Source organism: Mycolicibacterium lacusdiani (assembly GCF_021916785.1).
GTDB classification, from domain to species: Bacteria; Actinomycetota; Actinomycetes; order Mycobacteriales; family Mycobacteriaceae; genus Mycobacterium; species Mycobacterium lacusdiani.
Window position 1 is genome coordinate 56,983 of record NZ_JAKCFC010000009.1, and the last position, 112,181, is coordinate 169,163.

General features: G+C 68.7%; 114 protein-coding genes and 2 pseudogenes (2 of these 116 only partly in view). 65 read left to right on the plus strand and 51 right to left on the minus strand.

What is annotated here, in order from left to right; genetic code table 11:
- From LOK44_RS23040 to msrB, 5 genes are all read left to right on the plus strand, one after another.
- Positions 1-453 carry the 3' portion of a pyrimidine reductase family protein gene (locus LOK44_RS23040; RefSeq protein WP_237572418.1) on the plus strand. It extends 333 nt beyond the left edge of the window, so the window shows 453 of its 786 coding nt (coding positions 334-786); the start codon falls outside the window, past its left edge; its stop codon occupies positions 451-453.
- A gap of 55 nt (positions 454-508) precedes the next feature.
- A complete protein-coding gene (locus tag LOK44_RS23045; protein ID WP_237572419.1) occupies positions 509-2,077 on the plus strand; it encodes an alpha/beta hydrolase in 1,569 nt (522 codons plus the stop codon).
- 43 nt (positions 2,078-2,120) lie between these two features.
- The gene (aftC, locus tag LOK44_RS23050; RefSeq protein WP_372481302.1) at positions 2,121-3,395 is read left to right on the plus strand and encodes an arabinofuranan 3-O-arabinosyltransferase; all 1,275 of its coding nucleotides are present in this window, start codon (positions 2,121-2,123) and stop codon (positions 3,393-3,395) included.
- Between the two features lie 91 nt (positions 3,396-3,486).
- The gene (locus LOK44_RS23055) at positions 3,487-4,512 is read left to right on the plus strand and encodes an alcohol dehydrogenase catalytic domain-containing protein (RefSeq protein ID WP_237572421.1); all 1,026 of its coding nucleotides are present in this window, start codon (positions 3,487-3,489) and stop codon (positions 4,510-4,512) included.
- Positions 4,509-4,919: a peptide-methionine (R)-S-oxide reductase MsrB gene (gene msrB / locus LOK44_RS23060; RefSeq protein WP_237572422.1), complete on the plus strand. Its 411-nt coding sequence runs from the start codon at positions 4,509-4,511 to the stop codon at positions 4,917-4,919. Before LOK44_RS23055 ends, msrB begins: the two co-directional genes overlap by 4 nt.
- Before the next feature lie 78 nt (positions 4,920-4,997).
- On the opposite strand, the gene hemQ is transcribed toward msrB, so the two are convergent.
- From hemQ to hemE, 3 genes are read right to left on the minus strand one after another with little or no spacing between them, the layout of a single operon-like run.
- Positions 4,998-5,690, minus strand: a complete 693-nt coding sequence (hemQ, locus tag LOK44_RS23065; RefSeq protein WP_237572423.1) for a hydrogen peroxide-dependent heme synthase — start codon at positions 5,688-5,690, stop codon at positions 4,998-5,000.
- 5 nt (positions 5,691-5,695) lie between these two features.
- On the minus strand, positions 5,696-7,060 hold the full coding sequence (locus LOK44_RS23070; protein WP_237572424.1) for a protoporphyrinogen oxidase: 1,365 nt from the start codon (positions 7,058-7,060) through the stop codon (positions 5,696-5,698).
- Positions 7,057-8,142 (minus strand): uroporphyrinogen decarboxylase, encoded by a 1,086-nt coding sequence (hemE, locus tag LOK44_RS23075; RefSeq protein ID WP_237572584.1) that lies wholly within the window; start codon positions 8,140-8,142, stop codon positions 7,057-7,059. Before hemE ends, LOK44_RS23070 begins: the two co-directional genes overlap by 4 nt.
- 78 nt (positions 8,143-8,220) lie before the next feature.
- Here hemE and LOK44_RS23080 point away from each other — a divergent pair, with 78 nt between their 5' ends.
- The gene (locus tag LOK44_RS23080; protein ID WP_308192779.1) at positions 8,221-8,805 is read left to right on the plus strand and encodes a DUF3000 domain-containing protein; all 585 of its coding nucleotides are present in this window, start codon (positions 8,221-8,223) and stop codon (positions 8,803-8,805) included.
- A gap of 1 nt (position 8,806) precedes the next feature.
- Positions 8,807-10,132 carry an HRDC domain-containing protein gene (locus tag LOK44_RS23085; RefSeq protein WP_237572425.1) on the plus strand — a complete coding sequence of 442 codons (1,326 nt, stop codon included), beginning with the start codon at positions 8,807-8,809 and terminating at the stop codon, positions 10,130-10,132.
- A gap of 3 nt (positions 10,133-10,135) precedes the next feature.
- Here the strand turns inward: LOK44_RS23085 and LOK44_RS23090 are convergent, their stop codons facing one another.
- Positions 10,136-11,050: an alpha/beta fold hydrolase gene (locus tag LOK44_RS23090; RefSeq protein ID WP_237572426.1), complete on the minus strand. Its 915-nt coding sequence runs from the start codon at positions 11,048-11,050 to the stop codon at positions 10,136-10,138.
- Positions 11,051-11,072: 22 nt separating this feature from the next.
- On the minus strand, positions 11,073-12,986 hold the full coding sequence (gene dxs, locus LOK44_RS23095; RefSeq protein ID WP_237572427.1) for a 1-deoxy-D-xylulose-5-phosphate synthase: 1,914 nt from the start codon (positions 12,984-12,986) through the stop codon (positions 11,073-11,075).
- A 242-nt stretch (positions 12,987-13,228) separates the two neighbouring features.
- Here dxs and nhaA point away from each other — a divergent pair, with 242 nt between their 5' ends.
- Positions 13,229-14,563 (plus strand): Na+/H+ antiporter NhaA, encoded by a 1,335-nt coding sequence (nhaA, locus tag LOK44_RS23100; RefSeq protein WP_237572428.1) that lies wholly within the window; start codon positions 13,229-13,231, stop codon positions 14,561-14,563.
- Positions 14,564-14,575: 12 nt separating this feature from the next.
- Here the strand turns inward: nhaA and LOK44_RS23105 are convergent, their stop codons facing one another.
- The 3 genes from LOK44_RS23105 to LOK44_RS23115 are packed head-to-tail and all read right to left on the minus strand — an operon-like array spanning position 14,576 to position 16,919.
- Complete coding sequence (locus tag LOK44_RS23105; RefSeq protein ID WP_372481303.1) at positions 14,576-15,325, minus strand: Rv2686c family ABC transporter permease subunit; 750 nt, start codon at positions 15,323-15,325, stop codon at positions 14,576-14,578.
- Positions 15,325-16,032, minus strand: coding sequence for a fluoroquinolone export ABC transporter permease subunit (locus LOK44_RS23110; RefSeq protein ID WP_237572430.1), 708 nt, complete (start codon positions 16,030-16,032; stop codon positions 15,325-15,327). The genes LOK44_RS23105 and LOK44_RS23110 overlap by 1 nt, the downstream gene beginning before the upstream one ends.
- Positions 16,029-16,919: an ABC transporter ATP-binding protein gene (locus tag LOK44_RS23115; RefSeq protein ID WP_237572431.1), complete on the minus strand. Its 891-nt coding sequence runs from the start codon at positions 16,917-16,919 to the stop codon at positions 16,029-16,031. The genes LOK44_RS23110 and LOK44_RS23115 overlap by 4 nt, the downstream gene beginning before the upstream one ends.
- 137 nt (positions 16,920-17,056) lie before the next feature.
- On the opposite strand from LOK44_RS23115, the gene LOK44_RS23120 reads away from it, so the two are divergent.
- Positions 17,057-17,536: a GbsR/MarR family transcriptional regulator gene (locus tag LOK44_RS23120; RefSeq protein WP_237572432.1), complete on the plus strand. Its 480-nt coding sequence runs from the start codon at positions 17,057-17,059 to the stop codon at positions 17,534-17,536.
- Here the strand turns inward: LOK44_RS23120 and LOK44_RS23125 are convergent.
- Together LOK44_RS23125 and LOK44_RS23130 are read right to left on the minus strand one after the other, a co-directional pair.
- The gene (locus tag LOK44_RS23125; RefSeq protein ID WP_237572433.1) at positions 17,503-18,717 is read right to left on the minus strand and encodes a class I SAM-dependent RNA methyltransferase; all 1,215 of its coding nucleotides are present in this window, start codon (positions 18,715-18,717) and stop codon (positions 17,503-17,505) included. The two genes, LOK44_RS23120 and LOK44_RS23125, sit on opposite strands and share 34 nt — an antisense overlap.
- A complete protein-coding gene (locus LOK44_RS23130; protein WP_372481297.1) occupies positions 18,714-20,711 on the minus strand; it encodes an APC family permease in 1,998 nt (665 codons plus the stop codon). Before LOK44_RS23130 ends, LOK44_RS23125 begins: the two co-directional genes overlap by 4 nt.
- A 111-nt stretch (positions 20,712-20,822) precedes the next feature.
- Here LOK44_RS23130 and LOK44_RS23135 point away from each other — a divergent pair, with 111 nt between their 5' ends.
- Both LOK44_RS23135 and LOK44_RS23140 read left to right on the plus strand, forming a co-directional pair.
- Positions 20,823-21,497: a potassium channel family protein gene (locus tag LOK44_RS23135; RefSeq protein ID WP_237572435.1), complete on the plus strand. Its 675-nt coding sequence runs from the start codon at positions 20,823-20,825 to the stop codon at positions 21,495-21,497.
- Positions 21,498-21,516: 19 nt separating this feature from the next.
- Positions 21,517-22,176 carry a potassium channel family protein gene (locus LOK44_RS23140; RefSeq protein WP_237572436.1) on the plus strand — a complete coding sequence of 220 codons (660 nt, stop codon included), beginning with the start codon at positions 21,517-21,519 and terminating at the stop codon, positions 22,174-22,176.
- Here the strand turns inward: LOK44_RS23140 and LOK44_RS23145 are convergent.
- From LOK44_RS23145 to LOK44_RS23155, 3 genes are all read right to left on the minus strand, one after another.
- Positions 22,173-23,642 (minus strand): MFS transporter, encoded by a 1,470-nt coding sequence (locus tag LOK44_RS23145; protein ID WP_237572437.1) that lies wholly within the window; start codon positions 23,640-23,642, stop codon positions 22,173-22,175. The two genes, LOK44_RS23140 and LOK44_RS23145, sit on opposite strands and share 4 nt — an antisense overlap.
- Positions 23,643-23,652: 10 nt before the next feature.
- Positions 23,653-24,294 (minus strand): DUF3159 domain-containing protein, encoded by a 642-nt coding sequence (locus LOK44_RS23150; RefSeq protein ID WP_237572585.1) that lies wholly within the window; start codon positions 24,292-24,294, stop codon positions 23,653-23,655.
- A 92-nt stretch (positions 24,295-24,386) separates the two neighbouring features.
- Positions 24,387-24,758, minus strand: a complete 372-nt coding sequence (locus LOK44_RS23155; protein WP_237572438.1) for an OB-fold nucleic acid binding domain-containing protein — start codon at positions 24,756-24,758, stop codon at positions 24,387-24,389.
- Between the two features lie 140 nt (positions 24,759-24,898).
- On the opposite strand from LOK44_RS23155, the gene LOK44_RS23160 reads away from it, so the two are divergent.
- Positions 24,899-25,600, plus strand: coding sequence for an alpha/beta fold hydrolase (locus LOK44_RS23160; RefSeq protein WP_237572439.1), 702 nt, complete (start codon positions 24,899-24,901; stop codon positions 25,598-25,600).
- On the opposite strand, the gene LOK44_RS23165 is transcribed toward LOK44_RS23160, so the two are convergent.
- Both LOK44_RS23165 and dut read right to left on the minus strand, forming a co-directional pair.
- Positions 25,597-26,376 carry a DUF3710 domain-containing protein gene (locus LOK44_RS23165; protein WP_237572440.1) on the minus strand — a complete coding sequence of 260 codons (780 nt, stop codon included), beginning with the start codon at positions 26,374-26,376 and terminating at the stop codon, positions 25,597-25,599. The two genes, LOK44_RS23160 and LOK44_RS23165, sit on opposite strands and share 4 nt — an antisense overlap.
- Positions 26,376-26,840, minus strand: a complete 465-nt coding sequence (gene dut, locus LOK44_RS23170) for a dUTP diphosphatase (protein ID WP_237572441.1) — start codon at positions 26,838-26,840, stop codon at positions 26,376-26,378. Before dut ends, LOK44_RS23165 begins: the two co-directional genes overlap by 1 nt.
- Positions 26,841-26,865: 25 nt before the next feature.
- Between dut and LOK44_RS23175 the strand changes: the two genes are divergently transcribed.
- A complete protein-coding gene (locus tag LOK44_RS23175; protein WP_237572442.1) occupies positions 26,866-27,348 on the plus strand; it encodes a DUF3093 domain-containing protein in 483 nt (160 codons plus the stop codon).
- Positions 27,349-27,359: 11 nt separating this feature from the next.
- On the opposite strand, the gene LOK44_RS23180 is transcribed toward LOK44_RS23175, so the two are convergent.
- Positions 27,360-27,662 carry a DUF4193 domain-containing protein gene (locus tag LOK44_RS23180; protein WP_163917974.1) on the minus strand — a complete coding sequence of 101 codons (303 nt, stop codon included), beginning with the start codon at positions 27,660-27,662 and terminating at the stop codon, positions 27,360-27,362.
- Between the two features lie 165 nt (positions 27,663-27,827).
- On the opposite strand from LOK44_RS23180, the gene cei reads away from it, so the two are divergent.
- On the plus strand, positions 27,828-28,481 hold the full coding sequence (gene cei, locus LOK44_RS23185; protein ID WP_237572443.1) for an envelope integrity protein Cei: 654 nt from the start codon (positions 27,828-27,830) through the stop codon (positions 28,479-28,481).
- A gap of 18 nt (positions 28,482-28,499) precedes the next feature.
- Here cei and LOK44_RS23190 read toward each other — a convergent pair whose 3' ends face one another.
- Positions 28,500-29,342 (minus strand): inositol monophosphatase family protein, encoded by an 843-nt coding sequence (locus tag LOK44_RS23190; RefSeq protein WP_237572444.1) that lies wholly within the window; start codon positions 29,340-29,342, stop codon positions 28,500-28,502.
- Between the two features lie 115 nt (positions 29,343-29,457).
- On the opposite strand from LOK44_RS23190, the gene ppgK reads away from it, so the two are divergent.
- A complete protein-coding gene (ppgK, locus tag LOK44_RS23195) occupies positions 29,458-30,282 on the plus strand; it encodes a polyphosphate--glucose phosphotransferase (protein WP_237572445.1) in 825 nt (274 codons plus the stop codon).
- A 1-nt stretch (position 30,283) separates the two neighbouring features.
- On the opposite strand, the gene LOK44_RS23200 is transcribed toward ppgK, so the two are convergent.
- Positions 30,284-33,046 (minus strand): AAA family ATPase, encoded by a 2,763-nt coding sequence (locus LOK44_RS23200; RefSeq protein ID WP_237572446.1) that lies wholly within the window; start codon positions 33,044-33,046, stop codon positions 30,284-30,286.
- A 317-nt stretch (positions 33,047-33,363) separates the two neighbouring features.
- Between LOK44_RS23200 and LOK44_RS23205 the strand changes: the two genes are divergently transcribed.
- A complete protein-coding gene (locus LOK44_RS23205; RefSeq protein ID WP_308192780.1) occupies positions 33,364-34,830 on the plus strand; it encodes an RNA polymerase sigma factor in 1,467 nt (488 codons plus the stop codon).
- A gap of 31 nt (positions 34,831-34,861) precedes the next feature.
- On the opposite strand, the pseudogene LOK44_RS23210 reads toward LOK44_RS23205, so the two are convergent.
- Positions 34,862-35,149 (minus strand): annotated as a pseudogene (locus LOK44_RS23210) (transposase); the annotation flags it as partial.
- A gap of 46 nt (positions 35,150-35,195) precedes the next feature.
- Between LOK44_RS23210 and LOK44_RS23215 the strand changes: the two are divergent.
- From LOK44_RS23215 to bla, 5 genes and pseudogenes are all read left to right on the plus strand, one after another.
- A pseudogene (locus LOK44_RS23215) lies at positions 35,196-35,742 on the plus strand (DDE-type integrase/transposase/recombinase); the annotation flags it as partial.
- 93 nt (positions 35,743-35,835) lie between these two features.
- On the plus strand, positions 35,836-35,970 hold the full coding sequence (locus LOK44_RS29835; RefSeq protein ID WP_283817901.1) for a hypothetical protein: 135 nt from the start codon (positions 35,836-35,838) through the stop codon (positions 35,968-35,970).
- An 8-nt stretch (positions 35,971-35,978) separates the two neighbouring features.
- Complete coding sequence (locus tag LOK44_RS23220; RefSeq protein WP_237572448.1) at positions 35,979-36,851, plus strand: LysR family transcriptional regulator; 873 nt, start codon at positions 35,979-35,981, stop codon at positions 36,849-36,851.
- Positions 36,848-37,753: a serine hydrolase gene (locus LOK44_RS23225; protein ID WP_237572449.1), complete on the plus strand. Its 906-nt coding sequence runs from the start codon at positions 36,848-36,850 to the stop codon at positions 37,751-37,753. Before LOK44_RS23220 ends, LOK44_RS23225 begins: the two co-directional genes overlap by 4 nt.
- A 120-nt stretch (positions 37,754-37,873) precedes the next feature.
- Positions 37,874-38,773, plus strand: a complete 900-nt coding sequence (gene bla / locus LOK44_RS23230; RefSeq protein WP_237572450.1) for a class A beta-lactamase — start codon at positions 37,874-37,876, stop codon at positions 38,771-38,773.
- A gap of 542 nt (positions 38,774-39,315) precedes the next feature.
- On the opposite strand, the gene LOK44_RS23235 is transcribed toward bla, so the two are convergent.
- The gene (locus LOK44_RS23235) at positions 39,316-39,918 is read right to left on the minus strand and encodes a TetR/AcrR family transcriptional regulator (RefSeq protein WP_237572451.1); all 603 of its coding nucleotides are present in this window, start codon (positions 39,916-39,918) and stop codon (positions 39,316-39,318) included.
- A 202-nt stretch (positions 39,919-40,120) separates the two neighbouring features.
- Between LOK44_RS23235 and LOK44_RS23240 the strand changes: the two genes are divergently transcribed.
- Complete coding sequence (locus tag LOK44_RS23240) at positions 40,121-41,071, plus strand: CPBP family intramembrane glutamic endopeptidase (protein ID WP_237572586.1); 951 nt, start codon at positions 40,121-40,123, stop codon at positions 41,069-41,071.
- Positions 41,072-41,444: 373 nt separating this feature from the next.
- A complete protein-coding gene (locus tag LOK44_RS23245) occupies positions 41,445-41,720 on the plus strand; it encodes a hypothetical protein (protein WP_237572452.1) in 276 nt (91 codons plus the stop codon).
- A gap of 223 nt (positions 41,721-41,943) precedes the next feature.
- Here LOK44_RS23245 and LOK44_RS23250 read toward each other — a convergent pair whose 3' ends face one another.
- Complete coding sequence (locus tag LOK44_RS23250; RefSeq protein WP_237572453.1) at positions 41,944-42,336, minus strand: nuclear transport factor 2 family protein; 393 nt, start codon at positions 42,334-42,336, stop codon at positions 41,944-41,946.
- A 222-nt stretch (positions 42,337-42,558) separates the two neighbouring features.
- A complete protein-coding gene (locus LOK44_RS23255) occupies positions 42,559-43,356 on the minus strand; it encodes a hypothetical protein (protein ID WP_237572454.1) in 798 nt (265 codons plus the stop codon).
- A 95-nt stretch (positions 43,357-43,451) separates the two neighbouring features.
- Here LOK44_RS23255 and LOK44_RS23260 point away from each other — a divergent pair, with 95 nt between their 5' ends.
- Both LOK44_RS23260 and LOK44_RS23265 read left to right on the plus strand, forming a co-directional pair.
- Positions 43,452-44,549, plus strand: coding sequence for a methyltransferase (locus tag LOK44_RS23260; RefSeq protein ID WP_237572455.1), 1,098 nt, complete (start codon positions 43,452-43,454; stop codon positions 44,547-44,549).
- Positions 44,546-44,962 (plus strand): RidA family protein, encoded by a 417-nt coding sequence (locus LOK44_RS23265; protein ID WP_237572456.1) that lies wholly within the window; start codon positions 44,546-44,548, stop codon positions 44,960-44,962. Before LOK44_RS23260 ends, LOK44_RS23265 begins: the two co-directional genes overlap by 4 nt.
- On the opposite strand, the gene LOK44_RS23270 is transcribed toward LOK44_RS23265, so the two are convergent.
- Entirely contained in the window at positions 44,908-45,276 is a 369-nt protein-coding gene (locus tag LOK44_RS23270; protein ID WP_237572457.1) for a DUF952 domain-containing protein, read from the minus strand. The genes LOK44_RS23265 and LOK44_RS23270 overlap by 55 nt on opposite strands.
- Before the next feature lie 129 nt (positions 45,277-45,405).
- On the opposite strand from LOK44_RS23270, the gene LOK44_RS23275 reads away from it, so the two are divergent.
- Positions 45,406-45,597, plus strand: a complete 192-nt coding sequence (locus LOK44_RS23275; protein WP_163917984.1) for a DUF7455 domain-containing protein — start codon at positions 45,406-45,408, stop codon at positions 45,595-45,597.
- A 57-nt stretch (positions 45,598-45,654) separates the two neighbouring features.
- Positions 45,655-46,668, plus strand: a complete 1,014-nt coding sequence (locus LOK44_RS23280; RefSeq protein WP_237572458.1) for a YihY/virulence factor BrkB family protein — start codon at positions 45,655-45,657, stop codon at positions 46,666-46,668.
- On the opposite strand, the gene LOK44_RS23285 is transcribed toward LOK44_RS23280, so the two are convergent.
- A complete protein-coding gene (locus LOK44_RS23285) occupies positions 46,658-46,894 on the minus strand; it encodes a DUF3039 domain-containing protein (protein WP_237572459.1) in 237 nt (78 codons plus the stop codon). The two genes, LOK44_RS23280 and LOK44_RS23285, sit on opposite strands and share 11 nt — an antisense overlap.
- 76 nt (positions 46,895-46,970) lie before the next feature.
- Between LOK44_RS23285 and LOK44_RS23290 the strand changes: the two genes are divergently transcribed.
- From LOK44_RS23290 to LOK44_RS23300, 3 genes are all read left to right on the plus strand, one after another.
- Positions 46,971-47,372, plus strand: coding sequence for a DUF3099 domain-containing protein (locus LOK44_RS23290; protein WP_237572460.1), 402 nt, complete (start codon positions 46,971-46,973; stop codon positions 47,370-47,372).
- Between the two features lie 148 nt (positions 47,373-47,520).
- Positions 47,521-48,477 (plus strand): sigma-70 family RNA polymerase sigma factor, encoded by a 957-nt coding sequence (locus LOK44_RS23295; protein WP_163917988.1) that lies wholly within the window; start codon positions 47,521-47,523, stop codon positions 48,475-48,477.
- 143 nt (positions 48,478-48,620) lie between these two features.
- Positions 48,621-49,310 carry an iron-dependent transcriptional repressor DtxR gene (locus LOK44_RS23300; protein WP_163917989.1) on the plus strand — a complete coding sequence of 230 codons (690 nt, stop codon included), beginning with the start codon at positions 48,621-48,623 and terminating at the stop codon, positions 49,308-49,310.
- Here the strand turns inward: LOK44_RS23300 and LOK44_RS23305 are convergent.
- From LOK44_RS23305 to LOK44_RS23315, 3 genes are all read right to left on the minus strand, one after another.
- Positions 49,307-50,374: a DUF4192 domain-containing protein gene (locus LOK44_RS23305; RefSeq protein ID WP_237572461.1), complete on the minus strand. Its 1,068-nt coding sequence runs from the start codon at positions 50,372-50,374 to the stop codon at positions 49,307-49,309. The genes LOK44_RS23300 and LOK44_RS23305 overlap by 4 nt on opposite strands.
- Positions 50,375-50,481: 107 nt before the next feature.
- Positions 50,482-53,016, minus strand: a complete 2,535-nt coding sequence (locus LOK44_RS23310) for a hypothetical protein (RefSeq protein WP_237572462.1) — start codon at positions 53,014-53,016, stop codon at positions 50,482-50,484.
- A gap of 40 nt (positions 53,017-53,056) precedes the next feature.
- Entirely contained in the window at positions 53,057-53,851 is a 795-nt protein-coding gene (locus LOK44_RS23315; RefSeq protein WP_237572463.1) for a peptidoglycan-binding protein, read from the minus strand.
- 306 nt (positions 53,852-54,157) lie between these two features.
- Here LOK44_RS23315 and sthA point away from each other — a divergent pair, with 306 nt between their 5' ends.
- Positions 54,158-55,573 (plus strand): Si-specific NAD(P)(+) transhydrogenase, encoded by a 1,416-nt coding sequence (sthA, locus tag LOK44_RS23320; protein ID WP_237572464.1) that lies wholly within the window; start codon positions 54,158-54,160, stop codon positions 55,571-55,573.
- Here the strand turns inward: sthA and LOK44_RS23325 are convergent.
- The gene (locus LOK44_RS23325; RefSeq protein ID WP_237572465.1) at positions 55,570-56,346 is read right to left on the minus strand and encodes a trypsin-like serine peptidase; all 777 of its coding nucleotides are present in this window, start codon (positions 56,344-56,346) and stop codon (positions 55,570-55,572) included. The genes sthA and LOK44_RS23325 overlap by 4 nt on opposite strands.
- 179 nt (positions 56,347-56,525) lie before the next feature.
- On the opposite strand from LOK44_RS23325, the gene LOK44_RS23330 reads away from it, so the two are divergent.
- Genes LOK44_RS23330 through LOK44_RS23340 form a run of 3 tightly spaced genes read left to right on the plus strand, consistent with a single transcriptional unit; the run spans position 56,526 to position 59,274 of the window.
- Positions 56,526-57,512: a proteasome assembly chaperone family protein gene (locus LOK44_RS23330; protein ID WP_237572466.1), complete on the plus strand. Its 987-nt coding sequence runs from the start codon at positions 56,526-56,528 to the stop codon at positions 57,510-57,512.
- An 11-nt stretch (positions 57,513-57,523) separates the two neighbouring features.
- Positions 57,524-58,546 carry an alpha/beta fold hydrolase gene (locus tag LOK44_RS23335; RefSeq protein ID WP_237572467.1) on the plus strand — a complete coding sequence of 341 codons (1,023 nt, stop codon included), beginning with the start codon at positions 57,524-57,526 and terminating at the stop codon, positions 58,544-58,546.
- A 29-nt stretch (positions 58,547-58,575) separates the two neighbouring features.
- Positions 58,576-59,274, plus strand: coding sequence for a PhzF family protein (locus tag LOK44_RS23340; protein WP_237572468.1), 699 nt, complete (start codon positions 58,576-58,578; stop codon positions 59,272-59,274).
- A gap of 16 nt (positions 59,275-59,290) precedes the next feature.
- On the opposite strand, the gene nrdR is transcribed toward LOK44_RS23340, so the two are convergent.
- Together nrdR and LOK44_RS23350 are read right to left on the minus strand one after the other, a co-directional pair.
- On the minus strand, positions 59,291-59,755 hold the full coding sequence (gene nrdR / locus LOK44_RS23345) for a transcriptional regulator NrdR (protein ID WP_163917996.1): 465 nt from the start codon (positions 59,753-59,755) through the stop codon (positions 59,291-59,293).
- Between the two features lie 95 nt (positions 59,756-59,850).
- Entirely contained in the window at positions 59,851-60,291 is a 441-nt protein-coding gene (locus tag LOK44_RS23350; protein ID WP_237572469.1) for a LysM peptidoglycan-binding domain-containing protein, read from the minus strand.
- 245 nt (positions 60,292-60,536) lie between these two features.
- Between LOK44_RS23350 and lexA the strand changes: the two genes are divergently transcribed.
- Positions 60,537-61,238, plus strand: coding sequence for a transcriptional repressor LexA (gene lexA / locus LOK44_RS23355; RefSeq protein ID WP_237572470.1), 702 nt, complete (start codon positions 60,537-60,539; stop codon positions 61,236-61,238).
- Between the two features lie 12 nt (positions 61,239-61,250).
- On the opposite strand, the gene LOK44_RS23360 is transcribed toward lexA, so the two are convergent.
- Together LOK44_RS23360 and LOK44_RS23365 are read right to left on the minus strand one after the other, a co-directional pair.
- Positions 61,251-63,380, minus strand: coding sequence for an LGFP repeat-containing protein (locus tag LOK44_RS23360; protein ID WP_237572471.1), 2,130 nt, complete (start codon positions 63,378-63,380; stop codon positions 61,251-61,253).
- A 160-nt stretch (positions 63,381-63,540) separates the two neighbouring features.
- Positions 63,541-64,704: an acyl-CoA dehydrogenase family protein gene (locus LOK44_RS23365; RefSeq protein WP_237572472.1), complete on the minus strand. Its 1,164-nt coding sequence runs from the start codon at positions 64,702-64,704 to the stop codon at positions 63,541-63,543.
- Between the two features lie 103 nt (positions 64,705-64,807).
- Between LOK44_RS23365 and LOK44_RS23370 the strand changes: the two genes are divergently transcribed.
- Positions 64,808-67,093: a molybdopterin guanine dinucleotide-containing S/N-oxide reductase gene (locus LOK44_RS23370; RefSeq protein WP_237572473.1), complete on the plus strand. Its 2,286-nt coding sequence runs from the start codon at positions 64,808-64,810 to the stop codon at positions 67,091-67,093.
- A gap of 6 nt (positions 67,094-67,099) precedes the next feature.
- Here the strand turns inward: LOK44_RS23370 and hflX are convergent, their stop codons facing one another.
- Genes hflX through LOK44_RS23395 form a run of 5 tightly spaced genes read right to left on the minus strand, consistent with a single transcriptional unit; the run spans position 67,100 to position 72,062 of the window.
- On the minus strand, positions 67,100-68,512 hold the full coding sequence (gene hflX / locus LOK44_RS23375; protein WP_237572474.1) for a GTPase HflX: 1,413 nt from the start codon (positions 68,510-68,512) through the stop codon (positions 67,100-67,102).
- 45 nt (positions 68,513-68,557) lie between these two features.
- Positions 68,558-69,430: a diaminopimelate epimerase gene (gene dapF / locus LOK44_RS23380; protein WP_237572475.1), complete on the minus strand. Its 873-nt coding sequence runs from the start codon at positions 69,428-69,430 to the stop codon at positions 68,558-68,560.
- Positions 69,427-70,380, minus strand: coding sequence for a tRNA (adenosine(37)-N6)-dimethylallyltransferase MiaA (gene miaA, locus LOK44_RS23385; RefSeq protein ID WP_237572476.1), 954 nt, complete (start codon positions 70,378-70,380; stop codon positions 69,427-69,429). Before miaA ends, dapF begins: the two co-directional genes overlap by 4 nt.
- Complete coding sequence (locus LOK44_RS23390) at positions 70,377-71,126, minus strand: class III extradiol ring-cleavage dioxygenase family protein (protein ID WP_237572477.1); 750 nt, start codon at positions 71,124-71,126, stop codon at positions 70,377-70,379. Before LOK44_RS23390 ends, miaA begins: the two co-directional genes overlap by 4 nt.
- Positions 71,127-71,135: 9 nt before the next feature.
- Positions 71,136-72,062: a DMT family transporter gene (locus LOK44_RS23395; RefSeq protein ID WP_237572478.1), complete on the minus strand. Its 927-nt coding sequence runs from the start codon at positions 72,060-72,062 to the stop codon at positions 71,136-71,138.
- A 193-nt stretch (positions 72,063-72,255) separates the two neighbouring features.
- Here LOK44_RS23395 and LOK44_RS23400 point away from each other — a divergent pair, with 193 nt between their 5' ends.
- The gene (locus LOK44_RS23400) at positions 72,256-73,584 is read left to right on the plus strand and encodes a DUF349 domain-containing protein (protein ID WP_237572479.1); all 1,329 of its coding nucleotides are present in this window, start codon (positions 72,256-72,258) and stop codon (positions 73,582-73,584) included.
- Here LOK44_RS23400 and LOK44_RS23405 read toward each other — a convergent pair.
- Together LOK44_RS23405 and miaB are read right to left on the minus strand one after the other, a co-directional pair.
- Positions 73,581-74,165 (minus strand): Rv2732c family membrane protein, encoded by a 585-nt coding sequence (locus tag LOK44_RS23405; protein WP_237572480.1) that lies wholly within the window; start codon positions 74,163-74,165, stop codon positions 73,581-73,583. The genes LOK44_RS23400 and LOK44_RS23405 overlap by 4 nt on opposite strands.
- A complete protein-coding gene (miaB, locus tag LOK44_RS23410; RefSeq protein WP_237572588.1) occupies positions 74,153-75,718 on the minus strand; it encodes a tRNA (N6-isopentenyl adenosine(37)-C2)-methylthiotransferase MiaB in 1,566 nt (521 codons plus the stop codon). Before miaB ends, LOK44_RS23405 begins: the two co-directional genes overlap by 13 nt.
- A gap of 171 nt (positions 75,719-75,889) precedes the next feature.
- Between miaB and LOK44_RS23415 the strand changes: the two genes are divergently transcribed.
- From LOK44_RS23415 to LOK44_RS23440, 6 genes are read left to right on the plus strand one after another with little or no spacing between them, the layout of a single operon-like run.
- A complete protein-coding gene (locus tag LOK44_RS23415; RefSeq protein WP_237572481.1) occupies positions 75,890-76,618 on the plus strand; it encodes an amino acid ABC transporter ATP-binding protein in 729 nt (242 codons plus the stop codon).
- Between the two features lie 38 nt (positions 76,619-76,656).
- Positions 76,657-77,487 (plus strand): glutamate ABC transporter substrate-binding protein, encoded by an 831-nt coding sequence (locus tag LOK44_RS23420; RefSeq protein ID WP_163924663.1) that lies wholly within the window; start codon positions 76,657-76,659, stop codon positions 77,485-77,487.
- A gap of 38 nt (positions 77,488-77,525) precedes the next feature.
- On the plus strand, positions 77,526-78,206 hold the full coding sequence (locus LOK44_RS23425; RefSeq protein WP_237572482.1) for an amino acid ABC transporter permease: 681 nt from the start codon (positions 77,526-77,528) through the stop codon (positions 78,204-78,206).
- A gap of 44 nt (positions 78,207-78,250) precedes the next feature.
- Positions 78,251-79,084 (plus strand): amino acid ABC transporter permease, encoded by an 834-nt coding sequence (locus LOK44_RS23430; protein WP_237572589.1) that lies wholly within the window; start codon positions 78,251-78,253, stop codon positions 79,082-79,084.
- A complete protein-coding gene (locus tag LOK44_RS23435; protein WP_237572483.1) occupies positions 79,084-79,488 on the plus strand; it encodes a DUF1622 domain-containing protein in 405 nt (134 codons plus the stop codon). The genes LOK44_RS23430 and LOK44_RS23435 overlap by 1 nt, the downstream gene beginning before the upstream one ends.
- On the plus strand, positions 79,485-79,772 hold the full coding sequence (locus LOK44_RS23440; RefSeq protein ID WP_237572484.1) for a hypothetical protein: 288 nt from the start codon (positions 79,485-79,487) through the stop codon (positions 79,770-79,772). Before LOK44_RS23435 ends, LOK44_RS23440 begins: the two co-directional genes overlap by 4 nt.
- Here the strand turns inward: LOK44_RS23440 and recX are convergent.
- On the minus strand, positions 79,729-80,274 hold the full coding sequence (gene recX / locus LOK44_RS23445) for a recombination regulator RecX (RefSeq protein ID WP_237572485.1): 546 nt from the start codon (positions 80,272-80,274) through the stop codon (positions 79,729-79,731). The genes LOK44_RS23440 and recX overlap by 44 nt on opposite strands.
- Positions 80,240-81,292, minus strand: a complete 1,053-nt coding sequence (recA, locus tag LOK44_RS23450) for a recombinase RecA (RefSeq protein WP_237572486.1) — start codon at positions 81,290-81,292, stop codon at positions 80,240-80,242. The genes recX and recA overlap by 35 nt, the downstream gene beginning before the upstream one ends.
- A 257-nt stretch (positions 81,293-81,549) precedes the next feature.
- Between recA and LOK44_RS23455 the strand changes: the two genes are divergently transcribed.
- The 16 genes from LOK44_RS23455 (at position 81,550) to LOK44_RS23525 (ending at position 95,829) form a co-directional block, all read left to right on the plus strand.
- Positions 81,550-81,879 carry a hydrogenase maturation nickel metallochaperone HypA/HybF gene (locus LOK44_RS23455; RefSeq protein ID WP_237572590.1) on the plus strand — a complete coding sequence of 110 codons (330 nt, stop codon included), beginning with the start codon at positions 81,550-81,552 and terminating at the stop codon, positions 81,877-81,879.
- Position 81,880: 1 nt separating this feature from the next.
- Positions 81,881-82,654, plus strand: a complete 774-nt coding sequence (hypB, locus tag LOK44_RS23460; RefSeq protein WP_237572487.1) for a hydrogenase nickel incorporation protein HypB — start codon at positions 81,881-81,883, stop codon at positions 82,652-82,654.
- Positions 82,655-82,792: 138 nt separating this feature from the next.
- Entirely contained in the window at positions 82,793-83,848 is a 1,056-nt protein-coding gene (locus tag LOK44_RS23465) for an NADH-quinone oxidoreductase subunit B family protein (protein ID WP_237572488.1), read from the plus strand.
- 31 nt (positions 83,849-83,879) lie between these two features.
- Positions 83,880-85,679 carry a nickel-dependent hydrogenase large subunit gene (locus tag LOK44_RS23470; RefSeq protein ID WP_237572489.1) on the plus strand — a complete coding sequence of 600 codons (1,800 nt, stop codon included), beginning with the start codon at positions 83,880-83,882 and terminating at the stop codon, positions 85,677-85,679.
- Positions 85,680-85,682: 3 nt separating this feature from the next.
- Positions 85,683-86,642, plus strand: a complete 960-nt coding sequence (locus tag LOK44_RS23475) for a NifU family protein (protein WP_237572490.1) — start codon at positions 85,683-85,685, stop codon at positions 86,640-86,642.
- Positions 86,639-87,322, plus strand: a complete 684-nt coding sequence (locus tag LOK44_RS23480) for a DUF5947 family protein (protein WP_237572491.1) — start codon at positions 86,639-86,641, stop codon at positions 87,320-87,322. Before LOK44_RS23475 ends, LOK44_RS23480 begins: the two co-directional genes overlap by 4 nt.
- On the plus strand, positions 87,319-87,978 hold the full coding sequence (locus LOK44_RS23485) for a DUF6084 family protein (RefSeq protein ID WP_237572492.1): 660 nt from the start codon (positions 87,319-87,321) through the stop codon (positions 87,976-87,978). Before LOK44_RS23480 ends, LOK44_RS23485 begins: the two co-directional genes overlap by 4 nt.
- Positions 87,975-89,354 (plus strand): hypothetical protein, encoded by a 1,380-nt coding sequence (locus LOK44_RS23490; protein WP_237572493.1) that lies wholly within the window; start codon positions 87,975-87,977, stop codon positions 89,352-89,354. Before LOK44_RS23485 ends, LOK44_RS23490 begins: the two co-directional genes overlap by 4 nt.
- Before the next feature lie 9 nt (positions 89,355-89,363).
- Positions 89,364-89,483: a DUF6893 family small protein gene (locus tag LOK44_RS30155; RefSeq protein WP_372481298.1), complete on the plus strand. Its 120-nt coding sequence runs from the start codon at positions 89,364-89,366 to the stop codon at positions 89,481-89,483.
- A 16-nt stretch (positions 89,484-89,499) separates the two neighbouring features.
- Positions 89,500-90,003 carry a hydrogenase maturation protease gene (locus LOK44_RS23495; protein WP_237572494.1) on the plus strand — a complete coding sequence of 168 codons (504 nt, stop codon included), beginning with the start codon at positions 89,500-89,502 and terminating at the stop codon, positions 90,001-90,003.
- Between the two features lie 3 nt (positions 90,004-90,006).
- The gene (locus tag LOK44_RS23500) at positions 90,007-90,261 is read left to right on the plus strand and encodes a HypC/HybG/HupF family hydrogenase formation chaperone (protein ID WP_237572495.1); all 255 of its coding nucleotides are present in this window, start codon (positions 90,007-90,009) and stop codon (positions 90,259-90,261) included.
- On the plus strand, positions 90,258-92,558 hold the full coding sequence (hypF, locus tag LOK44_RS23505) for a carbamoyltransferase HypF (protein ID WP_237572496.1): 2,301 nt from the start codon (positions 90,258-90,260) through the stop codon (positions 92,556-92,558). Before LOK44_RS23500 ends, hypF begins: the two co-directional genes overlap by 4 nt.
- A 15-nt stretch (positions 92,559-92,573) precedes the next feature.
- Positions 92,574-92,879: a HypC/HybG/HupF family hydrogenase formation chaperone gene (locus tag LOK44_RS23510; protein WP_237572497.1), complete on the plus strand. Its 306-nt coding sequence runs from the start codon at positions 92,574-92,576 to the stop codon at positions 92,877-92,879.
- Positions 92,876-93,976, plus strand: a complete 1,101-nt coding sequence (hypD, locus tag LOK44_RS23515) for a hydrogenase formation protein HypD (RefSeq protein WP_237572498.1) — start codon at positions 92,876-92,878, stop codon at positions 93,974-93,976. Before LOK44_RS23510 ends, hypD begins: the two co-directional genes overlap by 4 nt.
- 34 nt (positions 93,977-94,010) lie before the next feature.
- Positions 94,011-95,078, plus strand: coding sequence for a hydrogenase expression/formation protein HypE (hypE, locus tag LOK44_RS23520; protein WP_237572499.1), 1,068 nt, complete (start codon positions 94,011-94,013; stop codon positions 95,076-95,078).
- A 1-nt stretch (position 95,079) separates the two neighbouring features.
- Positions 95,080-95,829: a DUF6390 family protein gene (locus LOK44_RS23525; protein WP_237572500.1), complete on the plus strand. Its 750-nt coding sequence runs from the start codon at positions 95,080-95,082 to the stop codon at positions 95,827-95,829.
- A gap of 9 nt (positions 95,830-95,838) precedes the next feature.
- Here the strand turns inward: LOK44_RS23525 and LOK44_RS23530 are convergent, their stop codons facing one another.
- Together LOK44_RS23530 and LOK44_RS23535 are read right to left on the minus strand one after the other, a co-directional pair.
- Entirely contained in the window at positions 95,839-96,033 is a 195-nt protein-coding gene (locus tag LOK44_RS23530) for a DUF3046 domain-containing protein (protein WP_163918012.1), read from the minus strand.
- Between the two features lie 9 nt (positions 96,034-96,042).
- The gene (locus tag LOK44_RS23535; RefSeq protein ID WP_237572501.1) at positions 96,043-97,215 is read right to left on the minus strand and encodes a glycosyltransferase; all 1,173 of its coding nucleotides are present in this window, start codon (positions 97,213-97,215) and stop codon (positions 96,043-96,045) included.
- Positions 97,216-97,286: 71 nt separating this feature from the next.
- Between LOK44_RS23535 and LOK44_RS23540 the strand changes: the two genes are divergently transcribed.
- Positions 97,287-97,724, plus strand: coding sequence for a limonene-1,2-epoxide hydrolase family protein (locus LOK44_RS23540; protein WP_237572502.1), 438 nt, complete (start codon positions 97,287-97,289; stop codon positions 97,722-97,724).
- 21 nt (positions 97,725-97,745) lie between these two features.
- Here LOK44_RS23540 and pspM read toward each other — a convergent pair whose 3' ends face one another.
- The 4 genes from pspM to pgsA form a co-directional block, all read right to left on the minus strand.
- Complete coding sequence (pspM, locus tag LOK44_RS23545; RefSeq protein ID WP_237572503.1) at positions 97,746-98,567, minus strand: phage shock envelope stress response protein PspM; 822 nt, start codon at positions 98,565-98,567, stop codon at positions 97,746-97,748.
- Positions 98,568-98,588: 21 nt separating this feature from the next.
- Positions 98,589-99,401 carry a phage shock protein PspA gene (gene pspA / locus LOK44_RS23550; RefSeq protein ID WP_237572504.1) on the minus strand — a complete coding sequence of 271 codons (813 nt, stop codon included), beginning with the start codon at positions 99,399-99,401 and terminating at the stop codon, positions 98,589-98,591.
- Positions 99,402-99,563: 162 nt separating this feature from the next.
- Positions 99,564-99,893 (minus strand): transcriptional regulator ClgR, encoded by a 330-nt coding sequence (gene clgR / locus LOK44_RS23555; RefSeq protein ID WP_163918017.1) that lies wholly within the window; start codon positions 99,891-99,893, stop codon positions 99,564-99,566.
- Between the two features lie 105 nt (positions 99,894-99,998).
- Positions 99,999-100,607 (minus strand): CDP-diacylglycerol--glycerol-3-phosphate 3-phosphatidyltransferase, encoded by a 609-nt coding sequence (gene pgsA, locus LOK44_RS23560; RefSeq protein WP_249784043.1) that lies wholly within the window; start codon positions 100,605-100,607, stop codon positions 99,999-100,001.
- Positions 100,608-100,625: 18 nt separating this feature from the next.
- On the opposite strand from pgsA, the gene LOK44_RS23565 reads away from it, so the two are divergent.
- Positions 100,626-101,141: an amino-acid N-acetyltransferase gene (locus LOK44_RS23565; RefSeq protein WP_237572506.1), complete on the plus strand. Its 516-nt coding sequence runs from the start codon at positions 100,626-100,628 to the stop codon at positions 101,139-101,141.
- A 25-nt stretch (positions 101,142-101,166) separates the two neighbouring features.
- On the opposite strand, the gene LOK44_RS23570 is transcribed toward LOK44_RS23565, so the two are convergent.
- A complete protein-coding gene (locus tag LOK44_RS23570) occupies positions 101,167-103,719 on the minus strand; it encodes an FtsK/SpoIIIE family DNA translocase (RefSeq protein ID WP_237572507.1) in 2,553 nt (850 codons plus the stop codon).
- 222 nt (positions 103,720-103,941) lie between these two features.
- Here LOK44_RS23570 and LOK44_RS23575 point away from each other — a divergent pair, with 222 nt between their 5' ends.
- The 4 genes from LOK44_RS23575 (at position 103,942) to LOK44_RS23590 (ending at position 108,242) form a co-directional block, all read left to right on the plus strand.
- Positions 103,942-106,101 (plus strand): SulP family inorganic anion transporter, encoded by a 2,160-nt coding sequence (locus tag LOK44_RS23575; RefSeq protein WP_283817907.1) that lies wholly within the window; start codon positions 103,942-103,944, stop codon positions 106,099-106,101.
- Positions 106,102-106,192: 91 nt separating this feature from the next.
- The gene (locus LOK44_RS23580; RefSeq protein WP_237572509.1) at positions 106,193-106,507 is read left to right on the plus strand and encodes a putative quinol monooxygenase; all 315 of its coding nucleotides are present in this window, start codon (positions 106,193-106,195) and stop codon (positions 106,505-106,507) included.
- Position 106,508: 1 nt separating this feature from the next.
- Positions 106,509-107,339, plus strand: a complete 831-nt coding sequence (locus LOK44_RS23585; RefSeq protein ID WP_237572510.1) for a mycofactocin-coupled SDR family oxidoreductase — start codon at positions 106,509-106,511, stop codon at positions 107,337-107,339.
- Between the two features lie 30 nt (positions 107,340-107,369).
- Positions 107,370-108,242 (plus strand): SAM-dependent methyltransferase, encoded by an 873-nt coding sequence (locus LOK44_RS23590; RefSeq protein ID WP_237572511.1) that lies wholly within the window; start codon positions 107,370-107,372, stop codon positions 108,240-108,242.
- Positions 108,243-108,261: 19 nt separating this feature from the next.
- Here LOK44_RS23590 and LOK44_RS23595 read toward each other — a convergent pair whose 3' ends face one another.
- The 3 genes from LOK44_RS23595 to LOK44_RS23605 all read right to left on the minus strand — a co-directional run.
- Positions 108,262-110,385 (minus strand): thiamine pyrophosphate-dependent enzyme, encoded by a 2,124-nt coding sequence (locus LOK44_RS23595; protein ID WP_372481304.1) that lies wholly within the window; start codon positions 110,383-110,385, stop codon positions 108,262-108,264.
- A gap of 88 nt (positions 110,386-110,473) precedes the next feature.
- On the minus strand, positions 110,474-111,682 hold the full coding sequence (locus tag LOK44_RS23600) for an acyl-CoA dehydrogenase family protein (protein WP_237572513.1): 1,209 nt from the start codon (positions 111,680-111,682) through the stop codon (positions 110,474-110,476).
- A gap of 37 nt (positions 111,683-111,719) precedes the next feature.
- On the minus strand, positions 111,720-112,181 hold the 3' portion of the coding sequence (locus LOK44_RS23605; RefSeq protein WP_237572514.1) for an amidohydrolase family protein. It continues 774 nt past the right edge of the window; only the last 462 of its 1,236 coding nucleotides appear in the window; its start codon lies off the right edge, out of view; it ends in the stop codon at positions 111,720-111,722.

Genomic DNA, 112,181 nt, shown 5'->3' on the forward strand with positions numbered 1-112,181 from the left:
GGACAGAGCGAGGTGCCGCCGATCGCCGTGGTCACCCACCACGCCGACCTCGAACACGACGCCAAGCTGTTCACCCGCTCCGAGGTGCCGCCGCTGATCCTGACCTGCACAGAGACCGTCGCCGAGGCAGCACACCGGTTCGGCGACGCCGCAGACGTGGTCGACGCGTCCGGCGGTCATGGCGACCGCGTCGACCCCGCCCGCGCGCTGGAGATCCTCGCAAGCCGCGGGCTGCGCAGGGTGCTCACCGAGGGCGGGCCGTCGCTGCTGAGCCTGTTCATCGAACTCGACCTGCTCGACGAGCTCTGCGTGACGATCGCGCCGATCCTGGTCGGCGGCAACGCCCGCCGCATCGCCACCGGCTCCGGCGAGGCCCACACGCGCATGCGTCGCAGCCACCTGCTCACCGACGCCGAGGGCTACCTGTACTCCCGCTACGTCAAGGCCGTCTGACCGACGCGTGATCGGGCGGGCGGGAGTGACACCGGCGATCGCTACTGTGGTCAGCATGCGTCGGCGTCGTCAGCTGTTCCGGGCCATGTGCCTCGCGACCGTCACGTCGGCCGTGCTGGCCGGTTGCGCGCCCATCCTCGCCGCCAATCCCCGCTACGCGACCGACTCGGGCGCCCGCCCCCAGGGCGAGCCGCAGTCGACGCAGGCGCCGACCGGCCCGCCGCCCGTCGAGGCGCCCAAGAACGAGCTGTCGTGGCGGGACTGCACCAGCAGACTGTTCGGTGCGGCCGCGGTTCCGGCGCCGGCAGGCGTCAGCCTGGAGTGCGCCGAGTACGACGCCGACCTCGACTCGATCAACGGCGCCACGGGCACGGTGAGCATCGGCGTCGTGCAGGCCAAGTCCGTCGCCACCCCGTCGGACGCAGGTCCGCTGGTGATGACCACCGGTACCGACGTGGCCTCCTCGGTGGGGCTGCCGATCTGGCTGTCGCGCAACGGGACCGACGTGCTCAAGACCAACCCGATCGTCGCGGTCGACCGGCGCGGCCTCGGCACGTCGGGCGAACTCGACTGCCGTGACCTCTACGACCGCCAGGAGATGATCGACCAGGCGCAGTTCGAGGGCGGCAACGATCCCGTCGCCAACCTCGGTGCCATCGTGCAGACCGCCACGACGAGCTGCACGGACACGATCGCGCCCGGCGACTCGGCGTATGACAACTCCCACGCCGCCGAGGACATCGAGCGTCTGCGCAGCACCTGGGACGTGCCGTCGCTGGCGCTGCTCGGCATCGGCAACGGCGCCCAGATCGCGCTGGCCTACGCAGGCTCCCATCCCAACAAGGTGTCGCGGCTCATCCTCGATTCGCCGCTGCCGCTGGGCATCGGCGCCGAGGCCGCGGCCGAACAGAAGATCCAGGGCCAGCAGGCAGCGCTCGACGCCTTCGCCGCCCAGTGCACCGCCGCTGCGTGCCCGCTCGGTCCCGACCCCAAGGCCGCCATCGACTCGATGCTGGCCGACGCCCGCGAGGGCAGCGGGCCCGCAGGCGCCTCGGCGTCCGCGCTCACCGATGCGATCACCACGGCGCTGGCGTTCCCCACCGGCGACCGGGTGGGCACGACCAATGCGCTCGCGGGCACACTCGCGGCCGCGCGATCGGGCGATACGGCGGGGCTCACCGCGCTGCTCTCCGACGCGGAATCGTTGCGCAACACCGACGGCCAGTTCGTCAACTCCTGCAGCGACGCGTTGAACCGGCCGACCCCCGACCGGGTGCGTGAACTCGTCGTGGCATGGGCGCGGCTCTACCCGCAGTTCGGCCGGGTCGGCGCGCTGAACCTCGTCGACTGCCTCAACTGGCCAAGCGGCACGCCGCCGGAGGAACCGAAGGGGCTGGGCGTCCCGGTCCTGCTCCTCGGCGTGCAGAACGACCCGATCGTGGGCAACGAGGGCGTGGCCGCGGTCGCGGCCACGGTGATCAACGCCGGTGCCCCCAACCGGCGCGTGATCTGGCAGGGCATCGGCCACGGGGCGTCGATGAACTCGCCCTGTGCGCTCGCGCCGGTGCTGTCGTACCTGTCCAGCGGCAAGCTGCCGGGGACCGACACGTACTGCCCCGCCTGACCGAGGCCTCCGTAGAGCGGCCGGAATCCCGTTGTAGGGTGCGCTGGTGGCGGTAGCTGACTCCTTGTTGCGTGCGTTCCGGCCCCGTGAATCCGCTCCGACTGTCGCGACGGTGTTGCGGTCGGTCCTCTGGCCGCTGGCCATCCTCTCGGTCATTCACCGCACCTACGTCCTGGCGACCAACGGCTACATCACCGACGACTTCGGGCCCGTCTACCGGGCCGTCGTCAACTTCAAGATGGGCTGGGACATCTACAACGAGCGCTTCGAGTACGTAGACCCGCACTACCTGTACCCACCCGGCGGCACGCTGCTGCTGGCGCCGTTCGGCTACCTGCCGGTCGACGCGTCGCGCTACTGGTTCATCACCTTCAACACCCTCGCCATCCTCCTGGCCGCCTACTTCCTGCTGCGGCTGTTCAAGTTCACGATGGCGTCGGTGGCCGCGCCCGCCCTGGTGCTCGCCATGTTCTGCACCGAATCGGTCACCAACACGCTGGTGTTCACCAACATCAACGGCTGCATGCTGCTGGCAGAGGTGCTGTTCTTCCGGTGGCTGCTCGACGGCAAGCGAAACCACGAATGGCTGGCCGGTGTCGCGATCGGTTTGACGCTCGTGGTCAAGCCGTCGCTGGCACCGCTGCTGCTGCTCCCGGTGCTCAACCGGCAGTGGCGCCCCCTGGTGACGGCGTTCGGCGTGCCGCTGGTGTTCAACGCGGCGGCCTGGCCGCTGGTGTCCGACCCGATGAACTTCATCACCCGCACGGTCCCCTACATCTTCTCGACCCGCGACTACTTCAACAGCTCGATTCAGGGCCACGGCGTGTACTACGGTCTGCCCGACCTGATGATCCTGGTGTTGCGCATCGCGTTCGGGCTGCTCGCCGTGGCTACCCTGTGGCTGCTGTACCGCTACTACCGCGAGCGCGACCCGCTGTTCTGGATGCTCACCTCCTCCGGCGTACTGCTGATCACCTCGTTCCTGGTGCTCTCGCTCGGCCAGGGCTACTACTCGATGATGCTGTTCCCGTTCCTGATGACGGTGGTGCTGCCGAACTCGGCGATCCGCAGCTGGCCTGCGTGGCTGGCGATCTACGGGTTCATGACCATGGACCGGTGGTTGCTCGGGCACTGGCCGTCGACGGGCCGGTTCCTGGAGTACTCGAAGATCACCTACGGCTGGTCGCTGATGCTCATCGTGGTGTTCTGCTCGCTGTACTTCCGGTACCTCGACGCCAAGGCCGACGGGCGCCTGGCCGACGGCATCGACAGGCCGTGGATGAAGCGCATCGACTCCGACCGCGTCGTCCGGGTCTAGGAGGTACGCGGCGCCCCGGGAATGACGTCCGCGCTGCTCGCGTTGCGAATCACGACCGCTGAGTATTTCGGACCATACCCAGGAGCAATCGATGTCGACATACCGCGCCTTTCAGGTAACCGGCCAACGCCAGTTCGAACTCGTCGAGCGTGAAGTCGTAACGCCCGAACCGGGGCACGTGCGCGTCCGCGTACTCGCCTGCGGGGTGTGCCACAGCGATTTCCTTGGCGTGGAGGGACAGCGCGCCGACCCCCGCCGCCCGGTCGTGCCCGGCCACGAAATCGTCGGTGTGGTCGACGAAGTCGGTCAGGACGTCTCCGCCTGGAAGGCGGGTGACCGCGTCGGACTCGGCTTCCTCGGCGGCCACTGCGGCCAGTGCGTGCAGTGCCGGCGCGGCGACTTCGTCAACTGCCTCGACCAGCCGCAGCCGGGGACCGACTCCGACGGCGGATACGCCGAGATGGTGCACGCCAGGGCCAGCGGCCTGGTCCGCGTGCCCGAATCACTGAGCCCGATCGAGGCGGCCCCGCTGCTGTGTGCAGGCGTCACCACGTTCAACGCGCTGCGCCACGCCGACGCGCCCCCGGGCGCGCTGGTCGCCATCCAAGGCATCGGCGGGCTCGGCCACATCGGTATCCAGCAGGCCAAGCAACTCGGATACCGCACCGTCGCGATCGCTCGAGGCGACGATAAGGCCGCCTTGGCCGCGTCGCTGGGCGCCGATGACTACGTCGACAGCGCGTCGATCGATGCGGGTGTCGCACTTCGGGATTTGGGTGGCGCCGCGGTGATCATCGCCACCGCGGCCAGCGGAGCGTCGATGTCCCCACTGGTGGCCGGACTGGCCCCGCGTGGCCGGCTCGTGGTCGTGGGCGCAGCGCCCGACCCGATCACCGTGCAAACCCCCGACCTGATCTTCGGTGGCCGCTCCATCGTCGGCAGCTTGACCGGGACGCCCGTGGAGAACGAGGACAACCTCGCCTTCAGCGTCGCTCGTGGCATCCGCCCCATGACCGAGGTCATGCCACTGACGGAGGCACCGCGTGCCTACGAACGAATGATGTCGGGCGCAGCACGGTTTCGGGTCGTGCTCGATGTCGCTAGCGTGGAAGCATGACGACTCCTCGAGTGCAGCTCACCGACGACGAGTGGCGCACGAAACTGAACCCTGCCGAGTTCGCGGTGCTGCGCGAGGCGGCCACCGAGCGCCCGTTCACCGGCGAGTACACCGACACCAAGACCGACGGCGTGTACCAGTGCCGTGCATGCGGCGCCGAACTGTTCCGCAGCACCGAGAAATTCGAATCCCATTGCGGCTGGCCGTCGTTCTTCGACCCGGCGGACTCCGATGCCGTGATCCTCAAGACCGACGACACCCTGGGCATGCGCCGCGTCGAGGTGATCTGCGCGAACTGCCACAGCCACCTGGGGCACGTCTTCGAGGGCGAGGGCTACCCGACGCCCACCGATCAGCGGTACTGCATCAACTCGATTTCGCTGAAACTGGTCCCGGCCGAGGGCTGAGCTTGCGCCGAACTGGAGCGTCACGTCGCTGCGCGCGTGCTCGCAACGACGTGACTCTCCAGTTCGGCGGAGAAGGGGTTAGGGCAGGCGGGCGATGAGGTCTTCGGCGGACACGCGCGGCCCGGTGAAGAACGGCGTCTCCTCGCGGACGTGGCGACGGGCGTCGGTGTAGCGCAGCTTCCACATCAGCTCGACGATGCGACCGAGGTCGGGGCCCTCGAACGCGAGGATCCACTCGTAATCGCCCAGCGCGAACGCCGGCACCGTGTTGGCGCGCACGTCGGGGTACTCGCGGCCGGCCATGCCGTGCTCGACGAGCATCTTGCGGCGCTCGTCGTCGGGCAGCAGGTACCACTCCAGCGAGCGGACGAACGGGTACACGCAGATGTAGTCGCCAGGGTCCTCACCCGCGATGAACGCGGGCACGTGGCTCTTGTTGAACTCGGCGGGCCGGTGCAGCGCCACCACGCTCCACACCGGGTCACTGGCCAGCCCCAGCGTCGTGCGGCGGAACGCACGGTAGGTCGCCTGCAGATCCTCGACGCGCTCGGCGTGCGTCCACATCATGAAGTCGGCGTCGGCGCGGAAACCCGCGACGTCGTACAGGCCTCGGACGACGACGCCGCCCTCTTCCTGCTGCTTGAGGAACGTCGCGGTCTCGTCGACGAGCGACGACCGCTCCTCCCCCAGCGCTTCGGGCTGCACCGCGAAGACCGAAAGCATCATGTACCGGGTCATCGAGTTGAGCGCGTCGTAATCGAGCTTGGCCATACGACCTATCGTGCCACGCGCGACGTCGTCAAACGCGCGGCCGCCCTGGTGCCGGACGCCACACACGCCGGTACGCCGATGCCGTCGAGATAGCCGCCCGCGACCGCCAGCGTCGGCGGCAGACCCGCCCGCAATTCGGCGATCAGGTCGGCGTGGCCCGGCCCGTACTGCGGCATCGCGTCGATCCAGCGCTGCACGAAGCAGTCGACGGGATCCTGCCGGATGCCGAACAGGTCGGCGAGGTCGTCGGCCGCCCAGGACAGCAGCTCCTCGTCACCGGCATTGCGGGCCAGGTCGTCGCCAAAACGCCCGTACGACAGCCGCAGCAGTTCGGCGTTGCCACGCCTACCCCACTTGCGCGACGTCAGCGTCACGGCCTTGGCGTGCAACCGCTCCCCGCTGGCCACCAGCACGCCGGACTGGTCAGGCAACGGGGTGCCTCCCGGCAGTGCGAGGACGACCAGCGCATTGGACGCGACGCGGATGCGCTTGGCCGCCGCCGCCGTCGCGGGCGCCACCTGCTCGACGAGACGCGGCAGCCTGGGCGCGGGCACCGCGAGCACGACGGCGTCGGCGTGGCAGTGCGCTCCGTCGTCGTCGAGCACGCTCCACGCGTCGCCGGACCGTTCGATTCGTTGCACGCCGACGTGCGCCCAGCGGAACCCGGCCCGCCGCGCCAACTCGTCGACCAGCACCTGGTAGCCGCCGTCGATCGCGCCGAACACCGAGCCGCCGGTCGGCGTGGGCAGTGACCGGCGGACCGCCTCGGACAGGCTCGGCGCGCCGCGGTCCAGAGCCGCGGCCAGCGGCGGCACCGCCGAGCGCAGACCGATCGTGGCCGCGGACCCGGAGTACACCCCGCCGAGCAGCGGATCGACCGACCGCGCGACGACCTGCTGACCGAACCGGTCACCGACGAGTGCGCCGACCGACGGGTCCGCGCCGGGCCGCCACGGCAGCGGCCGCCTCGGTTCGTCGGCGATCCAGGCGAGGGTGGCGTCGTCGACCAGCCCGGCCATCGACGCGGCGTCGGCCGGAATGCCCTGCAGCGTGCCCTGCGGCATCGGGTTCAGCCTGCCGCCGGCGTAGATCAACGGCCGGACGCCGGTCGTGCCCACCTGTCGCGACGCGAGACCCAACTCGGCCAGTAGCGCCGGCACCTCCGGCCTGCGGGCGATGAACGCCTCGGCGCCGACGTCCACGGCCTGGCCGCCGATGCGCTCGGTGCGCAGCACACCGCCGAGGCGATCGGCCGGGTCGAACAGCGTGATCGACGCGTCCGGGCCCGCCGTCACGCGCAGCCGGTACGCCGCCACCAGCCCGGAGATCCCGCCTCCGACCACGCAGTACGACGGCACGGCCGGAGTCACAACGAATGCACCAGCGCCACCGTGTCGGTGACGATGCCCGGATCGGTCGGCGGCAGCACGCCGTGGCCGAGGTTGAACACGTGCCCGGTGGCGCCTGCGTCGATGGCTCGTCTGCCGTCCTCGACCACGCCGCGCACCGCCCGTTCCACCGCGGGCCAGCCCGCGAGCAGCACCACCGGGTCGAGGTTGCCCTGCAGCGCCTTGCCGGGGCCGACGCGCGTCGCGGCGTCGGTGAGCGTGGTGCGCCAGTCGACGCCCACCACGGTCGCGCCCGCCTCGCCCATCGCGCCGAGCAACTCGGCGGTGCCGACGCCGAAGTGCGTCATCGGCACGGCAGGCTTGATCCCCGAGTCGCTGCGCTCCTGCCCCAGGTGCGCGGCCAGTTCAGCGAACACCCGCGTGCTGTGCGGCAGCACGAAGTGGCGGTAGTCGGCCAGCGACAGCGTGCCCGCCCACGAATCGAACAGCTGAATGGCGTCGACGCCGGCGTCGAGCTGTGTGCGCAGGAAGGCAATCGTGACGTCGGTGAGCTTGCTCATCAGCGCGTGCCATGTCTGCGGCTCGCCAAGCATCATCGCCTTGGTGCGCTCGTGGTTGCGGCTCGGCCCGCCCTCGACGAGATAGGACGCCAGCGTGAACGGGGCGCCCGCGAACCCGATCAGCGGCACGTCGCCCAGCGCGCCGACGAGCATGCCGATGGCCTCGGCGACCGGAGCGACCTCCGCGGCGTCGAGCGGACGCACCGCGGCGACGTCCGCGTCGGTGCGGATCGGGTGGTCGATCACCGGTCCGACGTCGGGCACGATGTCGAGGCCGATGCCCGCGGCGCGCAGCGGAACGACGATGTCGGAGAACAGGATTGCCGCGTCGACGCCGTGCCTGCGCACCGGCTGCAACGTGATCTCGCAGATCAGTTCGGCGTCGAAGCAGGCCTGCATCATGGTGTTCTTGGCGCGCAGTTGGCGGTACTCGGGTAGCGAACGCCCGGCCTGCCGCATGAACCACACCGGGACCCGGTGGGGCTTGCGGCCGCCGGCCGCAGCCAGATACGGGGAGTCGGGCAGGTCACGGCGGGTATTCATCAGCGTCCATGCTGCCATGTCGGGCCACTACGGCGCGCCTGCGCCGTCACCTGCCCAAATGGTCTAGCGTCAAACGCCGTGACCTCCGCCGCCGAACCGGCTCCATTCCGCGAAGCGGTCGCGGCGATGAATGCCGCTACCGTGCGGGCGGAGATCGAACTCGGCCCGATCCGTCCCCCGCAGCGCCTCGCGCCGTTCAGTTACGCGCTCGGCGCCGAGGTCCGGCACCCCGAGACGGCGATCGTGCCCGAACGCTCCGAGGGCGACGCCTTCGGCAGGCTCATCCTGCTGCACGACCCCGAAGGCGCAGAGGCCTGGGACGGCACCATGCGCCTGGTCGCCTACATCCAGGCCGACCTCGACTCGATGGAGGCCGTCGACCCACTGCTGCCCGAGGTCGCGTGGAGTTGGCTGGTGGACGCGCTGGAGGTCAGCGGCGACGCCGTCACCGCCCTCGGCGGCACGGTCACGGCCACGACCTCGGTGCGCTACGGCGACATCTCCGGCCCCCCGCGGGCGCACCAACTCGAACTGCGGGCTTCGTGGACGGCGACCAATCTCGAACTGGGCCCCCACGTCCAAGCGTTCTGCGAGGTGCTCGAGCACGCCGCGGGCCTACCACCGGCGGGTGTCACGGACCTGAACTCCCGCACCCGCGCCTGACATGACGGACACCCCGGAAGAGCCCGGTCCCGGCACGCCCGAAGAGGCCGAGCCCGACACCACGCCCCTGCTGGCGCCCGCCGACGGCGTTCCCCCGTTGGCGATGTATCCGAGCGACATCGCCGACGCCGCCGAGCTCCTGGCGTCCGGCAGCGGCCCGTTCGCGATCGACGCCGAACGGGCGTCGGGCTTCCGCTACTCGAACCGGGCCTACCTGGTGCAGATCCGTCGCCGCGGCGCGGGCACCGTGCTGATCGACCCGGTCAACCACGGGGCCGACCCCGTCGCGACGATGGCGCCGGTGGCTCGCGTGCTGGCCACCGACGAGTGGGTGCTGCACGCCGCCGACCAGGATCTGCCGTGCCTCGCCGAGATCGGCATGATCCCGCCGAGCCTGTACGACACCGAACTCGGGGGCAGGCTCGCCGGATTCGACCGGGTGAACCTCGCCGCCATGGTGCAACGCCTGCTCGGCCTGCAATTGATGAAGGGCCACGGCGCCGCCGACTGGTCCAAGCGCCCGCTGCCCCCCGAATGGCTGAACTACGCCGCGCTGGACGTCGAGGTCCTGCTCGAGCTGCGCGACGCCGTCGCCGCCGTACTCGAGGAGCAGGGCAAGAGCGACTGGGCCGCCCAGGAATTCGAGCACCTCCGGACGTACGTGGCCCCGCCCACCCGACGCGACCGCTGGCGCCGCACCTCGGGCATCCACAAGATCCGCAACCCGCGCGCGCTGGCCGCCGTACGCGAACTGTGGACCACCCGCGACGGCATCGCCCAGCGCCGTGACATCGCCCCCGGCCGCATCCTGCCCGACTCGGCGATCGTCAACGCGGCGACCAGCGACCCGGACACGACCGAAAAGCTCACGGCGCTACCGATATTCGGTGGCAACCGGCAGCGCCGCAGCGCCCAGGTGTGGCTGGACGCGCTGGCTCGCGCCCGCCGTTCCGAGGACATGCCGACGTCGTCGGATCCGCAGTCCGGACCGCCGCCCGCCTCCCGATGGGCCCGCCGCAAGCCGGAGGCCGCAGCGCGCCTCGAGGCCGCCAAGGCAGCGCTGGCGGACCTGTCGCAGCGACTCACGGTGCCTGCCGAGAACCTGCTGACCCCCGACACCGTGCGCAGGCTGTGCTGGGACTGGCAGCCACCGGCCGACCCGGACGACGTGCCCGCGGCCGTCGAGGCGTTCCTCGCCGACGCCGGCGCGCGACGCTGGCAGCGCGAGTTGACCGTGCCGATCGTCAGCGAGGCACTTCAGGCGGCCGCCGCCGTCGGCAAGGCAGACGCCCAGGCCGGCGACGACTCCGCAGCACCCGAAGGCTGAGAGTCAGCCTGCCGCAACGCGATCGACGTGGGCCAGGAAGTGCGTCAGCACCGCCTTGGGCGCCTCGAGCTGCGGCCAGTGCGCGATGTCGTCGGCCAGCATCACCACGTCGGCGTCCGGGATCACCTCGGCGTACCGACGCGCCATGTGCGCGCCGGAGTTCGGGTCGGCGGGCCCGTCGATCAACCGCATCGGCACGGCCGTGCGACGCATGGCGCGAACCCATCGGTTGCGGTGCTGATAGCGGTCGGTGACGAAGCGGCCCACCTTGTGCATCACCGCGGCACCGTCGTTGTACTCGAGGATCTGATGGAACCGATCGAGTTCGTGCGGGGTCGGCCTGGTGTTCGGGCCGAACAGTTCGTCGAGGGTGCGGTCGACGACCCGACGCATCACGGGACCGTTCTGAAGACGGGCGAAGGCGTCGCCCAACGGAGTGCGCGACATCAGCTTCTGCACCAGCCGTGGCGCGTACGCCTCGTTGAACATGCCGCCGTTGAGCCAGGTGATCGTCTCGAATTCGACTGCGGCATAGGACCAGTCACCGAACTCATGCCGGGCCAGCAGTTCCTGGGCGACGGAGTCGCCGAGGTCGTGGGCCAGCACGTGGCACCGGGTGACGCCGAGGTGGGCCAGCAGCGCCTCGTGTACGTCGGCGTGGTCGTGTACCGAGTACTGGTAGATCGACGGCTTGTCGGAGAAGCCCATCCCCAGCATGTCCGGTGCGATCACCGTGAATCGCCGAACCAGCGTGGGCCAGATGCGGACCCAGTCGAACGAGTTGAACGGGTAGCCGTGGATCAGCAGTAGGACCGGGCCCTCGCCGAGCGGCAGGCCGTCGACGCGGTGGAACACGTCGAAGCCGAGGTAGTCGAAGTACTGCCCGGCGGACTTCCAGCGCTCGAGTTCGGCGTCCATGGCAGGAGACTAGCCCCGCGGACTAGTCGATGCGGTCGCCGACCTCGGACTCACGCGACGGGCTGGGCAGCGCGGCCACCCAGCCGGTGATCTGGCGGGCGACGTTCTGGTCGGTGAGACCGACGGCGGTGAGCACTTCGCCGCGCGAGGCATGGTCCTGGAACTCCTGCGGCATAGCGACGTCGCGGCACGGCACGTCGACCTCCGCGCGGCGCAGCGCCGACGACACAGCAGACCCGACACCGCCGTGCACGCCGTTGTCCTCGAGGGTGACGACCAGCCCGTGGTCCTTGGCCAACTCGACCAACACCGGCGGCACCGGCAGGACCCATCGGGGATCGACCACCGTCACGCCGATGCCCTGCTTGCGGAGGCGTTCGGCGACCGACAGCGCCATCGACGCGAACGGCCCCACTCCAACCAGCAGCACGTCGCTGGAGAGGCCCTCGGCGGGTTCGGCCAGCACGTCGACCCCGGCGCGGCGCGCGACGGCGGGGATGTCCTCCCCGACCGCACCCTTGGGGAACCGCAGCGCGGTGGGCCCGTCCTTGACGTCGAGCGCCTCGTCGAGTTCCTCGCGCAGGCGGGCGGCGTCGCGTGGCGCGGCGACGCGCATCCCTGGAACGACGCCGAGGATCGACAGGTCCCAGATGCCGTTGTGGCTGGCGCCGTCGGGTCCGGTGACGCCGGCGCGGTCGAGCACCAGGGTCACTGGAAGCCGGTGCAGAGCAACGTCCATCATCAGCTGATCGAACGCGCGGTTGAGGAACGTCGAGTAGATCGCGACCACCGGGTGCATGCCGCCCATCGCGAGGCCGGCGGCCGAGGTCATCGCGTGCTGCTCGGCGATGCCGACGTCGAAGAAGCGATCCGGGTACTGCGTGCGGAAGGCGCTCAGACCCGTCGGTCCCGGCATGGCGGCGGTGATCGCCACGACGTCGCGGCGCTTGGCAGCGCGCTTGATCAGCTGGTCGGAGAATACCGAGGTCCACCCCGGCGCGGCGACCGACGTCGCGAGCCCCGTCTGCGGGTCGATGATGCCGGTCGCGTGCATCTGCTCGGCCTCGTCGTTCTCGGCCGGGCCGTAGCCCTTCCCCTTGCGGGTGACGACGTGGACGATGACGGGTCCGTTGAAGCCGCGCGCGCTGCGCAGAGCGGTCTCGACGGCGTGCTCGTCGTGTCCGTCGATCGGGCCGACGTACTTGAGGCCCAGATCGGTGAACATCACCTGCGGCGCCAGCGCGTCCTTGATGCCGGCCTTCACGCTGTGCATGCCCTGGTAGAAGATCTCGCCGACGACCGGGACACCGCGCACGGTCTCGCGGCCCCGCTCGAGCAGCTTCTCGTAGCCCGGCTGCAACCGCAGGCCGGCCAGGTGATCGGCGAAACCACCGATGGTCGGCGCGTAGCTGCGGCCGTTGTCGTTGACGACGATGACGACGGGCCGGTTGGAGCCCGCGATGTTGTTCAGTGCCTCCCAGCACATGCCGCCGGTCAACGCGCCGTCTCCGACGACCGCAACGACGTGCCGGTTGCGGTGGCCGCTCAGCTCGAAGGCCTTGGCCAGCCCGTCGGCGTAGGACAGCGCGGCGCTGGCGTGGCTGGACTCGACCCAGTCGTGCTCGCTCTCGCTGCGCGAGGGATAACCCGACAGGCCGTCCTTCATGCGGAGGTTGTCGAAGTCGGCGCACCGGCCGGTCAGCATCTTGTGGACGTAGGACTGGTGGCCGGTGTCGAACACGATCGGGTCGTGGGGCGAGTCGAAGACGCGGTGCAGCGCCAGCGTCAACTCGACGACGCCCAGGTTGGGACCCAGGTGTCCGCCGGTCGCGGCGACCTTGTGGATGAGGAACTCGCGGATCTCGATCGCGAGGTCGTCCAACTGGGCCTGCGACAGGTGCTGCAGATCTGCGGGACCTCGGACCTGTTCGAGCATCCCGTCAGTTTACGCACCCCGATCCGACGGAGTCCTGTCCTGACGGCTGTGATGAGACACACTGGAGGGTCGCCCCGACGCCGTACTCACCCACTTCGACGACTGACCGGGCCGACGTGCCGTCACCAGTCCGTCAGGATCCTGGCCGACCGATAGACTCCTCTACCAGGTGCGCCGGGAAGTCTGGTCGGCAAATTGGTTCGTCATGCCCGTGACCCCTACACCGATTCGAGGTACTCCTCTTGCCCAAGGACCGTGGCCCGATCGCCCAGGCTCTCTTCAGCCGAGGTTCCTGGGCCGAGACGTCCCGCGTCTCGGAAGTCCTGCGCAAGGAGACCGTCGGCGGCGCTCTGCTGCTGTTCGGGGCGGTCGTCGCGATGGTGTGGGCGAACTCCCCCTGGTCGGAGTCCTACACCGCGCTGCGCGACCTGCACGTCGGCACCGACTCCCTGGGCCTGCACCTGAACCTCACCCTGGGGACCTGGGCTGCCGACGGACTGCTCGCCATCTTCTTCTTCGTGGTCGGCCTCGAACTCAAGCGGGAGTTCGTCGCGGGCGACCTGCGCGACCCGCGACGTGCCGCCCTTCCCATCGCGGCAGCGGTGGGCGGCATGGTCGTCCCGGCGCTGATCTTCGTCGCCTTCACCGCACCCGTCGGCGACGGGGCGACGAGCGGCTGGGCCATCCCCACCGCCACCGACATCGCGTTCGCGGTCGCGGTACTGGCGGTCATATCGACGCACCTACCCGCCGCGCTGCGCACGTTCCTGCTGACACTGGCCGTGGTGGACGATCTGCTCGCCATCACGGTGATCGCGATCTTCTACACCGACGACATCAACGTGGTCGCGCTCGGACTGGCCGTCATCCCGCTGGCCCTGTTCGCGGTGTGCGTGCAGCGGCGCATCCGCTCGCTGTGGCTGCTGCTGCCGCTCGCCCTGGCAACGTGGGCACTGGTGCACGAATCGGGAATCCACGCCACGGTGGCCGGCGTGCTGCTCGGCTTCGCGGTGCCGGTGATGCGGAGCCAGGCCGCGGGCGGTCCGGACGCCGGGCCAGGTCTGGCCGAACACTTCGAGCACCTCATCCGCCCCGTGTCCGCGGGTTTTGCCGTGCCGGTGTTCGCGTTCTTCGCCGCGGGCGTGACGGTCGGCGGCCTCAGCGGCTTCACCGCGGCCTTGGCCGACCCGGTCGCACTGGGCATCGTCTTCGGCCTGGTCGTGGGCAAGGTGATCGGCATCTTCGGCACCACGCGCGTCCTCTCGGCCGTCACCCGGGCGTCGCTCGACAGCGCCCTGAAGTGGATCGACGTGTTCGGTATCGCGATGCTCGCAGGCATCGGTTTCACGGTGTCGCTCCTGATCGGCGAGCTGGCCTACGGTCCCGACTCCGACCGCGGGGAGCACGTGAAGATCGGCGTGCTGACGGGGTCGATCACCGCTGCGCTGCTGGCGGCCGTCGTGCTGCGGATGCGCAACCGGCACTACCGGGCGATCTGCGCCGAGGAGTCCCAGGACGAAGACCTCGACGGGATCCCGGACGTGTATCAGCGGCCGAAGTCACCCGGTCAGGAGTGAACGCCGCGCGGGTCACGACCGGTTCTTGGCGAGGAAGCGCCGAAACAGCGGCCAGGCCATTGCGACGTTGATTGCGGCGCCCACCACCAGGTACGGCCACCAGGAACCGCCATCGCTGGCGATCCAGAACGCCTTGGCCGCCCAGTACGGCGGCAACACGCCGAATGCGACGTTCCAGGGCGAGTCGATGAACCATGGCAGACACGGCAGCCCGGCGATGAGCATGCCGAGACCACGGATCGCCGCAAGGCCCTGAATCTTGTTGCCTGCCATGGCGACGATGAGCAGCAGCGTCACGACCGCCGATAGACCCGAGAGCAACCCGATCGGGACCAGGGTCGCGGTCAGCCCTCCGCGGACGATGCCACTGAACGACAGCGTGGCGATGACGTAGACGGCGGTCACCGCGATCACCGTCGCGGCCCGGTAGGCGAAGAACGTCGAGAGCCGCACCGGCGTGGTTCGCAACGCCGTGAGCGTGCCGGCGTCCACCTCGTCCAGCACGAGGAATGCTGCGAGCCCGCCGGCCACGATGATGCTGGTGAGCAATAGGAACGCCGTTGCCACCAACGGGTAGTAGGGCACCAGATCGAAGCCATGTCGTTCGGCGAGCATCCGCGTCGTCGGCGGGGTCAGCCCGGCGACCGCGACCGTCCAGATGACCGGTGCGACGAGGAGCATCACCATCAGCGGGTCGCGGTAGGACCCCCGAATGTCATTGTGTCCGAACGCCCGCCACGCCCTCGCCACACTCGTCGCCATCATGCGCCGGCCGTTCGCACGACGTGCCGGACGAACATGGCGCGCGCCACCACGGACAACCCGACTAGACACGAGACCGGGTAGGCCACCGAGTAGACGAGCTGCCAGGGCGCCAGGGCAACTTGATCGAAGGCCGCACCGAGTAGCAGGAGCGGGCCCTGCGTCGGTACCAGATAGAGCACCGGATTGGGCCACAGGCCACTCAGGTGGAGTACGGGGAGATTCATCACCGCCAGTGGAACCACCGCGAAGATGAACCAGTCGCCGACCGACCCGAATGGCAGCGACGTGATGAACGCGACCAACAGCATCAACAGGGTTCCCGACAGGACGCCCGCGACCAACGGCAGCGGGCGGTACGACATGCCGTGCGCGATCGTCACCACCGCGAGAGCGACCCCGAGCGAGATGGCACACAACGTGGCGACCTTCGCACCGAGGTACTCCGCGAAGCGCAAAGGTGTCGCAATGACCGCACCCAGCGTGCGCTCCTGCTTCTCGAAGAACACCGATCCTCCGATGAAGAAGAACCCGATGATGGCGATGTCGCCGAGGAGCACGTAGGGCTCCGCCGCGGCGCGCAAACCGGGTGGCAGCGGAAGCAATACGGCGAGCCACACGAGCCCGGAGAACACTGCCGCATGCAGGAATCGCTGCCGATTCTGCAAGGTGAATTCGAGCCTCAAGGCGCTGCGGAATCTCGTCACTGCAACCGCCTTCCGGTCACCTCGACGAACACGTCGTCCAGACTGGCCTCCGCGCTGTGGATGGTCTCCACGTGGTGGTTCCGCAGAACCGCGCGAAACTCGCCGTCGTCTGCCAGACCGTCCATGGGGAACTCGGCGGCTTCGAGACCACCGTCGGACGCGCGGTATCCGACGCGCACCACACGCCGGCTCCGGGCGATGCGCAATTCTGCGGGAGCGTCCAGCGCAACGATCTGCCCGTCGACGACGAACGCGACTCGGTCGCACAGTTCGTTGGCCGTCGCCATGTCGTGCGTCGTGAGGAAGACCGTGCGCCCGCGCGCGCGGAGATCCAGAATCATGTCCTTCACGCTGCGAGCATTCACCGGGTCGAGTCCGGACGTGGGCTCGTCGAGGAACAACAGGTCGGGGTCGTTCAGCAAGGCCCGAGCGAACGTCAGCCGCATGGCCATGCCCTTCGAGAACTTGCCGACACGCGTGCTGGCTGCGTCGGCCAGTCCGACCGCCGCGAGCAATTCGTTCGGATCACGTGTCTCGCCGCCGTACAGCGACGCGAAGAAGCGAAGATTCTCGAGTGCCGTCAGCTTCGGGTAGTGGTTGGGCAGCTCGAACGAGACACCGACGCGCTCAAAGTAGTCGGGGCCCCACGCGACGGGTTCCCGCCCCCACACCGCGATGTCGCCTTCGTGGCCGCGCAACAATCCAATCAGGAGTCTTTGCGTCGTCGACTTGCCCGCGCCGCTCGGGCCGAGGAATCCGAATATCTCCCCCCGCCCGACTTCGAAGTCCATTCCGCGCACTGCGGGAATGTTGGCCTTCGGGTAGGTGAATCTCAGCCCCCGGACGGAGATGACGGGGCCGGATTCCGAAGTTTCGTCGAGACGCATGGGACGGCTCTTTCTCGGCGGGGGCGGTGCACGCGCATCGCCCGCATGCGGGTACGGATTCCGACCAGACTTCCCGGAGCGCCGCGGATGACTATACTGAACTTTCAGTAATTTGTGAATCCTTCTGGAGGAGCGCCATGTCCGACGAGCCTTCCGTCGCCGAAGCGGCCGAGGAACTCGCCCTGGTGTTGACCAGCCATGGCCTACAGCGGATGACCTCGCGCGTGCTGGCCGCATTGTTGTTCACCAGCGCACCCACCATGACCGCCGCTGACCTGGCCGCTCAGCTGCAGGCCAGCGCGGGCGCGATCTCCGGCGCGATCAAGATGCTCGTCGCGGTCGGTCTGGCCGAACGAGTTCCCGCCCCGGGCAGCCGTCGCGACCACTACCGATTGCGCGACGATGCCTGGACGGTGCTCTACACGACGCAGAACCAGATCCTCGCCGCGATCAGACAGGCCGCCTCCGACGGGATTTCGGCTACGACACCGGACGGTCCGGCACACCGGCGCCTGGCCGAGATGCGCGACTTCTACGACTTCATGCTCGCCGAGATCCCCGACCTACTCGATCGGTGGCGAACTCAGCGGCGCAGTACCGCAACGCACTCGACGTGATGGGTCAGCGGGAACGAGTCGAACACCCGCAGCTCCTCCACGGTGTAGCCGTGGCCCAGGTACAGTCCCACGTCGCGCGCGAAGGATGCTGCCTCGCAACCGATGTGGATCATCCGCGGTACGGCGGCCGCAGCCAGCAGATCGATGACCTCGCGGCCGGCACCCGCACGCGGCGGGTCGAGCACCGCGACGTCGGCGCGCTCGGGCTGCGCCGACAGCGCGCGCCGTACCGACTCGGTCACCACTGACACCCAGCCGAGATCGGCCAACGTCGCGCGCGCAGCCCGCGCCGAGCCACGCGAGGTGTCCACGGTGACCACCCGGCCCGTCTCGCCGACGGCGTCGGCCAGCACGGCTGCGAACACCCCGGCGCCGCCGTACAGGTCCCACGCCGTCATGCCCGGCTCCAACCGGGCGTGCTGGGAAATCAGATCGCTGTAGAGCGTGGCCGCGCTGCGATGCGCCTGCCAGAACGCGGTCACCGGCACGTGCCAGGTCCTGCCGCCCACTCGCTGGGTCGCCTCGTACTGCCCCTCGATGACCTGGGTCGGCGACGACGTGCCGCGGTTCTTCTTGCCGCCGCGCCCGCCGGTCTTGGGCCCGGTCTGCACGACGTGGCGCCTACCGTCGTCGTCGAGCGCGACGTGGATCTCGGCGCCCACCGGCCAACGGGACCCGTCGAGACCGTCCAGCATGCCTTCGGGCAACTGGCCGCAGTCGAGCTCAGTGACCAGGTCGGCACTGTGATAGCGGTGAAACCCTGCGTGGCCGTCGGCGGTGGTGGCCAGTCGCACCCGCGTCCGCCAGCCGGTGGCGCCGAGGTCGTCGAGCGCCTCCGCCTCGCCGGACCAGTCGAAGCCACCGAGGCGCGCCAGCTGGTTGGCCACCACCCCGCCCTTGAGCCGCCGCGCGGCCGAGGGCTCGGCGAACGCCAGGTCGCAACACCCGGAGCCGTGCTCACCGGCGATGCGGCACAGCGACTCCACCCGGTCGGGCGAGGCCTCGAGGACCTCCACCGTGACCGCATGCCAGTGCTTCGCGCGCTGATCGGTGACCAGCACTCGCACCCGCTCGTCGGGCAGCGCACCGCGCACGAACACCACCCGGCCATCGTGGCGCGCGATGCAACTGCCGCCGTTGGCCGCGGGCCCCACGGTCAACTCGAGTTCGGTCTCGCTCATTCGAGGAACCCGCGTCGCGCGTCACCGGGAGCCGACTTGGGCTCGAGGTTCTTCAGTCGCTCGGAGGAGTTGAGCTGGTAGGGCACCGACGTCACCATCACTTGGGGTTCGAAGAGGAGGCGACCCTTGAGCCGCAGGGCACTCTGGTTGTGCAGCACCTGTTCCCACCAGTGGCCGACGACGTATTCGGGTATGAAGACCGTGACGACCGTACGCGGCGCGTCCTTGGTGATGCGCTTGACGTAGTCCATCACCGGCCGGGTGATGTCGCGGTACGGCGACGCGACGATCTTCAGCGGCAGCGAGAAGTCAGAGCCCTCCCACTTGGTCTTCAGCTCGCGCGCCTCCGCGTCGTCGATGCTGACGTGGATTGCCTCGAGTTCGTCGGGTCTGGTGGCGCGGGCGTAGGCCAGCGCGCGCTTGGTGGGCAGCGTGACGTTCGACACCAGCACGATCGCATGGTTGCGGCTGGGCAGCACCACGTCGTCGCCGGCCTCGGCATCGGCCTCGGCCAATTCCTGCTGCACGGTCGCGTAGTGCTTGTGGATCAGCTTCATGACCATGAAGAGGAAACCCATCGCAAGGATCGCGATCCACGCACCTGCCATGAACTTGGTGACGACCACGATCACCAGCACGGCGCCCGTGCACGCGCATCCAATCGTGTTGATCACCCGCGAGCGCTGCATCCGGCTGCGCTCCTGATCGTCGGTCTCGACGCGCAACAGACGCGTCCAGTGCCGCACCATGCCGATCTGGCTGAGCGTGAACGACACGAACACCCCGACGATGTACAGCTGGATCAGCGCCGTGACCTCGGCTTGGAAGGCCACCACGAACGCGATCGCCGCGAACGCCAGGAACAGGATGCCGTTCGAGAACGCCAGCCGGTCGCCGCGTGTCCGCAGCTGGTGCGGCAGGAAGCTGTCCTGGGCCAGGATCGACCCCAGCACCGGGAAGCCATTGAAGGCAGTGTTGGCCGCCAGCACCAGGATCAGCGCGGTGACGCCGGCGATCAGAAAGAGGCCAACCGGGAAGTCGTGGAACACCGCGTCGGCGAGCTGGGCGATCAGCGTCTTCTGCTGATAGCCCTCGGGCGCCCCCACCAGCTGCTCGTCGGGTCGCTCGGCGACCTTCACGCCGGTCTCCTGGGCCAGCATGATCATGCCCATGAAGAGCGTGACCGCAACCCCACCCAGCAGGAGCAGCGTGCTCGCCGCGTTGCGCGACTTGGGCTTGCGAAAAGCGGGAACCCCGTTGCTGATCGCCTCCACGCCCGTGAGTGCCGCGCAACCGGAGGAGAACGCTCGTGCCACCAGGAACACCATCGCGAACGCCATGACGTCGCCGTGTTCCGACTTCAGTTCGAAGTCGGCCGACTCCGCCCGCAACGGCGTGCCGAGTACGACGATCTGGAACAGTCCCCAGCCCAACATGATGAACATGCCGACCATGAACGCATACGTGGGAATGGCGAAGGCCGTCCCCGATTCGCGGATGCCGCGCAGGTTCAACGACGCGAGGATGAGGATCGCGGCCACGGCGAACAGCACCTTGTGCTGCGCGATGAACGGAACGGCCGAGCCGATGTTCGACATCGCCGACGCCATGGATACGGCGACGGTCAACACGTAGTCGACGAGCAGCGCGCTGGCAACGGTGAGCCCTGCAGTCGGACCGAGATTCGTCGTCACGACTTCGTAATCGCCGCCACCCGAGGGATAGGCGTGCACGTTCTGCCGATAACTGGCGATGACGACGAGCATCACCGCCGCGACTGCGAGCCCGATCCAGGGCGCCATCGTGTAGGCCGACAGCCCCGCCACCGACAGCACCAGGAAGATCTCCTCCGGGGCGTAGGCGACCGACGACAACGCGTCCGAGGCGAACACGGGAAGCGCGATGCGCTTGGGCAACAGGGTGTGTGCGAGTTTGTCGCTGCGGAACGGTGTTCCTAGGACCAGTCGCCGTGCGACGGTCGAGAGCTTGGACACGAGGACCAAGGGTATGCCTACGCGGGAAGGACCGTCCGAATAGCTGTAGCGTTCCGTGTTGCCAGCTTTGGCGACGATCGATGTCACGGCCACCGCAGGGAGGACCGACGCGTGCGTGTTGTGGTGATGGGGTGCGGCCGAGTGGGCGCATCGCTGGCCGATGGGCTCGCCCGCATCGGTCACGAGGTGGCGGTCATCGACCGGGACGGCACGGCGTTCCACCGCCTCTCCCCCGAGTTTCCCGGCGAACGGGTGCTCGGCATGGGCTTCGACCGGGACGTGCTGCTGCGGGCCGGGATCGAGGAGGCAGGCGCATTCGCTGCGGTGTCCTCGGGCGACAACTCCAACATCATCTCGGCGCGGGTCGCGCGCGAGACGTTCGGCGTGGAACGCGTCGTCGCGCGCATCTACGACGCCAAGCGAGCCGCGGTGTACGAGCGGCTCGGCATCCCGACGGTGGCGACCGTGCCGTGGACCACCGACCGACTGCTCAACGTGCTGACCCGCGAGACCGAGACCACGAAGTGGCGCGATCCGTCGGGCAACGTGGGCGTCGCAGAACTGCCGCTGCACGAGGGTTGGGCGGGGCACCGCGTGACCGCGCTGGAGAACGCTACGCGGGGCCGGGTCGCCTTCATCATCCGCTTCGGCAGCGGCATGCTCCCCGAGGCCAAGACCGTCATCCAGGCCGGCGACCAGGTGTACCTGGCCGCGGTCTCCGGTCACATCGCCGAGGCCATGGCGCTGTCCGCCCTGCCTCCCGCCGAAGACGTGGACGACCAGTGAAGGACCAGGTGAGCACCCAGTGAAGGTCGCCATCGCAGGAGCCGGCGCCGTCGGCCGCTCCATCGCCCGGGAACTCGTCGAGAACCACACCGTCACGCTGCTGGAACGCAATCCCGACCACCTCGACGTCGACGCCATCCCCGCCGCGCAGTGGCGGCTGGGTGACGCGTGCGAGCTGAGCCTGCTCGAGTCCGTGGGTTTGGAGGACTTCGACGTCGTCATCGCCGCGACCGGCGACGACAAGGCGAACGTCGTGCTGAGCCTGCTGGCCAAGACCGAGTTCGCGGTGCCGCGCGTGGTGGCCCGGGTCAACGACCCGCGCAACGAGTGGTTGTTCGACGAGAACTGGGGCGTCGACGTCGCGGTGTCGACACCGCGCATGCTCGCGTCCCTGGTCGAGGAGGCGGTGTCCGTCGGCGACCTCGTCCGGCTGATGAGCTTCCGCAAGGGCCAGGCCAACCTGGTGGAGATCACGCTGCCCGACGACACCCCGTGGGGCGGCAAGGCCGTCAAGCGCCTCGACCTGCCCCGCGATGCCTCCCTGGTGACGATCCTGCGCGGCTCGCGGGTGATCGTGCCCGAGGACGACGAGCCACTCGAAGGTGGCGACGAATTGCTGTTCGTCGCCGTGGCCGAGGTCGAGGACCGGCTCCGCGAGCTGATCCTGCACTCGCCCTAGCGGCGCCCGCGCATCGTCGGCGCCGGCGGTGGCGTGGCCCGGTCGTGGCAGCGCGCCGTGGCCCCGGCAGTGACGGTCCGAAGCTCTCCTATCCCGTTGCGAATGCCGACCGCGGACACCACACCCGCCACCGCGAACAGGATCGCCACGGCCAGTGCGGCGTTGCGAAACCCGGCGAAGTCCATTGCGCCAGAGGCTGATTCACCTCGGCCGAGCCCGACGATGACTCCCATGAACGCCACCGCGATCAGGCCGGCGACGCGCGATACGGCGTTGTTCACCGCCGACCCGATCCCGCTCTGCTCCGGTTCCACGGCGGCCAGCACCGCGGCCGTCAGAGGCGAGACGGTGACCGACAGCCCGACCCCGAACACCAGCAGCCCGGGCAGCATCTGCGTCCAGAAGTCGAAGGGCTTCGACGCCGTGTACATCAGCAGGAAGCCCGCCGCGGCGAGCAGCGGACCGACGCCCATGTAGAGCCGGGGGCCATGCCTGCCCGCCAGCGCTCCGAACCGTGGGGCGAGGAAGAACGACAGCACGGGGATGGGCAGAGTGGCCAGGCCCGCCATCGACGCCGACATGCCGACCGCCTCCTGCAGGAAGATCGGCACGATCAGGGTCCCGAGCGACACCGCGGCGTACAGGAACACCGTCGCGAGGTTGCCGACCGCGAAGTTGCGCACGGTGAACAGGCCCAGCGGCATCATCGGGTCAGGGGTGCGGCTCTCCCACCAGGGAAACGCGGCCAGGCACGCGACGCCTGCGACCAGCGCCGAGAAGACCGCGGGGTGGCCGACGCCGAGGCGCTGCCATTCGATCAGCGCGAACACCGTCGCCGCAAGACCGACAGCGGCCAGCATCGCGCCGACCACGTCGATGCCGCGGCGGGCGCCGGTGTGGGCGTCTTCGGCGGGCAGTCGGGTGGTCAGGTACAGCGTGATCGCCAGCGGGAGCAGGTTGATGCCGAACACCCAGCGCCAGTTCAGAGCGTCGACCAGCAGGCCGCCCAGTGGCGGGCCGACGACGAACGCCGTGCCCGTCCACGCCGTCCACGTGCCGATGGCGCGGGCCTGAGCGGCGCCGCTGAATCGTGCGTTGATCATCGCCAGCGAACTCGGCACCAGGAACGCGGCACCGACGCCCTGCAAACACCGCGCGGCGACCAGGATCCAGCAGGTGGGCGCCACCGCGCACAGCAGGGATGCGACGGCGAACACCGCCAGCCCGAGGCGCAGCACGCGCAGTCGGCCGTATCCGTCGGAGATGGCGCCGGCCACCAGGATGAGCGCGCCGAGCGCGAGCAGATAGCCGTCGACGACCCACTGCTGTAGCGCGAGCCCGCCGCCCAGGTCCGTCGAGATGGCGGGCAGCGCGAGGTTGACCACCGAGCCGTCGAGGAATGCCACGAAGGACGCGAGCACCGCGACGGCGATCACCGACCGATCGACCGCAGCAGTCCGTTGCATCGAGCGTCCGTCAGTCGGTGTGTGTCGCCCTCGAGGGCTCCTGCGCGCTCGGTGCGGCCCCTGGCGCGTCCGGGTCCTCGGCGTGCTCGCGCAGCGCGCGCTGCGCAGTGCGGATCGCAAAGTAGGTGACCAGCGCGGCGACGGCCGTCAGCGGCCAGCCCATCGCGATGCGGGCGACGCCGAGCAGACCGGTCTGATCCTCGTCGTAGAGGTGGTTCTGCACGATGAAGCGGGCGCCGAAGACTCCGGCCCAGAACAGCGTGGCGACGTCGAAGGCCAGGACCGCCCTGCGCACGCGCCGCCAGCCCCGGTCGCGTCCATTCGCCCAGCCCCACACGTAGCCGACCAGCGGCCTGCGGATCACCACCGACAGCGTGAACACCCCGGCGTACACCAGCGACGACCAGATGCCGAGGAGGAAGTAGCCCTTCGACTCGCCAACGACGTAGGCGACCAGCGCGCTGATCCCGACGGCGAAGAACCCCGATACCGCCGGTTGCAGCGACTCGCGCCGAATCAGACGCCACAGCAGGATCAGCGTGGCCACGCCGAGAGCGGCGTAGATCGCGGGCATCAGACCGAACAGCGACGACACCGGCACGAAGACCAGCACGGGCAGCGAGGAGTAGATGAGCCCGCTGATGCCGCCCATCTGCTCCAGGACGGCCTGCGCGCTCAGTTTCGATTCGGGCTGATCCGGCTCGTCGGCCGCGTTCGCGCTGTCGGTCCCCTTGTCGGGGTCCGTCACTTCTGAATCTCGTAGTGCGGGTTGTAGATCGCCTTGCTGCCGTTCTCCAGCGTGCCGAGGCGTCCGTGCACCCGCAGGGTGCGGCCCGAGTCGATGCCGGGAATGCGGCGCTGTCCGAGCCACACCAGCATGACCGAGTCGGTGCCGTCGAACAGTTCGGCACGGACACCGCCCGCGCAGCCCTTGGACGCCGTCTCGACGCACCGCAGGGTGCCGACCATCGTCACTTCCTGACCGCGACGACAGTCGATCGCCTTCTGGGCGCCGGTGCAGTCGGCCTCGTCCGTGAGTTCTTCGACGTCGAGTCGTTCAGGGTCCTCCGTCAGCCGACGGGTGAGCCGACGCAGATAACCTTCGGCCGTGGCCATGGTCTCTCCTGACCGCTGTGGCGAATCCACCGTGGATTCTCCCTAACCAACGCCACGGTAGACCTCTTGGTTCCGATGCGCCACGTCGTCCCCGGGCGTTGCGGACACACCGAATCGGCCACGCACGGCACCATCGAACGATGCCCTTGAACCTGCACGGTGCGACCGCAGTTCTGCTGCCCGGCACCGGCTCAGACGACGACTACGTGCACCGTGTGTTCTCCCCCACACTCCATGGCTTGGGCGTGTCGGTCGTGACGCCGCCACCACGGCCGGATCGGCTCCTCGACGGATACGTCGACGACCTCGACGAGGCGGCCCGCAGCGGTCCGATCCTGGTCGGCGGTGTGTCCATCGGGGCCGCGGTCGCGGTCGCGTGGGCGCTGCGGCACCCCGCGACGACGCTCGGGGTGCTGGCGGCGCTGCCGGCGTGGACCGGGTCGCCCGAGGGCGCACCCGCAGCGCTCACCGCCCGCCACACCGCGGAATTGCTGCTGCGCGACGGGCTCGGTGCCACCGTCGCCGGAATGCGGGAATCGAGCCCGGTCTGGCTGGCCGAGGAACTGACCCGGTCGTGGGCCGGTCAGTGGCCCGGGTTGCCCGACGCGATGCTCGCGGCCGCGGCGTTCGTCGCGCCGACGACCATCGAACTGGAGGCGCTGGCCGTGCCGATGGGCGTGGCCGCCGCGACCGACGATGCCGTGCACCCGGTCGAGGTGGCACTGGAATGGGTGTCGGCCGCGCCGCGCTCGGCGCTGCGCACCGTCACGTTGGACGCGATGGGGGCGGACCCGACCGTCCTCGGAGAGGCGTGCGTGGCCGCCCTGCTCGACGCGGGCTAGCCGCCAGTGATCGTGCGCAGTTGCTGCATGGCCGAGCCCTGCTCGCTGCGACGGGCCACCGGGGCCGGCGCCTCGGGAGCCTGCGGCGCCTGGGGTGCGGTCTGCTGCTGTGCCTGATCGGCCACCATCTGCTGGGCGCGGGCGCGCAGCCGTTCCACCAGAGACTCCGACAGCTGCAGCGGCAGCATGGCGCGTACCGGCTGCGGCGTGTCACCACGTCGAATGACCGTGTCCGCCAATGCCTTCCGCGTCTCGGCCGCAATGGCGTCGGCGAGCTGGGGCGGCCCGATCGCCGCGCCGCGGACCATCCACCGATAGCCGTCGATGCCGATGAACCGCATCACGACCGGCTCCGGACCGTTGGTCACGACGCCGACGACCTCGCGGCCCCACGGCCCGTCCACGATGCTCACCTGAGCGGAGTCCTTGCGCAACGAGTCGGCGATCTCGGTGACGACCTCTCGCCACAACCCGCCGGTCTTCGGGGCCGCCCACGCCGTGATGTTGTACCGGCCGTTCGGCGTCACCATCCACACCGCGGACGGCACGCCCTGCTGGTTGACCTCGAAGACGAGTTCCGCGGTCTCGTTCTCCGGCAGCAGGACCGAACCCAGATCGTGCCGCCCCACCACCGCCACGGCCGGGTCGTCGAAGTCCCCGATGTCGAACGGCCCCTCGAGGTCGTCGGTGTCGTCGTGCTGCGGCGGTTCGGCGACCTCCGGTGTACGACCAGCGTCGTCGTCGTCCTTGCCGCCCTTGCGCCTACCCAGTGCCATTACAAACTCTCGTGTCCGCCGGAGGAACCGTGGCCGCCTGCGCCACGGGTGGTGTGTGCCAAGCCTGCCTCTTCGAACGAGGCGACCTCGACCAGTTCGGGAAGTTCGACCCGCTGAACCAACAACTGCGCGATCCGATCTCCGCGCTTGATCGCGATCGGCTGGCTCGGGTCGAGGTTGATGAGCGCCACCTTGATCTCGCCGCGATAACCGGCGTCGACCGTGCCGGGACTGTTCACGATCGACAGACCCACCCGGCTCGCCAGACCCGACCGCGGATGGATCAGACCGACCATCCCGTGCGGGATCGCGACGGCGACGCCGGTGGCAACCAGCGCGCGCTCGCCGGGCGGCAGGAGGACGTCGACCGCGCTGTACAGGTCGACCCCCGCATCGCCGTCGTGGGCGCGTGCGGGCATGGGCAGCTCACGATCGAGCCGCACGACCGGCAGAGAGGAGGACACGTTGCACGAGATTACTCTTGGCTTCGTGTCCGACACGCGTGCGACCGCCCAATCCGTGCGCTACCGAGAGCGCTTGCGGGTGCCGTGGTGGTGGTGGCTGCCCGGACTCGGGCTGGCGGCGCTGCTGGCGTTCGAGATCAACCTCGGCATCGAAGCCGTCCCGATGTGGGCGGCATTCGCAGTGCTCGGTCTGGTCGCCGCGGCGACGCTGACCTGGCTGGGCCGCGTCGACGTGCGCGTCGTCGAAGGCGGTTCGAGCGGCGTCGCGGAGTTGTGGGTCGGCGACGCGCACCTTCCGGTGAGCGTGATCGCCCGCAGCGCCGAAGTACCCAAGACCGCCAAGTCCGCCGCGCTCGGTCGACAACTCGATCCGGCGGCGTTCGTGGTGCACCGGCCCTGGATAGGGCCGATGGTGTTGGTCGTGCTCGACGATGCGGACGATCCCACGCCGTACTGGCTGATCAGCTCCCGGCGTCCGGAACTCTTGCTGGCGGCACTGGCCGCCTGAGCGCTGCGCGGTCAGGCGGCGCAGTCGGTGCAGATCAGCTGCCCGTTCTTCTCACTTGCCAGACGGCTGCGGTGATGCACGAGGAAGCAGCTGGAGCACGTGAATTCGTCGGCCTGCTTGGGGACGACGCGTACCGACAGCTCCTCGCCCGACAGGTCGGCGCCGGGCAGTTCGAACGACTCGGCGGTCTCCACCTCGTCGACGTCCACTGCTGCGGACTGTGCTTCGTTGCGCCGGGCTTTCAATTCCTCGAGCGAATCCTCCGAGACGTCATCGGTCTCGGTGCGCCGTGGGGCGTCATAGTCGGTAGCCATTTACCTCATTCCCCTACGTACTGTTGCGACAGAGCTTTGTACCAGCGCAGAACGCTTCCGCCAAATGATTCGTGCCCGGAGGTCGTTCGGATTGGTTGTGATTTGTATCACAGAGTCCGTCCGCGAGTGGCGACCGGCAGGTTGACGAGCCTCTAAGGTGCAGGGGTGGTCGCGTACATCACCCCCGGAACGGCTTTCGACAAGCACGGCAGGCCGTTCCGTCGGCGCAACTACGCACCCGGTCTGGCTATGCTCGCGGTGCTGGCCGTGCTGGCCCTCGTCTTCTGGTTGATCGCGTTCAACCGGCCGTCGGAAGTGCAGCAGGCGCTGGCGTGCAATGCCCCGCCTCGCGGCACCGGCGCCGCCGATCAGCCCATACTCGGCGAACGCGTTCCCGTCTCCGACATGTCCGACGTCGTGCCCGCGAAGCTCGTCGACACCAAGATCAACGTGCTGAACGCGAGCGGCCAGGGCGGGCAGGCCGCCGAGGTCGCCGGCGCCCTGCGCGATCTCGGGTTCGCTCAGCCGAACGCCGCCAACGATCCCGTCTACGCCGAGGTCCGCCTCGCATGCCAGGGACAGATCCGGTTCGGGCCCGCCGGGCGCGCTGCCGCGGCGGCGGTCTGGCTGGTGGCCCCGTGCACCGAGCTGTACCAGGATCAGCGCGGCGACGACACCGTCGACTTCGCGATCGGCACGGAGTACACCGAACTCAGCCACAACGACGACACCGACGCGATGCTCGAGAGCCTGCGCCCGGACGCCACGCAGCCACCAGATGCGGCGCTGCTGAGCAAGATCCACGGCGCGGCTTGCTGACCGGGCCCGCGAGGCCGGTCACCGCACCGGCGCGCCCGCGGTCCGTAGAGCCTCCGACAGCCGATCCGCGATTCCCGGCGCCGCCGCGACGATGATGTCGTCGCCAGTGACCTCGGGCAGGTCGAGCACCGCGCCGGCCTCGGACGCCACCAGCGCGCCCGCCGCCCAGTCCCACACGTGCACGCCGTCCTCGTAGTAGCCGTCGAGACGACCCGCCGCGACCATGCACAGGTCCAGCGCGCACGACCCGATCCGTCGCACGTCGCGCACGACGGTCACCAATCGCGTCAGTACCCGCGCCTGCTCCTCGCGCCGGTCCTCTTCGTAGGCGAAGCCGGTACCGACCAGCGCCAGGGAGAGGTCGTCGACGGCCGTGCACCGCAGGGCCGTCGTGACGCCGTCGCGACGCACCCGGGCGCCGTGGCCGCGTGCGGCGGAGAACAGCTCGCCGGTCGCGACGTTGACGACCGCGCCGGCCACCGACACACCGTCGATCTGAACCCCGACCGACACGGCGTAGGACTCGATGCCGTAGAGGAAGTTGACCGTGCCGTCGATCGGGTCGAGCACCCATACCGGACGGCCCGGCTCGCCGATCGCGGAGCCGCCCTCCTCCTCGCCGAGCACCGCGTCCCCGGGTCGCACCACGGCCAGCCGCTCGCGCAGCAGCCGCTCGGTCTCGGTGTCGACGATCGTCACCGGGTCGGTGGGCGTCGACTTCGATCGCACCGCCGACCCGCTCGCCGTGGCATCGTCGCCGAACACCTCGAGGCGCCGACGACGCACGTAGTCCGCGGCTTCGGTGGCGAGGTCTTCGGCGACAGTGCGCAGGGCGATCGGGTCGAGGTCGTTGTCGGTCACCCACACATCGCAGCACAAAACCGGATCTGCTTGCGCAGCAGCCCGACATGCGAATTGTCCAAGCACTAGTGTTGTGGTTCGCGTCTCACCGCCGACCTCTCGAAGAGGAGTGCTCATGACCGCCACCGACACACAGGTCCCGGATCCCGCGACCGCCGCGCCCCAACGCCGCGGATTCGGCGTCGACGTCGGCGGCAGCGGCGTCAAGGGCGGCATCGTCGACCTCGACACCGGCAAGCTGATCGGCGAGCGCCTCAAGCTCGCGACCCCACAGCCATCAACCCCGGACGCGGTGGCCAAGACCGTCGCGGCGGTGGTCCGCGAGTTCGGCTGGACCGGCCCCCTGGGCGTCACCTACCCCGGTGTGGTCACCGACGGCATCGTGCGCACCGCGGCGAACGTCGACAAGGGCTGGATCGGCGTGAACGCCCGCGACGTCATCTCGGCCGAACTCGGCGGGCAGCAGGTGACGGTGCTCAACGACGCCGACGCCGCGGGCCTCGCCGAGGAGAAGTTCGGCGCCGGCCGCGACAACACCGGCGTGATCGTCCTGCTGACCTTCGGCACCGGCATCGGCTCGGCGGTCATCCACGACGGAAAGCTGCTGCCCAACACCGAGTTCGGCCATCTCGAGGTTGGCGGGAAGGAAGCCGAGCACCGCGCCGCCTCGTCGGTCAAGGAGCGCAAGGAGTGGACCTACGAGCGCTGGACGCAGGAGGTCACCAGGGTTCTCGTCGTCATCGAGAACGCGATCTGGCCCGATCTGTTCATCGCAGGCGGCGGCATCAGCCGCAAGGCCGACAAGTGGATCCCGTTGCTGAAGAACCGGACCCCGGTCGTGGCGGCCACGCTGCAGAACTCCGCGGGCATCGTCGGCGCCGCGATGGCGGCCGAGGTGGGCGCCGCGCTGGCAGCCGGGATCGACATCCCGCTGGGCTGAGTCAGTCGTCGCCGAAGGCATCGGCGTGCCTTGCGAGTTCCGCGCGCGCCCGGATGCCGAGCTTGCGGTACACCCGGGTGAGGTTGTGCTCGACGGTCTTCGGCGTGATGAACAGCGCGGCGGCGATGTCCCGGTTCGACCGTCCCGCCGCCGCAAGCCGCGCGACGCTGGCCTCCGATGGCGTGAGGCTCGACGCACGACCCCTCGTCACGGTGACCCGGGCCAGTTCGGTGCGGGCCCGCTCCTCCCACAGTGGCGTCCCGAGCGCTCCGAACGCCCGCATCGCCGAGGTCAGGGTCTGCGACGCCACCTGCTTGCGGCGTCGCCGGCGTGCCAGCTGTCCGGCGAACAGCGCCGTGCGGGCCCGCTCGAAGGGCATGGGCAGCCGGTCGTGCGCCGCCATGGCCATGGAGACCGACGCCTCGGCCGCCTCGAGATCCCCGCGGGCCGCCTGCAGCATCGCCCGGCATCGCGAGCCGACCGCCAGCATCCAGGGCCGGTCGAACTCGGCGCCGTTGCGCTCGAGCGCCACGACGAGCGGTTCCGCGTCGTCGAGCCGGCCGAGGTTGACCATCGCCTCGACGGCGTCGGGTAGATGCCACGACGAGACGATCTCGGTCCCCAGCCCCGGCGTGAACGCGGCCAGTAGCGGTTCGAGCACGGCCAAGGCCTCGCCGTAGGCGCCCCGGGAGACCTCCAGGAAGGCGAGCGTGAACCGGGGGCCTCTCGCCAGCGACGGCACCCCGCACCGCTTCGCCGCCTCGATCGCGGCATCGGACTCGTTGCGGGCCGGGCCTTCTCGCCCCTGATACGCCCACACCATGGCCCGCTGTGCGTGCCCCTGGGCGATCGCGTGATCGCTGCCCAACTGTTCGGCGCGCCGCACCATGTCGTCGGCGACCACCTCGGCCGCGCCGTACCGCGCGAGCCAGACGTCGGCCATCACGAGGTGGCGCGACACGTGCACGAGGTCCGCGTCCGACCCGCGCTCGATGCACTGGCGGCGGACGGCGAGCAGCTTCGTGCGGGCTTCCTCGAGCCGTCCCAGCCACGCCAGGGTCACCGCGTCGGCTGCGCGCGCCCGGAAGGCGACCGGCACGTCGGCCGTCGGATCCTCCAGCTCCAGCGCCCGCTGCAGCGCCGCTTCGTCGCGGCCGAGGCCTACGCCCGTCGCCACCGAGACCCGCGCCGTCAGGGCCTGGCTGAGCAGGGCGGGCACGGCGAGGCGTTCCGCTTCGGCGACCGCGAGATCGGCGTACCGCAGCCCCTCGGCGAAGCGGCCCGTCATCGTGTGGACCAGCGTCGAGCGCAGGTACGTCCGGACCAGTAGCTCGGGTGCCGCCGCGGCGTCGGCCTCCGCCGAGGTCAGCAGATCGACCGCCTCGACGAAGCTGTTGTCGTGCAGCCAGGTGTCGGCCAGCACGAGGCGGGCCGAGGCCCGTTGCGCACCGGGCGGCATCGCCGCGGCGACGGGCTCCAGCAGCGCGCGAGAGCGATGCGCGTCACCCGACTGCAGCGCATACGTCGCGGCGCGCAGTCGCCGGGTGAACGTGTCGCCGCCCAGCCCGATCGCCAACTCCATCAGTTCGGCTGCCGCCGCCACCGCACCGCGGGCGCTCGCGGAGTCCGCCGCGGTGTCGAGCGCATGAAGCGTCTCCGAGTCGGCGCTGGCCGCACCGAGCGCCATGTGCCGCGCCCTCAGTTCGGGCTGCGACTCCACGGCGGCCAGCGCGCGGTGCATGCGGCGGCGCCGTGCCGGCCCCGCCTGGGTGTAGATGCCACGGGCCAGCAATGGATGGGTGAACCGCACCCGGTCGTCGTCGACGACGACGATGCCCTCGCGGCCGGGTTCGTCGAGCAGCTCCGCAACGCGCTGCGCGGTCGATCCGGTCGCCTCGGCCAGTAGTCCGACCGTGGGATCGGCGACGCACGCCGCAGCCAGCAGCATGTCGCGGACGGCTTCACCGAAGTGCCCGGTGCGCAACTGCATCAGGTCGGCGAGCGTGCCGGGCAGCACGGGCTCGCCGCCGACCGACTGCCCGTCGACCGCCCGCGCCAGCTCCAGTGCGAAGAAGGGATTTCCGCGTGATGCCTCGGAGATGCGGAGCAGCGTCGCTCGCGAGGGCGTGCGGCCGAACCGGGCCTGGATCATGGTCTGAAGTGCCGCGGGTGACATCGGACGCACGCGGACGCGGCGCACGGCCCCGGGCGCGCTCATCGTCAACCAGGGGACGGCCACGTCGCCGTCCGACGGCGTGCGCTCGGTGACCACGACACCGACCCGCCATGTCAGCCGCCGCATCGCGAGGTCGAGCACCGACTGGCTCGACGAGTCCAGCCACTGGGCGTCGTCGATGGCCACCAGAACCGGGCTGGACGCCACCAGGGTCCACACGATCGACACCAGGGCCGCGGCGGTGACGCGCTGGTCGGTGGGCGGTCCGTCGCCGTCGGCCCGCAACAGCACGCGGTCCACGGCCAGGCGCTGCAACTCCGGCAGCTGATCGAGCACCCGATCCTCGACGTCGGCGAGCAGATCGGCGACCGCGGCGTAGGCGAGCACCGATTCGGCCTCACCCGAGCGCGCCGACAACACGCGATAACCCTTCGCGCGGGCCAGCTCCACGGCCTCGGTCCACAGCGTGGTCTTGCCGATGCCGGGTTCGCCGCCGATGACCAACGCGCACGGGCCCACGGACGCGGCCGCCAGCAGCGCGTCCACTGCGTGCGAATCCTCGGTACGTATGACGGTTCCCCCCGGCACGTCTCCGATCATCCCAGACAGCAAAGAAGACGGCATCTACCGCTTCGGCGGGCATGGTCGGTTCTCATCCACGATATACGCACTTGACCGACGTTCACGCCCATCACCGGACGGGTATCCCGTGCATGACGGCCGAACTCTGGCTATGAAGTGGCTCGGACGGCACCTGCGCGGGGGCTCGCCCGGATCGATAAATCGCCAGCGAGGCGGGCGGTTGCCCACTCTGTCGTTACAATGGTCTCCGGCGGCCGCACAAAGCTAGCGGCGCATATCCGAACTGATATCACGCCAGCATTCGACAGCCGACTAATTCTTCGGTGGCGCACGCCCACGCCACCGACCGCAAGACCGAAGGGGTGCCCGTGGCAGCGACGAAGGTAGAGCACGACACCGAAGAGCCTGCGAAGCGCGCGGCCACGAAGGCGCCCGCCAAGAAGGCCGCTGCCAAGGCTCCCGCGAAGAAGGCCGCGAAGTCGGTTCGCGCCAAGGCCGATTCCCCGGCCGCCGCGAAGAAGGCCGCAGGCCGCGCACCGCGCGCCAAGACCGACGCAGCCAAGAAGGGTGCCGAGGACGACGTCGAGTCGACCGAACTCGACGGTGCCGACGTACTCGAAGGCGAACCGGCCGACATCGAGGTCGAGGAAGCCGATCTGGAACTCGACGACCTCGACGGTGACGACGCCGAGGCGGCGCCTGCCGACAAGCCGGTGGCCAAGGTCGCCGAGCCGGCGAAGGCCGATGCCGAGGAGGCCGACGAGGACATCACCGAGCCATCCGAGAAGGACAAGGCCTCCGGCGACTTCGTCTGGGACGAAGAGGAATCCGAGGCGCTGCGCCAGGCCCGCAAGGACGCCGAACTCACCGCCTCCGCCGACTCGGTCCGCGCGTACCTGAAGCAGATCGGCAAGGTCGCCCTGCTGAACGCCGAGGAAGAGGTCGAGCTGGCCAAGCGCATCGAGGCCGGCCTCTACGCGACGCAGAAGTTCGCCGAGTTCGCCGAGAAGGGCGAGAAGATCACGACGCAGGTGCGCCGTGACTACCAGTGGATCCAGCGTGACGGCGACCGGGCGAAGAACCACCTGCTCGAAGCCAACCTGCGCCTCGTCGTCTCACTGGCCAAGCGCTACACCGGTCGCGGCATGGCGTTCCTGGACCTCATCCAGGAGGGCAACCTCGGCCTGATCCGCGCAGTCGAGAAGTTCGACTACACCAAGGGCTACAAGTTCTCCACGTACGCCACGTGGTGGATCCGCCAGGCCATCACCCGCGCGATGGCCGACCAGGCCCGCACCATCCGCATCCCGGTGCACATGGTCGAGGTCATCAACAAGCTCGGCCGCATCCAGCGCGAGCTGCTCCAGGACCTGGGCCGTGAGCCCACGCCCGAAGAGCTGGCCAAGGAAATGGACATCACGCCCGAGAAGGTGCTGGAGATCCAGCAGTACGCGCGTGAGCCGATCTCGCTGGACCAGACCATCGGCGACGAGGGCGACAGCCAGCTCGGCGACTTCATCGAGGACTCCGAGGCCGTCGTCGCGGTTGACGCGGTGAGCTTCACGCTGCTGCAGGATCAGCTGCAGTCGGTGCTGGAGACGCTGTCCGAGCGCGAGGCAGGCGTGGTCCGGTTGCGCTTCGGCCTCACCGACGGTCAGCCCCGCACCCTCGACGAGATCGGTCAGGTCTACGGCGTGACGCGTGAGCGCATCCGCCAGATCGAGAGCAAGACGATGTCGAAGCTGCGCCACCCCAGCCGTTCTCAGGTGCTGCGCGACTACCTGGACTAGGCGTACTGACCTCAGAGGTTGGGTACGGCGGCTGGCTGGTGGCCCGGGTGTCTGGGTCGTGTGTCCTGCGTGTGATGGCGGCCATGTGCATGGCACGACTGAGCCGCCTGTCGCCGCCGCGGTTGAGTCGGTGGCGAATCGTATTGCCCGAGGACGCGGCGACTGGGACGCGGGGAGTGGATTGACGCCAGCCAGGGCAGCGAACGCCGCTTCGAAGCGAACCGCCCGACGTGCGACCAGGCTGTGTGGACGACCGCGACGGTGACGGGGCCGATGCCGTCTCGTCCAGCAGCGCAGCAGCCTTGCTGGCGTGGATGATGATCGATCATCTGTGCATGGTTGACGGTGAGGATTCGTCCTCGCTGGGGGGATCAGCTCGTGCCGAAACCGTTTCCTGCCGGGTTCCGAGCCGACGCATCTGGTCGATCTTCGCCAAGAAGCGAGGATTGAACCGTCGGTCCGGACCACCGGTCCACGATGATCTCGTGCAGCGTCAGTCCAGCGCCCAGGCCGCCAACCACGTCTGGCGGGCCGACATCACCGAGCACCGCACCGGCGAAGGCAAGCTCTACCTTTGCGCCATCGAAGACGTCCACGCCAACCGGGATCGCGGGCTACTCGATCGACTCGCGAGTGAAGTCTACGCTGGCAGTGGCCGCCCTGGATCACGCCGTGGCGCTTCGCTCGAACTGTCGCGACGCTCGTTCATTCCGACAGGGGCAGCCGATTCCGGTCACGAGAGTTTCGTCCACGCATTGTCGCACAACGGGTAGACGGATCGATGGACCGCGTCGGTGCGACTCCTGGCGATCGTGACCTCGATAGAGCGGACCTACCACCGATACCCCGGCAACGCGCACTCAGCAGGCTCACCCCGAACTGCTCCACAGACCAGTCGCGACCGCGGCCTGAAGTTCACAACCCGCGAGTCAGCTGAACTCAGGAAAGTCCTGATTCGCACTTCGTGTCCAATGCGCGCCACGCCCAGTCGTTTACACGTGGTGGATGAGCATGCAAGCGTCGGTGGCCGTCGTGGTCGTCGGCGATCGCAGTGATCAGCGCCCGCGGCTGTCGTACTGGCGGCGATCAGGCTCCGACGGCAGTGCGTGGGCTCGCCGCAGCATGCCGACGCCGTGTTGACTGATGAGGTGGATCTAGTCGGTCATCTTCGCTACTTCGTCGCTGTCGCCGAGCATCGGCACTTCGGTCGCGCCGCAACGAGCTTGGGGGTCACGCAACCGCCAGTGTCGCAGGGGCTGCGCCGTCTCGAGAAACACCTCGGCCTACAACTCATCGAGCGCACCCCCGAGGGCGCCATGCTCACCACCGACGGAGCTGCCCTCCTCCCCCGCGCCCGGCTCATCGTCGACGACACTGCCCGCCTGCTCGACGATGCGCGCCACCTCTACGGGTCAACGCAGGGAGTGCGATGGGGCGTCATCCCCCAGCTCGGTGACGAACTCCTTGCTCGATGCGTCCACGGAATGCGCAGCGCACGAGGCTCGGAAGTCGCGACGCTTACAGCAGGCAGTGCGCAGCTGCTGAGCGACCTGCGCCGCGGAGCATTGCAGATGGCGGTGGTGCAGCACCCGGCACTGGTCGACGGACTGGATGCGGGACCGGTCGTCTCACTCGCACGCCACGTCGTGGTCCCAGCCGAGCATCGCGCCGCCCGAGCCGCCGCACCTCGAGCACAGATGCTCGAGGACCTGGCATTGGCTACCGTTCCGCGAGAGGACAACCCACCCGGTCACGATCTGCTCCTCGACCGGCTACGCCATCGCGGACTGGATCCGAAGATCCGCACGGCGTCCACGCACCGCGACGTGGCGGCCGCCGTCGCGTCAGGACTGTGCTTCGGTCTGGCCACCGTCGGCTCACCGGTGCACACCGGCACCGCGCACCGCCAGATGCTCGTCGACGAAGTCGCCCTCCGCGTACGGATCGTCACCTCTCCCGGCGTCGACCTCGCGGACGCGGTGTACGCCGTCGACCGACAACTGTTGCGAGCCGACCGGTGACGTCCGTCGAGGAACAGATCGCAGCCGTCTTCATCGACGCGGGTTGTCGCGGATGGTTACGCGCCCAACCCGTCGGCGAGAACGGGATGGTCATCGACATCAACGGTGACGCGCCGGTCGTCGCCGCCTCTGTCTACAAGGTCCTCGTCCTGATCGCCACGGCACGCGCCTTCGACTCCGGACTGCTGGACCCCCACGACACCGTGCGGATCGTTCCCGGCGACTGCACTCCCGGACCGACCGGCATCAGCCTGTTCTCCGACCCCGTCTCGCTGTCATGGGTGGACCTTGCGCGGATGATGATCGCCCTGTCCGACAACGCCGCCGCCGATGTGCTGCTCGCCGCCGTGGGACTCGACGCCATCGCTCAAGTGATCGGCGACCTCGGACTCGGCACCACCCGGGTGGTCGGCGGCACGGCGACATTGCAGCACCAGGTCATCCACGACAGCGGTGCGCTTACCCTCGGCGAAGCGGTCGGATTACTCGCCAGCAACAACACCATCCACGACAGCGCGGCCTTCGACCCGGCATACACCACCGCAACCAGCGCCGCCGATGCCAACGCGATGCTGACGGCCATCTGGACCGGCCGAGCGGCCTCAGCCGAGCGCACGCGGACCATGAAGACGATTCTGACGCAGCAGATCTGGCCGCATCGCATCAGGTCCGCCTTCCCGTTCTCCGATGTGGTCGTGGCCGGCAAAACCGGCACGATCGGCCCGATCCGCAACGAGATCGCCGTCATCGCCTTCCCCGACGAGATCCCGATTGCCGTCTCGGTATTCACCCGTGCCGCACGGTCCGACGTCTATCTGCCCATCGTCGACCGGGCGATCGGACAAGCCGCCGCCATCGCGGTGACCGCCCTGCGGTCCGCCGATGCAGCAGCCCGTCAGTGAACCTCGCGGCTCGCACATCTTGAATAATCGTGCTCAGCCTGGACCGATTCCCAGCCGCTATCGGAAGAACCGGCGTCGTGACTTGGCTTCGTAGTCGACGAATGTGGTTCCTTTCGAGCCGTGAACTCATACCTGACCCGACGCCAGGCACTTGGCGGACTGCTCGCCGTCGGCCTGTTGGCGAGCGTCCCGCGCACCGCGCTCGCAACGCCTTCCCCAGACACCGGCACCATGGATCTGAAGGCCATCGAGGACCGCCACCGCGCCCGAATCGGCGCTTACGCCGTCGACCTCGGGACTGCCGCGACGGTTCGACACCGCGCCGACGAGCGTTTTGCGATGTGCTCGACTTTCAAGGCCTACGCCACCGGACGCGTGCTTCAGCTCGTCGATCAGGGCCGACTCGATCTACGCACCCCCATCCCGGTCAACGTTGCGGACATCGTCGCCAACTCGCCAGTCACCGAGCAGCGGGTCGGCGCCACGATGGCGCTGGCCGAGGTGTGCGAGGCAGCCCTGACCCGCAGCGACAACGCCGCCGGCAACTTGCTGTTGCGCACGATCGACGGACCGGGGGAAGTGACGGCCTTCGCCCGCAGCCTCGGTGACGACCAGACCCGCCTGGACCGTTGGGAAACGGAATTGAACAGCGCCATACCAGGAGACATCCGCGACACCACGACACCGCAGGGACTCTGCTGGGGCTACCAGCAGTTGCTTACAGGAACAGCGCTGAGTCCATCGACGCGAGCCACCTTGAACGGTTGGATGCGGGCCAACGTCACCTCCGGACCGCGATTCCGAGCCGCCGTGCCAGCCGGGTGGACGACCGCGGACAAGACCGGAGCCGGAGATTACGGATCCACCAACGACGCCGGTCTCCTACTCGGACCGACCGGACAGCGCGTGATGGCAGTGGTCCTCACCCGCTCCATCGACGACCAGAAGGACACGCCACCGCTCAACGCTGCGATCGTCGACACCGTGCGACTCATCCTCGACGGCTTCGGCTACCACTGACCGACCAACCGACCCCCGGGCCCGTCGGTGGGCGCCACCAGAGACGGCGCGACCGCGGTCCTGCGTGCGCTGAAGCACGCCACCTTCGTCGGCACTGCACCCACGGGGTGCGCTCCTGCGCGTGATGTGACACCGAACCCGGGAGTGTTCTTCGCGCGAACACACGGCCGCAAGGCCTTCGCAAGTGATCAGAGAACGGTTCGGGAACATCGCCACGTTCGTCGTATGCGCCGAAGGAACACGCCGACGGTACCGGCTCCGCCGTTCCGGGGGCCGTCCGTCGCCCGCACTGAAGGAGTTCGAGAGTCGGTCGGTAGGAACGTTGCGCCATGGAGTCATTCAGTGGTGAGTGGCGGTCGTCATCAACCCAGGCTTGAGGACCGTTCTCCCGCAATTGATTTTGCGGCGGCATCGGACGTAGCGCCCGCGGTTGCGGGCTCCGCAGGCGGTTGCCGACTGCCGAGTTCGGGCGAGCAAGCGCACCGTTGACGACGGCCCCTGAGCCACAGCGTGTGTCGACCCTTGGCCCTGTTGGCGGTAGCTCACGTTCTACGCCGCAGGATGCCATCAGCGGCACTGCGGAGCGTATGCACCTCGAAGGCAAACCGCTCACGGTCGCCTGGAAGGGCACGCTCGAATGAGAGTCCATTGACCACGGTGCTCAGAAACCGCGCCTGCACATCAAGATCGCCGGAGGCCGGCGCTCCCTCGTCGCGCAGAACGCCGAGCCAACGCGCGATGCGGTGCACAGTGAGACGTTCGAGCGCGAGAAAGGCATGGGTGGCGTCGGCCGTCGGCGGCGATGCGACGTACGCGTCGTATATCGCGCGCCAGTGCTCGCGAGCCCGCTCGCCCGTCCCCACCTGCGATAACAGCATCTGCAAGCAGGCCACCAGACGGTCGCTCGGATCGCCCGCGGTGTTCTGCATTGGGTCGTCGGGGATGTCCAGGTCGTAGATACCGGCGATCACAGTGTCAACTAGCGCCTGCTGAGTCGGGAAGAAGTGGCGGAGCGACCCCACGCTCACCCCGGCGCGCGCGGCGACGGCGCGCACACTCAGCCGCGACGTCGGATCCTCGCCGAGCATCGTCGCCGCAGCGATCAGAATCTTGTCTCGCGTGCCCTGCTTCTTGGGCTCGGTCACTGGTCAGTACCTCCACCCCTGTTCTAGCACACTGTGCTACCTTGATCCGCATGGCTAGTACGGTGTACTAGTACGGTGTGACACGACACCCCTTCGAGGTTCTGATCCAGTCGGATCCCAGAGCTGCCGCTGCCATGGGAGTCCCAGCCACGAGTCCCGGCGATCAACCGCCGCGATCACCGAGGAGCAAGAGTTGAAGACGATGACCCAGCCCTGGATCCTGCAGGGCGATGACCCCGCACCCACGCCGCGGGTCCCGGCCGGCGTCGAGTATCACCGCGTGTACGCAGGACAGCGCGGCATCCTGCGTGGCAGCGTGGCCATCGCGCTGCTCGTGGTGGGATTGATTGGCTTCGCAGTGCTGCTGGACGGGATGTCGGTGATCCTCGACCGGGAACTCTTTGGACGTTCTGGTCCCTCGACACCGTTGAAGCAGGCAGCCGGTGCGCTGTCGTTGGCGTTGTTGATCCCGTATTGCATGCTGCTGCAGCGGTTGCTCTACGGCGTCCCGCCGAGGTCGTTGCACTCCGTGGCGGGTCATTTCCGCTACGGAGTGTTCGGCCGCGCGCTGCTGGCGTTTGGACCCCTGGTGCTGGTCGTCGTCGCCGTCTGCGTCGGCGCCCTGGACGAAGGTGGCACCGTCCCATGGGCACCAGCGGATCTGGTGGCGTTCTTCGTCATCGGCATGGTGCTTACCCCGCTCGCCGCAGCCGGTGAAGAGTATGGCTTCCGCGGCTTGATGTTCCGCGTACTCGGCGGCTGGACGAAGGGGGCGCGGTCCGGCGCGGTCCTCGGCGTCGTCGTGACCACTGTGCAGTTCTCACTCGCACACGGCGCGCTCGATCCGTTCCTGCTGACGTCCTACCTCGTGCTGTTCTCGTCGATGGCGATCGTCACCTGGCGCACCGGCGGCCTCGAGGTCGCCGTCGTCCTCCACGGCGTCTACAACCTGGCGTTCCTCGTGCTCGGCACGACCCTGCACCTCGACATCGGCGCCCAGCTCGCGAATCGAGGCGACGCGGTCGGCTCACTGGCGAACCTGATGCCCAGCGCCGCATTGGTGCTCGTCACCGCGTTCGTCTGGTGGATGACCCGCAAGAGTGGGCCAGCGCGCACGCCTGCGGCCTACCCGGCGACGGGACCACAGCAGTGAGCCCGAGCTGGAACGAACGTCGGCTCGCCAAGCGTGTGAAGCCAGGTGACGGGCGCCCGCTCAAGCCCTTCCGCTGGTGGCAGATGACAACACGGTCGGTCATGTCGATCGCACTCCCCGTCGACGGCCGACAGGTCATGCACACGATCGAGGTCAAGCACGGCGGCGACGCTGAAACAGGCGTCGTACGGGCGGGGCTCTACCTCGATGGGAGGCTGCACGCGCAGTCGAGGGTCCCCGCTCGATTCCCCGTTCCGCACGGGCACATCGAGGTCCGCACCAGCCAGTTAGGCCTACGCCGCTGTCACTTGGTCGCCCACGACGGCACCGAGCGGCGACTCGAGCCCGATCCGAGGTCCGCTGAGGGGCGGCGATGCGTTTCGGGCGCGAGCATCCCGTCGCCAGTGGAGCCATCGGTGCGATTTCGGTGCTCGTGCTGCTCACCGGACTTGGGCTCAACATGCTGCAGGCCGCCGAGCCGATCTCCGACATTCCCTTCGTCGCAGACACATTCGGCTCCTTCGACTCGCCCTTACACCTTCCGGTGTGGCTCAACCTCGCGTTCGGGTTCGGCGCGGCAGTCGGCGCAACGGAACGTGCAATGCAAATGCGCTACCACTGGCTGCTCGACAGCGGTGCCGGCACCTGACACTCGCAGACAACCCGCTGTCGCACCACCGACAACCTCGCCAGCGCCACCCATGCTGCAGCGGCCCCCCGGCTCGAACTGCGCCTAGCGGTATGCGGCCGTGGCGGACTGACGAACTTCTTCGCTTTGCGAGTTTCCGACGGATTCCTGGAACTTGCGTCCACTCGGAGGTCTTCTTCTCGTCACCACGCCACGCCGTAACCAACGTCGGTGGTCAGTACACCTAGGTCGCTGCCTGCTCCCGCACGCCGTAGACCCGCTCCATCAGGGCGGTGTCGGTGTGGATCTCTACGCGAACCGTCTTGCCGGCGCGCATGGTGAAGACGTCGGCGTTGTGACCGGTCTCGCCGTCCACGGACACTTCGGTCAAGGCGACCACGGTGTCACCGTCCGCAACGAGGTGATGCAGTGTCACGGATACGCCCTTGCTCGCCAACGCGCCAAGGTATTGGCCGACTTCGTGCTTGCCGTGATACGTACCGCTGATGGTGCTGTTGCCGGGCTGCACCCACTCCACGTCATCGTCGAATAGGTCCATGATCGTGGCGGTGTCGCCCTGAACGAACGCCTCGTAGCCCCTGCGGATCTGATCGGTGTTGTCGTCTTGCTCGGACATCTTCGGACTCCCCTACGCGTCGGATGAACGGATCGGCCGGCGACGGTCGGGCCAGTTCGGAAGTCACGCGTAGTCGGCTCTCGGATCAGTCTGATCATGCACCGCTGGCTCTGAAGATAGGCCCTCCCCGCGCCGCTGTACAGCCCCCGCGGGGCACTAGTTGGCGAATGCAAAAAGGCTGTGAGCTGGGCATATTTGCCCGTTGCGCAAACACCGCCTTGATCAGCGCCGCTCGCGCACCTTGTAGGACACTGGCCAGGACTCGCGGGATTCGTCACCGGTCAGCGGGACCCCCTTGCCGCCGATCTGAACGGCGTAGGCCTCCATGCCCGCACCGACCTCGCGGTCGGCCTTCTCCTTCGCCAGGTACAGCAGCTCGTCGATGCCGAGTTCCTTGAACGCGACGAACGAGCTGCGCCGCACCGTGTGCGGGCTGGTGGCCTCGGCGACCATGTGGTCGGTGAGCAGCCGACCCGCCAGCATCGCCGCGGCCAGGAGCACGAACGGGATCACCCAGTAGCAAACGAACGACAGCGGCGTCGCGACGTCGAGGACGGTCGCTGCCGGACCGTTCAAGCCCTGCACGATCGGCGGGATCGCCGACGACACCGCCATGCCGGCGAACGCCGCCACCCAGATCCACGTCACCACGGTGGTGATCCGCTCGAACAGATCGCTGTTGAGCACTTCCTTGGGCTGATCCGTCTCGGCGAACTCGCGCACGAACGGCTTGCCCACCACGACGCCGATCAGCGCGACGAGAAAGATGCCCGCACTGCTCAACGGCTGAATCCACCGCTCCATGAACGACTGGCTCGCAATGAACGTCACCACGGTGATTACGAAAAACACTGCGACGGAACCGAATTCGAGCGTGCCGCCCGGCGGCCGGCGCCGCCGACTGACGACGAGCGCACCCACGGCGACCGCGAGCGCCACCAGCACGGCGGCGGTGAAGGGGACGTTGCCCACCAGGATCCAATACACGATCCACGGCGCGAAGCCAGACAGGATTGCCATACCGGCAGTCTAGGGAACCGCCGTTACACTCGGGCGCAGACCTGTCAACCTGTCGAAAACGCCGTTGTGACCGTCGTCACCCGCCGATAGGGTCTATGACCGTGCCCAGAAAACCCAAGGCGCCCCCCGCCTGGCTGATCGACGGCATCGGACGCGTGCGCGCCGCGCTCACCGTCGCGAGCCGGGCCGCCGTGCCCCCCAACATCGCCCTGCTCGAGATGGCCCAGGGCGCATGGCTGACGCAGGCGCTCTACATCGCCGCCGAACTCGGCATCGCCGACGCCCTGCGCGACGGCCCGCGCACCGCCGAGGACGTCGCCCACCGGGTTGGAGCCCGACCCGATCCGACGTACCGGGTGATGCGGGCGCTGGCCGCCAACGGCGTGCTGAAGCTGCGCCGCGATGGCCGGTTCGCCCTGACCCGGGTGGGGCAGGCGCTGCGGTCGGACCACGAGGGCTCCATGGCTCCGATGATCAAGCTCGTCGGGCGCGCCGAGCACTGGGAGCACTGGAGCCACCTGATGCACTCGGTGATCACCGGGCAGACGGCCGTGGAGGCCCTTCGCGGCATGTCGGCCTGGGACTACCTCGAGTCCAATCCCGAGTACGCCGCGGTCTTCAACGACGCGATGACCGGCGTGTCCGCCGTCGCCATCGAAACCGCAGTTCCCCTCTACGATTTCACCGACCGCAGCCTGATCGTCGACGTCGGCGGCGGCCACGGCGCCCTGCTCGCCAAGATCCTGACCCAGACTCCTCGGGCACGGGGGGTGCTGTTCGACCTACCGACGGTCGTCGACGGCGCCCGGCCGCTGCTGGCGGCAGCAGGGGTGGCCGACCGGTGCACCGTCGAGGACGGGTCCTTCTTCGACTCGGTGCCCGACGGCGCCGACGCCTACGTGATGAAGACCGTCATCCACGACTGGGACGACGAGGAGGCACTGGCGATCCTGCGCAACGTCCGCACCGCGATCGCCACGGGCGGCAAGCTGCTGCTGTTCGAGATGGTGCTGCCCGAAGGCGCGCCGCCGCATCCCGGGATGCTGCTCGACCTCGAGATGCTCGTACACGCAGGTGGGCGCGAGCGCACCGCGCGCGAGTACGCAGACCTCCTGGCACGCGGTGGCTTCCGGCTCACCCGCGTCATCGCGACCCCGGGTCCGATGTCCATCGTCGAGGCGCTGCCGGCGTGAGCCCACCGGTTCGTCGGCTCAACGTGTCGTCCGGGTCGCCGTTCGAGGACGAGGTCGGGTACTCGCGTGCGGTCCGGGTGGGTTCGCTGGCGGTGGTCGCGGGCACCACGGCGCCCGGCGGTGACGTAGGCACGCAGACCCGCGAGATCCTGCGCCGCATCGAGGCGGCGCTCGCCGAGTGCGGGGCGGCGTTGACCGACGTCGTACGCACCCGCATGTTCATCACCGACATCACGTCGTGGCGCGAGGTCGCCGTGGTGCACGGGGAGGTCTTTGGCAACGTCCGGCCGGTCGCCACCATGGTCGAGGTGTCGGCGCTGATCGCACCGGACCTGCTGATCGAGATCGAGGCCGACGCCTACGTCGGCGACTGGCCGATCGGCGGGAAACGACCGTCGTCGCCAGGTGCGTAGGCGGTGACTTCCGTCACAGCGCTGGTGGGCAGAGGGCCGTAGAGATGCGGAAAGCGCATTGCCTCGGGATCGCCGGGCACGCCCGGCTCCCAGAGGATCTCGGCACCCAGCGCGTCCGGGTTGCACCAGAGAAGCAGCATGTCGGAGCGCCCGGCGTACAACCGATTGGCGGGCAGGTGCACCTGGCCGGGCGCCGAGAGATGGACGAAACCGGCCTCGCTCAGCGACGGCGGACGGCGCTCCCCCGCGGCGATTGCCTCGTTCCACTCCTCGGCCGTGCACAAGTGCACCAGCAATGCCGAATTCGTGATCATGCGCCCAGTGTGCGGGCCCTGCAACCTGGGTACTAGGTGAGACACGACACACCGGTGAACGTCTGGGGAACAACGCCGAACGCCCAAACGTCTGACACAGTAGAGCTACGCGAGACCGGAGGAGGAGCCATGAACGCAACTCTGACCAGCCCAGAACTAACTCGGGCTGATCGCTGTGACCGTTGCGGCGCGGCCGCCCGCGTCCGAGCGGTACTGCCGTCGGGTGCTGAGCTGTTGTTCTGCCAGCATCACGCAAACGAACACGAGGCCAAGCTCGTCGAGTTGGCTGCGGTGATCGAGGTAAGCCCGCTCGAATCCTGACGGATTCGCGCGCCCGCACGGGCATGAACGCTGCGCGTCGGGAATGCTGGTCTGGACATGACTGACCAGCCTTCCCGCGTGAAGCCTTCCAAGCACTATCTCTTGCGGGTCTTCAAGCGAACTCTGTCGAAGAGTTGGGACGACTCGATATTCGCGGAGTCCGCACAAGCTGCGTTCTGGTGCGCTCTATCGCTTCCACCCCTGCTGCTCGGAATGCTCGGCAGCCTGGTCTACGTCGCCCCGCTGTTCGGGCCGAACACACTGCTCACCATCGAGAACCAACTGATCGCCACCGCCGGCAACCTGTTCTCGAGCAACGTCGTCAGCGAGATCATCGAGCCGACGATTGCGGACATCGTGGCGGGCGCCCGCGGTGAGGTCGTGTCCCTGGGGTTCATCATCTCGCTGTGGGCCGGGTCGTCGGCGGTGTCGGCATTCGTGGACTCGGTCGTGGAGGCGCACGACCAAACCGACCTGAGACACCCTGTGCGACAACGCTTCTACGCGTTGGGGCTCTACATCATCATGCTGGTCGGGATCGTCGCGATGGCGCCGTTCGTGGCGCTCGGGCCGCTCAAGATTGGTCAATACATCCCACAGAGTTGGGACAACGTCCTGCGGTTCGGCTACTTCCCAGCGCTGTTCATCGGACTGGTGATCGTGATGACCCTGCTCTACCGGGTGTCGCTGCCCCGGCCACTACCCACGCAACGCCTCGTCTGGGGCTCGGTGCTGGCCGCCACGGTGTTCCTGGTTGCGACCCTGGGACTGCGGATCTACCTGACCTGGATCACCGGCACGGGCTACACGTACGGCGCACTCGCGACGCCGATCGCGTTTCTGCTGTTCGCGTTCTTCCTCGGCTTCGCCATCATGATCGGCGCCGAACTGAACGCGGCGATCCAGGAGGAGTGGCCCGCCCCCGAGACCCACGCGCGCCGGTTGCGGGGCTGGCTCGAGCAGAAGGCCGAAGCGAGGTCGGGTGGCGCGCAAGGGGTCTCCGACGTCGGCTCGCACGCCGGGGAAGCCAACACCGCCGCGGCCCCCGACGCGCCTGCCGCTACTTCTTGAGCGACTCGTACACCCGCTTGCAGTCCGCGCAGACCGGCGATCCGGGCTTGGCTGACTTGGTCACGGGGAACACCTCGCCGCACAGCGCGACGACGTGCGTCCCCATTACCGCGCTCTCGGCGATCTTGTTCTTCTTCACGTAGTGGAAGACCTTGGGGGTGTCGTCGTCGGTACCGTCGTCGACCTGTTCGTCGGTGTCCGTGCGTTCGATGGTCTCGGTCTGCATGACCCCATTGTGCCCGGCAAGAGTTCGGTAAGAAACCGGATCGTTTCAACGGCGTCCAGTGTGGAACAGTGAAGTAATGAAACACGGCGAAGAGCTGAGTTTCGACGACGATGGTCGGCCGGTTCTCATCACTCGTGCGGCAATTCCCTACGAGGAGCAGCACCGTGAGCGGGTGCGCAAGTACCTCAAGATCATGTCCTTCCGCATCCCCGCTCTGCTGCTCGCTGCCGGTGCCTACGGCATCTGGCACAACGGACTCATCTCGCTGGCGATCCTGGTCGCTTCGATTCCGCTGCCCTGGATCGCCGTGCTGATCGCCAACGACCGTCCTCCGCGCACGGCCGAGGAACCTCGTCGCTTCGACAACCGGCGCAAGATTCCGCTCTTTCCCACTGCGGAACGGCCGGCGCTGCAGGGTTACCGCGCACCGATCCCCCAGGCCGAACCGGCGCCGCCGCGGTCCGACGTTCCCGACTGAGGAAGATCTTGCCCACTTCTCAGGACATTCTCAGGTCGAGGGCGAAAAACTGCAGCTCAGGACGTGTGTAAGCGGCAATCCCGGGGAACTCTTTGGACCATCACGACGTTGTAGTCCATGACAGTTCCAGCCGAGCAGGAGGCCTTGAATGGTTGCCACCGCAAGCCGTATAGATTCCGATTTGGACAGCCAGAGCCCAGCCGCCGACTTGGTGCGCGTGTATCTGAACGGCATCGGCAAGACCGCCCTCCTGACGGCTGCCGACGAAGTCGAACTGGCCAAGCGCATCGAAGCGGGTCTGTACGCCCAGCATCTGCTGGCGACCAAGAAGCGGCTCGGCGACGCACGCAAGCGCGACCTGGCGGCAGTGGCCCGCGATGGTGAGGCCGCCCGCAGGCACCTGCTGGAGGCGAACCTCCGACTGGTCGTCTCGCTGGCGAAGCGCTACACCGGCCGCGGCATGCCGCTGCTCGACCTGATCCAGGAGGGCAACCTCGGCCTGATCCGCGCGATGGAGAAGTTCGACTACGCCAAGGGTTTCAAGTTCTCGACGTACGCGACGTGGTGGATCCGGCAGGCGATCACGCGTGGCATGGCCGATCAGAGCCGCACGATCCGGCTCCCCGTCCACCTCGTCGAGCAGGTCAACAAGCTGGCACGCATCAAGCGCGAGATGCACCAGAACCTCGGCCGCGAGGCCACCGACGAGGAGCTGGCCGAGGAGTCGGGCATCCCGGCCGAGAAGATCGCCGATCTGCTCGAGCACAGCCGCGATCCGGTGAGCCTCGACATGCCGGTCGGCAGCGACGAAGAGGCACCGCTCGGTGACTTCATCGAGGACGCGGAGGCCATGTCGGCCGAGAACGCCGTCATCTCCGAACTGCTGCACACCGACATCCGCCACGTGCTGGCCACTCTCGACGAGCGCGAGCAGCAGGTGATCCGGCTGCGCTTCGGGCTCGACGACGGTCAGCCCCGCACGCTGGACCAGATCGGCAAGCTGTTCGGGCTGTCCCGCGAGCGGGTCCGTCAGATCGAGCGCGAGGTCATGGCGAAGCTGCGCCACGGCGATCGCGCCGAGCGGCTCCGCTCGTACGCCAGCTGACACCAGCGCCGAGAGGCGCGCACCCACACCACCGTTGATGCCCGTCGCGACCCCGCGGCGGGCATCACAATGTGACGCGAACGCGATGGACTCCAGATCAGCGTCCGTCACCGGTAGACTCGGCCGCGACGGAGGGCGGCACCATGAACGATCTCATCGACACCACCGAGATGTATCTGCGGACCATCTACGACCTCGAAGAAGAGGGCGTGGTGCCTCTGCGCGCCCGGATCGCCGAACGCCTCGAGCAGAGCGGCCCGACCGTCAGCCAAACCGTGTCCCGCATGGAGCGCGACGGCCTGCTGCACGTGGCGGGCGATCGTCACCTCGAACTGACGGAGAAGGGCCGCGCGCTGGCCGTCTCCGTGATGCGCAAGCACCGGCTCGCCGAGCGGCTCTTGGTCGACGTCATCGGGCTGCCCTGGGAGGAAGTCCACGCCGAGGCCTGTCGCTGGGAACACGTCATGAGTGAGGACGTCGAGCGCCGGCTGGTACGCGTCCTCGACAACCCCACGACGTCGCCGTTCGGCAACCCGATCCCCGGCCTGTCGGATCTGGGCGTCACGCACCCCAACGCCGAGGACATGAACCTGGTGCGGCTCACCGAACTACCGGTGGGCTTCCCGATCGCGGTTCGCGTCCGCCAGCTGACCGAGCACGTGCAAGGTGACATCGGACTGATCAGCAGGCTCAAGGATGCCGGCGTGGTTCCGAATGCCCGTGTGACCGTTCAGGTCGGCGAGCACGGCAGCGTCATGATCGTCATCCCGGGCCACGAGCAGGTCGAACTTCCCCACGACATGGCCCACGCGGTCAAGGTCGAGAAGGTCTAGCCGGCCCGTCGGTCGAAGGGCTGACGCGGCGGCAGCGATACGCCGATCCGCGCTGCCACCCGGAACCCGCTGAGCCCGAGTTCGCGGATCTGTTCGGGGCGCATCCCCCGCTGCAGTGCCTCGTCGAGCATCCGGGCCATCTCGTGCGTCGGATCGCAGTCGATCGCCGCGTCCAGCGAGATGCCCGCCAGCGGGCCGTCGCCACGGGCGTAGGCCGAGAACGCCAATAGCACCAGCGCGTCGGCGCGCCACGGGCTCGGCAGGCTCCGCGCGAGCGTGGACCACAGCGACTCCCCCTGTGCCGCCTTCGATCCCACCGCCAACGCGTACAACACGTCGCGCACGTGTGGATTGCGTAGCGCACACGCCAGACGTGCGGCATCGGCGTCGGACGGCCGCTCCCCCCGCGCCGCCGCGGACGCGGCGACCATCGCCGCCTCGACGTCCTCCCGCGTGGCCGCGTCGTCGCGCGGCCGTCCAGCCCGCGACGCCATCGCCTCGACGATCGCGACCTCGAGCGCCGCGGTGTGGTCCGCGTCGGAGATCGCGATCACGTCCTGCAATTCGGAGCGGCGCCGGTAGAGCCGACGGCCGTCCAGCACGGCGGCTGCGGCCACCGGCGAGGACGACGGGTCCTCGACGGTCCCACCGCGGCCGCACCCGTCCGCGCAGTGCCATCGCGCACCGGCGGCGATCCGTTCGACGACATGGATGTCGCGCAGCTCGATGCCCTGGCCGTCGAGGGCGTCGGTGAGTGCGTCGGCGAGGAACCGATGGTCGTCGTTGCACATGCGGCAGCCCGCACCCAGCTCGTCCACGATCACGGCTATGGCCGCATCTGGTGCTCCCCTGGTGGCCACCTCGGCCAGGTGCGCCAGCTCGCCCTCGAGGTCCGGGCCGAGAACCGCGGCGAGGTCCGCGCGCATCACGCAGCCCAGCTCCCCGCGATCGAGGGTGACCAGGATGAGCGACTGTTCGGGGACGAAGCCCAACACGGCGGGCAGCGCGGCGATCAGCGCCCCGGGTCGGTTTAGGTGGAAGTCGGAGTCGGGTGAGGTCGTCATGGACCAAGGTCACCGCATGGCACCGTCGAAACCCGTGCCGCAGGCGGCCGATGAGTGCCCGCTGTGGACGAAACCGCGACTGGGGATGAATGTGCAGGGGTTGCCGCCTAGGGCGACGCACTCGAGCCGTCTGTCGAACCGGTTCCCGACGAGTCCGTGCCACCGGTGGTGGAGCCGTCCGTAGTCGAGCCGTCGGTGGTCGTGCCGTCGGTCGTGGATCCCGTCGTCGTCGAACCATCGGTGACCGTGCCGGTGGGCGTGGCCGCCGTCGGTGCGGTGACCTCGTTGGTCGCAGTCGGGTCGGCCGTCGGTTCGCTCGTTGCGCTGGGCTCCGCGACCGTCGACCCCTCGACGGGAACGTCGGCAGGTGCGCTCGGCGCGGTCGGTGCGACCGATGCCGCCGTCGACGGGGGCGCGGTACTGCTGGGCGCACCGGTGGTGGGGTCTGCGGTCGCCGTGGAGGTCGGGAACGCTCCCGGCTGATCCGCCTCGACGATGGCCTTGATCCTGGTCTCGTAGGCGTCGAGCTGGGCTTCGATCTCCTCCGGGGGCACCTCACCGGCTTCGATGGCCTCACCGTAGGCGGCGATCTCCGTCCACAGGGCGTCGAGTTCGGCCATGGCCTCCTCCGACAGCGGCTCGTCGAGCGTGACGAACAACTGCCGGGCCAGCGCGTAGGTCAGGCAGTTGACGCAGTCGTAGTTCAGCGCGCCTGCGAGGTTCTGCGGCGCGACCACGTTGTCTCCCGCCTCGTCCTCGTCGATGACGAAGACGACCTGGAACGCGACGGCCACGGCCGAACACGACGAACACGACGCATAGGCCTGGGCTTCGTTGACGTTCATGACGTCGGTCTCGTCGGTGGTCCACACCAGGGCGAAGGCGGCCTCGTACTCCGTGGTGCCGTCGGTGGTGTTGACCGCCAGCGCCTGCGTGTCACCCGGGCCGGGAGCCAACGGCTTGTCGACCGGGAAGACCCAGCCCTGGTCTGCGCCGGGAGTCGCCGCGGCAGCGTATCCACCACCGCCGCCGCCGGGCGCCGCAGGTGCCTTCGGTACGAGGATGACGGCGAGTTCGGGTGCCCGCTTGACCGGACGCGGCGTGGTCGTGTCCCAAACCGCCTGCAGGACACCCTGCTTGCCCTCGAAGAGGGTGGGCGTCGATACCGCCCGCGGCTCGACGTCCCCGGTCACCGGTTCGGCGATCCGGTCGCTGTCCAATGCGTAGACGATGTCGCCGATGGTGCCCCGCTCGTCCGGGCTGATCGGCCGGTAGTTGTCCTCCCGCGGCAACCAGGCGTAGCCCACCGCGCCGACGACCGCGACGCCGAGTGCCGCGACCAGGATTCGCCTCAGCGGCTTGCCCTCGGTGCCCGCCCACGCCGCGGCGCTCGACTGGCGGACGAACCGGATCAGCATGTAGAGCACACCGGCGACGGGGATCACGATGGCCACCATCGCCAGCACCCGGGCCGTCGCCTGAACCATGTCACCCTCGGCCCACGCGGTGCCGAGCACGTCCTGTTGCTTGCCGAGGCTCGCCCATGCGGTACCGATCAGACGCGGGAGCGCGATGACGGCCGCGGCGAGGGCGCTGATGAGGAGCGGGATGACCACGATCACCCAGCCGGTGACGAGGATCCGGGCCCATGGCTTGAGCAGGCGGGCACCCGGGTCGCCCCACCGCCAGGGCAGTGCACCGAGGAGTGTCGGCTTGATGCGCGAGTACAGGTCGGGCACACCCGTGAGGTCGGCGAGGACGTGGTAGCCGTCGAAGCGCACCATGGGCGCCAACTGGCGCAGCATCTGCAGGATCTGCGTCGCGACGACCAGCAGCAGGGCGTCGTAGCGCAGCCACCACCACAGGGCCGTGATGCCGACGGCGACTATCGCATTGAAGTAGAGCCCGCCGAGGTCGGTGCGCACCCGTCCGGCCCTGCCGAGTCGGTAGGAGTCGGTGACGTCGGTGTAGAAGGCGGGCCACACGAGGTACAGCCCGACGCCCATGACCCCGGGCGTGGAACCGCCGTACCTCGCTGCCGCGGCGTGCCCGAACTCGTGAAAGCCCGCGGACAGGATGGTGACCGCGAAGACCAGGATCAGCAGCCCCGGACGCTCGAAGGCGTCATACGCCGCCGAAGCCAGTCCCTTCTCGAGGAAGACCCACCAGCACACGACCGCGAACGCAGCCAGCATCGGTACGACGACCCACGGCCGGAATAGGACGCGGAACGGGTCGGTGAGGCTGCGGGTGCGGTCCGGATCGGTCACCGCGTAGCGAAAGCGCAGTCCGAGCAACGGGTTGCGCTTCTTCAGCTCGGGCTGCCCACCGTCCACCCGCACCAACAGACCCAGCGGCCGCAGCTGCTTGTCGACCAGGTGGTCGACGTTGTCGGCGCTGACCGTTCGGCCGGTCGACTCCGACACCGCAGCGGCGATGTCGGCGGAGGTTTGGTGCCCGTCGCTCTCCCGGAGGATCGCGTAGAGCAGCGGCGTGAGTTGAACCGTCTGCCCGTCCGCGCGACGGGCCAGCGACGGCGGAATCCGGTAGCCGGACCCCGCCATCTCGCCGATCAGCTCGACTCCGTCGGCGCGCCTCGGACCGGCGTCGACCGATTCCGATCCATGCGTGGACACCGTCATCTGAACTCTCCTGGTGCGGTCGCAGCTCGTCGGTCAGCCGTCAGGCGCCCGAGTCCCCCGAGCTGCTACTCGAGCCGGCATCGCCGGTGCTGCCCGCCGTGCTGCCGGAGTCACCCGCCGTGCTGCCCGTGGCGCCGGTCGAGTCTCCGTCGCCCTGCGAGATGGTCGAGTCCTGGTTGGCCGTCGCGTTGGCCTCACCGGTGATGCTCTGGGTGATGATCGCGTCCTGCTGCGCATCGGCGATGGCATCGGAGTCGATGGACCCGATGTTGGCCGCGACACCGGCGTTGATCGGCGCGGCGACGTTGGCGTTGGCGGCGACGGCACCACTGATCGGGGCCGCGAGGTCGGTGTCGAGGTCGACGTTCACGTTGACGTTGAGCAGGTTGCCGTCGAGAAGCCCGCCGGTGCTGGTGTCGACGGCAGGCGCGGTGACCTCGCCGCCCGTGTCGGTGCCGTCGGTGACGCCGCCGGTGGTCGGATCGGTGACCGTTCCGGTTTCGTCGTCGTCAGTGTCCATGCCGCCCTGATCGATGCCGCTGACCTGGTTGGAGGTCGCGAAGGCGTCGGCGTCGAGCGTCTGGTCCAGCATGACGCCCTGGTCGACCGTCGCCTGGGCACCCGAGCCCGACGACAGCACGTTGGCGCTGGCGGCCGCGTCGAGCGGCGCGGCGACGTTGAGGTTGGCCGCGGCGGCCAGGTCGATGGGCGATGCCGCGTCGATCGCGACGTCGACGTCGGCGTTCAGGTCGAGGATCGAGACGACTTCCTTGTCCGGCAGCGCGATGGCGCTCTCGGCGAGGAGTTCTTCGGTGGTCAGTCCGTCGGCGCTCATGGCCAGCTCCAATCCGTTCGGGTCCCGACGGCCGCCGGGCTCGTTTGCTGTGTGGCCGGGGTACCCACGAAAATTGACGATCCAACCAACTTCGTGCAGAGAAATTCCGACGCTTCCCAGGAAGTCGGTCCTTTGTTATGTTTGCTAACGAGCTGCGCCGCACCGGGTCTCGGCATTCGAGCCGCCGCAGGCGGCACCGACGCGGACTCCCGAGGGCACGTGCGGAGCCCAGCCCGGGCGCGATGTTCACGCGTTGTTGACGTCCATGGCATCTTCCTGGGACCCGGGCCGCGTAGGACTACTGCCATGGGTTCCACGCAGGAATACGACCTCGTCGTCATCGGGTCCGGCCCGGGCGGACAGAAGGCCGCCATCGCCGCGGCCAAGCTCGGCAAGTCGGTCGCCATCATCGAACGCGGTCGCATGCTCGGCGGGGTCTGCGTCAACACCGGCACCATTCCGTCGAAGACCCTGCGCGAGGCCGTCGTCTATCTCACGGGGATGAGTCAACGGGAGCTGTACGGGGCGAGCTACCGGGTCAAGGAGAAGATCACCCCCGCCGACCTGCTGGCACGCACCCAGCACGTGATCGGCAAGGAGATCGACGTCGTCAGGTCACAACTGATGCGCAACCGCATCGACCTCTACGAGGGTCATGCCCGCTTCATCGACGAGCACTCCGTCGTGGTGGAGGATCCGTCGCGCGCCGAGCGAATCACGTTGGCGGGCCGCAACATCGTGATCGCCACCGGCACGAAGCCGCTCCGTCCTGCGGGCGTGGACTTCGACACCGAACGCGTGCTCGACAGCGACGGGATCCTGGACCTCAAGACCATCCCGACGTCGATGGTCGTGGTCGGCGCCGGCGTGATTGGCATCGAGTACGCGTCGATGTTCGCCGCACTCGGCACCAAGGTGACCGTGGTCGAGAAGCGCGCCACGATGCTCGACTTCTGCGACCCGGAGATCGTCGAGGCGCTGCGGTTCCACCTGCGCGACCTCGCGGTCACGTTCCGCTTCGGCGAGGAGGTCACCGCCGTCGACGTCGGCACGGGCGGCACCGTCACGACGTTGGCAAGCGGCAAGCAGATCCCGGCCGACACCGTGATGTACTCCGCCGGGCGGCAGGGTCAGACCGATCACCTCGACCTCCCCGCGGCAGGGCTCGAGGCCGACGCACGCGGCCGGATCTTCGTCGACGACGACTACCAGACGAAGGTCGACCACATCTACGCCGTCGGCGACGTCATCGGGTTCCCCGCACTGGCCGCCACGTCGATGGACCAGGGCAGGCTTGCGGCATACCACGCGTTCGGCGAGCCCTGCAAGGGCATGACCGAGCTGCAACCCATCGGCATCTACTCGATCCCCGAGGTGTCCTACGTCGGCGCCACCGAGGTCGACCTCACCAAGGAGTCGGTGCCCTACGAGGTGGGCGTGTCCCGCTACCGCGAACTCGCGCGCGGGCAGATCGCCGGCGACTCGTACGGCATGCTCAAGCTGCTGGTCTCCACCGACGACCTCCGTCTGCTCGGCGTCCACATCTTCGGCACCAACGCCACCGAGATGGTGCACATCGGCCAGGCGGTCATGGGTTGCGGCGGCACCATCGAGTACCTCGTCGACGCAGTGTTCAACTACCCCACGTTCTCCGAGGCCTACAAGGTCGCGGCGCTCGACGTCATGAACAAGCTGCGCGCGCTCAGCCAATTCCGCCGCTAGCAGTCGTCACCGAACGCGTCCGGCGCCCTGTCGGCTTCGCCTCCGGCCTGTGCGCGGGCGAGCAACCCGGCCACCGCATCGTCGAACGGCGGTGAGTAGGACACGTCGTCGTGGCAGCCCCCGCCGTCCAGTCCCCCGGTGATGCCCGCGACGGTGGAACCCGACACCCACGGCGACCCGCTCGTCCCGTCGACCAGGCCGGCGCACCGCAGCGACGGGAAGGACTCCTCGTGGGCGGCGATCGTCGTACGGCAGCCGATCGGTCCGCCGCCGACGCCCATGGGGTAGCCGGTGACCGCGACGTCAGCGCCCACCGCCGGGACCCGGCCCAGCGCGAAGCCGCCGCCCGCAGCGTCCCGAACTGACCCGCCGCCATCCCGGCTCACGCGCGCGATTGCGAAGTCCGCCAACGGATCCTGAACCGCCAGCCAACGCGGGTCGAGGAAGACCTCGTCGACGTGCCAGGCGTCATTGGGCTGGACCTCGCCCGAGAAGCCAGGCACGAAGTACGCGTCCACACCGTCGGCGACGCAGTGCGCGGCGGTCAGGATCAGGTCGCCGGACGCCGAGTCCAGCACCGAGCCCGAACACGTGTGCAGCGTCTCACCGCCAAGGAACAACGCCCCTACCCGCCGGTCCGGCGCGACCGGCGCCGCGCTGATCGCGTCCGGCGTCTGCGGCGTGGATTGCGCGAGTCGTGGCGTCGCGTCCTGATGGGAGCAGCCGACCGCGACCATCGCGAGCGCGACCATCACGAGCGACCGGATCCACATCCCCCGATGGTGCCCGACCGGCGGCGGCCCGGCAGTGCTCCGGAATGCCCCCAGGTTCGACGACGTTGCCAACGGGTACCGGGGCTGACGTGGCGCCGATGCCCGAGTGCGGGACACTGGGGTGACGAGGGCGCGAGTCGAACGATCGGCCCATGGGCGTGGTGAGGAGGCGAAGCACGATGACGGACGATCCGAACAGTCCAGAGCAGCAGTATCAGCCAGACCAGAGCGGGATGTACGAACTCGAGTTCCCGGCACCCCAGCTGTCGGCGGCAGACGGCCGCGGACCAGTGATGATCCACGCGCTGGAGGGTTTCTCCGATGCCGGACACGCGATCAAGCTTGCTGCCGAGCACCTGAAGAACGCGCTCGACACCGAACTCGTCGCGTCGTTCGCGATCGACGATCTGCTCGACTACCGGTCGCGCCGCCCGCTGATGACGTTCAAGACCGACCACTTCACCCAGTACGAGACGCCGGAACTCAACCTGTACGCGCTGCACGACAGCGTCGGAACGCCGTTCCTGCTGTTGGCCGGTCTCGAGCCGGACCTCAAGTGGGAGCGGTTCGTCACCGCGGTACGACTGCTGTCGGAGCGGCTCGGCGTCCGCCGGGTGATCGGCCTTGGCACGATTCCCATGGCGGTACCGCACACCCGTCCGGTGACGATGACGGCGCATGCCGCCGACAAGGAGCTGATCGCCGGCCACGAGCCCTGGGTCGGTGAGGTTCAGGTGCCCGGCAGCGTGTCGAATCTGCTCGAGTTCCGGATGGCGCAGCACGGCCACGAGGCCATGGGCTTCACGGTGCACGTGCCGCACTACCTGGCCCAGACCGACTACCCGCCCGCCGCGGAGGCGCTGCTGGCCGAGGTCGCGCGGTCCGCTGCGCTGCAGATCCCGCTGGCGGCACTCGGTGAGGCTGCCGCCGAGGTGCACACCAAGATCAACGAGCAGGTCGAGTCCAGCGCCGAAGTCGCTCAAGTGGTGACCGCGCTGGAGCGCCAGTACGATGCGTTCGTCGCAGCTCAGGAGAATCGTTCGCTGCTCGCCCGGGACGAAGACCTACCGAGCGGCGATGAACTGGGCGCCGAATTCGAGAAGTTCCTGGCCGAGCAGGCTGGTGACGATCCCTCGGAGGGGGACGGCGGCACCGCAACGCCCTGACAGGAGTTGACATGACCGACCGCACGCCTCATCTACGACCGGTGCGCGAGGTCACCCCGACACTGCACTACCGGACCATCCACGGGTATCGCCGCGCGTTTCGCGTGGCGGGGTCCGGTCCGGCGATCCTGCTGATCCACGGCATCGGCGACAACTCGACGACGTGGAGCACGGTGCAGTCCGCGCTCGCGCAGCGGTTCACGGTGATCGCCCCCGATCTGCTCGGCCACGGCAAGTCCGACAAGCCACGGGCGGACTACTCGGTGGCGGCGTACGCCAACGGGATGCGCGACCTGCTCAGCGTTCTCGACGTCGAGCGGGTGACCGTGGTGGGGCATTCGCTGGGCGGTGGCGTCGCGATGCAGTTCGCCTATCAGTTCCCCCAGTTGGTCGACCGCCTGATCCTCGTCGGTGCGGGAGGCGTCACCAAGGACGTCAACGTGGCGTTGCGCATCGCCGCCATGCCGATGGGCACCGAAGCGCTGGCCCTGCTGCGGCTACCGCTGGTGCTGCCTGCGCTGCAGGCGGTGGGCCGCGTGGGCGGCGCGCTGCTCGGCAAGACAGCGGCGGGCCGCGACATCCCCGACATGCTCCGCATCCTGGCCGACCTGCCCGAGCCGACCGCGTCCTCCGCGTTCGCTCGCACGCTGCGTGCCGTGGTGGACTGGCGCGGCCAGGTGGTCACGATGCTGGACCGCTGTTACCTGACCGAATCCGTTCCCGTGCAACTCATCTGGGGCTCGCACGATTCGGTGATCCCCGTCGGCCACGCCAGGATGGCCCACTCGGCGATGCCGGGTTCCCGACTCGAGGTGTTCGACGGATCGGGCCACTTCCCCTTCCACGACGACCCCGACCGGTTCGTGGAGGTCGTCGAGAAGTTCATCGACTCCACCGAACCCGCGGTCTACGACCAGGATCTGCTGCGCAACCTGCTGCGCGCGGGCATCAGCGAGCAGACCATCACCGGCTCGGTGGGCACCCGTGTCGCGGTACTCGACGCGATGGGAGCCGACGAGCGCAGCGCCACCTGAGGCGCTTCGAAACGTCGTAGCATCGGAGCATGGCGATCGACGTGACAGTGCTGCGTGTGTTCACCGACTCCGAGGGCAACTACGGCAACCCACTGGGCGTGGTGGACGCCGCGGCTGCGCCGCCGTCCGAACGGCAGCGCATCGCGACCGAACTCGGATACAGCGAGACGATCTTCATCGACCTGCCCGCCGCGGGAGCGGCGACGGCGCGGGCGCACATCTTCACTCCCGCAACGGAATTGCCGTTCGCGGGCCACCCGACTGTGGGTGCGGCGTGGTGGCTCCATCGACGCGGCACCCCGGTGCGTACGTTGCAGGTGCCCGCCGGCATCGTCGGAGTGTCCTACGACGACGGAGCCGACGGCGAGATGGCGATCATCCGGGCCCGTTCGGACTGGGCGCCGGACTTCTCGATCTACGACATGGCCTCGGTCGACGAAGTACTCACCGCCGACCCCGACGACTACACCGAGGACGTCGAGCACTACCTGTGGGCCTGGATCGACCGGGAGGCGGGAACCATCCGGTCCCGGATGTTCGCCAGCCATCTCGGCATCCCGGAGGACGAAGCCACCGGAGCCGCCGCGGTGCGCATCACCGATCACCTGAGCCGCGATCTGCTCATCACCCAGGGCGAGGGGTCGCAGATCCGTACGTGGTGGGATCCCGAGGGCTGGGTGAAGGTGGCCGGCCGGGTGGTCGACGACGGCGTCAGGCAGATCGACTAGCGGCGAGCCGAGCGGGTCAGCTCGGCGAGGCGACCTGACGGTGGGCCCGTAGGGCCTCGATCTCGCGTTCGAAGTCCTCGGCGGAGGAGAACGAGCGGTAGACGGAGGCGAAGCGCAGGTAGGCGACCTCGTCGAGGTCGCGCAGCGGGCCCAGGATCGCGAGGCCGACCTCGTTGCTGGGGACTTCGGGCGATCCGGTGGAGCGCACGGCGTCCTCCACCTTCTGCGCGAGGACGTTCAGCGCGTCGTCGTCGACGTCGCGGCCCTGGCAGGCACGCCGCACGCCCTTGATGACCTTCTCGCGGCTGAACGGTTCGGTGACGCCGCTGCGCTTGACCACCGCCAGCACCGCGGTCTCGACCGTGGTGAACCTCTTGCCGCACTCGGGGCACGACCGGCGCCTGCGGATCGCCTGGCCCTCGTCGGCCTCGCGCGAGTCGACGACACGGGAGTCGGGATGACGACAGAAGGGACAGTGCACAACCGCTCCTTCGCCGCGTATGTCGAGTCCGGGCGCCCCGGCCACATACGAGCGTACCGATTGACGGCAGCGGAAATCACGGCGCATGGCGCGGATCAGGCGACGGGTGCGATCAGCGTCTGTCCGGCGTCGACGCCGGCGGAGGAGAGTTCGTTGAGTTCGCGGATCTGGTCGACGACCGCCGCGACGGGCGCATCGGGTGCCACGCGCTGCGCGAGCTGCTGCAGCGACTCCCCCGTCTGCACCTGGACGACCGCCAGCTGACCCGGCGCGGGGGCCTCCGACGGCGCGCCGAACTGCGCGACCAGGCCGAGCCACACCGTGATCGCGGCCGCCACCAGCGCCAGCAGCACCGTGGTGGCGGGCGTGATCGGCTTGCGGCGGTTGGACGCTCGCGACATCAGCACGCCGGTGCCGCGGTACCGCAGCGGCTCGTTGGCCGGCCTGCGGCGCTGCGGACCGCGCCGCACGTCGGGGCGCGGCCGCATGGGGCGGGCGACGATTTCGGTGGGGTACTCCCGCGTGATGATGGTCATCTCTGGCGCCTTTCGTCCTGTCGTGCAGTGCCGGTCGTTCGCTACTGTGTTCGAACCATAATCGCTCAAGTGTTCGATGACTAGAACATGTGATCGAACTGTTGCAAACGATATCGGCGGGCACCGACAAGTCCGTTCGAGTCAATCTCCGGTCGCTCCTCTCTTGCCCTCCGCCGCGAACCCGAGCGCGACACGCGTCGAACACATGTTTGAAAAACGCTCCGGACCGGACTAGATTCGGCGCCATGAGTGACAGCAGCGACACGCAAGACGGCAGCGAGGCACGTCGCCCAACGGGTGTGGACGCCGCCTTGACCGAGCGACAGCGCACCATCCTCGACATGATCCGAAACTCGGTGACCACGCGCGGTTATCCCCCGAGCATCCGCGAGATCGGCGACGCCGTCGGCCTGACGTCGACGTCGTCGGTCGCACACCAGCTGCGCACGCTGGAGCGCAAGGGCTACCTGCGCCGCGACCCGAACCGTCCGCGTGCCGTCGACGTGCGTGGCTCCGAGGACAACGTCACTCCGATCGTCGCCACCGACGTCGCAGGTTCGGACTCACTGCCCGAGCCCACCTACGTGCCGGTGCTCGGCCGAATCGCCGCGGGCGGACCGATTCTCGCCGAACAGGCCGTGGAGGACGTCTTCCCGCTGCCGCGTGAGCTGGTCGGCGAGGGCTCGCTGTTCCTGCTCAAGGTCGTCGGCGAGTCGATGGTCGACGCCGCGATCTGCGACGGGGACTGGGTCGTCGTCCGCCAACAGAACGTCGCCGACAATGGCGACATCGTCGCGGCCATGATCGACGGCGAGGCGACGGTGAAGACCTTCAAGCGGACCCGCGGTCAGGTGTGGCTGATGCCGCACAACCCGGCGTTCGATCCGATTCCCGGCAACGACGCCCAGGTTCTGGGCAAGGTCGTCACGGTCATCCGCAAGATCTGACGACCGCGTGGGTCAGCCTCGGGTGAATCCGTTGGTGAGCGCGAATTCCTCGCTGGCGAACCAGATCTCGGCGCGTACCCGGTCGTACTCCCCGCTGCCGGGCAGCCAGTACAGGCCGGTCTTGGTGTCGGCCTTGATCGGATAGCCGTCGGGCGCATCGAACGGACTGTCGAGGGCCAGGCGCATCGACGTCTGCGACGGCGCAGTCTCCTCCATCGAGAGCGCGGCGTGCCGACCACTGGGCGGTCCGCTGGCCGGCTCCGCCGCGAGCGCCGTGGTGTCGGGCTCGTCGAACGACGAGTGCCGGTACTCCGAAGCGGAGGCGAAGGGGTCGATGCCCGTGAACGCCGACGTCCTCTCGCTGCCTGCATCGTCAACCGACGCATCGTCGAACGTGTCACTCGGCGTGATGTCGTCCGGTGTCGTGACGTCAGGAGTCTCGTCATCCGGCGTCTCGTCATCCGGGGTCGTGTCATCCGGTGTCGGAGCGTTTTCGCCCGTGTCATCGGCCCGGGCCACGTCCTCGGCAGTCACCACGCGCGTCGGCGCGGTGTCGATGGCGTCCTGATCCTCGGCGAAGTTGGCCGGGAACGCCTCGCTCCCCGGCACGCTGCCGGGACCCGACGGCTGGTCGTCGTCGACCGTCATCGCCCACGCGCTCAGCGGAACGTTCGGCGGCTGGCCGACGGCGGGTCGGTCGTCGGCGGCGGGCATCGGACCGGACTCGAAGTCCTGGTCGTCGTCGAAGTCGTCGTATTCGTCGAAGTGGTTCAGCGGTTCGCGGTCGTCGGTGCGGCGCCGCACCACGGCCGCCACGATCGCGGCGATGAGCAGCAGCACGGGGATGACGGCCAGTGCCCACCAGTACTTCTGGTACCACGGCTGTGCGCCCTCGGCGTCGGAGTCGGCGGCCTGGGGCGCCTGCGGCGCTCCCTGGCCGGGCACCTCGAGCCCTGCCAGTCCCGCCGCCAGGTTCGCCGGTTCGGTGGTGAACTCGCCGGTGGACCGGTTCCAGGAGATCGCGCCGTTGGCGAACTTCTGGGTGACGACGTCGCCGTCCTCGGTCTGGTCGGCGGTGGGAGCGCCCAGTTCGCCGGTGGCGCCACCGAGCTTCGCCCAGGCCGCGTTCATCGCACCGCGCACGATCACGGCGCCGAAGTCGGGGGTCCAGAAGATGACCGGGTTGTCCTCCGCGGTGAAGGAGGCGGTCCTGCTCGCCGGTGCCAGGCCGCCGTCGGCCTCGTTGGCCTTCGGGAAGCCCAGGTCGCTCTCGGGGCCGCCGACGCTCTCGTACTTCTCGAGCAGCTGGCCGGTGATGACGGTCGCCCCGGTGGCGGGGCTGTAGAAGATCTTGCCCCCGGCGAAGGTCTGCTGGAGACCGTCGTCGCCCACGGGCTCGGGCGGCCCCTCGGCCGCACCCAGCGGTCCGAGCGGACCCCCTGCGGCGCGTCGGGCGGCGTCGATCTCGGTGTTCGCGTTGCCCGGGATCTCGAGGCCCTCGAGCTGTGCGGCCAGTTCGGGTGGGGTGGTGGTGAACGTCTTGGTGCTGCGGTCCCAGGAGATCTGGCCACCGGTGAACGTCTGCGACACCACGTTTCCGCGGTAGACCTCGTCCTCGGTCGGGACGCCGAGGGTGCCCGCCGACCCACCGAGCCGGTCCCACGCCGCGTTGATCGCCCCGCGCACCACGTGGGCTCCGGTGTCGGGCGTCCAGAAGATCACCGGGTTGTCCGCCGCGCTGAACGTCGTATTGCGGCTGTTCGGCGCGCGCCCCGCGCCTTCGTCGATGTTCGGGAAGCCGAGGTCGCCGTCGCCGGGGCCGCCGAGCGACAGGTACTTCTCGAGGATCGCGCCCTGCATGATCCGCGCGCCGGTCTCGGGGGTGAAGTAGATCCTGCCGCTGGCGAAGTTCTGGCCGAATCCCGCGCCGACGGCGTACACGCCGCCGTCCTTGGGACCCAGTGCGCCGGTCGGACCGCCGCCTGCCTCCCACGCCTGCGTCATCGCCACGTCGGCATCGCCCTCGGGTGAAGCCGATGCGATCGGGATCGCCGGGGCGAACGCAATGACGGCAATCGCCATCACAAGCGCGACGCCGGCGCGCCCGATGAGCCTGCCGAGCAGGGTGTGCAGCACAGTCATCCGTCCTCCCCGCGACCCGCTCGGGGGTTCCCTCGAAGTATCGCGTCCGTCAACTCTGCGTCAGACGACGTCCATCTTGAGGGATATCCAAGCGTCTGCGGGCAAGTGTCGCGCGACCGGTACCCAATCGACGTCCAGCGCGCGGGCCCGCCGGGGTGCCTCAGACGCCCATGCTGCGGCCGATGATCTCCTTCATGATCTCGGTGGTTCCGCCGTAGATGGTCTGGATCCGGGCGTCGAGGAACGCCCTGGCCACGGGGTACTCGCGCATGTAGCCGTAGCCGCCGTGCAGCTGCAGACAGCGGTCGTTGAGTCGCACCTGGGTCTCGGTGGCGTACCACTTCGCCATGGCTGCCTGCTCGACCGAGAGCTTCTCGTCCAGGTGCAGGCGGAGGAACTCGTCGACCATGATCCGGACCATGGTGGCCTCGGTGGCCATCTCGGCCAGCGCGAACCGGCTGTTCTGGAAGCTGCCGATCGGCTTGCCGAACGCCTTGCGCTCCTTGGTGTACTGCAGGGTCTGTTCGAGCACGGCCTCCATGCCTGCGGCCGCCATCACGGCGATGCTGATGCGCTCCTGCGGCAGGTTCTGCATCAGGTAGACGAAGCCCGAGCCCTCTTCGCCCAGCAGGTTCTCCGCGGGGACCCGCACGTCGGTGAAGGACAGTTCGGCGGTGTCCTGGGCGTCCAGACCGATCTTGTCGAGGTGGCGGCCGCGCTCGAAGCCCTCCATGCCGCGCTCGACGACCAGCAGCGAGAAGCCGAGTGCGCCCTTCTCGGGGTCGGTGCACGCCACCACGATCACCAGGTCGGCGTGAACGCCGTTGGTGATGAACGTCTTCGACCCGTTGAGCACCCAGCTGCCGTCCTCCTGCTTGACGGCGCGGGACTTGATGCCCTGCAGGTCGCTGCCGGTGCCCGGTTCGGTCATGGCGATGGCGGTGATCAGTTCACCCGAGCAGAACCCGGGCAGCCAGCGCTGCTTCTGCTCCTCGGTCGCCAGGCGCAGGAAATAGGGCGCGATGACGTCGTTCTGCAGCGAGAAGCCGAGACCGCTGTAGCGGCCTGCGCTGGTCTCCTCGGTGACGATGACGTTGTAGCGGAAGTCGGGGTTGCCGCCGCCGCCGTACTCCTCGGGCACCGCCATGCCGAGGAAGCCCTGCTTGCCTGCCTCGAGCCAGACGCCGCGGTCGACGATCTTGTTCTTCTCCCACTCGTCGTGGAACGGCGCGACGTGGCGCTCCAGGAACGAGCGGTAGGACTCGCGGAACATGTCGTGCTCGGCCTCGAACAGCGTGCGATCGAACTTGACGGCCTGGGCCATGGCGGACCTCCGGATTGGCGGATGGGATTGCCTTCGACCATATACCAGCCAACCGGATGGTTGGGACCGGCGGCAACGGTGTGCCGACCCTAGAATCGTCAGAATGCCCCGCCCCGCCAGCCTCACCCACTGGGGCGCCTTCACCGCCGACGTCCGCGACGGCGACCTCGCATCGGTGTCACCCGCCGAGGGCGACGCCGACCCGTCTCCCCTGCTCGGCAATCTGCCCGGCTCCATCAAGCACCGCTCGCGGATCACGGGCCCGGCTGTGCGCCGCGGTTGGCTAGAGCACGGCCCCGGTCCCACCGAGGTGCGCGGCGCCGACCAGTTCGTCGCGGTGTCGTGGGACGAGCTGACCCAACTCCTGGCCGACGAGTTGCGCCGGGTCGTCGACTCGCACGGCAACGAGGCCATCTACGGCGGCTCCTACGGCTGGGCCAGCGCGGGACGCTTCCACCACGCACAGAGCCAGGTGCACCGCTTCCTGAAGATGCTGGGTGGCTACACGTTCTCCCGGCACTCCTACAGCCTGGGCGCGACCGGCGTCATCATGCCCCGGGTGGTCGGAACGCACGACGACCTGTTCAAGCGCTCGACGGACTGGAACGTCATCGCCGCGCACACCGACCTGATGGTCTGCTTCGGCGGCGTCGCGATGAAGAACACCGCGATCAATCACGGCGGTACGACGGCTCATCCGGCGCGCGACGCGCTGCGGCGCCTACGCGACCGCGGCGGGCGGATCGTGTCGTTCTCCCCGCTGCGCGACGACGTCGACGGCGAGTGCGAGTGGCTGGCGCCGGTGCCGGGCACCGACGTGGCGATCATGTTGGCGCTGGCCTACGTGCTGGCCACCGAGTCACTCGCCGACCGGACGTTCCTCGACCGCTACTGCACGGGCTACGACCGGTTCGAGCGCTACCTGCTAGGCCTCGACGACGGGGTGCCGAAATCGCCGGGGTGGGCCGAACCGATCTGCGGCCTGCCCGCCGACCGGCTCACCGAGTTGGCCCGCCGGATGGCGTCGAGCCGGACGCTCGTCACCGTCAGCTGGTCACTGCAGCGGGTGCGCCACGGCGAGCAGGCGCCCTGGATGGGCCTGACGCTCGCGGCGATGCTCGGCCAGATCGGTGTTCCCGGAGGCGGCTTCGGGCACGGGTACGGATCCATGAACGAGCCGGGTCTGCCGCCGCTGCGGTGCCGGCTCCCCGCGCTGCCGCAGGGACTCAACCCCGTGCGGTCGTTCATCCCGGTCGCGGCGGTCAGCGACATGCTGTTGCATCCCGGCGAGCCGTTCGACTTCAACGGGCTGCGCCTGACCTATCCCGACATTCGACTGGTGTACTGGGCGGGCGGCAATCCGTTCCACCACCACCAGGACATCCCGCGGTTGCGCCGGGCGCTGGGCCGGCCCGACACCATCGTGGTGCACGAGCCCTACTGGACGGCGATGGCCAAGCACGCCGACGTCGTGGTGCCGTCGACGACGGCCTATGAGCGCGAGGACTTCTCGGGCTCCCGCAACGACCCGATGTTCGTCGCCATGCCCGCGCTGACCGAGCCGTACGCCGACGCCCGCGACGACTACGCGACGTTCTCGGCTCTGGCGCATCGGCTCGGCTTCGGCGAGCAGTTCACCGAGGGTCGCACCGCACGGCAGTGGCTGGCGCACCTCTACGAGAAGTGGTCGGCCGAACTGGACTTCGACGTCCCGACGTTCGAGGAGTTCTGGAGCGCGGGCTCGCTACGCCTGCCCACCGAGGACGGTCTGAGCCTGCTCGGCGAGTTCCGCGCCGACCCGGTGACCCATCGGCTGGGCACGCCGAGCGGCCGCATCGAGATCTTCTCGGCCGACATCGACGGCTTCGGGTACGACGATTGCGCGGGCCATCCGCGGTGGTACGAACCCGACGAGTGGCTCGGCGGCGACCGGGCGGCGGCTCACCCGCTGCACCTGTTGGCCAATCAGCCGTCGTCGCGGCTGCACGGGCAGCTCGACGGCGGCGCGACCAGTCAGGCGTCGAAAGTGCATGGGCGCGAACCAATTCGGATCCACCCGCGGGCGGCGGAGCGGCGCGGGATCGTCGACGGCGACGTCGTGCGCGTGTTCAACGACCGCGGTGCGTGCCTGGCCGGCGCCGTGCTGGACGACCGCCTGCGGCCCGACGTGGTGCAGCTGCCGACGGGCGCCTGGTACGACCCGGCCGACGCCGGCGACGTGGACGCCATGTGCGTGCACGGCAACCCGAACGTCCTCACCGCCGACGTCGGCACCTCGTCGCTGGCGCAGGGCTGCACGGGCGCCCACGTGCTCGTCGAGATCGAGAAGTTCACCGGCGCACTGCCGCCCGTGCGCGCACACGAACCGCCGGTGATCGTCCACCGCTAGCGGCGGTCAGAACGTCGCGTAGTCCGCGAGGCTCGCCGCCAGCGTGGCGGACACCCGCGCCTTGATGCGCGTGCCGTTGTCGGTGTGCTCGGTCGCGTCGATCATCCCGTCGGCGTGAACCCGGGCGACCAGGTCGCCGCGGTCGTAGGGAATGGTCACGTCCACCGTCTTCTCGGTGGGGACGACCATCTCGCTCATCCGCTGCCGGAGTCGGTCGATGCCGTCGCCGGTGCGCGCCGAGACGAACATCGCGTCCGGCAGTGCGCGGCGCAGATGCGCCAGCGTCAGACCCGAGGCGGCGTCGGTCTTGTTGACCACGATCAACTCCGGCGGTGCGGCGATGTCGTATTCGGCGACCACCTCGTTGACGACCTGGCGGACGGCATTGATCTGCGCGAGCGGGTTGGCATCGGAGCCGTCGACGACGTGCACCAGTAGGTCGGCACCCATCACTTCTTCGAGCGTCGACCGGAACGCCTCCACCAGCTGGGTCGGCAGGTGCCTGACGAAGCCGACGGTGTCGGTCAGCACGAACGGGCGTCCGTCGTCGAAATGTCCACGGCGCGTAGTGGGTTCAAGCGTGGCGAACAGCGCATTCTCGACCAGCACACCCGCGCCGGTGAACGCGTTGAGCAGGCTCGACTTGCCGGCGTTGGTGTAGCCGACGATCGCGACCGACGGGATCTCGCTGCGACGGCGCCCACCGCGCTGGGTGTCGCGGATCTTCTTCATGTCCTTGATCTCGCGGCGCAGCTTGCTCATCCGCTCGCGGATGCGTCGGCGGTCGGTCTCGATCTTGGTCTCACCGGGACCACGGGTGCCGACGCCACCGCCTGCGCCACCCGCGCGGCCACCGGCCTGACGGGACATCGACTCGCCCCAGCCACGCAGCCTCGGCAGCATGTACTCCATCTGGGCGAGGGCGACCTGCGCCTTGCCTTCCCGGCTGGTGGCGTGCTGGGCGAAGATGTCGAGGATCAGCGCGGTGCGGTCCACCACCTTGACCTTGACGATCTTCTCGAGCGCGGTGAGTTGCGCAGGGCTGAGTTCGCCGTCGCAGATGACGGTGTCGGCACCGGTGGCCTCGACCACCTCGTGCAGTTCGGCCGCCTTGCCGGAGCCGATGTAGGTCGACGTGTCGGGCTTGTCGCGGCGCTGGATCAGGCCCTCGAGCACTTCGGAGCCTGCGGTCTCGGCCAGCGCGGCCAGCTCGGCCAGGCTCGCCTCGGCTTCGGCGGCGGTGCCGTCGGTCCACACGCCGACCAGGACGACTCGTTCGAGGCGCAGCTGGCGGTATTCGACCTCGGAGACGTCGGCAAGTTCTGTCGACAGTCCTGCGACGCGGCGCAGCGCCGTGCGGTCTGACAGCGCGAGTTCGCCGAGGCTCGGATCTTGGGAGTTGATGTCGGGATACGTCATGGGCGACTCAAGCGTCGCATGGAGATCACTTCTCATACACCTCGATTAACGCTGATGGGCGCGCCACCATTCCTCGGCCAAGTCGCCGGCGGCGACGAGTTCGGACGGTCCGCGCAGATAGCTGGTGGCGTCGGTGACGGTCACGGTGACTTCGCCTCCGGGGATGCGGACCAGCAGTGTTCCCGTCCGATCGCCGCGATGCTCGAGGGCGGCGACGGCGGCAGCGACGGTCCCGGTGCCACACGACCGGGTCTCTCCGACACCCCGTTCGTGTACCCGCATCGACAGCGCACCACCCGCCGGTGCGGTCAGCACTTCCACGTTGACACCCTCGGGGAACCGATCGGCGTCGAAGTCGACGGGCGCGGCGACGTCGAGCGTGGCCAGATCGGCCACGGTGAGATTAGCGACGACACACGCGAGGTGCGGATTGCCGACGTCGACGGCGGTGCCACCGAAGGTGCGGCCGCCCACGACGGCGGTGCCGGTGCCGGTCGTGTTGGCCTTGCCCATGTCGACGGTGACGTCGGCGAACACGGGGCCGGCGGCGTGCAGCGTCACGGGCCGCGGCCCGGCCAGGGATCCGACCACGAACTCGTCGCGGGACTCCAGGCCGCTGGACCGCAGGTAGTGGGCGAACACGCGGACGCCGTTGCCGCACATCTGCGCGATCGACCCGTCGGCGTTGCGGTAGTCCATGTACCAGTCACCGTCGGACAGACCCTCGGGGATCCGCTCGAACACGCCCGCCGCGAGCGCCGCACCCGCAGTGGTGACCCGCAGCAGGCCGTCGGCGCCCAGCCCGCGACGGCGGTCGCACAGTGCCGACACGGCGCCTGCGGTCAACCCGATGCGGGCGTCGAGGTCCGGCAGCACGACGAAGTCGTTCTGCGTGCCGTGCCCCTTGGCGAACCTCACCTGCTCAGGATATCCGTCGGGGCGCCGTCGTCCCGGCCACCGTCCCACGCGCGCAGCACCGCGTCGACGTTTCCGTCGGCCCCGCCGTCGAGCCAGAGGATCCGGTGGTCGCGCCGGAACCACGACCGCTGGCGCCGCACGTAGCGCCGCGTGCCGATGAACGTGCGTTCCCGCGCGTCCGCGAGCGCGTCGTCTCCGCCGCCGGCCGCGAGCGCGTCGAGCACCTGCGCGTAGCCGAGGGCCCGCGACGCGGTGACGCCGTCGCGCAGGCCCCGCTCGCACAGCCCGACCACCTCGTCGACGAGCCCACCCGTGAACATCAGGTCGGTGCGCTGGGCGAGCCGGTCGTCGAGCAGCGCGGTGTCCCAGTCGAGGCCGACGAGCAGCGTGTCCCAGCGCGGCGTCCCGATCACCGGGGCGCTGGCCGCGAATGGTTGGCCAGTCAGCTCGACCACCTCGAGCGCCCGGACGACGCGGCGGCCGTCCGTGGGCAGGATCGACGCCGCGGCGTCGGCGTCGACGCGGGCCAGTTCGGCGTGCAGCGCAGCCACCCCGACCTCGGCCAGCCGGCTCTCCCACCTTGCCCGTACCCGAGGGTCGGTGGCCGGGAACGACCACTGGTCGAGCAGTGACTGCACGTAGAGCATGGACCCGCCGACCAGGATCGGGACCGCCCCGCGGGCGGCGACGTCCTCGACGTCGGATGCAGCGGCCTCCTGGTACCGCGCGACGGTGGCGGTCTGCGTGACGTCGAGGACGTCGAGCTGGTGGTGCGGGATGCCGCGGCGCTCCTCGACGGTGAGCTTCGCCGTTCCGACGTCCATGCCGCGGTAGAGCTGCATGGCATCGGCGTTGACGATCTCGCCGCCGATGCGTTCGGCGACCGCCAGCGCCAGCGCGGACTTGCCCGTGCCGGTGGGGCCGACGATCGCGATGGGGCGGCGCGTCATTGGGCTGGTGCCTCTTCACCGCCCGCTTCGCTGCTGCCCGCCGGTGTCTTTCCCCCGGTCGCTTCGCTCCTGCCCGCCGGTGCCCACGTCCCTACGAAGTACCCCACCCCGTACGGCGCCCCGCGGTAGCGCTCCTCCGCCGCCACGGGCCCGGGCCCCGCCAGACCCGCCAGTACCCGGTGGGCCACCCGGCCGACCCGCGCGAGGGCGGCCACGTCGCCGGCCGCCAGCGCGTCGTCGAGTTCCTCCTGCCCGGGCAGCGACGCAGGGTCGTAACCGCCCGGTGCGGTGGAGGTCAGGGTGTTCGCCCCGTCGGCGACGACGAGCACCCCGACGTCCCCGGCCATCGCGTCGATCTCGGCGCGCAGCGCTCGCCCCGCGGCCGTGGCGGCGTCGGGCTCGAGATCGTCGGCGAACGCCCGCACCTCGACCGTGGCGGCCGGGTTTGCGCGTCCACGCACCCAGCCGGCGATCAGCGCGCACAGCGGCAGCGCGCCCGGCGCCGAGTCGGCCCCCGGTGCGAGCGCGACGCGGACGTCGACGCCGTAGCCGGCGAACGTGCCGACCGACTCCGGCCCGATCGCGTCGGCATCGCGTGCGGCGCCGATGACCACCCAGCGGTCGGGCAGCGCGGCGGCGGCGTCCAGTGCCGCGGTCCGCAGGTCGGTCAGTTCCTCGGCGGCGCCGGTCGCGAGTTCGGTCACCATCACGGGGGCGGACGGGATGACGGCGATGGCGCTCAGCACGCGTCCACGCTAGCCACGTCTCCCCGGGTCGCTTCGCTCCTGCCCACCGGCGCCCGGCCGGGTGGACTCGTCGAGACCCTGGGCGTTGGCGGCCTCGCCGCGGGCCAGCGCCGCGGTGGCCACGACCATGACGGCGAAGGCCGCGACGAGGGTGAACCAGCCTGCCTCGCCGGGTCGCAGCGCCTCCCCGAGGATGACGACTCCGAGCACCGAGCCCACCACCGGCTCGGCGACCGTCATCGTGGGTAGCGACGCCGTGAGCGCCCCGGCGCGGAACGACGACTGCTGCCACGCCGTGCCCAGCACCGCCACTACCGCCCAGGCGTACAGCTCAGGGGTCTTGAGCACTTCCCACAATCCGTCGTCGAGTCGGTCGACCACGCCCTTGGTCAACACGGCGAACACGCCCCACAGCGATCCCGACACCAGCGCCAGCAGCACGGCGCCTGCTGGGCGGCCGGACAGGAATCGCGCGGCGACCACGCAGATCACGATCGCCGGCACCAGCACGGCGATCACCAGTGACCACGTCTCCAGCGACGCGCGCGACTGTCCCTCGGTCGGGTTGCCGACCGTGACGATCACCGCGACCGACGCGGCGAGCAGTGCCGCCCACGTCCACTGGAACCGCGTCACCCGGTGGCCGGTCACCCTGGCGTTGATGGGAAGGGCGAACAGCAGCGACGTGACCATGATGGCCTGCACCAAGAGCACTGACCCGAAGCCGAGAGCCGCTGCCTGACAGGCGAATCCGGCAGCCGAGACACCGCTGCCCAACCACCACTGCCGGTCGCGCAGCAGCCGGAGGAACAGCTCGAGGTGCCCCACCGGCTCGTCTGTCACGTCGTGTGCGGAACGCTGATGGATGACGTCGCCCACCGCGATGAAGAACGCCGCACCCAGCGCGAGCAACGCCGCGATGTCAGCCTCGTCCACACCGTCTCCTCGAGCTCCGTCGACCCGTTCGGGCCGGCCGCACAGGTCCTGCGGGAATCGAGCCTAGGCAACTGCTGAGGCCAAGGCGTGCGCAGACCGCACGGCGACCTGTTTGAATAGCGGGCGAGACATACGGCGCCGCGTCGCGCGGCAGGAGCGTGGGATCCACGCAGAGTGCACGGAGATGACGGACATGACGACCAGCGAGTCAGGCAACCCCCCCAAGCCAGCTCCCAGGCCCGGGCCACGGCCCGTTCCCCGGCCGGGACCCGTCGCGCCGACCGCGCCGGTGGCTCCCTCCGTGCCCTCGACCGCCGACCCGCACCGGTTCGGCCGCGTCGATCCCGACGGCACCGTGTGGCTCATCACCGGCTCGGGCGAACGGCAGATCGGGTCGTGGCAGGCGGGTGACACCGAGGCGGCTTACGCGCACTTCGGGCGCAGGTTCGACGACCTGCACACCGAGGTCGTGCTGATGGAGCGCAGGCTCGAGTCCGGCACGGGCGACGCCCGCAAGATCAAGGCGGCGGCGAGCACCCTGGCCGAGACGCTGCCCACCGCCTCGGTGCTTGGCGACGTGGACTCGATCGCCGCGCGGCTGGCGACGATCCTGGAGAAGGCAGACACCCACGCCACCGAGGAGCGCCAGCGTCGCGACGAGCACCGCGCCGCGCAGACCGCCCGCAAGGAGGCGCTGGCCGTCGAGGCCGAGGAGATCGCCGCGACCTCGACGCAGTGGAAGGCCTCCGGCGACCGGCTGCGCGAGATCCTCGACGAGTGGCGCACGATCACCGGCCTGGACCGCAAGACCGACGACGCCCTGTGGAAGCGCTACTCGAGCGCGCGCGAGACGTTCAACCGGCGGCGGGGTTCCCACTTCGCCGACCTCGATCGCGAGCGGGCCGGCGTTCGACAGGCCAAGGAGGCGCTCTGCGAGCGCGCCGAGTCGCTGTCCGACTCGACCGACTGGGGCCCGACGGGCGCGGCGTTCCGCGACCTGCTGGTGCAGTGGAAGGCGGCCGGACGCACGGCCAAGGACGTCGACGACGCGCTGTGGAAGCGGTTCAAGGCGGCCCAGGACAAGTTCTTCTCCGCCCGCAACGCCGTCAATGCCGAGCGCGACGCGGAGTTCGAGGAGAACGCCAAGGCCAAGGAGGCGCTGCTCGCGCAGGCAGAGGCCATCGACCCCTCCGACGAGAAGGCGGCGCGGGCCGCGCTGCGCGTGATCGGCGACAAGTGGGACGCCATCGGCAAGGCGCCCCGGGAACGTGGCGCCGAACTCGAGCGCCGGTTGCGCGTCGTGGAGAAGAAGATCCGCGACGCCGTCACCACCACCGGAACCGATCCCGAGGCCCAGGCCAGGGCCGACCAGTTCCGGGTGCGTGCCGAGCAGTTCGAGCACCAGGCGGAGAAGGCCGAAGCGGCGGGCCGCACCAAGGACGCCGAGCAGGCCCGGGCGAGCGCGGCGCAGTGGCACGAATGGGCCGAGGCCGCCGTGGCAGCGCTCGGCAAGAAGCGCTAGCCGACGGGCGGTTCGCCGTCGGTGTCGTCCAGCAGGCTCTTGCGTTCGCGCTCGGCGGCGAGGCGTCGACGCTCCTCCTCGGCCGCGAGTTGCACGGCCGTGCGCGACCACACCACGCGAATCCAGTGGAACGTCAACAGGATCACCGCGATCCACGCCACGACCAGGCCCCAGCCCGGTCCGGGATAGGGCTCCGCGGCGGTCTGGCGCGACCAGATGGCGAGCATGCCCACCGGGCAGGCGACGGCCGACCCGGCGGCTGCCACCCAGGCCAGCCCCCAGCGCCGGGTGAGCAGCGCGAGCATCGAGAACCCGATGCCGAACACCAGCACCAGCCAGGCGAACACGCGGGACGGCAGCGCCACGCCCTCGCGAACGGCCGCGTCGCCGCCGATCAGTGCGTCGAGTCCCTTGGCGCCACCGGTGTGCGGCAGCAGGAAGGTCAGCAGCAGGACGAAGACCAGTCCCGCGACGACCACCGCCCTGGCGCCGGGGTCGATCTCGCGCGCCATGCGGCGTTCGACGTCCTCGATGTCGCCCTTGAACTGGTCGAACTCGCGGTCGCCGGTCACAGTCCGCATCCCGTCGCCGCGGGTGCGGCGGGTGGCGTCCCGATGGACGGCATGCCGAGGCCGACGTTCGTGGTGACCCGTCGGCCGGAGACGTGGGCGTCGCCCGCGCGGGTGCGCCGGTGGTCGGTGACCTCGGCATCGGCGGTCAGATGGTGGGGCGCGGCGGCGGTCAGCGTCGTGACGACGACGTCGCCCGGCCGGATGTCGCGCCCGCCGGGGGCGAAGTGCACCAGCCTGCCGTCACGCGCGCGACCGGACATCCGCGCGGTGGCGACGTCCTTGCGTCCCTCCCCCGCGGCGACCAGTAGTTCGACGGGGCGTCCGATCAGCGCCTGGTTCTCTTCCAGCGAGATCCGCTCCTGTAGGTCGATGAGACGTTGATAGCGTTCCTGCACAACCGCTTTGGGAAGCTGATCGGGCAGATCGGCGGCAGGGGTGCCGGGTCGCTTGGAGTACTGGAACGTGAATGCGCTGGCGAAGCGGGCGCGCTGGACCACGTCGAGCGTCGCCGCGAAGTCCTCTTCGGTCTCGCCGGGGAAGCCCACGATGATGTCGGTGGTGATCGCGGCGTGCGGGATGGCGGCACGGACGCGGTCGATGATGCCGAGGAAGCGTCCGGCGCGGTAGGACCGGCGCATCGCCTTGAGGATCCGGTCGGACCCCGACTGCAACGGCATGTGCAGCGTGGGGCATACGTTCGGCGTGGTCGCCATGGCCTCGATGACGTCGTCGGTGAACTCGGCGGGATGCGGTGAGGTGAATCGCACCCGCTCCAAGCCCTCGATGGTGCCGCACGCGCGCAGCAGCTTGGCGAACGCGCCGCGGTCGCGCGGGACCTGCGCCCAGTTGGTCGACTCCTCGCGCAAGCGCTCGTCGGTAGCAAAGGAGACGCCGTAGGCGTTCACGTTCTGCCCCAGCAGCGTCACCTCGAGGACGCCCTGGTCGGCCAGCGCCTTGACCTCGGCCAGGACGTCGCCGGGCCTGCGGTCGACCTCCTTGCCGCGCAGCGCGGGCACGATGCAGAACGTGCAGGTGTTGTTGCAGCCGACGGACACCGAAACCCAAGCGGCATAGGCGGATTCGCGGGTCGCGGGCAGCGAGGAGGGGAACTCCTGGAGCGCGTCGGCGATCTCGACCTGGGCGACCCTGTTGTGCCTGGCGCGTTCCAGCAGCACCGGCAGTGAGCCGATGTTGTGGGTGCCGAAGACCACGTCCACCCACGGGGCCTTGCGCAGCACCGCCTCCCGGTCCTTCTGAGCGAGGCAGCCGCCGACCGCGATCTGCATGTTCGGGTCGGCCTGCCTGCGCGGCGCCAGATGGCTGAGGTTGCCGTAGAGCTTGTTGTCGGCGTTCTCCCGCACGGCGCAGGTGTTGAACACCACGACGTCGGCGTCGGAGCCGTCGGCAGCGCGGCGGTAACCGGCCTCCTCGAGCAGCCCGGCGAGGCGCTCGGAGTCGTGCACGTTCATCTGGCAGCCGTACGTGCGGACCTGGTAGGTGCGCTGCGGCGGGACGTCGGCGGTTTCGACGTCGGTATGCGCCGGCGCGTCGCTGATCGCCATCGAAGTCACGGACCAATCTTACGGCTGGCCGCGGCGACACCAAATTCGCCGGATTGATCTAGACACCGGCGGTCCACGCCATACCTGGGTAAGGTCTGACCGCATGGAATCAGACGGTCCCTGCCCCCTCCGAGGCAAGGTATGAGCGCACCGGCTTCGGAGAGCCAGCCGATGATCTCAATGCAGGCCGTCAACAAGCACTTCGGCAGCCTCCACGTTCTCAAGGACATCAACCTCGAAGTGGACCGCGGCCAGGTGGTCGTCGTGCTCGGACCGTCCGGGTCGGGCAAGTCGACGTTGTGCCGCACCATAAATCGGCTCGAGCCGATCGACTCGGGCACCATCGCGGTCGATGGTCAGCCACTGCCCGACGAGGGCCGCAAGCTGGCCGCCCTGCGCTCGGACGTCGGCATGGTGTTCCAGTCGTTCAATCTCTTCGCGCACAAGACGATCGTCGACAACGTCGCGCTGGCACCGATGAAGGTGCGCAAGCTGTCGAGGGACGAAGCCCGCGCTCAGGCCATGAAGCTGCTCGAACGCGTCGGGGTGGCCAACCAGGCCGACAAGTACCCCGCGCAGCTGTCCGGCGGGCAGCAGCAGCGCGTGGCGATCGCCCGGTCACTGGCGATGAACCCCAAGGTGATGCTCTTCGACGAGCCCACCAGCGCGCTGGACCCCGAGATGATCAACGAGGTGCTCGCCGTCATGACGTCACTGGCCCGCGAGGGGATGACGATGGTGGTGGTGACCCACGAGATGGGCTTCGCCCGCAGTGCCGCGAACCGGGTCGTGTTCATGGCCGACGGTGCGATCGTCGAGGACGCCAAGCCCGAGGAGTTCTTCTCCAATCCGAAATCCGATCGTGCCAAGGACTTCCTCGGCAAGATCCTCAACCACTGAACACTGGCGAAAGGAAACCAACAGTGTCGAACAAGGCGATGTCGAAGAATCAGTCCCGCAGAATCCGGGTGGCCGCCGTCGTGGCGATCGCCGCCGCGTTGCCGCTGTCGCTCACCGCGTGCGGTGGCGGTGGCGGCGGGAGCGACGAGGGCAAGATCGTGATCGGCACGAAGTTCGATCAGCCGGGCCTCGGCATGAAGAACCCCGACGGCACGATGAGCGGTTTCGACGTCGACGTGGCGACCTACGTCGCGCAGCAGCTCGGCTACAAGCCCGAGGACATCGAGTGGAAGGAATCGCCCTCGAGCCAGCGCGAGACGCTGATCCAGAACGATCAGGTCGAGTTCATCGCCGCCACCTACTCGATCACCGACGCGCGCAAGGAGAAGGTGTCCTTCGCGGGCCCGTACCTGGTGACGGGTCAGAGCCTGCTGGTCAAGGCCGACAACACCGACATCACCGGCAAGGACTCGCTGGCCAACAACAAGAAGCTGTGCTCGGTGTCCGGGTCGACGCCCGCGCAGAAGATCAAGGACGAGTTCCCCAGCGTCCAGCTCCAGCAGTACGACACCTACTCGGCGTGCATCGAGGCGCTCAAGAACGGCGCGATCGACGCGGTGACCACCGACGAGGTCATCCTCGCCGGCTACGCCGCGCAGACCCCGGGTGCGTTCAAGCTGGTCGGTCAGCCGTTCTCGGAGGAGAACTACGGCATCGGCCTCAAGAAGGACGACACCGAGCTGCAGACCAAGATCAACGACGCGCTGACCAAGATGGAGTCCGACGGCGCGTGGAAGGCCGCGTTCGAGAAGAACCTCGGACCGGCGGGCATCCAGGTCCCGTCGCCGCCGGCGATCGCCAAGAACTGACCGGACCGGCGAACTGAGAGGGAGTCAGCGGAGTCCACGTGGAGGTCTTCTCCGAGTATCGCGGCCAGATCTTCGAGGCGTTCTGGACCACGATTCAGTTGACGGTGTTCTCGGCCGTGGGTGCGTTGATCCTCGGCACGGTGCTGGCGGGCATGCGCCTGTCCCCCGTGCCGATGCTCAACTGGCTCGGGACGTCGTACGTCAACGTGGTCCGGAACACTCCGCTGACCCTGATCATCCTGTTCTGTTCGTTCGGTTTGTCGCAGACGCTGGGCATCACGCTGGTCGACTCGCAGTCGACGACGTCGATCGAGGACGGCAACTTCCGGCTCGCGGTGCTGGGGTTGACGGTATACACGGCGTCGTTCGTCTGCGAGACGATCCGCTCGGGGGTGAACACCGTGCCGCTGGGTCAGGCCGAGGCGGCCCGCTCGCTCGGGTTCACCTTCGGCCAAAACCTGCGAATGATCCTGCTGCCCCAGGCCTTTCGCGCGGTACTCATCCCGATGGGCTCGGTGCTGATCGCGCTGACGAAGAACACGACGATCGCCTCGGCGATCGGCGTGGCTGAAGCGGCGTTGCTCATGAAGGAGATGATCGAGAACACCGCGGCGCTGCTGATCATCGGCGTGATCTTCGCCCTCGGGTTCATGGTGCTGACGCTGCCGATGGGCTTGGTGTTCGGGTGGTTGGGGAAGAAGTACGCGGTGAGCCAGTGAACTCCTCCTCGGTCCTCTTCGACGCCCCTGGGCCGCGCGCGCGGATGCGCAACCGGGTGGTCACGGCCGTCACGGTCGTCATCCTCCTGGTGATCGCCTGGCTGGTGTACTCGCAGCTGAGCGCCAAGGGGCAGCTCGATTCCGCGAAGTGGGAACCGTTCCTCACTCCGGAGCTGTGGACCACCTACGTCCTGCCGGGCATCGAGGGCACGCTCACGGCGGCGGTAGTGTCGATCGTCCTGGCCATGGTGCTGGGCTTCGTGCTGGGCGTGGGCCGGATGTCGACGCACCGTCCGCTGCGGTGGTTCTGCTCGGTGATCGTCGAGTTCTTCCGCGCGATCCCGGTGCTGATCATGATGATCTTCGCGTACTTCCTGTACGCGCTCTACGACGTGTTCCCCGGGCAGTACCTGGCGCTGGCAGGCGTGATCACCGGCCTGACGTTGTACAACGGCGCGGTGATCGCCGAGATCGTCCGCGCCGGGGTGAATGCCCTGCCTCGCGGGCAGGCCGAGGCCGCCTCGGCGCTCGGCCTGCAGTGGGGCCAGACCATGCGGGCGATCCTGCTGCCGCAGGCGATCACGTCGATGCTCCCGGTGCTGGTGTCGCAGATGGTGGTCGTGCTGAAGGACACCGCGATCGGCTACCAGATCACGTTCGTCGAGATGGTGCGCCAGGGCACGGTGGTCGGATCCTCCTACGGCAACTACATTCCCGCGCTCATCGTGATAGCGCTGCTGATGATCGCCGCCAACTTCGGGTTGTCGGCTCTGGCTACCCGACTGGAGCGCCGGATGCGCCGGTCGCGTCGCGGGCCCGCCCCGTTGCACACCGACGCCGTGGAGCAGGAAGGCGCTCCGGGGGCCAAGGCCGTGTGATGCGGGTTTCCGCGCTGGAAATCCTGCCCGAGTGGGCGTTGCGCGACGTCGTCGACCTCATGGTCCGCCTCATCGAGGCCTGCGGCGCGGTCGTCATCATGATCGGCGCGGTCGTCGCGATCACGAAGTTCGCCGTCGCGCTGGTACGCCGCGACATCAATCAGTTCTCGTCGGTGCGGTTGTCCCTGGCGCGGTTCTTGGTGCTGGGCCTGGAGTTTCAGCTCGCTGCGGACGTGCTGCGGACCGCGATCTCGCCGTCGTTCGAGGAGATCGGCAAGCTGGCGGCGATCGCCGCGATCCGTACGGTGCTGAACTACTTCCTCAACCGCGAGATCGCGCAGGAGCAACGCGAGATCGCGTTGCTCGAGCACGAGCGGCCGCCGGATCCCGCCCCGCGGCCATGACCGTCACCGACGTCTCGTGGATCATCGCGGCCGCCGGGATCGTGGTCGCGATCGCCGGGCTCCTCGTCTTCCGCCAGCCGTTGATCGCGCTGCGGGTCATGCTCGAATTGTTCACCGCGGCAGGGCTGCTGCGGTTGAGTGTCGACCTGTCCTGGGAGTCGATCGCCGGAGTCGCCGTGCTGATCGCGGTGCGTCGACTGGTGACGCGGAGCTTGGCAGCGGACTTCGCCGCCGGCTTCGCTACACCATTCGGCGTTCGCGCTCGCCGGCCAGTGCGACCTTGACCACGTCCAAGGCCATCGACTGGTTGTAGCCGCGGCGGGCGAGCATGCCGACCAGCCGCCGAATCAGCTTCGTCTCCTCGGCGTCGTCGTCGAGGCGCGCGCGCCGGAGCTTGTCGGCGACGAGTTGCTCGGCACGCGTGCGTTCGGCGTCGGCGCCGATCTCGGCCAAGGCGCCGGCGATCACGTCCTCGTCCACACCCTTGGTGCGCAGTTCGGCCGCGAGTGCGCGCTTACCCTTGCCGGCGTGGACCGTTCGGGATCGCACCCACTGTTCGGCGAAGTCCTCGTCGTCGATGAGTCCGACGTCGGCCAGCCGGTCGAGCACCCGTGCGTTCACGTCGTCGGGGAAGCCACGCTTCTCCAGGCGGCCGGCCAGCTCGGCCCGCGTACGGGCCCTCGCAGTGAGCAGGCGCAGGCAATGCGCCCGCGCCTGCTCTTCGCGGGAAGCCGAATCCGTCTCCGGTGACTCAGAAGTCGACGGGGGCGGGCAGGGCTTCGACATTGCTCTTGTCGTCCGTCAGCACGGCTCCGATGCCGAGCTTCTCCTTGATCTTCTTCTCGACCTCGTCGGCGATCTCGGGATTCTCGAGCAGGAAGTTGCGGGCGTTCTCCTTGCCCTGACCGAGTTGCTCACCGTCGTAGGTGAACCAGGACCCGGACTTGCGGATGAACCCGTGCTCGACGCCCATGTCGATCAGCGAGCCCTCCTTGGAGATGCCCTTGCCGTAGAGGATGTCGAACTCGGCCTGCTTGAACGGCGGCGCCATCTTGTTCTTGACGATCTTGCAGCGGGTGCGGTTGCCCACCGCGTCCGTACCGTCCTTCAGCGTTTCGATGCGGCGCACGTCCAGGCGCACGGAGGCGTAGAACTTCAAGGCCTTGCCGCCCGTGGTGGTCTCGGGCGAACCGAACATCACGCCGATCTTCTCGCGCAGCTGGTTGATGAAGATCGCCGTCGTGTTCGAGTTGCTCAGGGCTCCAGTGATCTTGCGGAGCGCCTGGCTCATCAGACGGGCCTGCAGGCCGACGTGGCTGTCACCCATCTCGCCCTCGATCTCCGCGCGCGGGACCAACGCGGCCACCGAGTCGATGACCAGGATGTCCAGTGCGCCGGACCGGATCAGCATGTCGGCGATCTCCAGCGCCTGCTCACCGGTGTCGGGCTGGGACACCAGCAGGGAGTCGGTGTCGACGCCCAGCTTCTTGGCGTAGTCGGGATCGAGCGCGTGCTCGGCGTCGATGAACGCCGCGATGCCGCCGGCCGCCTGCGCGTTGGCGACGGCGTGCAGGGCCACGGTGGTCTTACCCGATGACTCCGGGCCGTAGATCTCGACGACGCGGCCACGGGGCAGACCTCCGATGCCCAGGGCGACGTCGAGGGCGATCGACCCGGTCGGGATGACCGATATCGGTGCGCGCACTTCGTCGCCGAGGCGCATCACCGAGCCCTTGCCGTGACTCTTCTCGATCTGAGCGAGGGCGAGCCCGAGTGCCTTCTCGCGGTCGGGGGCTTGCGGCATGGTGTTTCTCCGTCCTGGTGGGTTTTCGATCGGTTTCCGATCGGTTGGCCGCGACGTTAGGGGAGGCCACCGACAAGTCCCGCGTTCGAACGATTCCCACAGTAGACGAACACGTGTTCGATTCAAGCTGACACGCCGATCACCCGGCACGCACCGAATCCGACCGAGTCGTCGCCGACGGAGTTGTGCATCTTTGCCCGCCGGATCGCCCGACGCGTCCTATCGTGAGAATCACCGAAGCCCAGAGCGGGGCAGACATGCACGAGATGGCGTTGACCCAGAGTCTTGTCGAGGCAGTGTGCGAGCACGCCGCAGGTCGTCGCGTGCACAGCGTCACGTTGGAGGTCGGGGCGCTGTGCGCTGTCGCGCCCGCCGCGATGTCGTTCTGCTTCGAACTGGCAGTGGAGGGCACCGTCGCCGACGGTGCCCGACTCGATCTCGACATCCGCCCCGGCGCGGGCCACTGCCGTACCTGCGACACCCACCTCGACCTGACGGACACGATCTTGCTGTGTCCCTGCGGCAGCGCCGACGTCGAGGTACTCGCCGGCCGGGACCTGCGGATCCTTTCGATGGAAGTGAGCTGACATGTGCGCGACCTGCGGCTGCGGTGATGACGGTGCGACCGTCACGATCGCCGGAGAACCACCCGTTCCGGGCCATCACCACGACCACGACCACCACGACCACCCGCATTCCCACGACGGCCAACGCGAGACGGTCTCGCTCGAGCAGCGGGTGCTGGCAAAGAACGATCGACTCGCCCAGCAAAACCGGGACTGGCTCGCCCACCGCGACATCGCGGCGTTCAACCTCACCAGCTCACCCGGCGCGGGTAAGACCACCCTGCTCGAGCGCACCATCGGAGACCTCCGTGGCCGCACCCCCATCGCGGTCATCGAGGGCGACCAGGAAACGCTGCTCGACGCGGAACGAATCCAGGCCACCGGATGCCGGGCCGTTCAGATCAACACTGGACCCGGCTGCCACCTCGACGCCGCGATGGTGCGAACCGCACTCGACGCCCTCGGTCCCGAGCCCGCCACTCTGCTGTTCATCGAAAACGTCGGAAATCTGGTGTGCCCAGCGATGTTCGACCTCGGCGAGCGCGCAATGGTGGTGATCATCTCCGTCACCGAGGGCGCCGACAAGCCGCTGAAGTACCCGCACATGTTCGCCGCGGCCAAGCTGGTTCTGATCAACAAGGTCGACCTACTGCCCTACGTCGACTTCGACCTCGACGTCTGCACTGCCAACGCCCGCTCGGTCAACCCACGCGTCGACGTCCTCCCGGTGTCCGCCACGACGGGCCAGGGCGTCGCATTCTGGTACCAGTGGATCGACGATACCGTCAAGGTTTGACCGGATGGGATTTGTCACAGTTTTCCGTTGACTCTGCTGTGTGCGGCGAGTAAACCGAGAACTAGCGACGCGTAAGTGGGCCGAAGGGCGACTCCTACGCCGCAGGAACCACTCAGCCCGGTTCCGGGAAGCTGCAGCATGCCAACCGAAGCTGCCATCAAAGCGGAAGAAACACTGATCCACGTTCTCTGGATCAACGCCGGTCTCAGTTGTGACGGCGATTCCGTGGCCTTGACAGGAGCCACTCAACCAAGCATCGAGGAGATCGCGCTCGGAGCCCTACCCGGATTGCCCCAGGTCGCAGTGCACTGGCCGCTCATCGACTTCGAATGCGGGCCCTCGGGCGGTGCGGACGACTTCCTGCAGTGGTTCTTCAAGGCCGACCGCGGAGAGCTGGAGCCCTTCGTGCTGGTCGTGGAGGGCTCGATCCCCAACGAGAAGCTGCACGAGGAGGGGTACTGGAGCGGGTTCGGCAACGACCCGGCGACCGACCAGCCGATCACCACCAGCGAATGGCTCGACAGACTCGCCCCGAAGGCGACGGCGATCGTCGCCGTGGGCACATGCGCGACCTACGGCGGCATTCACGCCATGGCGGGCAATCCTACGGGGGCGATGGGGGTGCCCGACTACCTCGGCTGGGATTGGAAGAGCAAGGCGGGTATTCCGATCGTCTGCGTACCCGGCTGTCCCGTCCAGGGGGACAACCTCTCCGAGACGTTGACGTACCTGCTGTACATGGCCACCGGTCAGGCACCGATGATTCCACTCGACGAGGCGCTGCGCCCGCAGTGGCTCTTCGGAATGACGGTGCACGAGGGGTGTGACCGGGCCGGCTACTACGAACAGGGCGACTTTGCCACGGAGTATGGATCGCCGAAATGCATTGTCAAGCTTGGGTGTTGGGGACCGGTAGTGAAGTGCAACGTGCCGAAGCGAGGGTGGATCAACGGCGTCGGCGGCTGCCCCAACGTCGGCGGCATCTGCATCGGATGCACGATGCCGGGGTTCCCGGACAAGTTCATGCCGTTCATGGACGAGCCGCCCGGGGGGAAGCTCTCGACCTCCGCGTCCGGTGTCTACGGATCGGTGGTCCGGAATCTCCGCCACATCACTCGACGCACCCTCGACAAGGAACCGAAATGGCGCCATCCGGGCAAGGAACTGACCACAGGAGCGACGCGCACCTGGTAGGTGCGCCTCGCATGGAAGGGCAGAAACCCAAATGACAACCACCGCTCCCGGACCTCAGCACACGAAGAGCGATCCGAGCACCCTCGTCGACATGTCGTGGGATCCGATCACCAGGATCGTCGGCAGCCTGGGCATCTACACGAAGATCGACTTCGAGAACCGCGAGGTCGTCGAATGCCACAGCACCTCATCGATCTTCCGGGGTTACTCGATCTTCATGAAGGGCAAGGACCCTCGCGACGCCCACTTCATCACCAGCCGCATCTGCGGCATCTGCGGCGACAACCACGCGACGTGTTCGTGCTATGCGCAGAACATGGCGTACGGCGTGAAGCCGCCGCACCTTGGCGAGTGGATCGTCAACCTCGGAGAAGCCGCGGAATACATGTTCGACCACAACATCTTCCAGGAGAACCTCGTCGGGGTCGACTACTGCGAGAAGATGGTGTCCGAGACCAATCCCAGCGTCCTGGCCAAGGCGGAGAACACGCTCGCGCCGCACTCCGACGCACACGGCTACCGGACCGTCGCCGACATCATGCGCGCGCTCAACCCGTTCACCGGCGAGTTCTACCGTGAGGCGCTCGTCGTCAGTCGGTGGACGCGGGAGATGTTCTGCCTCATGGAGGGTCGCCACGTACATCCCTCCACGCTGTATCCGGGCGGCGTCGGAACGGTCGCCACGATTCAGCTGATGACCGACTACATCACGCGACTCATGCGCTACGTCGAGTTCATGAAGAAGGTCGTCCCGATGCACGACGACCTGTTCGACTTCTTCTACGAGGCGCTGCCCGGTTACGAGCTGGTGGGGTTGCGGCGCACGCTGCTCGGCTGCTGGGGCTCGTTCCAGGATCCCGAGTACTGCAACTTCGCGTACGAGGACATGGAGCAGTGGGGCGACAAGATGTTCGTCACCCCCGGTGTGGTGGTGGACGGCAAGCTGGTCACCCACTCGCTGGTCGACATCAACCTCGGCATCCGGATCTTGCTGGGCAGCAGCTATTACGACGACTGGACCGATCAGGAGATGTTCGTCGAGAAGGACCCGCTCGGCAATCCGGTCGACCGGCGGCATCCCTGGAACCAGCACACCAACCCCAAGCCGCAGAAACGCGACATGGAGGACAAGTACAGCTGGGTAATGTCGCCGCGCTGGTTCGACGGCAAGGATCACCTGGCCCTCGATACGGGCGGTGGTCCGCTGGCCAGGTTGTGGTCGACCGCGCTGGCAGGTCTGGTCGACGCCGGCGGCTATGTCGTGTCGACGGGGCACAGCGTGCAGATCAACCTGCCGAAGACCGCGCTGAAGGGCCCGGTGTCGTTCGAGTGGAAGATCCCCGAGTACGGCAGCAACACTCTCGAACGCAACCGTGCGCGCAGCTACTTCCAGGCCTACGCTGCGGCGTGCGCCCTGCACTTCGCGGAGAAGGCGCTGGTGGAGATCCGTGCCGGCCGCACCAAGACCTGGGAGAAGTTTACGGTGCCCGACGAGGCCATCGGGTGCGGCTTCACCGAGGCGGTGCGCGGCGTTCTCAGCCACCACATGGTGATTCGGGACGGCAAGATCGCGAACTACCATCCCTATCCACCGACCCCCTGGAACGCCAACCCCCGGGACAGTTACGGGACACCGGGGCCGTATGAGGACGCGGTGCAGGGCCAGCCCATCTTCGAGGAGAACGGGCGTGACGACTTCAAGGGCATCGACATCATGCGGACGGTCCGCAGCTTCGACCCCTGCCTGCCGTGCGGGGTGCACATGTACCTCGGCGACGGGAAGACTATCGAGAAATTGCACTCACCGACACAATCCGTGACCGGGGAGTGACACATGGCCTCGACTGGACGACAGAGCCCGGAGGCACAGGACGACACGCAGTGGCGCACCGCAGGTGATCGAATCCAGACCTTGCTGGACGCGAGTTCGGGCAGCGGCACGGTCGTGCGGGAACGGACCGAGCAGCTGGCAGTAGAGCTGACCGACCTCTACGGGGCGGCACTGTCGAGAATCGTGTCGTTGACCGTGGATTCGGCGCCGGACCTGTTGGAACGGTTCGCCTCCGACGATCTCGTCGCGAGCCTCCTGCTCGTTCACGGCCTGCACCCGCACGGTATCGAGCGCAGGATCGCCGACGCCCTGGACGGCGTCCGGCCGTATCTCGGCTCCCACGGCGGTGACGTCGCGCTGCTCGACGTCGCGGATGGCCCCGGCGGTGTCACGGCCCGCCTGCAGTTCACAGGCAGCTGCCAGAGCTGTCCATCGTCGGCGGTGACGCTCGAGTTCGCCGTCGAGGACGCCGTCCGTTCGGCGGCGCCGGAGGTCGAAACCATCGAAGTCGTGGCAGCGCAGAACGATTCCTCGACCACGACGGGACTGATCTCGGCGGAGTCGCTGATGAGCCGGGTGCAACCCAAGGTAAGCGCTAGTGCTGCCTGGCATACCGCTGCGGACCTGGAGGCCCTGGCACCCGGTGAGGTGGGTGGGTTCTCGGTGGCCGGAGTACCCATCCTGGCCTGCAGGGTGGGCGAGGATCTGTTCGCCTACCACGACCGGTGCGGCGGTTGCGGCGAATCCCTGGCCGGCGCCGCCTTGCACCGTCCGATGGGCGCGCCCGTGGGGCAGGCCGTCCTGCGATGCCCGCGCTGCCACGCCCACTTCGATGCGGTCCGGGCCGGCGCAGGTCTGGACGACGCGGGGTCGGCAGCCGTTCACCTCGAACCCATTCCCCTGTTGCACCGCGACGGCGTCGTGTCCATCGCAGTGCTCGCCGAACCGAGCGGGGTGTCGTGACGACCGCACCGTTCGACGTCCTCGCACGCATCCGTGCCACCAAGCGGCCCGATCGCGCGGACGGGGAACGGTGCGAGATGTGCGCCGAGCCGGTCGCCGACGAGCACCAGCACGTCGTCAACGTCGCAGCGCGCCAATTGATGTGCACCTGCCGCGGCTGCTACCTGCTATTCGCCGATCCGCACGCCAAGCTGCGTTTCCGGGCGGTACCGGACCGCTACCTCACCTTCCCGGACTTCACCCTGGATCGCCGGGGGTGGGAGGCACTGCAGATTCCGGTCGGACTCGCGTTCTTCTTCCGCAACTCCGAGATGGATCGAACCGTCGCCTTCTACCCGGGCCCGGCAGGCGCCACCGAATCCGAACTGGACCTCGACGCCTGGAACTCGATCAGTGGCGCAGACCTTCGGCAACCTCATTCGCCGCACGCTTCACTCGCGTTGGGCATGCTTGCCGACGACGTCGAGGCGCTACTGGTACGCGTTCCCGACAGGGACCAGGTCGATCCGGAACTGAACGCCGAGGCCGAGTGCTACCTGGTCCCGATCGACGCGTGCTACGAGTTCGTGGGCAGATTGCGGTTGCTGTGGCGGGGCTTCGACGGCGGCCACGAGGTACGCGCATTCGTCGACGAGTTCTTCGGTCGAATCAAGGCCAGGAGCAAGGTGGCAGCACCGTGATCGACCTGACGTTCGTCGTTCAAGGCGTGGTGGCCGAACCATACTCGGTGACACCGCAATTGAATGCACGCATTGGCGTCGGCACCGGTTTCGCCGGCCCGATCCAGGCCATCGCCTTGAAGTGTCAGGTCCGCATCGAACCGTTGCGCCGTCCATACTCCGACGACGAGGCCACCGGCATGGCCGACCTGTTCGGGCCACGGGAGCGATGGGTCAATACCCAACGGACGTTCCTCTGGCAGCACAGCACCACGATGGTCCAGGGATTCTCCAGAACCACAGAGGTATCCATGCCGCTTGTCTGCACGTACGACTTCGAGGTGGCGGCGTCGAAGTACCTGCATGCGTTGCGCGACGGGACGGTACCGCTGCTGTTCTTATTCAGCGGCACGGTGTTCACCCCAGGCGAGCGTGGATTCTCGGTACACCAGGTGTCGTGGGAATGCGAGGCCCGCCACGACATGCCGGTGTCTGTCTGGCACGACGTCACGCGCGCCCACTTTCCCAATTCTGGCTGGGTTCGCCTCGGACACGACACGGTCACCGCGCTCGCGGCCTACCGGTCCGCCAACGGAAGGCTCGACTTCGACGATGCCGTCAGCGCGCTGCTCTCCGACTCCCGACGCGAGTCGCTGCAGTCCGGGGAGTTCCGGTGACACCCGGCTGGGACCGGGCACGCGCCATCGCCGATGCGGTGCTCTACGAGGGTTACCTGCTCTATCCCTACCGCGCGACGTCTGGAAAGAATCAGTCCCGATGGCAATTCGGCGTATTGGGCCCTCCAGGGGCGTCCGAGGCAGGGCTCGGCGAGGACGCCATGCTGTCGGCGGAGTTCCCCGTCGACGGAGCCGGCGAACTGTCGGTCGTCCTCCGATTCCTACAGTTGCAGCACCGCCGTGCGGAGCGCGACGCAGGCCAGGGTCGGTTCGAACCGGTCGACGAGTTGACCAGCGGTTCACAGTCCTGGGTGACCTGGGACGAGGCGGTGGAGTGCGAACTGCCCTTCGGCCCATTCGACCTCGCCGAGATCGACCAGCCGATCACCCTGCCCGTCGTCGTGCGTGCGGGCAGCGGCATCGAGCGGGTCGACGGTGGACGACTGCTGCGCACCCGTGCCGCCGTCGAGGCCGAACTCACCATCTCCGTGGAACGCGACGCCGGCCTGAACCGTGTCCGCGTCTCCGTGTGCAACACCAGGCCCGGCGCCCGCGACAGAGACGCGGCGATCGCCGCGTCGCTGATCGGGACGCACGTGATCGCGCAAGTGACCCGCGCAGCGTTCGTCTCGCTACTGGAGCCGCCCGCGGAGGCAGAGGCCGCGGTGTCACGGTGCGTCCAGCATCGTTGCTTCCCCGTGCTGGCGGGTCGGCCCGGTGAGCGCGACCTGCTGCTGATCTCGCCAATCATCCTCTACGACCACCCCGAGATTGCCGAGCAGAGCGAGGGCGCCATGTTCGATTCCACCGAGATCGACGAGATCCTCACGCTGCGGGTCATGACGATGACCGACGAGGAGAAGGCGCAGGCACGAGCAACCGACCCGCTGGCCGCCGCCCTCATCGACAGGTGCGACTCGATGTCGCCGGAGTCGATGCAGCAGTTGCACGGCATCCTGCGCAACCCGCACTCGCCCATCGCGAATTCCTCCGACCCGAGCAGCCCACTCGAAGGGCAGATGCGCGCCGCCGGTCTCATTCCGGAAGTCCCCGACGGTGTGGACTGGTGGGACCCGTTGGTGGACAACGCCGTACGTCCCGACCACGACGCCGTACTGGTGAGCGGCGCTCGCGTCGCCGCGGGCAGCCGGGTCCGGCTGCGTCCGAGCCGCCGCGCCGACGCCCAGGACATCTTCTTCGCAGGCAGGACCGCGCGCGTCATCTCGGTGCACGAGGACGTCGACGGCGAGCATTACGTCGGTGTGATAGTCGAAGACGATCCCGACGTCGAGATGCCCGACTCCTACGGCCGGTACCTGTACTTCGCACCCGACGAGGTCGAACCGCTCGATGCCTCAACCAGTCAGCCCAGGTAAGGAGTTCGAATGGACGTTGTTGGTCGGATCGCAACGGGTGTCGCGGTGCTCGTAGTCATCGCGGGGGTGACGGTCGGACTCCGGTCGATTCCGGACGTACGCCGCTACGTCAAGATCCGGAACATGTAGCGCCGGTCGCACTGGAATGACGCCACGAATCCTCGTGGCCGGTATCGGCAACATATTCCTCGGTGACGACGGCTTCGGACCCGAGGTGATCAGACATGCCCGGTCTCGTCCGTATGGCCGTGACTTCCCGGGCACGACGGTCAAGGTGGTCGACTACGGGATCCGCGGCATGCACCTGGCCTACGACCTGCTCGACGACTGGACCGCACTGGTACTGATCGACGCAGTCCCCGATAGAGGCGCGCCGGGTTCGCTGCGGGTGTTCGATGCCGACCACGAAACCATCGATGCCACGCTCGCTCTCGACGCGCACGGCATGGACCCTGCCGCAGTGTTCGCCAGCCTGCGGGCTCTGGGCGGCACTGCGCCACCGACCTTCGTCATCGGTTGTCAGGTCGACAGCGTCGAGGACGGCATCGGTTTGACTGACGTCGTCGACGCCGCCGTACCCGCGGCCCTGGACGCCATCGACTCGGTGCTCCGGATGGTCACGTCCGACGCCCCGGCCCGGGAGGGCTGAGCGGTGTGCCTCGGAATTCCCGGTCGGGTGCTCGGCATGGTCGATGGTTACGGCGACCAACTGGCGCTCGTCGACGTGGCCGGTGAGGCCCGGAAGGTGAACATCGGCATGCTGCCCGAGGAGACGTTCACCGCAGGTGACTGGGTGATCATCCACATGGGCTTCGTGGTCGAGAAGACCGACGAGGCAGGCGCGGACGCCGCGATGGCGGGTCTGCAGCTGATGGGATCCGGTCGCACCGAGGACGATTCGCCATGATGGTTCGGCGCCGGGTCCGGATCTGCGTGCACGGGGTGGTGCAGGGCGTGGGGTTTCGACCGTTCGTCTACACGACCGCCGCGGCGCTCGGGCTCTCCGGCTCCGTGCGCAACGACAGCTCCGGTGCGATCGTCGAGGCAGAGGGCGACGGACATGCGATCGACGAGTTCGTCAGCCGACTACGCGACGATGCGCCGCCACTCGCGGTGATCGAAGCGCTGCAGTGCCAGGACGTCCCGCTGGTCGGGGGCACCGAGTTCCAGATCGCGGACACGTCGCGGTCCGGCGGCGGCCGCACCCTGGCCTCGCCCGACGTCGCGATGTGCGAGCAATGCGCAGCCGAACAACGCGATCCCGCCGATCGCCGCTACCGGCACGCCTTCGTCAACTGCACCAATTGCGGCCCACGGTTCACCATCATCACCGCACTCCCCTATGACCGCGCTGCCACGACGATGGCCGACTTCCCGATGTGCGCCGAGTGCGCCCGCGACTACACGACACCGAGCGACCGGAGATTCCACGCGCAGCCCGTCTGCTGCCCCGAGTGCGGACCACGACTCACCTACCGCGACGGCGAGGGACGTGTCGCCGCCGGCGAGAGCGGACTGGCCCGCGCCCGGCGGCTGCTGCGCGACGGTGGGATCCTCGCCGTCAAGGGAATCGGTGGCTACCACCTGGCGTGTGACGCCGGTGCCGACGATGCGGTGAGCGTATTGCGCAGGCGGAAGCGCCGCGGCGACAAGCCCTTCGCCGTGATGGTGGCCGACCTACCCGGCGCACGCGCCATCGCCGACGTCGACGACGCATCGGCGCGGGTACTGACCGGTATCCAGCGCCCGATCGTGCTGATGGAGCGATTGGCGGGCGCGTGCATCGCCGATTCGGTGGCACCGCACAATCCCGATCTCGGCGTGCTGCTGGCCTACGCGCCGCTGCACGTGCTGCTGTTCGGCCTACCCGATGACGAGCCCGGACCCCGAGTTCTGGTCATGACGTCGGGAAACGTTGCCGGCGAGCCGATCTGCTTCGCTGACGCCGACGCGCTGAACAGGCTCGCCCACCTCGCCGACGGATGGCTGATGCACGACCGGTCGATCCTGGTTCCGTGTGACGACTCCGTCGTCCGCGTGGTGGACGGCACGGAACTGCCGATGCGGCGATCGCGCGGCTATGCCCCGCTGCCGGTGTCACTACCCGTGCCGGTACCCCCGACGCTCGCTGTCGGCGCCGATGTGAAGAACACGATGGCCGTCGCCGAGGGCCGGTACGCGTGGCTGAGCCAGCACATCGGGGATATGGACGACCTGGCCACGCTGTCGGCGTTCGACGCCGCACAGCAGCACCTGCGCACGTTGACGGGCGTCGAGCCCGAACTCGTCGTCGCCGACGCCCATCCGCGGTACCGGTCGACCACGTGGGCGCTGCGCAACTGTGGAGCGCGACCGATCCGGTCGGTTCAGCACCACCACGCCCACATCGCCGCGGTGATGGCCGAACACGGCCTCGACGGCACACGGCAGGTCCTCGGGTTCGCCTTCGACGGCACAGGGTACGGACCCGACGGCGCAGTGTGGGGCGGTGAGGTGATGCTCGCCGACTACAAGGGGTACCGCAGGGTCGCCCACCTCGGATACGTCCCCTTGGCCGGCGGTGACGCCAGCGTGCTGCGCCCCTACCGGATGGCGCTCGCACACCTCTGGGCGGCGGGCCTGCCGTGGGACGGCGATCTCGCGCCGGTGCAGGCGTGCCCGCCCGACGAGCGCGGCGTGCTGCGACACCAATTGGAAACCGGTCTCGCCTGCGTCCCGACCTCCAGCATGGGGCGCCTGTTCGACGCGGTCTCGGCACTGGCCGGTGTTCGTCAGGTGGTGGCATACGAGGCACAGGCCGCCATCGAACTCGAGGGCCTCGCACGCCACGAGGACACGGGCGGAGACGGTTACGGTTTCGGCTTCTGGGGCTCAGGCTCCGACACCGACACCGGTCCCAGCGCGATCATCGACGCCGCTCCGGTGCTTCGCGACGTGATCGCCGACGTACGCAGCGGCACCCCGGCCCGGGTGATCGGCGCCCGCTTCCACCGTGCCGTCTCCGGGTTGATCGCCGATCTCGCCGTGTCGTTCGACGCGGACGCCGTGGCGCTCTCAGGCGGAGTCTTTCAGAACCCGCTACTGCTGCGGTTGACGAAGGACGCACTGCGCGTCAAGGGAATCACCGCACTCACGCACCGGCGGGTACCACCCAACGACGGTGGCATCGCGCTCGGTCAACTCGTGGTCGGAACGTCAGGATAGGGAAGGAAGCATGCCATGTGTCTAGCAGTGCCGGGAAGGATCGTCAGCGTCGCCGACCGCGACGGCACGTTGATGTCGACGGTGGACTTCGGCGGTATCCAGAAGGACGTCTGCCTGCAGTACATACCCGACGCCAGGATCGGTGAATACGTGGTGGTGCACGTCGGTTTCGCCATCCAGCGCCTGGACGAGGAGTCGGCCAAGTCGACCCTGGCGGAGTTCGAGCACCTCGGGGTGCTCGACGAGGAGTTCGGCGACGGGTTCGCACTCGCCGCGCGGCAGGCGGGCAAGGACAATCCCAATGAGGTGAGGTCATCATGAAGTATCTGGACGAGTTCAGCGACCCGGAGCTGGCGGGCAAGCTCATCGCGCAGATCAAGGCGGTAACCACTCGGCGCTGGTCGATCATGGAAGTGTGTGGTGGCCAGACCCATTCGATCATCCGCCACGGCATCGACCAACTGCTGCCCGACGAGATCGAGATGATTCACGGACCCGGGTGCCCGGTCTGCGTGACGCCGCTGGAGATCATCGACAAGGCCATGGAGATCGCGTCGAGGCCCGACGTGATCTTCTGCTCGTTCGGCGACATGTTGCGCGTGCCGGGCAGCGACAAGGACCTGTTCCGCATCAAGAGCGAGGGCGGTGACGTCCGCGTGGTGTACTCGCCGCTGGACGCGCTGACGATCGCACAGGAGAACCCAGACAGGCAGGTGGTGTTCTTCGGCATCGGGTTCGAGACCACCGCACCGGCCAATGCGATGACGGTCTATCAGGCCTGCCGCCTCGAGATCCGCAACTTCTCGCTGCTGGTGTCGCACGTACTGGTTCCGCCCGCGATCGCCGCGATCATGGAGTCGCCGGAGTGTCGGGTGCAGGCCTTCCTCGCGGCAGGCCACGTGTGCTCGGTGATGGGCACCGAGGAATACCCCGAGCTGTGCGACAGGTACTCGATACCGATCGTCGTTACCGGCTTCGAACCGTTGGACATCCTCGAGGGGATACGGCGAACGGTGCTTCAACTCGAGTCCGGGCGGCACGAGTTGGAGAACGCCTACCGTCGCGCCGTGCGCGAGGAGGGCAATGGCCCGGCAAAGGCCATGCTGGAGGATGTGTTCGAGAGGACCGATCGCGCCTGGCGGGGCATCGGCGTCATCCCCGGCAGCGGGTGGCGGCTGTCACCCAAGTACCGCGAGTACGACGCGGAGCACCGGTTCGCGGTTACCGACATCCACACGGCCGAGTCCGAGGTGTGCCGCTCCGGTGAGGTGCTGCAAGGCCTCATCAAGCCGCACGAGTGCGAGGCTTTCGGCACGCTCTGCACCCCCCGCAATCCGCTCGGCGCGACCATGGTCTCGTCGGAGGGCGCGTGTGCGGCCTACTACCTGTATCGCCGCCTCGAGGTGAGCCATGCCTGATTCGACGTTGCATGATTCGACGGTGCCTCATTCGATGACGGGACGGCCGTCCACTATCGACATGGAGCAGTGGGTATGTCCGATGCCGCTGCGTAGCTCGCCGAACATCGTCATGGGACATGGGGGCGGTGGCGCGATGTCGGCCGAACTCATCGAGCATCTCTTCCTACCCGCGTTTGGGTCGGCGGCCGACGCGGGCATGGGCGACTCGGCGGTGCTTCAGATCGGATCGGCGCGACTGGCCTTCTCCACCGACTCCTACGTCGTCAAGCCGCTCTTCTTCCCCGGCGGCACGATCGGTGACCTGGCGGTCAACGGAACCGTCAACGATCTCGCGATGGCGGGTGCTCAGCCGGTCGCCCTGTCGACGGCGTTCATCCTCGAGGAGGGCACTGCCCTCGACGAGATCGCCCACGTCGCACAGGCGCTCGGCACCGCCGCGCTCGCCGCAGGCGTGAAGCTGGTCACCGGCGACACGAAGGTGGTCGACGCGGGCCACGGCGACGGGATCTACGTCAACACCGCGGGGATCGGATTGGTCGACGACCGGGTCGACATCCGCCCCGAGCGGGCCGCCGTCGGCGACGTCGTCATCGTCAGCGGCGACATCGGCGTGCACGGCGTCGCCGTGATGAGTTGCCGAGAAGGGCTCCAGTTCGCCACCACGGTGGCCAGCGACACCGCCCCGCTGAATGGTCTGGTGAAGGCCATGATCGACAGTGGCGCTGACGTCCACGTGCTGCGCGATCCGACACGCGGAGGCGTCGCAGCCACCCTCAACGAACTGGCCAAGGCTGCACGGGTCGGGGTGTCACTAGACGAGCGGACCTTCCCGATCCCGGCCGACGTGCGGGACGCGTGCGGCCTGCTGGGCTTGGACCCCCTACAGGTCGCCAACGAGGGCAAGCTGCTGGCGTTCGTACCGCAGGACGACGCCCACCGGGTGTTGGCCGCGATGCGAGCGCATCCGTTGGGAGCTAGAGCGGCGGTCATCGGCCGCTGTGTCGCCGACCACCCCGGCATGGTGGTTGCGCGGACCGCTCTCGGCGGCACCCGGGTGGTCGATCTGCCCATCGGCGAACAACTTCCCCGCATCTGCTGACATGTCACCTCACACCGCGTTGGCGGCCGACCGGGAACCGCCGGCGGGATACGCCGAGTTCGCCAGATACGCCTTCGCGCCGAACGAACTCGGTTACTGCGGACCCGACGACGGTGACGTGCTGCTGCGCGGCGGGAGCCCCGCAGAACTCGCCCGCTACGCCAGAGAGTTCGACGGCGCATGGCCGTACCTGGAAGCGATTGCCGACGCGGCAGGTCTCTCGGATCCGTTGGACGCCGACGTGGTGACCAGTTACTGGATCGGTGGTGGCCTGCTCTCCGCAGTGGATCCCGATGTGCTGCTGAGCAGGCTGCGCAGCGCCTTCGCCGGGCAGGTCACGGGGCTGCTCGACGAACTCGAACCTGGACAGGCCCTGGCGCACCACAGCTTTCACGTGTTCGCCGTCTATCCGTGGGTGCGCTTCCTCGGCGGCGACCCGACCAAACCGGTCCAGGTCATGCAGGACTGCCGCGTCCGCTGGGGCACCGTGCGGTCGGTGGACGACGACCATGCGGTGCTGTCGGCGCAACCGCTGACGTTCGCCGGCGGTGTGCTGGCACTCGGCGCTCCGGCGGAGGACCGGGTGCGGTGGCGGCGAGACGGCGCATCACTTGCCCCCGCGCCGATCGTGGGTCAGACCATCTCGGCACACTGGAATTGGGCGTGCGGCGCGCTCTCCACCGACCAGGCGACCGCATTGGCCGCGGCGACCTCACGGGTGCTCGACCTGATCAATGCGGCGAGGGCGTGATCGTCCGCCTCACCACTGGTCGCGCGGCACGTCGAACTCCGCGCACAGTGCCCGCCAGACGTCGCGGGGATCGACGCCGTCCTCGATCGCCTGCCTCGGAGTGCGCCCGTCGACACTGCTCAACACGTAGTCGACCAGTAGCGAGGCACCCCGCACCGGGCCGAACTGCGCATCCACCAGTTCGTGGAATTCCGTCAACCGCACGCCACGAATCTACCGAGCGACCGCCAGTGCGTCGTGGCACACCCGTACCGGATCGGCGACGGCGCCCGAACTCGCGCCCGCCTGCCGCGCTGCAGCCCGGTAGCGCGGGTCGGCCAGGACAGCGCCCACCGCGGCCGCCAGCGCGTCGGCGGCCAGCGGGCGGATCAGCTCCGCACTTCCTTGGCGCACCAGACGATTGGCGATCTCCCACTGGTCTCCCCCGCCCGGCACCACGACCATCGGCACCCCGGCGAGCAGCGTCTTGGCCACCATGCCGTGCCCGCCGCCGCAGATCACCAGGTCCGCCGCCGCGAGCAGTTCGTCCTGGCGCCCCAGCCCGACGACCGCCCACGGCGGGACCGGCACGCCTGCCCCGCGCAGCCGCGACACGACCACGCGCCCGCCGTCGGGCAGCGTCCGTCCCGGAACCAGGGTCTCGAGCGCGAGTTCCGCGAGGCCGATCGCACCCGTCGTCGCCGTGGACGGCGCGACGACGACCAGCGGGCCGGTGCCATCGGGGACGTCGAGCGCGGCGTCGGTCGGCTCGAAGTGCAGCGGCCCGACGATGACGGCTTCGGCGGGCCAATCCGGGCGGGGAACCTCGAGCGCGGGCAGCGTCGCGATCAGTCGCCGCCGCGGCCCTGGGTCGCGGCCGGGCAGCCCGATGCCTGCGCGGGCCTGGGCGCGCTGGGCCTCGCCCTGCCGGACCGACCGTCCGGTGAGCGCCCGCATCACGGTGTCGCGCAAGCGTCCCCGCACGCCGGTTCCCGGGGCGAGCCCGCTGCCGATCGGCGGCAACCCCTTCGATGGGCGGTACAGCGGATGCGGGCACAGCTCGACCCACGGCAGCCCGATGAGGTCGGCGGCCATGCCGCCGCAGGCCGTGATCACGTCGGAGACGATGAGGTCGGGCGTGAGGTCACGCAGCCGCTGCTCGTTGCACACGGCCATCTTCGCGGCCCTGCGGTGGATCTTGGCGCCTGCGTCTTCGTCGTCGTCGGCGGCGGTGGCATCGAGGCCGTCGAGTTCGATCGCGTCGATGCCCGCGCGCCGTGCGGTGTCCAGCCACTGCCTACCCGTCAGCAGAGTCGGCTCGTCGCCGGCTGCGGAGAACCGCAGGCACATGGCGATCGCGGGGAACGCATGTCCCGGATCGGGTCCCGCGACCACTGCCACGCGCATCGCATCACCCTGCCACAGTCACCCACGGCCACCCTGTCGCGCCGTGGATGAGGAGCATAGGCTCGGCAACCATGACCGAGCAGACGCCTGCGATAGCCGCCACGGACAACGCCACCATCGTCGAGACGTTCCTCAACGCGCTCGCCGACCAGGACTTCGACGCCATCGAGTCGCTACTCGCCTACGACGTGGCCTACCAGAACGTCGGGCTGCCGACGATCCACGGCCGTGACCGCGTCGCGAAGCTGATGCGCGGCATGGAGGGCAAGATGGCGTTCGAGGTGAAGTTCCACCGCAACGTCGCGCAGGGATCGACGGTCCTCAACGAGCGCACCGACGCGATCGTCGTCGGCCCGCTGCGGATGCAGTTCTGGGTGTGCGGCGTGTTCGAGGTCGAGAACGGCCGGATCACCCTGTGGCGCGACTACTTCGACTACCTGAACTTCACGAAGGCGATCGTGCGGGGCGTGCTCGGGATCGCGATCCCGGCACTTCGACCGTCCATGTGACCGGTCGGGTCCTGTGACCGGTCAGGCGCCGCGGCGCAGGTGACCCAGCTCGTCGAAGGCGTACGCCCAGCCGGCCAGGCGGTCGGTGGCCATCCCCAGCTCGCGGCGGTGGCGCTCGCCTGACATCGCCGACGACGACATCGGTCCGTTGTTCGCTGCGGAGACCAATTGCGCTGCGGCAGTAACCATCTCGTCGTACTGACGCACACCGGTCTGCAGTTGGGCGGTGAACGCGCCGATGGTCGGGGTCAGGTGCGCGCGCGACTGCGGTGCCGAGGCGATCGCCCGCTCCATCGACACCACTTCCTTGGCGGTGGCCGCCATGGCCGTGGCGGTCCGATTGGCGGCGTCGGTCACCTCGCGCAATTCGTCGGCAGGCAGCATGCGGCCCCGCTCCATCACGCCGAGCAGGGAGAACAGTCCGCGTTCGGCCGACGCCAGCGCAGCCATCGGTTGTCGAGCGGCCGATCCCCACGGCGGCAGCCGACGGGTGGACCGCTGCGCGGGAAGCGGTTGCGCCTTGAGCCAGCGGTAGCGCAGGAACGCCAGCGTCGCGAGGAACGCCGCACCGATCGCGATGGGGCTGGGGATCAGCAGCGCCCACGCGGGTGTGCTCCACGACGCCAGCACCGCGGTCACCGCGATCCAGAAGCCCGTGGCGAAGGTGAAGAACACGCCTGCGCGAAACGCCCACCGGCGCTTGCGGAGGAGTTTCGCGCGCTGATCGGCAGCCGCGCCGAGGCGCTCGGCCAGCACGTCCGACCACTCCGCGGCGGTGTCGACACCGCGCTGCATCAAGGTCTTCCACGCCTGCTGGCGGAGCGGCTGCGGGTTGGTCGGCATGTTCCTCACCTACTCATCGGGTTACTGCGACAGCGGGTTCTCCGGCGCTGCTGCCGGAGGGTTGGCGGCAGGCGTGGCGGGTGTCGCGGTGGATCCGCCGGCAGCGAGCGAATCCCCGCGCATCGACGCGCGGATCTGCTCGAGGCGCGAGTGGCCGGCCATCTGCACGCTGGCCTGCTGCACCTCCATCATTCGACCCTGCACGGAGTTCTGTGCGAGTTCGGTCGCGCCCATCGCATTGGCGTAGCGACGTTCGATCTTGTCGCGGACCTCGTCGAGGCTGGGCGTGCTGCCGGGCGCGGAGAGTTCGCTCATCGACTGCAGCGACGCGCTGACCTGCTCCTGCATCTTGGCCTGCTCGAGCTGGCTGAGCAGCTTGCTGCGCTCGGCGATCTTCTGCTGCAGCACCATGGCGTTCTGCTCGACGGCCTTCTTGGCCTGGCCTGCGGCTTGCAGCGCCTGGTCGTGCAGCGACTTGAGGTCCTCGACGCTCTGCTCAGCGGTCACCAGCTGGGCGGCGAAGGCCTCGGCGGCGTTGGTGTACTCGTTGGTCTTGGCCGCATCACCGTTGGCGGCGGCCTGGTCGGCCAGGGTCAGGGCCTGGCGGACGTTGACCTGTAGCTTCTCGATGTCGGCGAGCTGGCGGTTGAGCCGCATCTCGAGCTGACGCTGATTGCCGATCACCTGGGCGGCCTGCTGGGTCAGCGCCTGGTGCTGCCGCTGGGCATCCTCGATGGCCTGCTGGATCTGCACCTTCGGATCGGCGTACTCGTCGACCTTGGAGCTGAACAGCGCCATCAGGTACTTCCACGCCTTGCTGAAGGGATTGGCCATGAGTTCGGTCCGCCTTACGAATCGTTGTCCGGTCGATCTGTCACTGCCCGGAGCCGGCACGCCGGCCCAGCGGGGTTCGCACTACCTGCCAACTTAGTGGTTTGGCACAGACCGCCACACCCCTGCACGGGATTTACCGACGGCCGCGCCGAGCTGGACCAGCTATGCGACCGCCATCGACACGACCTGCGGGATGACGACCTTGGTGGAGACGTCGATGTTGGCCGCGCTCGCGGCCCTGGTGTCGGCTTCGCGTTCCGCGTGCTCGAGCACCTCGCCTGCATTGGTCAGCACGCGCGACATCGGCACGTCGAGGGCCGAGCAGATGGCGCTGAGCAGCTCGCTCGACGCTTCCTTGCGGCCACGTTCGACCTCGGACAGGTATCCGAGGCTCACGCGTGCGTCGTCGGACACTTCACGCAAGGTACGGCCCTGCGCAGTTCTGGCTTGGCGCAGCACGTCGCCGATCACTTCACGCAGCAATGCCGTCATCGGGGCTCCTTCGACTGGGTCTTCGGGCAGTCTTAGTTGCCAACGCCGACGACCGCCGGTTTGGTTCCCGCCGCCGCGACATCGTCTGCGACGCGTCACGAGACCTCAGACGGTGCGCGCGCCGCGCACGGCAGAGAGCACGTAGTCCAGGCCCGTGAGCACGGTGAGCACGACGGCGGCGACCATCAGCACCCATGCCCCGGTCAGCCACGCCCCGGACAGCGGGAGCACGAAGAGGCCGATCGCGACGGCCTGCACCAGCGTCTTGACCTTGCCGCCCCGGCTGGCGGGAATCACTCCCCGGCGGATGACGGCGAAACGCAGCAGTGTGACGGCGATCTCACGCACCAGGATTACGACGGTGACCCACCACGGCAGGTCCCCCAATAGCGAGAGACCGATCAGGGCGGCGCCGATCAGCGCCTTGTCGGCGATCGGGTCGGCGAGCTTGCCGAACTCGGTCACCATGCCGTAGGCGCGGGCGATCTCGCCGTCGATCCGGTCGGTGATCACCGCGACGGTGAACACCGCGAAAGCAACCAATCGCCAAGACGTTTCGTGTCCGTCGCCGACGAAGAGCGCCGCGAGGAACACCGGGACCAGTACGACCCGCAGGCCGGTCAGGAGGTTGGCGACGTTGACGACGCTGACGTGCGGAACCACTGGATTGCTCTCAGACTGGCTCGGCACCGCAACAGAATATCCGTTGCGCATGCGGATACCCTCGCTGCTGTGACCGAGGCGCCCGGAAGTGACGGATTCGTGGTCCGTCGTGCCCGTACGTCGGACGTTCCGCACATCAAAGCTCTCGTCGACATCTACGCTGGCCGGATCCTGCTGGAGAAGAACCTCGTCACGCTCTACGAGGCGGTTCAGGAGTTCTGGGTGGCCGAACTCGACGGCGAGGTGGTGGGCTGCGGGGCCCTGCACGTGCTGTGGTCGGACCTCGGCGAGGTGCGCACCGTCGCCGCCCACCCGAAGGTCCGCGGCCGCGGCGTCGGGCACGCCGTGGTCGAGCGACTGCTCGACGTGGCGCGCGAACTGCGGCTCGAGCGCATCTTCGTGTTGACCTTCGAGACCGAGTTCTTCGCCTCGCACGGGTTCGAGGAGATCGACGGCACGCCCGTCACGGCCGAGGTGTACGACGAGATGCGGCGGTCCTACGACATCGGCGTTGCGGAGTTCCTCGACCTGTCCTACGTCAAGCCCAATACCCTCGGCAACACCCGAATGCTGTTGCTGCTGTAGGCACGACGCACACTGCGGCGCCGAGCTAGAAGTCGGGCTCCTCGGCGTCGGCCCCGTTGGCGTCCGACCCGCCGCGGATCAGCGCCAGGGTGCCTGCCAGCTCGTCGGGCTTGACGAGCACCTCGCGTGCCTTCGATCCCTCCGACGGCCCGACGATCTGCCGGGTCTCCATCAGGTCCATCAGGCGGCCCGCCTTGGCGAACCCCACGCGCAGCTTGCGCTGCAGCATCGACGTCGAGCCGAACTGCGATGACACGACGAGTTCGACGGCTTGGAGGAGGACGTCCATGTCGTCGCCGATGTCGGGGTCGACGTCACTGCGCTCCCCCGTCGCCTTGGCGGCGGTGACGCCCTCGATGAACTCCGGCTCGGCCTGAGCCTTGGTGGCCTCGACGACGGCCTGAATCTCCTCGTCGGAGATGAACGCGCCCTGCAGTCGGATCGGCTTGTTGGCGCCCATCGGGAGGAACAGGCCGTCGCCCATGCCGATCAGCTTCTCGGCGCCGGGCTGGTCGAGGATGACGCGGCTGTCGGTCAGCGACGACGTCGCGAACGCCAGCCGGGACGGCACGTTGGTCTTGATCAGACCGGTCACGACGTCGACCGACGGCCGCTGCGTGGCCAGCACCAGGTGGATGCCCGCGGCGCGGGCCTTCTGCGTGATGCGGACGATGGCCTCTTCCACGTCGCGCGGCGCGGTCATCATGAGGTCGGCCAGCTCGTCGACGATCGCCAGGATGTATGGGTAGGGCTTGTAGACCCGCTCGCTGCCCAGCGGCGTGGTGATCTCGCCCGAACGGACCTTCTCGTTGAACACGTCGATGTGCCGGACGCGGGACGCCTGCATGTCCTGGTAGCGCTGCTCCATCTCCTCGACCAGCCACGCCAGCGCGGCTGCCGCCTTCTTCGGCTGCGTGATGATCGGGGTGATCAGGTGCGGGATGCCCTCGTACGGCGTCAGCTCGACCATCTTCGGGTCGATGAGCACCATCCTGACCTCGTCGGGCGTGGCGCGCGTCAGCAGCGAGACCAGCATCGAGTTCACGAAGCTGGACTTGCCGGAGCCGGTCGAGCCCGCGACCAGCAGGTGCGGCATCTTGGCGAGGTTCGCGTAGATCATCTCGCCCTCGATGTCCTTGCCGAGGCCGATGATCAGCGGGTGGTGGTCACTGCGCACGCCAGGATCGGTGAGGACGTCGGCGAGCCGCACCATCTCGCGGTCGGTGTTGGGCACCTCGATGCCCACGGCCGACTTGCCGGGGATCGGCGCGAGCATGCGGACGCTCTCGGTGGCGACGGCGTAGGCGATGTTGCGCTGCAGGGCGGTGATCTTCTCGACCTTCACGCCCGGCCCGAGTTCCACCTCGTAGCGGGTGACGGTCGGCCCGCGGGTGCATCCGGTGACGGCGGCGTCCACCTTGAACTGCTGCAGGACCGAGTTGATCGAGTCCATCATCGCGTCGTTGGCGGCGCTGCGCAGCTTCGGCGGATCGCCTGCGATCAGCAGGTCGAGTGACGGCAGCGCGTACGGCCCCTCGACGACGCGATCGAGGACCAGCGTCTCCTGCTTCTTGGGCGCCTTCTTGCGCTTGGCGGCGCGGGCCGGCTCGGCGGCGGCCGGAGCCTCGTCCTCGATGGGGTAGTTGTCGTACGGCGTTCCACCGGACGGCGGGGCGACGGGGGCCGCCACGAGGGACGCGGGAGCGGCACCTGGCCACGCAGGCACCTCGTCGCGGGAGTAGGCGGCGGGGTCGTCGTAGTAGCCGTCGGAGAAGTCCTCGTCCTGCGCCTTGCCGGATGCGTGGGCCGGGAGGTCGTCGTCGTCGTACTCGTCGTCGTACTCGTCGCGGTATCCGGTCGAGAACAGGTCGCGCAGCGTGGCAGGTACCTCGCGGATTGTGGTGCCGGTGATGAGCAGGACGCCGAACAGCGCGCCCATCACGAGCAGTGGCGCGGCGATCCACGGGGTGAGGCCGTCGGAGAGCGGGCCGCCGATGGCGAAGCCGACGAACCCTGCGCCGCCGCGCCGCGCGACCGGATCGGCCGGGGCCCCGGCCCAGAGGTGCCACAGCCCGAGGACGGGCAGCGTGATCATCGTCGACCCGAGGATGAGGCGCGGCCGGATGTCGGGCTGCGGCTCGGTGCGCATGAGGACGACGGCGATGGTCGCGAGCAACAACGGAATCAGCACCACGGCCGAGCCGACGAGCGTGCGCACCGCGACGTCGATCCAGCCGCCGACCGGACGGGCCGCGTCGAACCACGAACTGGCCGCGATCACGACGGCGACGCCGAGTAGGGCCAGCGCGATGCCGTCGCGCCGGTGACCCGGCTCGAGGTCGCGAGCACGCCCGATCGACCGGGCGGTGCTGCCCGCGCCCTTGGCGAGCATCAGCCAGCCTGCGCGGGCGCCACGGCCCACCGCGGCGCCTGCGGATCCGGCCGCGGAGTTGCCCGTGCTGCGCTTCTGCGGCTTCCTTCGTGGTGCGGCCGGGCGCTTCGGTGCCGAGGCGCCTCGGGAACCCGCCCCCGACCTGGTGTTTCGCGAGCCAGATCGGTTGACGGTCTTACTTGCCATGCGGGTCAGCCTAGTCGCAGTGGACCCATTTGCACCATCAGCCACACGGGTAACAAGTAGGCATCCATCGGGCAACGGAATGCACTCCGCCGCCGCACCGTTGCCGACCAGCGCCTTCGCCAAACGTGGCTAGCGTCACCGATTGGTAACGCGACGGATTCCGTAGCCGCCGCTAATCTCGACACGGTGAACGCGACGACCGATCTCGCCAATGTTAAACCATTGTTACGCAATGTTTTTCGATACGATGTCCCAGCGTCGCTCGTCGTTTTCCTTGTCGCACTGCCGTTGTCGATCGGCATCGCCGTCGCATCCGGCGCACCGGTGGTTGCCGGACTGATCGCCGCGATCGTCGGCGGCATCGTCTGCGCGGTCGTCGGCGGGTCGCCGCTTCAGGTCTCCGGACCCGCCGCGGGACTCACCGTCGTCGTGGCCGAACTCGTCGCGCAATTCGGTTGGAAGGCAACGTGCGCCATCACCGCGGCCGCGGGGGTCATGCAGATCCTGCTGGGGCTCAGCCGGATTGCGCGCGCAGCACTGGCCATCGCGCCGATCGTCGTGCACGCGATGCTCGCGGGCATCGGCATCACCATCGCCCTGCAGCAGGTGCACGTCCTGCTCGGCGGCGGTCCACGCAGCAACGCCTGGGAGAACCTGACTGCACTGCCCGGCCAGGTGGCCGCACCGCAGTGGTCGGAGGTGTTGGTCGGCAGCCTGGTCATCGCGGTGATGCTGCTCTGGCGGTTCGCCCCCCGAACGGTCCGGGTGGTGCCCGCGGCGCTGGTCGCCGTGGTGCTGGCCACGGCGGTGAGCTACCTGCCCGGCCTGAGCACCGACCGCATCACGCTCGACGAGTCGGTGATCGACGCGATCGGACTACCCGAGATGCCGGAGGGCACCTGGAGCGCGATCGCCATCGCCGTGCTCACCGTCGCACTCATCGCGAGCGTCGAGAGCCTGTTGTCGGCGACCGCCGTCGACAAGATGCACACCGGCCCGCGCACCGACTTCAACAGGGAACTCGTCGGCCAAGGCACCGCCAACGTCGGCTCAGGACTGCTCGGCGGTCTGCCCGTCACCGGCGTGATCGTCCGCAGCACGGCCAACGTCTCGGCAGGTGCCAAGACCCGCGCCTCGGCGGCGCTGCACGGCGTATGGCTGCTGCTGTTCTCGGTGTTCGGGGTCAACGTCGTCGAGATGATCCCCAACGCCGCGCTGGCCGGGCTGCTCATCGTCATCGGCATCCAATTGGTCAAGCTCGCGCACATCGACCTGGCCCGCCGCACCGGCGAATTGGTCATCTACTGCGTCACGCTGGCGGCCGTCGTCTTCCTCAACCTCCTCGAGGGGGTGATGATCGGACTGGTGCTCGCGATCGCGATCGCCGCGTGGCGGATCGTGCGGGTGTCGATCGTCGTCGAGGATCTGACCGATCGCATCGAGACCGACGGCCCCACCCGCTGGCACGTCGCGATCACCGGATCGTGCAGCTTCCTGGCCCTGCCGCGACTGACCGCGGCACTGGCGAGCATCCCGCCGGGTGCCGAGGTGTTCGTCGACCTCAACGTCGACTACCTGGACCACGCGGCGATGGACACCCTCACGGAGTGGATCCGTCAGCGCCGCGACATAGGTGACGAGGTGACGGTGACCGAAACCGGTACGGCGCGAATGGAATTCGCCCACGACCGGCCGCCGCGCCGTGACACCGAAGGCCGACGGGTGATCTCCGCACTGCGGTCGATCCTGCCGCCTCAGTTCGCCGGAGGCGTCGACCGCTTCAACAACGGTCTCGCCCCACTGCTGCGGATGGCCGATGCCGATGCCTCCCACGATCCGCACACGATGCTGGTGACCTGTGCCGACGCCCGGATCCTGCCGAACCTGATCACCGACAGCGCGCCGGGGGAACTGCTCAACGTCCGCAACGTGGGCAACCTGGTGGGCGGTGACCTCTCGGTCGAGTCGGCGCTGAGCTATGCGGTGGAGCGGTTGTCGGTACGGACGATCGCGATCTGCGGCCACTCCGGCTGCGACGCAATGCACGACCTGATGCACGGCACCGCGCGGGGATCGGTGCAACGGTGGCTCGACCACGGGGCCGAGAGCCTCGCGGCGTTCCGCGACTACCACCCGGTGGCACGTGCCGCCGCCGAGGCCGGCTTCACCGGTGCCGATCAGTTGAGCGTCGTGAACGTCGCGACCCAGGTGCAGGCCGTTCAGCGGCACCCCCAGGTCGCCGAGCGGATCGCCGAGGGATCGGTGACGGTCGTCGGCATGTTCCTCGACCTGGCGACGGCGCGGCTCTACCTCGTCGGAGGCGAGGAGGTCACCGAGATCGACCAGCGGGGTGCCAGTGCGGCGAAGTCGGCGACGACGTGATCGGCGAGGTCGCCAGTTAGTGAGGTGACCTAAGCTGCGGCGCAGTAGTGTGTGCGCCGAATCACTCATCGAAGAGTCACGAGGAGCCACCATGCCAGTCGTCGTCGTCGCCACCATGACCGCCAAGCCCGAGTCCGTCGACGCGGTGCGGGACGCGTGCGTCAAGGCCATCGAGGCGGTGCACTCCGAGCCGGGTTGCGAGTTGTACTCACTGCACGAGGCCAACGGCACCTTCGTCTTCGTCGAGCAGTGGACCGACGAGGAGGCGTTGAAGACGCACAGCACCGCCCCCGCGATCGGCGCGCTGTTCGGCGCGGTCGGCGAACACCTCGACGGCGCACCGGACATCAAGATGCTCGCGCCGGTGGTCGCCGGCGATCCCGCCAAGGGTCAGCTCCGGAACTGACGTGGCTGCGCCTGACGGCCCACTGAAGGGCAAGGTCGCCTTCATCACCGGCGCCGCCCGCGGTCAGGGCCGCGCCCACGCCGTGCGACTGGCGTCCGACGGCGCCGACATCATCGCCGTCGACCTGTGCGACCAGATCGCCTCGGTCCCCTACCCGATGGCCACGGCCGACGACATGGCCGCCACGGTCAAGCTGGTCGAGGACACCGGTGCCCGCATCGTGGCCACCCACGCCGACGTACGCGACCGTGCCGGGCTCAAGAACGCGCTACGGTCCGGCGTCGACGAACTCGGTGGGCGTCTGGACATCGTGATCGCCAATGCGGGAATCGCGCCGATGGCGGGCGAGAACGCCTGGCACGACGTGATCGACGTCAACCTGACCGGTGTGCACCACACCGTCGACGTCGCGATGCGCCCGATGATCAAGGCGGGCAACGGCGGGGCGATCGTGCTGATCAGCTCGGTCATGGGCCTCGTCGGCCTCGGCTCACCGTTCGCTGGTTCCATCGGCTACGCGGCGGCCAAGCACGGGGTCGTGGGCCTGATGCGTTCGTACGCGAACCTGTTGTCTCCGCAGAACATCCGGGTCAACTCGGTACATCCGGCCGGGGTTCGCACACCGATGATCGACAACGAGTTCACCCGGCAGTGGCTCGCCGAGATGACCGGCGACGCCGAGGGCTCGCAGAACATGGCGGGCGCTGCGAACATGGAGACCGTCGAACCCGAGGTCATCGCCGAGACCGTGGCCTGGCTGGTGTCCGACACGGGCAAGCACATCACCGGCGTCGCACTCCCCGTCGACGACGGCTACGTGAACAAGCGCTAACCCTCACCGGGAGGACCGGAGGAGCCGACGATGTCGCGAAACCCGGCGGCCGCCACCGCATTCGGACCCATCGTGCTGTCCGCAGTCGAGCAGCACGAGCGAGCGGACCGCCGCCTGGTCGACGACGACCTCGCCGCGGCGTTCCTGCCGCTGCCGTTGCGGCTGCTCGTCACCGCGACCAGGTGGCCCCGGGTTCGACGTGCCGTGATCGGCGCCTCCGAGCGCTCCGGGCCAGGACTGTGGGCGAACCTGACGTGCCGCAAGCGCTACGTCGAGGACAATCTGCGGCACGCGCTCGCCGACGTCGACGCCGTGGTGGTGCTCGGCGCAGGTCTCGACACACTGGCGTACCGGACGGCCCGGGTGAGCGACGTGCCGGTGTACGAGGTCGACCTGCCGGTCAACGTGGCGCGCAAGCGCGACGTCGTCGCCCGTGTGCTCGGTGGCCCGCCACCCTCGGTTGTGCTGGTGCCCATCGACTTCGAGCGCGACGACCTCCTCGCCGTGCTGGCCGCACACGGCTATCCTCCGGACGCCCGCACCTTCTTCGTGTGGGAGGGCGTCACCCAGTACCTCACCGAGTCGGCCGTGCGGGCGACGTTCGCCCAACTGGCCGGGGCACCCGCGGGCAGCCGGCTCGACCTCACCTACGTCCGGGCCGACTTCATCTCCGGCGACGACCTCTACGGCGCCACGTCGCTGTACCGGCGGTTCCGGCAGCGCCGTCAGATCTGGAAGTTCGGGCTGGCACCCGAGGACGCCGAGGACTTCCTCGAGGGCTATGGCTGGCGGCTGATCGAACAGCTGGGACCGAACGAACTGCGCGAGCGGTACGTTCGGCCCACCGGGCGCGACCTGCCCGCGTCCGAGATCGAGTGGTCGGCGTACGCGGAGAAGCGCTGAACCCGGACCCTCGTTCCGATCACCGCTGCGTCGAACGCACCAGCTTGATGGCGGCATCGGTGATCGTGTCCTCGGACAGCAGCACCTCCAGTGCCGCATCGCCCAGCGGGATGAAGCTGTCGCGGCTCGCTACCCGCGCCAGACCGCCCGCGTAGCCATGGTCGATCAGCGTGGTCACGACACCCTCGCTCACGCCGCCACTCTCGCGGGTCTCGTCGACGACCAGCACGCGGCCGGTTGCCTCCGCCTCGGACAGGATGTCGCGCACCGGAAGTGGTGCGAGCCAGCGCAGGTCGACCACGCGCGCGAAGATGCCGAGTTCGGCCAACCGGCGCGACACCCGCAGGCTCATCCGCAGCCCGTTGCCGAACGTCACGATGGTGAGATCGCCGCCGTCGCCGTGTGTTCGGGCGCGGCCCAGCGGCGCCACGTCGCCGGTGTCGGGCGCGAGCCACAGATCGTCGCCGTCGTCGTAGAGGTCGCGGCTGTGATAGAGCGCGATGGGCTCGAGGAAGACGCACACGGTGCCCGCCGTCTTGGCGGCGATCACGCACGAATGCAGCAGCGCCGCAGCGTCGTCCGGGCGGGCCGGTGAGGCGACGACCACGCCGGGGATGTCCCGGATGGCGGTGATCGAGTCGTCGTTGTGGAAGTGCCCGCCGAACCCCTTCTGGTAGCCGTACCCGGCGATGCGGACGACCATGGGGTTGCGGTACTGCCGGTTGGAGAAGAACTGCAGGGTCGCAGCCTCACCGCGGATCTGGTCGGCGGCGTTGTGCAGGTAGGCCAGGTACTGGATCTCCGGGATGGGCAGCAGGCCCGACACCCCGGCGCCAAGGGCGAGGCCGAGGATCGACTGCTCGTCGAGCAGCGTGTCGAACACCCGCGCCGTGCCGTACTGCGCCTGGAGGCCGCGCGTCACGCCGTAGACGCCGCCCTTGCGTGCGACGTCCTCGCCGAACACCAGCGCCTCGGGGTGCGCCGCCAAAACCCCGTCCAGCGCGCGGTTGATCGCCTGGGCGACGGTGACCGGCGTGGCGCCGGCCGTGGCGTCGTCCCGGGGCGCCGCGGCCGCCTCCTCGGTGGCCGAGACGGCGTCGGCGAGGCTCTCGCGCAGTGGCGCCATCACCGCGGCGGGCTCGTCGAGCTGGGCGAGTTCTGCCACCTCGGCCGCCATCTCGAGCACACGGGTGCGCTTCGCCTCGTAGGCGTCGAGCACCTGCCGAGGGTCGACGACCCCCGCCGCGACGAGCAGCTGGGCGGTGCAGGTCAACGGGTCTCGCGCGAAGTCGGCCGTAATCTCGTCCGGCTTGCGGTACGCCGGTTCGTAGTCCGATCCTGCGTGCCCCATCAGGCGCACGGTGCGCAGGTGCAGGAACGCGGGCTTGCGGTGCGTGCGGACGAACGCCGCAGCCTCGCCGGCAACGGCGAGCACCGACGGCAGATCACGGCCGTCGGCGCTGAAGTACCGCAGTCCCTCGCGGTCGTCGTAGGTCCGCGCGATCCAACCCTGCGGCGTCCGTGTGCTGATGCCGATCCCGTTGTCCTCGCACACCAGCAGCAGCGGCATCGGCAGACCCTGATAGGCCGTGTGCATCGCAGCGTTGATGGCGCCGACCGCGGTCGAGTGGTTGGCCGAGGCGTCCCCGAAACTGCACACCGCGAGCGCATCGGTGGGCCAGGCGCTCTCGACGCCGAGCTTGCGCGCCCTGGCGATCGAGAAGGCCACGCCGAGCGCCCTCGGCAGATGGGAGGCGATGGTCGAGGTCTGAGGGATCACGTTGAGGTCGTGGCGGCCGAACACCTTATGTCTGCCACCGGAGATCGGTTCCTCGGTGGCGGCCACCAGCCCGAGCAGGACGTCGCGCAGCGGGTCGCTGCCGTCGGCCTGGGCCGCCCGGGCGAGGAAGAAGCCGCCGGAGCGGTAGTGCAGCAGCGCGGGGTCGGTGGGTCGCAGCGCCGCCGCGACGCCCGCGTTGCTCTCGTGGCCCGCCGAACCGATCGTGTAGAAGCCCTTGCCCCGTGACCGTAGCCACCGTGCGGCCAGGTCGAGGTGTCTGCTGCCCAGCTGTGCGTCGAAGACCCCGAGGCACTGCGACGGCGAGAAACCGCGTAGCAGTTCGGGTTTCGGATCATCCGGCACCGTCAGTGCCGAGATGGTCGCGGTGAAGTACTCGTCGATCGATTCGGCCACCGTGCTCTACCGTGCCTTCCCTGCCCGACCCGACCCGTCAGCGGAACGCGGCGGTGCCGGTGAGCGCCTGCCCGATGACCAGGGTATGCATCTCACTGGTGCCCTCGTAGGTCAACACCGATTCCAGGTTGTTGGCGTGCCGCATCACCGGGTACTCGCCGGTGATGCCGCTCGCACCCAGGATGGTCCGCGCGGTGCGCGCGATCGCGATCGCTTCGCGGACGTTGTTGAGCTTGCCCAGGCTCACCTGCTCGGGGCGGAGTCCGTCGCCGTCCTTGGCCCGGCCGAGGTGTATGGCCAGCAGGAACGCCTTGCCGTACTCCAGCGTCATGTCGGCCAGTTTCTGCTGCGTGAGCTGGAATCCGCCGATCGGCCGGTCGAACTGCATGCGCGACTGCGCATAGCTCAGCGCGGTCTCCAGGCAGTCCCTCGCAGCGCCGACGGAGCCGAAGACGATGCCGAACCTGGCCTCGTTGAGACAGCTCAGCGGTGCGCGCAGACTGGTGGCCCCCGGCAGGCGGGCGCTCTCGGGCAGCCGCACGTCCTCGAGCACCAGTTCACTGGTGACCGAAGCGCGCAGCGACATCTTCGAGGTGATGGTGCGGGCGGTGAAGCCCGGCGTGTCGGTGGGGACGGCGAAGCCCCTGATGCCGTCCTCGGTGCGCGCCCACACGATCGCGACGTCGGCGACCGATCCGTTTGTGATCCAGGTCTTCGTGCCGTTGAGCACCCAGTCGTCGCCGGATCGGACTGCGCGGGTGCGCATCCCGGCCGGATCGGAGCCGAAGTCAGGTTCGGTCAGCCCGAAGCACCCGATCTTGCGGCCCGCCGCCATCTCCGGCAGCCAGTGCTGCTTCTGCTCCTCGCTGCCGAACGCGTGCAGCGCGAACATGGCCAACGACCCCTGCACGCTGACCAGCGATCGGATGCCGGAGTCGCCTGCCTCGAGTTCGAGGCAGGCCAGGCCGTACGCCACTGCCGACGTGCCCGCGCAGCCGTAGCCCCGAAGGTGCATGCCGAGCAGTCCCAGGCTGCCGAGTTCGACGGCCAGTTCGCGGGCAGGCAGTTCACCCTTCTCGTACCAGGAGGCGATGTCGGGTGCGATGCGACTCTTGACCAGCGCGCGCACGGTATCCCGGATCTGGCGCTCCTCGTCGTCGAGCAGGCTGTCGACCCGGAGCAGGACGTCCGGCGTGGTGGGTCCGGCGTTTTGGGAAGGCGTGTGCCGAGAAGGCCTCGTGGACATGGGAACTCCTGATCTATCGGGGGCCGGATGGTAGGTGTCAGCAGCAGCCGGAGGCGTGCGCCCCGGCCGGGGTCGGTCGGTTCTGCTCGCGACGTCGTACTGCGCCGCGCCACGTCACCGACCGGCTCGGGGGCGGTGTCTGCTCGCTGCGAGTGGCGACCAGCGGAACTCCGTCGACCAGCACCGAAGCGATGCCGGGCAGATCGCCGAGGGCGAAGCATTCCAGGGCGTCGGTCGCCGTCGATCCCGTGATGGGACCGAGCACCAGCAGGTCGGCGGGCATGCCTTCGGCAATCACGCCCGTGCGCAGCCCGTGTGCGCGAGCGGTCTGACCGGTGGCGGCGGCAACGGCCGACACCGGATCCATGCCGCACACCGAGGCGATGAAGCACACGTTGCGCAGCATGCCGCGCGGGATGACCCCGGTGCCTCCGGGTGTGTCGGTGCCCAGCGTCAGCCGGTCGAGCCGACCATGCCGGGTCAGCTCGTCGACCACCAC

Excerpts from the sequence above, each read along its gene's own strand:
- LOK44_RS23045 (WP_237572419.1), top strand. The coding sequence starts at position 509 with ATGCGTCGGCGTCGTCAGCTGTTCCGGGCCATGTGCCTCGCGACCGTC.
- LOK44_RS23055 (WP_237572421.1), top strand. The coding sequence starts at position 3,487 with ATGTCGACATACCGCGCCTTTCAGGTAACCGGCCAACGCCAGTTCGAA.
- msrB (WP_237572422.1), top strand. The coding sequence starts at position 4,509 with ATGACGACTCCTCGAGTGCAGCTCACCGACGACGAGTGGCGCACGAAA.
- hemQ (WP_237572423.1), bottom strand. The coding sequence starts at position 5,690 with ATGGCCAAGCTCGATTACGACGCGCTCAACTCGATGACCCGGTACATG.
- hemE (WP_237572584.1), bottom strand. The coding sequence starts at position 8,142 with ATGAATACCCGCCGTGACCTGCCCGACTCCCCGTATCTGGCTGCGGCC.
- LOK44_RS23085 (WP_237572425.1), top strand. The coding sequence starts at position 8,807 with ATGACGGACACCCCGGAAGAGCCCGGTCCCGGCACGCCCGAAGAGGCC.
- LOK44_RS23090 (WP_237572426.1), bottom strand. The coding sequence starts at position 11,050 with ATGGACGCCGAACTCGAGCGCTGGAAGTCCGCCGGGCAGTACTTCGAC.
- dxs (WP_237572427.1), bottom strand. The coding sequence starts at position 12,986 with ATGCTCGAACAGGTCCGAGGTCCCGCAGATCTGCAGCACCTGTCGCAG.
- LOK44_RS23105 (WP_372481303.1), bottom strand. The coding sequence starts at position 15,325 with ATGGCGACGAGTGTGGCGAGGGCGTGGCGGGCGTTCGGACACAATGAC.
- LOK44_RS23115 (WP_237572431.1), bottom strand. The coding sequence starts at position 16,919 with ATGCGTCTCGACGAAACTTCGGAATCCGGCCCCGTCATCTCCGTCCGG.
- LOK44_RS23120 (WP_237572432.1), top strand. The coding sequence starts at position 17,057 with ATGTCCGACGAGCCTTCCGTCGCCGAAGCGGCCGAGGAACTCGCCCTG.
- LOK44_RS23125 (WP_237572433.1), bottom strand. The coding sequence starts at position 18,717 with ATGAGCGAGACCGAACTCGAGTTGACCGTGGGGCCCGCGGCCAACGGC.
- LOK44_RS23145 (WP_237572437.1), bottom strand. The coding sequence starts at position 23,642 with ATGCAACGGACTGCTGCGGTCGATCGGTCGGTGATCGCCGTCGCGGTG.
- LOK44_RS23150 (WP_237572585.1), bottom strand. The coding sequence starts at position 24,294 with ATGGGCGGCATCAGCGGGCTCATCTACTCCTCGCTGCCCGTGCTGGTC.
- LOK44_RS23155 (WP_237572438.1), bottom strand. The coding sequence starts at position 24,758 with ATGGCCACGGCCGAAGGTTATCTGCGTCGGCTCACCCGTCGGCTGACG.
- LOK44_RS23160 (WP_237572439.1), top strand. The coding sequence starts at position 24,899 with ATGCCCTTGAACCTGCACGGTGCGACCGCAGTTCTGCTGCCCGGCACC.
- LOK44_RS23165 (WP_237572440.1), bottom strand. The coding sequence starts at position 26,376 with ATGGCACTGGGTAGGCGCAAGGGCGGCAAGGACGACGACGACGCTGGT.
- LOK44_RS23180 (WP_163917974.1), bottom strand. The coding sequence starts at position 27,662 with ATGGCTACCGACTATGACGCCCCACGGCGCACCGAGACCGATGACGTC.
- ppgK (WP_237572445.1), top strand. The coding sequence starts at position 29,458 with ATGACCGCCACCGACACACAGGTCCCGGATCCCGCGACCGCCGCGCCC.
- LOK44_RS29835 (WP_283817901.1), top strand. The coding sequence starts at position 35,836 with ATGAGCATGCAAGCGTCGGTGGCCGTCGTGGTCGTCGGCGATCGCAGT.
- LOK44_RS23240 (WP_237572586.1), top strand. The coding sequence starts at position 40,121 with ATGACCCAGCCCTGGATCCTGCAGGGCGATGACCCCGCACCCACGCCG.
- LOK44_RS23245 (WP_237572452.1), top strand. The coding sequence starts at position 41,445 with ATGCGTTTCGGGCGCGAGCATCCCGTCGCCAGTGGAGCCATCGGTGCG.
- LOK44_RS23250 (WP_237572453.1), bottom strand. The coding sequence starts at position 42,336 with ATGTCCGAGCAAGACGACAACACCGATCAGATCCGCAGGGGCTACGAG.
- LOK44_RS23255 (WP_237572454.1), bottom strand. The coding sequence starts at position 43,356 with ATGGCAATCCTGTCTGGCTTCGCGCCGTGGATCGTGTATTGGATCCTG.
- LOK44_RS23260 (WP_237572455.1), top strand. The coding sequence starts at position 43,452 with ATGACCGTGCCCAGAAAACCCAAGGCGCCCCCCGCCTGGCTGATCGAC.
- LOK44_RS23270 (WP_237572457.1), bottom strand. The coding sequence starts at position 45,276 with ATGATCACGAATTCGGCATTGCTGGTGCACTTGTGCACGGCCGAGGAG.
- LOK44_RS23275 (WP_163917984.1), top strand. The coding sequence starts at position 45,406 with ATGAACGCAACTCTGACCAGCCCAGAACTAACTCGGGCTGATCGCTGT.
- LOK44_RS23280 (WP_237572458.1), top strand. The coding sequence starts at position 45,655 with ATGACTGACCAGCCTTCCCGCGTGAAGCCTTCCAAGCACTATCTCTTG.
- LOK44_RS23285 (WP_237572459.1), bottom strand. The coding sequence starts at position 46,894 with ATGCAGACCGAGACCATCGAACGCACGGACACCGACGAACAGGTCGAC.
- LOK44_RS23290 (WP_237572460.1), top strand. The coding sequence starts at position 46,971 with ATGAAACACGGCGAAGAGCTGAGTTTCGACGACGATGGTCGGCCGGTT.
- LOK44_RS23295 (WP_163917988.1), top strand. The coding sequence starts at position 47,521 with ATGGTTGCCACCGCAAGCCGTATAGATTCCGATTTGGACAGCCAGAGC.
- LOK44_RS23300 (WP_163917989.1), top strand. The coding sequence starts at position 48,621 with ATGAACGATCTCATCGACACCACCGAGATGTATCTGCGGACCATCTAC.
- LOK44_RS23305 (WP_237572461.1), bottom strand. The coding sequence starts at position 50,374 with ATGACGACCTCACCCGACTCCGACTTCCACCTAAACCGACCCGGGGCG.
- LOK44_RS23310 (WP_237572462.1), bottom strand. The coding sequence starts at position 53,016 with ATGACGGTGTCCACGCATGGATCGGAATCGGTCGACGCCGGTCCGAGG.
- LOK44_RS23315 (WP_237572463.1), bottom strand. The coding sequence starts at position 53,851 with ATGAGCGCCGACGGACTGACCACCGAAGAACTCCTCGCCGAGAGCGCC.
- sthA (WP_237572464.1), top strand. The coding sequence starts at position 54,158 with ATGGGTTCCACGCAGGAATACGACCTCGTCGTCATCGGGTCCGGCCCG.
- LOK44_RS23325 (WP_237572465.1), bottom strand. The coding sequence starts at position 56,346 with ATGTGGATCCGGTCGCTCGTGATGGTCGCGCTCGCGATGGTCGCGGTC.
- LOK44_RS23330 (WP_237572466.1), top strand. The coding sequence starts at position 56,526 with ATGACGGACGATCCGAACAGTCCAGAGCAGCAGTATCAGCCAGACCAG.
- LOK44_RS23335 (WP_237572467.1), top strand. The coding sequence starts at position 57,524 with ATGACCGACCGCACGCCTCATCTACGACCGGTGCGCGAGGTCACCCCG.
- LOK44_RS23340 (WP_237572468.1), top strand. The coding sequence starts at position 58,576 with ATGGCGATCGACGTGACAGTGCTGCGTGTGTTCACCGACTCCGAGGGC.
- LOK44_RS23350 (WP_237572469.1), bottom strand. The coding sequence starts at position 60,291 with ATGACCATCATCACGCGGGAGTACCCCACCGAAATCGTCGCCCGCCCC.
- lexA (WP_237572470.1), top strand. The coding sequence starts at position 60,537 with ATGAGTGACAGCAGCGACACGCAAGACGGCAGCGAGGCACGTCGCCCA.
- LOK44_RS23360 (WP_237572471.1), bottom strand. The coding sequence starts at position 63,380 with ATGACTGTGCTGCACACCCTGCTCGGCAGGCTCATCGGGCGCGCCGGC.
- LOK44_RS23365 (WP_237572472.1), bottom strand. The coding sequence starts at position 64,704 with ATGGCCCAGGCCGTCAAGTTCGATCGCACGCTGTTCGAGGCCGAGCAC.
- LOK44_RS23370 (WP_237572473.1), top strand. The coding sequence starts at position 64,808 with ATGCCCCGCCCCGCCAGCCTCACCCACTGGGGCGCCTTCACCGCCGAC.
- hflX (WP_237572474.1), bottom strand. The coding sequence starts at position 68,512 with ATGACGTATCCCGACATCAACTCCCAAGATCCGAGCCTCGGCGAACTC.
- miaA (WP_237572476.1), bottom strand. The coding sequence starts at position 70,380 with ATGACGCGCCGCCCCATCGCGATCGTCGGCCCCACCGGCACGGGCAAG.
- LOK44_RS23400 (WP_237572479.1), top strand. The coding sequence starts at position 72,256 with ATGACGACCAGCGAGTCAGGCAACCCCCCCAAGCCAGCTCCCAGGCCC.
- LOK44_RS23405 (WP_237572480.1), bottom strand. The coding sequence starts at position 74,165 with ATGCGGACTGTGACCGGCGACCGCGAGTTCGACCAGTTCAAGGGCGAC.
- miaB (WP_237572588.1), bottom strand. The coding sequence starts at position 75,718 with ATGGCGATCAGCGACGCGCCGGCGCATACCGACGTCGAAACCGCCGAC.
- LOK44_RS23415 (WP_237572481.1), top strand. The coding sequence starts at position 75,890 with ATGATCTCAATGCAGGCCGTCAACAAGCACTTCGGCAGCCTCCACGTT.
- LOK44_RS23420 (WP_163924663.1), top strand. The coding sequence starts at position 76,657 with ATGTCGAAGAATCAGTCCCGCAGAATCCGGGTGGCCGCCGTCGTGGCG.
- LOK44_RS23430 (WP_237572589.1), top strand. The coding sequence starts at position 78,251 with ATGCGCAACCGGGTGGTCACGGCCGTCACGGTCGTCATCCTCCTGGTG.
- LOK44_RS23435 (WP_237572483.1), top strand. The coding sequence starts at position 79,084 with ATGCGGGTTTCCGCGCTGGAAATCCTGCCCGAGTGGGCGTTGCGCGAC.
- LOK44_RS23440 (WP_237572484.1), top strand. The coding sequence starts at position 79,485 with ATGACCGTCACCGACGTCTCGTGGATCATCGCGGCCGCCGGGATCGTG.
- recX (WP_237572485.1), bottom strand. The coding sequence starts at position 80,274 with ATGTCGAAGCCCTGCCCGCCCCCGTCGACTTCTGAGTCACCGGAGACG.
- recA (WP_237572486.1), bottom strand. The coding sequence starts at position 81,292 with ATGCCGCAAGCCCCCGACCGCGAGAAGGCACTCGGGCTCGCCCTCGCT.
- LOK44_RS23455 (WP_237572590.1), top strand. The coding sequence starts at position 81,550 with ATGCACGAGATGGCGTTGACCCAGAGTCTTGTCGAGGCAGTGTGCGAG.
- hypB (WP_237572487.1), top strand. The coding sequence starts at position 81,881 with ATGTGCGCGACCTGCGGCTGCGGTGATGACGGTGCGACCGTCACGATC.
- LOK44_RS23465 (WP_237572488.1), top strand. The coding sequence starts at position 82,793 with ATGCCAACCGAAGCTGCCATCAAAGCGGAAGAAACACTGATCCACGTT.
- LOK44_RS23470 (WP_237572489.1), top strand. The coding sequence starts at position 83,880 with ATGACAACCACCGCTCCCGGACCTCAGCACACGAAGAGCGATCCGAGC.
- LOK44_RS23475 (WP_237572490.1), top strand. The coding sequence starts at position 85,683 with ATGGCCTCGACTGGACGACAGAGCCCGGAGGCACAGGACGACACGCAG.
- LOK44_RS30155 (WP_372481298.1), top strand. The coding sequence starts at position 89,364 with ATGGACGTTGTTGGTCGGATCGCAACGGGTGTCGCGGTGCTCGTAGTC.
- LOK44_RS23495 (WP_237572494.1), top strand. The coding sequence starts at position 89,500 with ATGACGCCACGAATCCTCGTGGCCGGTATCGGCAACATATTCCTCGGT.
- hypF (WP_237572496.1), top strand. The coding sequence starts at position 90,258 with ATGATGGTTCGGCGCCGGGTCCGGATCTGCGTGCACGGGGTGGTGCAG.
- LOK44_RS23510 (WP_237572497.1), top strand. The coding sequence starts at position 92,574 with ATGTGTCTAGCAGTGCCGGGAAGGATCGTCAGCGTCGCCGACCGCGAC.
- hypD (WP_237572498.1), top strand. The coding sequence starts at position 92,876 with ATGAAGTATCTGGACGAGTTCAGCGACCCGGAGCTGGCGGGCAAGCTC.
- hypE (WP_237572499.1), top strand. The coding sequence starts at position 94,011 with ATGACGGGACGGCCGTCCACTATCGACATGGAGCAGTGGGTATGTCCG.
- LOK44_RS23525 (WP_237572500.1), top strand. The coding sequence starts at position 95,080 with ATGTCACCTCACACCGCGTTGGCGGCCGACCGGGAACCGCCGGCGGGA.
- LOK44_RS23535 (WP_237572501.1), bottom strand. The coding sequence starts at position 97,215 with ATGCGCGTGGCAGTGGTCGCGGGACCCGATCCGGGACATGCGTTCCCC.
- LOK44_RS23540 (WP_237572502.1), top strand. The coding sequence starts at position 97,287 with ATGACCGAGCAGACGCCTGCGATAGCCGCCACGGACAACGCCACCATC.
- pspM (WP_237572503.1), bottom strand. The coding sequence starts at position 98,567 with ATGCCGACCAACCCGCAGCCGCTCCGCCAGCAGGCGTGGAAGACCTTG.
- pspA (WP_237572504.1), bottom strand. The coding sequence starts at position 99,401 with ATGGCCAATCCCTTCAGCAAGGCGTGGAAGTACCTGATGGCGCTGTTC.
- clgR (WP_163918017.1), bottom strand. The coding sequence starts at position 99,893 with ATGACGGCATTGCTGCGTGAAGTGATCGGCGACGTGCTGCGCCAAGCC.
- pgsA (WP_249784043.1), bottom strand. The coding sequence starts at position 100,607 with ATGCGCAACGGATATTCTGTTGCGGTGCCGAGCCAGTCTGAGAGCAAT.
- LOK44_RS23570 (WP_237572507.1), bottom strand. The coding sequence starts at position 103,719 with ATGGCAAGTAAGACCGTCAACCGATCTGGCTCGCGAAACACCAGGTCG.
- LOK44_RS23580 (WP_237572509.1), top strand. The coding sequence starts at position 106,193 with ATGCCAGTCGTCGTCGTCGCCACCATGACCGCCAAGCCCGAGTCCGTC.
- LOK44_RS23590 (WP_237572511.1), top strand. The coding sequence starts at position 107,370 with ATGTCGCGAAACCCGGCGGCCGCCACCGCATTCGGACCCATCGTGCTG.
- LOK44_RS23600 (WP_237572513.1), bottom strand. The coding sequence starts at position 111,682 with ATGTCCACGAGGCCTTCTCGGCACACGCCTTCCCAAAACGCCGGACCC.